This window comes from Citrobacter sp. A316 (genome assembly GCF_002042945.1).
In the GTDB taxonomy this organism is placed as follows: Bacteria; Pseudomonadota; Gammaproteobacteria; order Enterobacterales; family Enterobacteriaceae; genus Citrobacter; species Citrobacter portucalensis.
This window is the reverse complement of sequence record NZ_MVFZ01000002.1, coordinates 115,344-230,686: the sequence shown is the minus strand read 5'-3', so window position 1 is coordinate 230,686 and position 115,343 is coordinate 115,344. Positions and strand designations below refer to the sequence as shown.

Sequence of the window (115,343 nt, the reverse complement as noted above, 5' to 3'; positions counted from 1 at the left end):
CAGATTTCCGCTACCGACGCGCGCGGCGAGACTGGTGCACAAAGCCTGAAAGGAAGTTAAACCGCCCGGTTGCGGGCTGAGGCTGTTTTTAAGACTTTTGCCAAACTGGCGAATGTAGCGGAACTGCACGAACCCTGTACGCCAGGTGAACCAACATCCTGCGCCAAGCAGGAGGTAGATCATCACCGAACCCCAGAGTATTTCATTAATAAATGAGAAAAAATCAGGCATTAACATCCCTCTTGTTGATGCCGGTAAGCGCGAATAATCCCGTGTAAGCGCTACCAATTATCGACCAGTATATACCTTATAAGCAGATTGATTGCGGGAGTTTATCATAACAATCGTTATATCCTTAATTGCGCATCACGGGCTGTGAGATGCGTAATCAGGGCTGAGCGGCTGGTCGGACAATCCAGGCGGTTGCGCTGAGAGTGCGTCGTGCTATCATCAGGGAAGATCGGTTACATCCCCCTAACAAGCTGTTTAAAGAGAATCGCTATCATGACGGACAAATTGACCTCCCTTCGTCAGTTCACCACAGTAGTGGCCGACACCGGAGACATCGCGGCAATGAAGCTGTATCAGCCTCAGGATGCCACAACTAACCCTTCTCTCATTCTTAACGCAGCGCAGATCCCAGAATACCGCAAGCTGATTGATGACGCTGTAGCCTGGGCTAAGCAGCAGAGCAATGACCACGCGCAGCAGATCGTCGACGCGACCGACAAACTGGCAGTAAATATCGGTCTGGAGATCCTGAAACTGGTCCCGGGTCGTATCTCTACTGAAGTTGACGCTCGTCTGTCCTACGACACCGACGCGTCCATCGCGAAAGCAAAACGTCTGATCAAGATGTACAACGATGCTGGCATCAGCAACGATCGCATTCTGATCAAACTGGCTTCAACCTGGCAGGGCATCCGTGCCGCTGAGCAGCTGGAAAAAGAAGGCATCAACTGTAACCTGACTCTGCTGTTCTCCTTCGCGCAGGCGCGTGCATGTGCCGAAGCAGGCGTATACCTGATTTCTCCGTTTGTTGGTCGTATTCTGGACTGGTACAAAGCTAACACCGACAAGAAAGAGTATGCACCGGCAGAAGATCCGGGTGTGGTTTCCGTAACTGAAATCTACGAGTACTACAAACAGCACGGTTACGAAACCGTGGTGATGGGTGCGAGCTTCCGTAACGTCGGCGAAATCATTGAGCTGGCAGGCTGCGATCGTCTGACGATTGCACCGGCACTGCTGAAAGAGCTTGCGGAAAGCGAAGGTACTATCGAACGTAAATTGTCCTTCTCTGGCGAAGTGAAAGCGCGTCCTGCACGCATCACCGAAGCTGAGTTCCTGTGGCAGCACAACCAGGATCCGATGGCTGTAGACAAACTGGCGGATGGTATCCGTAAGTTTGCTGTAGACCAGGGTAAACTGGAAAAAATGATCGGCGATCTGCTGTAATCATTAACGCGTGGCCCTGACAGGGGTCACGCTACCTCTTCTGAAACCTGTCTGTCCTTCCCTTCGCAGTGTATCATTCTGTTTAACGAGACTGTTTAAACGGAATAATCATGAATACTTTACGCATTGGCCTGGTTTCCATTTCTGACCGTGCTTCCAGCGGCGTTTACCAGGATAAAGGCATCCCGGCCCTTGAAGAGTGGCTGGCATCTGCCCTTACCACCCCTTTTGAGCTGCTAACGCGACTGATCCCGGATGAACAGGCGATCATCGAACAGACCTTATGTGAGCTGGTTGATGAAATGAGCTGTCATCTGGTGCTGACTACCGGTGGAACGGGCCCGGCCCGTCGCGATGTAACGCCTGATGCCACGCTTGCCGTAGCCGACCGCCAGATGCCGGGCTTTGGTGAGCAGATGCGCCAGATAAGCCTGCACTTTGTGCCAACGGCTATTCTCTCCCGCCAGGTTGGTGTGATTCGTAAACAGGCGCTGATCCTGAACCTACCTGGCCAGCCGAAATCGATCAAAGAAACGCTGGAAGGCGTGAAAGATGCCGACGGTAAGGTTATCGTGCCGGGTATTTTTGCAAGTGTACCGTATTGTATACAGTTGCTGGATGGGCCGTATGTGGAAACCGCACCGGCTGTTGTAGCATCTTTTCGTCCTAAAAGCGCAATTCGCGATACAAACGCCTGAAAGTAGCCCGATCGTGACATAAGTGCCAATGACGGTGGAGTATTGAATTGTTTACGATATAGTAATTTTTGCTTTACATATATCGACAGACAGATTCAATAACTCCACTGACTCATGGTTTGCTATGTCACAACACACTCGACCGCTGAATCGCCAGGATTATAAAACTCTTACGCTTGCTGCTCTCGGCGGTGCGCTTGAGTTTTATGATTTCATTATCTTCGTCTTCTTTGCCGCTGTTGTTGGCGAACTCTTCTTCCCGGCAGACATTCCTGAATGGCTACGTCAGGTGCAAACCTTCGGCATTTTTGCCGCCGGATATCTGGCGCGTCCGCTGGGTGGCATCATCATGGCGCACTTTGGCGATCTGGTCGGGCGTAAAAAAATGTTCACCCTGAGTATTTTGCTGATGGCGATACCGACGCTGGCGATTGGTCTTTTGCCTACCTACGCCTCAATGGGGATCCTCGCACCGCTGCTGTTACTGCTGATGCGCATTTTGCAAGGCGCAGCCATCGGCGGAGAAGTGCCGGGCGCGTGGGTGTTCGTGGCGGAACACGTACCGGAGCGCCGCATCGGCATTGCCTGTGGCACGCTGACCGCCGGGCTGACGGTGGGGATTCTGCTGGGATCGGTGGTCGCAACTCTGGTGAATATCAGCCTGACGCAGCAGGCGGTGCATGACTATGGCTGGCGTATCCCGTTCCTGCTGGGTGGCGTGTTTGGGCTGGTAGCGATGTACCTGCGTCGTTGGTTGCAGGAAACGCCCATCTTCCTCGAAATGCAGCAGCGTAAAGCGCTGGCGCAAGAGCTACCGGTGAAGTCGGTGGTGAGCAAACATAAAAAAGCGGTGGTCATTTCCATGCTGCTGACCTGGCTGTTATCGGCCGGGATTGTGGTGGTGATCCTGATGTCGCCAGTCTGGTTGCAGAAGCAGTATGGCTTTGCACCCGCGCTAACGTTACAGGCCAACAGTGTCGCCACCATTATGCTGTGCGTCGGGTGTCTGCTGGCCGGGTTTATTGTCGACCGGGTCGGCGCCAGCAAAACCTTTATTGTCGGCAGCCTGCTGCTGGCCTGTTCAAGCTGGTTTTTTTATCACCTGACCGGCAGCCACCCTCAGCACTTGTTCTTGTTATACGGGCTGGTAGGGTTGTGCGTTGGTGTGGTGGGAGCAGTGCCTTATGTGATGGTGCGGGCGTTTCCGGCAGAGGTCCGCTTTACCGGAATCTCCTTTTCTTACAACGTGTCGTACGCCATTTTTGGTGGTCTGACACCAATCGCCGTGACGATGTTAATGAGCGTGTCGCCAATGGCTCCGGCCTGGTATGTGCTGGCGTTATCGCTGGTGGGGTTAGGTCTGGGGATTTGGCTGCGACAGGATATTTATCATCGCGATACGAGCGTACAGGGAGAGTTACAGCGCTTGTAAGGAATATCCCCCCGTTCGGGGGGATAGCGTCAGATTAGTGCGTTTCACCGATCGGCAGGATGGTACGGCCAAACTGTTCGTTCAGCACTTCACCCATCGCCAGGTAAATGGCGCTTGCGCCACACACTAAGCCAATCCAGCCAGCAACGTGAATGATCGCTTCGTTACCTGCAATGTTGCCAACCGCCAGCAGTGCGAACAGCACTGTCAGGCTCAGGAAGACAAACTGCAACGCGCGGTTAGCTTTCAGCGTGCCGAAGAACATGAACAGTGTGAACACGCCCCACAGACCCAGGTACACGCCCAGGAACTGACCATTGGTTGCATCCGCCAGGCCCATTTTCGGCATGATCAGGATTGCAACCAGCGTCAGCCAGAACGAACCGTAGGAGGTAAAGGCGGTTAAACCGAAGGTGTTGCCTTTTTTATATTCCAGCAGACCGGCAAAAATTTGCGCGATTCCGCCGTAGAAAATGCCCATCGCCAGAATAATAACGTCAAAGGCGAAGAAACCCGCGTTGTGCAGGTTAAGCAGAATGGTGGTCATGCCAAAGCCCATCAGGCCCAGCGGTGCCGGATTAGCCAACTTAGTGTTGCCCATAATTCCTCAAAATCATCATTGATTGAATGGTGAAATAGTTTCCCCAAATAACGATCACTGTCTTTGGGGCGCGGCATGATAATCAGGGGAGAGGGCACTGTCTATGATCTAACGAAGGGAAAATGAAATATTTTCCCTGTGATGGGCATCACGCTTGCGCGTGGTTGATCATTCTGCGCAGACAGGCGATTTGTAGTACCACCGGGATCGTCACGCGATAGGCGCTGCCGCTCACCGCTTTAACCCCGTTTACTGCGGCGCCGACCGGGCCGCCAAGTCCGGCTCCACGCAGCAATCCGTGCCCGATGACGCTTACGGCGGCGTGTGTGCGTAGGATCTTGCTAAGCTGGCTGGAGAGCAGGTGAGATACACCTGTTGCCAGATGACGATCCTGCATTAATAGCGGCAAAAGTTCTTCCAGCTCAGAGACTTTTGCATCAACCGCCTGCAAAAAGGCCTGTTTATGCTCCGCATCCATTTTTTGCCAGGCATTACGTAAAAAGTGTTCCAGCAGATATTGTTCGATTTCGAACGTGGACATCTCTTTGTCGGCTTTAAGCTTCAGGCGCTTCGAAACATCAAGCAAAATCGCCCGATACAGTTTTCCATGCCCACGGAGTTTATTGGCAATGCTGTCGCCACCATAATGCTGAAGCTCACCGGCAATCAACTGCCAGTTACGGCGGTGCTGCTCCGGGTGTCCTTCCATCGATTTAAATAATTCGTTGTGGCTCAGTACGCTCGACAGACGGGCTTTCCCTTTTTCATTATGCGTAAGCAGGCGGGTAATATTGGCGAGTTGCTCCTCACTACAATGCTGAAGAAAGTCGAGATCGTCGTCATTCAAATACGTGACATTCATGTTTTCTATGGCTTCTGAATAAAAATGAGTGAAATTAGTCGTCGCCAATAACTTTCAGCGTTGCCATATCAGAGGAGTTTTCCGACTGGCCTGAGAAGGTGATTTTGGACACGCAGCGTTTATTGTCGTTATCGCTATTAATATTGATCCAGTTGGTCGTTTGTCCCTCTTTAATGGATGACGGGACGTTCAGGCTTTGGCTGGAAGTGCGTACTGCTTTGAAGTAGACGGATGCGCCGTTAAGTTTAATATCGCCGCGATCGGCGGTGAGCTGAATGCGTTTTACAACCCGGCAAACGGGAATTCTCAGCGTGAGATCGTTGGTTGCGTTGCGGGGCATCGCAATCATACCCAGAACTTTATGATCGTTAGCGTGCGCGGCGCTGCTCAGCAGCAGGCCCATAAGCAGGCTGGTGGAAAGGGTTAACACGGATTTCATGGAATTTCTCTTTGACGGCTGCAAAAGTGCGTAACTTCAGACCATCTTACCGCCGTCGGAGAAACGATTCATGCTCGTAATCTTTTCTTTTTATTACAATTTTCTTATGAATGACCTTGCTTGTTTTGATTTGCCTTGTGAATTAATTTTGGTTTGGGACTATTCATTTTTTAATCTTTTAGCCTTTTTTCTGTGATTTTATTGCCACAAGGCTAAAAAAAATTTTCATGCCCCCCTTGATGACGTGGGTTACGACCCCATCTTGTAGACAACCGCAGTGGTGAGTCTGAAAAAAAACGATTCAGGGTAGTTGAAACCGCACGTTTCGCCCTTATTACAGATTCACAACCACATGATGACCGAATTTTTAGTGGAGACGTTTAGATGGGTAAAATTATTGGTATCGACCTGGGTACTACCAACTCTTGTGTAGCGATTATGGATGGCACTACTGCACGTGTGCTCGAGAACGCCGAGGGCGATCGCACCACGCCTTCTATCATTGCTTATACCCAGGATGGTGAAACTCTGGTTGGTCAGCCGGCTAAACGTCAGGCAGTGACAAACCCGCAAAACACCCTGTTTGCGATTAAACGCCTGATTGGCCGCCGCTTCCAGGACGAAGAAGTACAGCGTGATGAAGCCATCATGCCGTACAAAATCATCGGTGCTGACAACGGTGATGCATGGATTGACGTAAAAGGTCAGAAAATGGCACCGCCGCAGATTTCTGCTGAAGTGCTGAAAAAAATGAAGAAAACGGCTGAAGATTACCTGGGCGAACCGGTAACTGAAGCGGTTATCACCGTACCTGCATACTTCAACGATGCTCAGCGTCAGGCAACCAAAGATGCTGGCCGTATCGCAGGTCTGGAAGTAAAACGTATCATCAACGAACCGACCGCAGCGGCACTGGCTTACGGTCTGGATAAAGAAGTCGGCAACCGTACTATCGCGGTTTATGACCTCGGTGGTGGTACTTTCGATATCTCTATTATCGAAATCGACGAAGTTGACGGCGAAAAAACCTTCGAAGTTCTGGCAACCAACGGTGATACCCACCTGGGTGGTGAAGACTTCGACAGCCGTATGATCAACTACCTGGTTGACGAATTTAAGAAAGATCAGGGTATCGATCTGCGTAATGACCCGCTGGCGATGCAGCGTCTGAAAGAAGCCGCTGAGAAAGCGAAGATCGAACTGTCTTCCGCTCAGCAGACCGACGTGAACCTGCCGTACATTACTGCAGACGCGACTGGTCCTAAACACATGAACATCAAAGTGACCCGTGCGAAACTGGAAAGCCTGGTTGAAGACCTGGTTAACCGTTCTATCGAGCCGCTGAAAGTTGCTCTGCAGGATGCTGGTCTGTCTGTTTCCGACGTTCAGGACGTTATCCTGGTCGGTGGTCAGACTCGTATGCCGATGGTACAGAAGAAAGTTGCTGAGTTCTTCGGTAAAGAGCCGCGTAAAGACGTTAACCCGGACGAAGCAGTGGCAATCGGTGCTGCCGTTCAGGGTGGTGTATTGACCGGTGATGTGAAAGACGTGCTGCTGCTGGACGTTACCCCGCTGTCTCTGGGTATCGAAACCATGGGTGGCGTGATGACTCCACTGATCGCGAAAAACACCACTATCCCGACCAAGCACAGCCAGGTGTTCTCTACCGCTGAAGACAACCAGTCTGCGGTAACCATCCACGTGCTGCAGGGTGAACGTAAACGCGCCGCTGATAACAAAGATCTGGGTCAGTTTAACCTGGATGGTATCAGCCCGGCTCCGCGCGGTATGCCGCAGATCGAAGTTACTTTTGACATCGATGCCGACGGTATCCTGCACGTTTCCGCGAAAGACAAAAACAGCGGTAAAGAGCAGAAGATCACCATCAAGGCTTCTTCTGGTCTGAACGAAGAAGAAATTCAGAAAATGGTTCGCGAAGCAGAAGCAAACGCAGAATCTGACCGTAAGTTTGAAGAGCTGGTTCAGACCCGTAACCAGGGTGACCATCTGCTGCACAGCACTCGCAAGCAGGTTGAAGAAGCAGGCGACAAACTGCCAGCTGACGACAAAACTGCCATCGAGTCTGCACTGACCGCGCTGGAAACTTCTCTGAAAGGCGAAGACAAAGCGGATATCGAAGCGAAAATGCAGGCGCTGGCACAGGTTTCCCAGAAACTGATGGAAATCGCTCAGCAGCAGCACGCACAGCAGCAGGCTGGTGCAGCAGGCGCTGATGCTTCTGCAAACAACGCGAAAGATGACGACGTTGTCGACGCCGAGTTTGAAGAAGTGAAAGACAAAAAATAATCGCCCTTTGAACGGGTAATTACTGGCACGGGCGAAGAGGTTTCCTCTCCGCCCGTGCACGCATGTTAGGGGCAGATAAAAAGAGATGGCTAAGCAAGACTATTACGAGATTTTAGGCGTTTCCAAATCAGCGGAAGAGCGTGAAATCAAAAAGGCCTACAAGCGCCTGGCCATGAAATTTCACCCGGATCGCAACCAGGGTGATAAAGAGGCCGAAGCCAAGTTTAAAGAGATTAAAGAAGCGTACGAGATCCTGACCGATGCGCAAAAACGTGCGGCTTACGATCAGTACGGTCATGCAGCGTTTGAGCAAGGCGGCATGGGCGGCGGCGGCGGTTTTGGCGGCGGGGCTGACTTCAGCGATATCTTTGGTGACGTGTTTGGCGATATCTTTGGCGGCGGTCGTGGTCGTCAGCGCGCCTCACGTGGTGCTGATTTACGTTACAACATGGATCTCACTCTGGAAGAAGCCGTGCGTGGCGTCACCAAAGAGATCCGTATTCCTACGCTGGAAGAGTGTGACGTCTGCCACGGCAGCGGTGCGAAGGCAGGCACTCAGCCGCAGACCTGTCCAACCTGTCACGGTTCTGGTCAGGTACAGATGCGTCAGGGCTTTTTTGCCGTACAACAGACTTGTCCACACTGTCAGGGCCGCGGTACGCTGATCAAAGATCCGTGCAACAAATGCCACGGTCATGGTCGCGTTGAGAAAAGCAAAACGCTGTCCGTTAAGATCCCGGCAGGGGTTGATACCGGCGACCGTATTCGTTTAGCGGGCGAAGGTGAAGCCGGTGAACATGGTGCGCCAGCAGGTGATTTGTACGTTCAGGTGCAGGTAAAACAGCACCCAATTTTCGAACGTGAAGGCAATAACCTGTACTGCGAAGTACCGATTAACTTTGCGATGGCTGCGCTGGGCGGCGAGATTGAAGTCCCGACGCTGGACGGTCGTGTGAAGTTAAAAATTCCGGGCGAAACGCAAACTGGCAAACTTTTCCGCATGCGTGGAAAGGGCGTCAAGTCTGTACGCGGTGGCGCTCAGGGCGACCTGCTGTGCCGCGTGGTAGTTGAAACCCCAGTGGGCCTGAACGACAAGCAGAAGCAACTGCTCAAAGATCTGCAGGACAGCTTTGGCGGCCCGACCGGCGAACAAAACAGTCCGCGCTCCAAAAGTTTCTTCGACGGTGTGAAGAAGTTCTTTGACGATCTGACGCGCTAATTCGCAGTTTTATCTCGAATAAAAAGCCTGGGACTGAAAAGTTTCAGGCTTTTTTATTTCTGTTTTCGGTTCGGAAAATCTTTATCGACTTTAACTGAATGACTCGTAAAAACCGATCTATCCATCATGAATAATCTAATTTTAACGAGCTTTTTGAGGGTGTAAGATAGTATTTACGAAGTATTCACCCAATAGAGAGAATAAAAGTGAAACATCTGCATCGTTTTTTTAGTAGCGACGCCTCGGGGGGCATCATTCTGATCATCGCTGCCGTGGTTGCTATGCTGATGGCAAATATCGGGGTAACCAGTGGATGGTACCACGCCTTTTTGGAAACGCCTGTTCAACTGCGGGTTGGCGCGCTTGAGATCAACAAAAATATGCTGCTGTGGATCAACGACGCGTTGATGGCGGTGTTCTTCCTGTTGATTGGTCTGGAAGTAAAGCGCGAGTTAATGCAAGGTTCGCTGGCCAGTCTGCGTCAGGCGGCGTTCCCGATCATTGCTGCTATCGGAGGCATGATTGTCCCGGCATTGCTGTACCTGGCATTCAACTATGCCGATCCCATCACCCGTGAAGGGTGGGCGATCCCGGCGGCAACGGACATCGCTTTTGCATTAGGCGTGCTGGCGCTGTTGGGCAGCCGCGTTCCGCTGGCGTTGAAAATCTTCCTGATGGCGCTGGCGATTATTGATGACCTCGGCGCTATCGTCATCATCGCACTGTTCTATACCAGCGATCTCTCGCTGCTGTCGCTGGGCGTTGCTGCGTGCGCGATCCTCGTTCTGGCGGCATTGAATCTGTGCGGTGTAAGACGCACCGGTATTTATATTCTGGTCGGCGTGGTGCTGTGGACTGCCGTATTGAAGTCGGGCGTGCATGCGACGCTGGCGGGGGTGATCGTGGGCTTCTTCATTCCGTTGAAGGAAAAACACGGGCGTTCACCGGCGAAGCGACTGGAGCATGTTCTGCATCCGTGGGTGGCATACCTTATCCTGCCGCTGTTTGCCTTCGCCAACGCGGGCGTTTCACTGCAGGGCGTCACTATTGATGGACTGACCTCGATATTACCGCTGGGGATCATTGCGGGTTTGTTGATCGGTAAGCCGTTGGGTATCAGTCTGTTTTGCTGGCTGGCGTTACGCCTCAAGGTGGCGCAATTGCCAGAGGGAACGAATTTCCAGCAGATTATGGCGGTCGGCATTCTGTGCGGCATTGGCTTTACGATGTCGATTTTTATCGCCAGCCTGGCGTTTGGCAACGTCGATCCTGAGCTGATTAACTGGGCGAAACTGGGGATCCTGATTGGCTCCTTACTGTCGGCGGTTATTGGTTACAGCTGGTTACGCACCCGGTTGAACGCGTCAGCCTGACGGGTAGCCCTTTCGTGACAATTTTCAGGGAGAGAGTATGTCTCATATAAATTACAACCACCTGTACTACTTTTGGCATGTCTATAAAGAAGGTTCGGTGGTTGGTGCAGCAGAAGCGCTTTATCTGACACCGCAGACCATTACCGGGCAGATTAAAGCGCTTGAGGAACGCTTGCAGGGAAAGCTGTTCAAGCGCAAGGGGCGTGGGCTGGAGCCCAGTGAGTTAGGCGAATTGGTTTTTCGTTATGCGGATAAGATGTTCACCTTAAGCCAGGAAATGCTGGATATCGTGAACTACCGCAAAGAGTCTAATTTGCTGTTCGATGTTGGCGTGGCGGATGCATTATCGAAGCAACTGGTCAGTAGCGTACTGGATGCCGCTGTGGTTGAAGATGAACAAATCCATCTGCGTTGTTTTGAGTCAACGCACGAGATGCTGTTGGATCAACTCAGCCAGCATAAGCTGGATATGATTATCTCCGACTGTCCGATTGATTCAACGCAGCAGGAAGGGTTGTTCTCAGTGCGGATAGGCGAATGCAGCGTGAGTTTTTGGTGCACCAAACCGCTGCCTGAGAAACCATTCCCGGCCTGTCTTGAAGAGCGTCGATTGCTGATCCCAGGGCGCCGTTCGATGCTCGGACGTAAGCTGCTGAATTGGATTAACTCACAAGGATTGAATGTCGAAATCCTCGGCGAGTTTGATGACGCTGCGCTGATGAAAGCGTTTGGGGCAACGCATAACGCCATTTTCGTTGCGCCTACGCTGTATTCGCACAATTTCTATGCCGATGATTCTATTGTTGAAATTGGACGCGTAGAGAATGTGATGGAGGAGTATCACGCCATATTTGCGGAAAGGATGATCCAGCATCCGGCGGTGCAGCGTATCTGCAATGCGGACTACTCGGCGCTCTTTACGCCAACGAACAAATGACAGACATAAAAAAACCCGCTTGCGCGGGTTTTTTCACAAAGCGACAACAAGCAGGCGATTAAGCCAGTTTGTTGATCTGTGCAGTCAGGTTTGCTTTATGACGTGCAGCTTTGTTTTTGTGGATCAGACCTTTAGCAGCCTGACGGTCCACGATTGGTTGCATTTCGTTAAATGCTTTCAGTGCAGTAGCTTTGTCGCCAGCTTCGATAGCTGCGTATACTTTCTTGATGAAAGTACGCATCATAGAGCGACGGCTAGCGTTGTGCTTGCGGGCCTTTTCAGACTGAACGGCGCGCTTCTTAGCTGATTTGATATTAGCCAAGGTCCAACTCCCAAATGTGTTCTATATGGACAATTCAAAGGCCGAGGAATATGCCCTTTTAGCCTTCTTTTGTCAATGGATTTGTGCAAATAAGCGCCGTTTAAATTACAGCACTCGTTGCGTAGTGATGGCGCAGGATTCTACCAGCTTGCGTGCTGTGAATACAGCTTTTCGACGAGAAAAATTGCATTGGCGTGCCCGTGGAGGTCTGCAATTTGTTTCATAACAATGAAAACAATCCTCTTTCTGTTTCGTAGAAACAATCGCCGGTTAACGTTGACCGCGGTACAGGGTATACTTTCACGATTTTCACTGTTTTGAGCCAGACATGAAGCTGATACGAGGCATACATAATCTCAGTCAGGCCCCGCATGGGTGTGTGCTGACTATTGGTAATTTCGACGGCGTGCACCGTGGCCACCGTGCGTTGCTGCAAGGCTTACGGGAAGAAGGGCGCAAACGCAATTTACCGGTGGTGGTGATGATTTTCGAACCACAGCCGCTGGAACTGTTTGCGACGGAGAAGTCACCTGCGCGCCTTACCCGCCTGCGGGAAAAACTGCGTTATCTGGCGGAATGCGGCGTGGACTACGTGCTGTGCGTGCGTTTTGACAGGCGCTTTGCGGCATTAACGGCGCAGACCTTCATCAGCGATCTGCTGGTTAAGCGCCTTGGTGTACAATTTCTTGCCGTTGGCGATGATTTCCGCTTTGGCGCTAGCCGTGCGGGCGATTTCTTGTTATTACAGGAAGCGGGCGCTGAGTATGGTTTTGATATCACCAGCACCCAAACCTTCTGCGAAGGCGGTGTGCGCATTAGCAGCACCGCGGTACGTCAGGCGTTGGCAGAAGATAACCTGCAACTGGCCGAAAGCCTGCTTGGGCATCCTTTTACTATCTCAGGACGTGTCGTTCACGGTGATGAATTAGGGCGCACCATCGGTTTTCCGACGGCAAACTTACCGTTGCGTCGCCAGGTTTCTCCGGTGAAAGGGGTTTATGCGGTTGAAGTGATGGGGCTGGGTGACAAACCGTTGCCCGGCGTCGCCAACATCGGCACCCGCCCGACGGTAGCAGGCGTACGCCAGCAGTTGGAAGTGCATCTATTGGACGTTGTAATGGACCTGTATGGTCGCCATATAGATGTAGTACTGCGTAAAAAAATACGCAGCGAACAGCGATTTGCCTCGCTGGATGAGCTAAAAGCGCAGATTGCGCGTGATGAGTTGACTGCCCGTGAATTTTTTGGGCTAACAAAACCGGCTTAATGCCTATACGAGTTTTAAATACGGAACCGAGAATCTGATGAGTGACTATAAATCAACCCTGAATTTGCCGGAAACAGGGTTCCCGATGCGCGGCGATCTCGCCAAGCGCGAACCGGGAATGCTGGCGCGTTGGACTGATGATGACCTGTACGGCATCATTCGTGCGGCCAAAAAAGGCAAAAAAACCTTCATTCTGCATGATGGCCCTCCTTATGCGAATGGCAGCATTCATATTGGTCACTCGGTTAACAAGATTCTGAAAGACATTATCGTGAAGTCCAAAGGACTCACGGGCTATGACTCGCCTTACGTTCCGGGCTGGGACTGCCATGGTCTGCCGATCGAGCTGAAAGTGGAGCAGGAATACGGCAAGCCGGGCGAGAAGTTCACCGCCGCTGAGTTCCGTGCCAAGTGCCGCGAATACGCAGCGACCCAGGTTGACGGTCAGCGTAAAGACTTTATCCGTCTTGGCGTGCTGGGCGACTGGTCGCATCCGTACCTGACTATGGACTTCAAAACCGAAGCCAACATCATTCGTGCGCTGGGTAAAATCATCGGCAACGGTCACCTGCACAAAGGTGCGAAGCCGGTGCACTGGTGCGTTGACTGCCGTTCCGCGCTGGCGGAAGCGGAAGTTGAGTATTATGACAAAACCTCCCCATCCATCGACGTAGCGTTCCACGCTGCCGATCAGGATGCGGTGAAAGCGAAATTTGGCGTTTCTGACGTCAACGGTCCGATCTCTCTGGTTATCTGGACCACTACCCCGTGGACGTTACCGGCGAACCGCGCAATCTCTCTGGCACCTGATTTTGACTATGCGCTGGTGCAGATTGACGGCCAGGCTGTGATTCTGGCGAAAGATCTGGTTGAAAGCGTCATGCAGCGTATTGGCGCGGCTGAATACACCATTCTCGGCACCGTTAAAGGCGCAGAGCTGGAACTGCTGCGCTTTACTCACCCATTCATGGGCTTTGACGTGCCGGCTATCCTTGGCGATCACGTTACGCTGGACGCGGGTACCGGTGCGGTCCATACCGCTGGTGGCCACGGTCCGGATGACTACGTCATCAGCCAGAAGTACGGTCTGGAAATCGCTAATCCGGTTGGTCCGGACGGCGCATACCTGGCGGGTACCTATCCGGATCTGGACGGCGTGAACGTCTTTAAAGCCAACGACAAAATCGTTGCGCTGCTGAGCGAAAAAGGCGCGCTGCTGCATGTTGAGAAGATGCAGCACAGCTACCCATGCTGCTGGCGTCACAAGTCACCGATCATCTTCCGTGCGACCCCACAGTGGTTCGTCAGCATGGATCAGAAAGGCCTGCGCGCGCAGTCGCTGAAAGAGATCAAAGGCGTGCAGTGGATCCCGGACTGGGGCCAGGCGCGTATTGAATCGATGGTTGCCAACCGTCCTGACTGGTGTATCTCCCGTCAGCGTACATGGGGTGTGCCGATGTCTCTGTTTGTTCACAAAGACACCGAAGAGCTGCATCCGCGCGCTATCGAACTGATGGAAGAAGTCGCCAAGCGCGTTGAAGTTGACGGCATCCAGGCATGGTGGGATCTCGATCCGAAAGATATCCTCGGCGACGAAGCTGACCAGTATGTCAAAGTCCCGGATACGCTGGACGTGTGGTTCGACTCCGGTTCAACCCACTCATCCGTCGTGGACGTGCGTCCTGAGTTTGCGGGTCATGCGGCAGATATGTATCTGGAAGGTTCTGACCAGCACCGTGGCTGGTTCATGTCTTCCCTGATGATCTCCACCGCCATGAAAGGCAAAGCACCTTATCGCCAGGTACTGACCCACGGTTTCACCGTAGATGGTCAGGGCCGTAAGATGTCCAAATCTATCGGTAACACCGTTTCTCCGCAGGACGTGATGAACAAACTGGGCGCGGATATTCTGCGTCTGTGGGTTGCTTCTACCGACTATACTGGCGAAATGGCCGTTTCTGACGAAATCCTGAAACGTGCTGCCGACAGCTATCGTCGTATCCGTAACACCGCGCGCTTCCTGCTGGCGAACCTGAACGGGTTCGATCCAGTGAAAGACATGGTGAAACCGGAAGATATGGTGGTGCTGGATCGTTGGGCGGTAGGTTGTGCGCAAGCGGCACAGGAAGAGATCCTGAAAGCTTACGAAGCCTATGATTTCCACGAAGTGGTACAACGCCTGATGCGCTTCTGCTCCGTAGAAATGGGCTCGTTCTACCTCGACATCATCAAAGACCGTCAGTACACCGCGAAAGCGGACAGCGTGGCGCGTCGTAGCTGCCAGACTGCGCTGTTCCATATCGCTGAAGCGCTGGTTCGCTGGATGGCGCCAATCATGTCCTTCACCGCCGATGAAATCTGGGGCTACCTGCCGGGCGATCGTGAGAAGTACGTCTTTACCGGTGAATGGTACGAAGGTCTGTTTGGCTTAGGCGAAACCGAAGCGATGAACGATGCCTACTGGGACGAGCTGCTGAAAGTGCGCGGCGAAGTGAACAAGGTTATCGAGCAGGCGCGTGCGGATAAGAAAGTCGGCGGTTCTCTGGAAGCGGCAGTGACCCTGTACGCTGAACCTGAACTGGCGGCAAAACTGACCGCGCTGGGCGAAGAGTTGCGCTTTGTTCTGCTGACCTCCGGTGCGACGGTTGCGGATTATGCAGCGGCTCCTGCTGATGCTCAGCAGAGCGAACTGCTCAAAGGTCTGAAAATCGTACTGAGCAAGGCCGAAGGTGAGAAATGCCCGCGCTGCTGGCATTACACTACCGACGTCGGCAAGGTGGCGGAACATGCAGATATCTGCGGACGCTGTGTCAGCAACATCGCCGGTGATGGCGAACAACGTAAGTTTGCCTGATGAGTAAGCCTCTTTGTTCAACAGGACTACGCTGGCTGTGGCTGGTGGTAGTCGTGCTGATTATCGATTTAGGCAGCAAATACCTGATCCTCCAGAACTTTGCTCTGGGGGATACGGTGTCGCTGTTTCCGTCGCTTAATCTGCACTACGCGCGTAACTACGGTGCGGCGTTTAGCTTCTTAGCTGACAGCGGTGGCTGGCAACGTTGGTTCTTTGCCGGCATCGCCATCGGTATTTGCGTCATCCTGATGGTGATGATGTATCGCTCGAAGGCGACGCAGAAGCTGAACAACATCGCGTATGCATTAATCATTGGCGGCGCGCTGGGCAACCTGTTCGACCGCCTGTGGCACGGCTTCGTGGTTGATATGATTGACTTTTACGTCGGTGACTGGCATTTCGCGACCTTCAATCTGGCCGATACAGCTATCTGTATCGGGGCGGCATTGATTGTCCTCGAAGGCTTCTTACCGTCGAAAGAGAAAAAAGCCGCATAAAAAAATGCCGGATGGCGCTATGCTAATCCGGCCTACAATATACTGCGATCCTTGTAGGTCCGGTAAGCGTAGCGCCACCGGGCAAACAGGCGGCAGCAATTTTAAAGAGCAACCTGCATGTCTAAATCAGTACAGAGTAACAGTGCGGTGCTGGTGCACTTCACCCTTAAGCTCGACGATGGCTCCACCGCAGAGTCAACCCGCAATAACGGCAAGCCTGCGCTGTTTCGCCTGGGCGACGGTTCTCTGTCTGAAGGACTGGAACAACACCTGCTGGGGCTAAAAGAAGGTGATAAAACCACTTTTGCTCTGGAACCGGATGCCGCCTTTGGCGTGTCAAGCCCGGACTTAATTCAGTATTTCTCGCGTCGGGAATTTATGGACGCGGGCGAGCCAGAAATTGGCGCTATCATGCTCTTTACCGCAATGGACGGCAGTGAGATGCCTGGCGTGATCCGCGAAATCAACGGTGACTCGATCACGGTTGATTTCAACCATCCGCTGGCCGGGCATACCGTTCATTTTGATATTGAAGTGCTGGAAGTCGAACCGGCACTGGAGGCGTAAAATGCAGATCCTGTTGGCCAACCCGCGCGGTTTTTGCGCTGGCGTAGACCGCGCTATCAGCATTGTGGAAAACGCGCTGGCTATTTATGGCGCGCCGATTTATGTCCGTCACGAGGTGGTGCATAACCGCTATGTGGTGGATAGCCTGCGCGAGCGCGGCGCTATTTTTATCGAGCAAATCAGCGAAGTGCCGGATGGCGCGATCCTGATTTTCTCCGCTCATGGCGTGTCTCAGGCGGTGCGTAACGAAGCCAAAGGCCGTGATCTCACGGTTTTTGATGCGACCTGCCCGCTGGTCACGAAAGTGCATATGGAAGTTGCCCGCGCCAGCCGTCGTGGCGAAGAATCCATTTTGATTGGTCACGCCGGGCACCCGGAAGTCGAAGGCACGATGGGCCAGTACAGCAACCCGCAAGGGGGAATGTATCTGGTTGAATCACCAGATGATGTGCTGAAACTGAATGTGAAAAATGAAGGCAAATTATCCTTCATGACGCAGACAACGCTTTCCGTTGACGACACTTCTGACGTTATTGATGCTCTGCGTCAACGTTTCCCGAAAATTGTCGGGCCGCGCAAAGACGATATCTGTTATGCCACCACCAACCGTCAGGAAGCGGTTCGCGCGCTGGCGGAACAGGCTGATGTTGTGCTGGTGGTCGGCTCGAAGAACTCCTCTAACTCCAACCGTCTGGCTGAACTGGCCCAGCGAATGGGGAAAGCGGCGTATTTGATTGACGATGCGACCGACATCCAGGAAGCGTGGGTGAAAGAGGCGCAGTGCGTAGGCGTGACGGCCGGAGCCTCGGCGCCGGATATCCTGGTGCAAAACGTGATTGCTCGCCTGCAGGAGCTTGGCGGTGGGGAAGCTATTCCGCTGGAAGGCCGCGAAGAGAACATCGTTTTCGAAGTGCCGAAAGAGCTGCGTGTGGATGTTCGTGAAGTAGAGTAAGTCTTTCCGGTTACGATTATGAGAAGATGCCAGACTTAACGTCTGGCATTTTTTTATGGAGAAACCATGCGCTTACCGATCATTCTTGATACCGATCCCGGCATTGATGATGCCGCCGCCATTGCCGCCGCGCTGTTTGCCCCTGAGCTGGATCTGCAACTGATGACCACGGTAGCAGGCAATGTGTCGGTGGAAAAAACCACTCGCAATGCGTTGCAACTGCTGCACTTCTGGAATGCGGATGTTCCACTGGCGCAGGGAGCATCGATGCCGCTGGTGCGGCCGCTGCGTGATGCCGCTTCCGTGCACGGCGAGTCTGGTATGGAAGGGTATGAATTTGTCGAACACGACCGCCAGGCGATGGCAAAACCCGCCTTCCAGGCGATTCGCGATGCGCTGATGCATGCCCCGCAGCCCGTGACGTTGGTGGCGATTGGCCCGCTGACCAACATTGCGCTGCTGCTGACCCATTATCCTGAATGCGTATTTAACATTCACCGTCTGGTGATTATGGGCGGCTCTGCCGGGCGCGGGAACTTCACACCCAACGCCGAGTTTAATATTGCTATCGATCCCGAGGCCGCAGCGAAAGTCTTCCAGAGCGGGTTGGAGATTGTGATGTGTGGGCTGGATGTCACTAATCAGGCTATGCTCGCCCCGGACTATCTGGCGACGTTGCCTCAGCTTAACCAGACGGGAAAAATGCTGCACGCGCTGTTTAGCCATTACCGTAGCGGCAGTATGAATACGGGGCTGCGAATGCACGATCTGTGCGCCATTGCCTGGCTGGTGCGCCCGGAACTGTTTACCCTGCAGTCGTGTTTCGTGGCGGTTGAAACCCAGGGCCAATATACCTCGGGTACGACGGTGGTGGACATCGAAGGACGTTTGGGGCATCCGGCAAATGCGCAGGTTGCGCTGGGCCTGAACGTGGAAGGTTTCCAGCAGTGGGTGGCAGAGGTGCTGGCACTGGCCCCTTGAGGCTGTGATCCGGCCCGCAATATGCAGACAGAATTAGCAGGTTAATCGATTAATCTGCTAATCTGATCCTGTTGTTCTCCTCGGGCCGGAGACACATATGAACCTTTCTTTTATCCAGCCACCGCAGGTGGCGTGGGCAAGCGGCGCTTTGGCCGATGGCCCGTTATTGCGCAAATCTACCTGTATTCATGATCTTACTGACGTTTTTGCCGATGAAAACGCCCGTCAGCAATTGGCTGGCGAGCAGGTCGTGTATGACGTTGAGATGCTGGATACGTCTTCCGCTGAAGGTGAACTCTACACCGGCGTTACCCATCTTTATCCTGGCCGGGTCGGCTGCGAGTATTTTATGACCCGCGGGCATTTCCATGCGCGTCGCGAGCAGGGGGAAGTCTATTTTGGTCTGCGTGGCACCGGTTTGCTGCTGTTGCAAACCGAACAGGGCGACGCGAGGCTGGAAAAAGTATTCGCCGGATCCGTCCACATTATCCCGGGCTTTACCGCGCACCGGTTAATCAATACCGGGGAAGAGGTGCTGTCGGCGCTCGCCGTATGGCCGGGGATTGCGGGACATGATTATGCGGCGCTCACCAGGGGCTTCAGGATCAGAGTCTTTGAGGAAAATAAGAGGGTTCAGGCGAAGGAGGTACAGAATGGCTGACTTAGCGCATTCTTACGGCCTCGATATGACGGTTCATCATCACCCGCTTGGTTTTAGCTATGGGGATGAGGTTACCGGGCCGATGCCGGAAATTCGTCAACTCGATGACATCCGCGCCTCGCTGCGCGATCCGCACTGTGAAGGGCCGCAAGAGGTGTATGCCATTGCGATGGATGTGGCGCGAATGCAGGATCGCGAAGAGCTGAAAAAGCGGATGCTGTTATTTGGCGTGGTGACCTATGCGGCGGGACGGTTGGGGGAGGAGCCGGTACGTAGTCAGGGACATATTCATCGTATCAGCCAGCACAGCGGCTGGTCCCCGCCGGAGCTGTACGAAATCTGGCAGGGAAAAGCAATAATCTATATGCAGGAGTATGTTGAGGACGACCCGGGCCGCTGTTTTGCGGTAATCGCCGGACCCGGTGAGAAAGTGTTGGTACCGTCCGGCTGGGGGCATGCAACCATATCCGCAGATCCGGATGTCCCGTTAACCTTTGGCGCGTGGTGCGATCGTGAATATGGTTTTGAGTACGACGCCGTGCGCGCGCATAAAGGGTTGGCGTGGTACCCGTTACTGCAGGGAAACAACGTTATCTGGCAGCATAATCCGCGTTATATTCCCGGACGACTGCAGGCCATTACGCCCCGACAATATACGGAGTTCTCGATTACTTCCGCACCTGTTTACCAGCAGTTCATCGAGGACCCGGCGCGATTTCAATTTATCTCGCGCCCGGACAAGCATCCCGAGCTGTGGCAAAACTTTCACCCATAAAGAGCCGGGGCATAGCCCCGGTACTGATTTTGTCTGGCCTACAAACTGAAAAACGCGGCACAGTACAGTAGGCCGGATAAGCGTACGCGCCATCCGGCAAATGACAGGCACTACCCCGCAAACAGGCCCGTGGCGACGCCGAGGGCGGCCAGTATCAACAGTAGAATCATCGCTTTCACTGGCGACACACCACGCTTGGCCATCAGATACCAGGTGCCAAGTACCACAATCAGCGGCAGTAACTGCGGGAAGATACCGTCCAGCATTTGTTGAACATGGATATTTACCCCATCTTTGGTAATAAATTCCAACCCGGTGCCAAGCTTAACGTAACTTGCCGCCACGCCCCCCATGACAAACACGCCCAGCAGCGATAACGCTTCACGCAGACGGGCAGACTTGCTGCTCACCAGCATTTCCACCGAGCCGGAACCCATCTTGTAGCCTTTCAGGAACAGGAACCACGAGCCGGGAATGATGATAGCCAACCAGGCAACGGTATAAAACAGCGGCCCCAGAATATTACCGCCGGCCGCCAGGGCCATACCGATGCTGAGCAGGATAGGGATCAACATGCCAGGGATCATTGAATCGCCGATCCCGGCAATAGGGCCCATCAGACCAACTTTCAGGGTATTGATGGTCTCCCCATCGATCGGCTCACCGTTCGCTTTTTTCTCCTCAAGCCCCAGCACCATGCCATTTACGATCGCGCCTATCTGGGGTTCCGTATTATAAAACGAGGCGTGGCGGCGCAGCATTTCGGTACGTTGGGCTGCGTCGGGATAGAGCTTTTTCGCCACCGGAAGCATGCTCAGACAAAAGCCAAAAGATTCCAGACGTTCAAAGCTCATCGACGACAAGTTGTGCATCATCCATGCGCGCCAGCAGCGGCGAAGATCTTTACGTGTAAGTGTACGTTCTTCCATCAGAATTCATCCTCATCATCATCGGCTACCGACTTTGCATTCGCGGCCTGCGGCGGTTCCGGTTTGTAGTTGTAATGGATCAACGCCAGCAGTGAACCGACGATCACCAGCGCGACCATGTTGAGTTTTAAAAAGACGATGCAGACAAAACCGACGAGGAAGTAGATCAACATGGTGTAGTTTTTGATGATCTGCTTGAGCAAAATCGCGATCCCGACGGCGGGTAAAATGCCGCCCAGTACGTTCATCGTCGACAGAACAATTTTCGGCAAACTGTCCATAAAGCCGCTGATGTATTGCGCCCCGAAGTAGACCGCAATAAAGGTCGGAACAAAACGCAGGACAAAGTTTGTCACCTGTGGCCAGACGGCGCTGTTCAGGTAAATACCTCGTTCATCGCCCTGTTCCAGCGCCACATCTGCCCGGTGATTCCAGAAAGAGTTCAGTACCATCATCGCGTTAAACAAAATGGTTCCGGCGATACCGATTGTGGCCGCCAGCGCGACCGCGACTTCAGGGCCTTTTCCGGAAAGGATCCCTAAAGCAATTGCCGGGTAAGCGACAAAGTTGAGGTCGGCGGGCATTGAACCGCCGGGCGTGACCATCGCGATATACACCGCCTGAACCGCAACGCCAATCATGATCCCGGTTTTAATGTCGCCGAGAATAATCCCGACCAGCATTCCGGAAATCAGCGGGCGGGTGATCAGGTACCAGCCGCCGGTCAGTCCCAAAAGCCAAGGGCTGCTGAGGGCGCCGAGATAGCAAAGTATGCCAATCAACGTAGCTTCGATAATCATCGTGCGCTCCTTATTTCAGCTTCTGACGTGCGTCCTGCCAGCTGTAGCAACTGGCATCAGGCACCAGGCGAAACTCAACCAGGTGCCCATGCTGCGTTAGCCAGTCAAAAGCGGCAATTTCATCCCCGTTGACCGACTGATTCGGGCCGATGGTGGTGGTATCAGCACGAGCACTCATTGGACCCACATTAATCTTGCCGTTGGCATTTTTCAGGCTGATACCCGCTTCTTCAATGCGTTTGAGCGTCACGGGGGATTTACCAATGACAAAATAACGCTTCTCGCTGGCAATGACTTTTGGCAGTTTTTCAATCGCGGTGGTCGTATCAAACAACCAGACTTTGGTGTCCTGTACGGCGCCTTTCATCACCGAAGAGAGCAGAGGGTCGGCCGCGACGGCGTCGTCGATAGCGACAATTCCGTCACAGGGCAGCTCTTTGGCCCAACGTGTCACGAGCTGCCCATGGATTACGCGGTCATCGATACGTACAAAAGAAATACTCATAGTGGTTTCCTTTAAAAATCGTCGGACTGAACGGATAAAACCGGGGCGGCTTTAATCAGCGTGGGTACAGTCAACGCCAGCAGCTCGACGGCTGCGGCGTGAACGTCCGTTAAATGGCAGATCTCTTCGCTTTGTAACAACATTGGGAAATTGACTCCCGCCACAACGGCAACGGGAGGAACCGTTTGTGCAGAAAACGCATGATGGCAGGCGACATTCCACGGCGTACCGCTTTGCATGTCACACAGCACCAGAACGCCGTCAGCGTCTTTCCCGGCACTTGCGAGAACTTGAGAAAACGTCTGTTTAAAGCCTTCGATGCCTGCCTGTTCACTCAGCGTGACGGGATAAACATGCGGTAATTCTCCGTAAACCATACGACCGCTGGCGAGAAGCGCTTCCGCCAGGGGACCATGGGTGGCAACAATAACGTTAATCATGCGCTTATCCTCTGACCCAGGCTTTAATCGTGGCGAGCTGTTGACCGATGCCTTTGCCAAACGGCGAAATGCGATACTCCCCAACGGCAGCAGGGATGATAAAGGTCTCTGCATAGTTGACGACAAACGGGGCAAACGCGCCGCTCGGGCTTTCGACAACGGCCTGAGCTCCCTCGACCAGGTTCAGGACGTTTACACCGCCATGGGTATGGTGAGTGACCGGTGCCGTAAACCAGTGGCGACGCGTTTCGATAAACTCGCGTTCGTGCATCCCGGTTCTTTCTTCTCGCCAACCTTCTCCTTCAGCGATAGGTTCAATACGGTTGACCAGGTTGTCGTGCACCCATTGCGTGTCACGCTGCCAGTCAATAACTTGCTGACCGTGATCCAGATGCACCGGGCGCGGTAAGCCGTCTAACCCTAAGCGACCCCAGTCCCACAGTTTGAAGGTGAAAATATACGGCGTTGCACTGATCTCCAGCACCATGGTGCCCGCTCCTGAACAGTGGACGGTTCCGGCGGGGATCAGGAAGTGATCGTGTTTATGCGCAGGGATCTGATTCACGAATCGTTCATCATCAAACGTTTTTTCACCACGCCCCGCGGCCCGGAGATCGTCGAGCATATCCCGCGGCGCGATCCCGGTTTTGGTGCCAAGATACACCACGGCGTCCGGCTCGGCTTCGAGAATGTAATAGCTCTCATCCTGGGTATAGTGCATGCCAAACTGCTGCTGAATGTATTCGGTGAGCGGATGAACCTGAAAGCTCAAGTTCTGGCCGCCAATAGTGTCAAGAAAGTCAAAACGGATCGGGAATTCCGCGCCAAATCGCGCGTGAACTTTTTCGCCCAGCAGGGGGCGGGGAAGGGTCAGCACCAGATCCTGAGAGGGGATCTCGATCCGCACGTTGCCAAAACGCAGTAACAGGCTGTTTTCCTCGGGCACGCAATCAAAACACCACGCGTAATTGGGGGCTGAGGGATCGAGATCGAAGTGTTGTTTCATCCATTGCCCGCCCCAGACGCCTGGGTCAAAGAAAGGGGCAACGCGAAACGGTTGTTGGGTGGTTTGTTGCAGACCGGCGCGTAGCGCGTCGCCGCTGACCATCGCGGGACTATTTTCTACCGTGGTATCGAGCAAATAATCGGCGCGTTTGAGTAACGGCGTTTTGTGTTTGTCGAAGACCCGCCATTCAATGAAAAAAGCACGTTTGTAACGACGAAGAATATCTTCATCCTGGTTTTCTGCCCCCCAGTTACCCAGCCCGTCATGGCGCATGCGCTGCTGAATTTCCCAGCGCGGAAGGTCAGCATAAACAAGCACGTCACCCGGGTGTGCCAATGCAGCGCCAGAGCCGTATACCACGACCAGCCCTTCACTAACGGCATCAATCTGTTGGCGAAGCTGGCTGAGTTTGTCGCTATCAAAAAATTCATCCAGGTGATGGCAGGAAAGCACGCCGAATACGCGATCGTCGGTCAGGTTACGCGCCAGTAAATCATGCAGGGCCTGCTCATCGCGGCGGGCGGATTCAATATTCAACACCAGTGCGGCATCTAATGTTGTCACGAGCTGTTGCTCCAGCTCTTCAAGCCGCACGCCCGGATAGCAATCCACGATCAATACGGTTTTAGTTGCGCCAGAAACCCTGGTGTTAATCACTGAATGGATCGACGACCAACCCTGCCAGGCGTGGTTGTCATAGCCCTGAACGTTAACCTCAGGGAATTTATTATAGGTTGTACGCATTTTCTGTCTCCGTGTTGGCTTATTTAAGATTAATCGATTAACCTTATTTTCATCGTGTGGTTAACGCGATTAACCCGCCATAATCAGAATCCCGTGCGGTGAAAAGCACGTTAGCGTGATGTGAATCACACGTATAAAGACAAGATTTCGGTTATTCGATTAACCTTCGCAATAAATTCAGGAGAAGTCATGACAACAGTCACGTTGGCGCAGGTAGCGGAACGCGCGGGAGTCTCCACGGCAACCGTTTCAATGGTATTGCGTAACCGGGGGCGTATTTCTCAGGCCACGCGTGACCGCGTGCTCAAAGCGCTGGACGATGCTGGCTACGTTTATAATCAAACGGCCGCCAACCTGCGTAACCGGAGCAGTAATCAGGTCGGATTGTTGTTACACGATATCACTAACCCTTTTTATGGTGAGATGACGGCAGGGCTAAGCCATGAGATGGAGCGGCATGACCTGCTGCTGTTTCTGGCAAACAGCGAAGAGTCAGGAGAACGGCAGCAAAAATTTGTCGACTCGTTGATGCGCAATAATGCCTGCGGCATGGTGCTCTGTGCGGCGCGCGAAACGCCAACCTCCTTCTTTGAAGCGCTGAAAAGGCGCAATATTCCCGCCATCATGGTGGTCCGTCCCCTTAGCGATCCTGATTTTGATTTTGTGGGCACTGATAACTTTCTCGGTACGCAAATGGCCACTACCCATTTAGTCAAAATGGGGCACAAGAATATTGCGTTTATTGGGGGCAGCCCTAGTTCCGGGAGCCGGGCGCAGCGTATCGGTGGATTCACCAGCACGTTGCTGGAACACGGAATATCGCCGAATCCGGAATGGATAGTGGCGACGCAGGCCAGCCAAATTGACGGCGCAAAAGCGGCGGAGTCGCTTCTTCTGCGCTTCCCGCAAATTACCGCCGCCGTTTGTTACCAGGATATCGTGGCGCTTGGGGTCATGCAGGCATTACGTAAAATGGGGCGCGAACCTGGGCGTGATTTTGCGCTGGTCGGGTTCGACGACATCACTGAAGCGGCGCTGGTTCAACCTGCGCTCACCACCGTGTCGGTGGCGGCAAAAGAGATAGGTCGCAAGGCCGGGGAACTGCTTTATAGTCGCATTCAGGGAAATGACGAACCACCGAAACGTATTATTCTGCCGCCTGCGCTGGTGGTCAGAGAATCATGTGGTTTTAGCTGATCGTCATGCCTTTTACTGATATCTCTGCCTGTTTATCATTAAATTCTAATTATCGACGTTTTCGGCTGGCGGCGCAGCGTTGTGCTGGTTAATCTGAAAACGATTTACGTAAAATTAACAAAAGAGAATAGCTATGCATGATGCACAAATCCGCGTTGCCATCGCGGGAGCCGGAGGACGCATGGGGCGTCAGTTGATTCAGGCCACTCTCGGCATGGAAGGCGTACAGCTTGGTGCGGCGTTAGAGCGCGAAGGCTCGTCCTTGCTGGGAAGCGATGCCGGAGAGTTAGCGGGAGCTGGGAAAACGGGCGTTACCGTGCAAAGCAGCCTTGAAGCGGTAAAAGATGATTTCGATGTTTTCATCGATTTTACCCGCCCGGAAGGCACGCTGACGCATCTGGCGTTTTGCCGCCAGCACGGTAAAGGGATGGTGATTGGCACCACCGGCTTTGATGACGCCGGTAAACAGGCTATTCGCGATGCTGCGCAGGAGATTGCTATCGTTTTCGCCGCGAACTTTAGCGTTGGCGTTAACGTCATGCTTAAGCTGCTGGAGAAGGCGGCGAAAGTGATGGGCGATTACACCGATATCGAGATTATTGAAGCCCACCACCGCCATAAAGTTGATGCGCCGTCAGGCACTGCGCTGGCGATGGGCGAGGCAATTGCCGGGGCGCTGGATAAAGATTTAAAAGAGTGCGCTGTCTATTCGCGTGAAGGTTACACCGGTGAGCGCGTACCGGGCACGATCGGTTTTGCCACGGTGCGGGCGGGGGATATCGTCGGGGAGCATACCGCAATGTTTGCTGATATTGGCGAGCGTATTGAGATCACGCATAAAGCGTCCAGCCGCATGACTTTTGCCAATGGCGCAGTGCGATCGGCGATTTGGCTAAAATCAAAGTCAAATGGTCTTTTTGATATGAAAGATGTGCTTGATTTACGCAGTTTATAGCTTTCATTACCCTTCGTGATGTGGTTATTGTAATCATAATTATTTGATTACATAGGGCAATATTTTATTGCCCTTTTGTTTTTAGCTTTTTAGTATGTTTTTTCTTTCAGATTGGTATTTTTATATGTTTTGTTGGGTGTTTTTGTTATCTCAATGTAAATTTTGACCAAATGGTCCACTTTTTTCTCTCTTACATTCTGTTTTTACACTCTTTGCCTGCCGCAAGCGTTTTCCACCCTGAGTTAGCTGATCTTTTTGCCTGTTAAATCGTGTGATTTATCCCAATGGCGTAAAATAATAATAAAAATTACCCTTTTGGGTAGACTTTTACGTGGGCTATCTCTAGAATGCCGCCGTTTGCCAGAAATCCATAGGTAAGCAAATTTGCATTGATTCATGAGGTGTTAATGAATTAATATGCAAATAAAGTGAGTGAATATTCTCTGGAGGGTGTTTTGATTAAGTCAGCGCTATTGGTTCTGGAAGACGGAACCCAGTTTCACGGTCGGGCCATAGGGGCAACAGGTTCGGCGGTTGGGGAAGTCGTTTTCAATACTTCAATGACCGGTTATCAAGAAATCCTCACTGATCCTTCCTATTCCCGCCAAATCGTCACTCTTACTTATCCTCATATCGGTAATGTCGGCACCAATGAAGCCGATGCAGAATCTTCTCAGGTGCATGCGCAAGGCCTGGTCATCCGCGACCTGCCGCTGATTGCCAGCAACTTCCGCGATACCGAAGACCTCTCTTCTTACCTCAAGCGCCATAACATTGTGGCGATTGCTGATATCGATACCCGTAAGCTGACGCGTTTGCTGCGTGAAAAGGGGGCTCAGAACGGCTGCATCATCGCGGGCGATAACCCGGATGCGGCGCTGGCACTGGAAAAAGCAAAAGCTTTCCCAGGCCTGAACGGTATGGATCTGGCGAAAGAAGTGACCACCGCGGAGCCTTATAGCTGGACGCAGGGGAGCTGGACGCTGGCCGGTGACCTGCCGGAAGCAAAATCCGCAGATGAACTGCCGTTCCACGTTGTGGCTTACGATTTCGGTGCCAAACGTAACATTCTGCGCATGTTAGCGGACCGCGGCTGCCGCCTGACGGTTGTACCGGCGAAAACCTCTGCAGAAGAAGTCCTGAAGATGAATCCGGACGGTATCTTCCTGTCCAACGGCCCTGGCGACCCGGCGCCGTGCGACTACGCAATTACCGCGATTCAGAAATTCCTCGAAACCGATATTCCGGTATTTGGCATCTGCCTCGGCCATCAGCTGCTGGCGCTGGCGAGCGGTGCGAAGACCATTAAGATGAAGTTTGGCCACCACGGCGGCAACCATCCGGTAAAAGATATTGATAACAACACCGTGATGATCACCGCACAGAACCATGGTTTTGCCGTAGATGAAGCGTCGATGCCTGCCAACCTGCGCGTGACCCACAAGTCACTGTTTGATGGCACCCTGCAGGGGATTCACCGTACCGACAAACCGGCGTTTAGCTTCCAGGGGCACCCTGAAGCGAGTCCGGGTCCGCACGACGCTGCACCGCTGTTCGACCACTTTATCGAGTTAATTGAGCAATACCGTCAGTCCGCGAAATAATCAGGAGTAAAAGAGCCATGCCAAAACGTACAGACATAAAAAGTATCCTGATTCTGGGCGCGGGTCCGATTGTTATCGGTCAGGCGTGTGAGTTTGACTATTCCGGCGCGCAGGCGTGTAAAGCCCTGCGTGAAGAGGGTTACCGCGTTATTCTGGTGAACTCAAACCCGGCAACCATCATGACCGACCCGGAAATGGCCGATGCCACCTACATCGAGCCGATTCACTGGGAAGTAGTACGCAAAATTATTGAGAAAGAACGCCCGGACGCGGTGCTGCCAACCATGGGCGGTCAGACAGCGCTGAACTGTGCGCTGGAACTGGAACGCCAGGGCGTACTGGCTGAGTTCGGCGTGACCATGATTGGCGCAACGGCGGATGCCATTGATAAAGCGGAAGACCGTCGTCGCTTCGATATCGCGATGAAGAAGATTGGTCTCGACACCGCGCGTTCAGGCATCGCTCACACCATGGAAGAAGCGCTGGCGGTTGCCGCTGACGTTGGCTTCCCGTGCATTATCCGTCCTAGCTTCACCATGGGCGGCACCGGTGGCGGTATCGCCTACAACCGCGAAGAGTTCGAAGAAATCTGCGAACGCGGTCTGGATCTTTCCCCAACCAACGAGCTGCTGATTGATGAATCACTGATTGGCTGGAAAGAGTACGAGATGGAAGTGGTGCGTGATAAAAACGACAACTGCATCATCGTCTGCTCCATCGAAAACTTCGATGCGATGGGCATCCATACCGGTGACTCCATCACCGTAGCACCAGCCCAGACGCTGACCGACAAAGAATATCAAATCATGCGTAACGCCTCGATGGCGGTGCTGCGTGAAATCGGCGTAGAAACTGGCGGTTCTAACGTCCAGTTTGCGGTAAACCCGAAAAACGGTCGCCTGATTGTCATCGAAATGAACCCTCGCGTATCCCGCTCCTCGGCGCTGGCGTCCAAAGCTACCGGCTTCCCGATTGCGAAAGTCGCCGCCAAGCTGGCCGTAGGTTACACCCTCGACGAACTGATGAACGACATCACCGGTGGCCGTACTCCGGCCTCGTTTGAGCCGTCCATCGACTACGTTGTGACGAAAATTCCACGCTTCAACTTCGAGAAATTCGTTGGCGCTAATGACCGTCTGACCACGCAGATGAAATCTGTCGGTGAAGTGATGGCGATTGGCCGCACCCAGCAGGAATCGCTGCAGAAAGCGCTGCGCGGTCTGGAAGTGGGCGCGACCGGTTTCGACCCGAAAGTAAGCCTGGACGACCCGGAAGCACTGACCAAAATCCGTCGCGAGCTGAAAGACGCTGGCGCTGAGCGCATCTGGTACATCGCCGATGCCTTCCGTGCTGGCCTGTCCGTCGATGGCGTGTTCAACCTGACCAACATCGACCGCTGGTTCCTGGTGCAGATTGAAGAACTGGTGCGTCTGGAAGAAAAAGTCACCGACCTTGGCATCAACGGGCTTGACGCTGACTTCCTGCGTGTACTGAAGCGTAAAGGTTTCGCCGATGCGCGTCTGGCGAAACTGGCTGGCGTTCGCGAAGCGGAAATCCGCAAGCTGCGTGACCAGTATAACCTGCATCCGGTTTACAAACGCGTGGATACCTGTGCGGCAGAATTTGCCACCGACACCGCTTACATGTACTCCACCTATGAAGATGAGTGCGAAGCGAATCCGTCCGTCGACCGCGATAAAATCATGGTGCTGGGCGGTGGTCCAAACCGTATCGGTCAGGGCATTGAGTTCGACTACTGCTGCGTACACGCCTCGCTGGCGCTGCGTGAAGACGGTTACGAGACCATCATGGTCAACTGTAACCCGGAAACGGTTTCAACCGATTACGACACCTCCGACCGCCTGTACTTCGAGCCGGTCACGCTGGAAGACGTACTGGAAATCGTGCGTATCGAGAAGCCGAAAGGCGTCATCGTACAGTACGGCGGCCAGACCCCGCTGAAGCTGGCGCGTGCGCTGGAAGCGGCAGGTGTGCCGGTTATTGGTACCAGCCCGGATGCCATCGACCGTGCGGAAGACCGTGAGCGTTTCCAGCAGGCGGTTGACCGTCTGAAGCTGAAACAACCGGCGAACGCTACCGTAACCGCCATTGAGATGGCCGTTGAGAAGGCGAAAGAGATTGGCTACCCGCTGGTGGTGCGTCCATCTTATGTTCTCGGTGGTCGCGCGATGGAAATCGTCTACGACGAAGCCGACCTGCGTCGCTACTTCCAGACCGCGGTCAGCGTTTCTAACGATGCGCCGGTATTGCTGGACCGTTTCCTTGACGATGCGGTTGAAGTGGACGTGGACGCTATCTGCGACGGCGAAATGGTGCTGATTGGCGGCATCATGGAGCACATCGAACAGGCGGGTGTACACTCCGGTGACTCCGCATGTTCCCTGCCAGCGTACACCCTGAGCCAGGAAATTCAGGATGTGATGCGCCAACAGGTGCAGAAACTGGCCTTCGAACTGCAGGTTCGCGGTCTGATGAACGTTCAGTTTGCGGTGAAGAATAACGAAGTTTACCTGATTGAAGTGAACCCGCGTGCGGCGCGTACCGTTCCGTTCGTCTCCAAGGCAACTGGCGTACCGCTGGCGAAAGTCGCGGCGCGCGTGATGGCCGGGAAAACGCTGGCACAGCAGGGCGTAACCAAAGAAGTAATCCCGCCGTACTACTCGGTAAAAGAAGTGGTGCTGCCGTTCAACAAATTCCCGGGTGTTGACCCGCTGTTAGGGCCAGAAATGCGCTCTACCGGGGAAGTGATGGGCGTGGGCCGTACCTTCGCGGAAGCGTTCGCCAAGGCACAGTTGGGCAGTAGCTCCACCATGAAAAAACAGGGTCGTGCGCTGCTCTCCGTTCGCGAAGGCGATAAAGAGCGCGTGGTTGACCTTGCGGCGAAACTGCTGAAGTTTGGCTTCGAGCTGGATGCGACGCACGGGACCGCGATTGTTCTGGGTGAAGCGGGTATCAATCCACGCCTGGTGAACAAGGTGCATGAAGGTCGTCCGCACATTCAGGACCGTATTAAGAATGGCGAATATACCTACATCATCAATACCACCGAAGGTCGTCAGGCGATTGAAGACTCCAAGCTGATTCGCCGCAGCGCGCTGCAGTACAAAGTGCATTATGACACTACGCTGAACGGCGGTTTCGCCACAGCAATGGCGCTGAATGCTGATGCTACTGAGAAGGTGACGTCGGTTCAGGAAATGCACGCGCAGATCAAAAAGTCGTAAACAACGGGTCCGGTGGATATTGCTCTAACCGGACCTGTAATATAATTTTGAAAGGGTTTCTGTAAAGAAACCCTTTTTTATCTTGTGTAAGGTCATTCCTGGACAAGTCCGTTTACGTAACCACATTTTCAATGTAATAAGCACGATATTGCTCACACTATTCAATATTTAAGTCGCATACTATCCCTCATATCCACAATTTTAATATGGCTTAGTTTTTATTAATTTGGACAGGCCGTAGCCAGATTTTTAATTTGTGAAATGGTGTGCTTATGTGTGAAAAATATGTTGAAAGACCGCTTTATTTGTTAATTGCCGACTGGATGATGGCTGAGGATCGTTGGATTACCGCCAAGGAAATTTCCCGCCATTTTGATATTGAACACTGCAAAGCAATTAATACGCTCTCTTATATTCTGTCGGAAGTGGGAGAAATTGTTTGTGAAGTTAAGATGATCCCGAATCAGATTGCTGGTCGGGGTTGCCAGTGCCAGCGTCTGGTAAAAGTCATTAGTATTGATTCTCATCTCTACCGCCGATTGAATCACAATTTGCAGGAAAAAAAGGTAAGTGTGGCGAAAACGCCGCGCCTGTCCGCTGTTCCTCCAACAGAGCTTAATCGTGAGCAGAAATGGCAGATGATGCTCTCCAAGAGTATGCGTCGCTAAAAATCAGTTTGCCTGATGGCGGCATAAACGGTGATTGACGCGTAGGCCGGATAAGCGTGAGCGCATCCGGCATCAATTACTGTGCTGATTTGGGTTTTACGTTCGTCGTGCCTTTCAGGCGCGGCCGGTTTTCTTCGACCCGCGTTAAGGGCTGTGTTTCGTGTAGACCTGTTTGGCAGCGGATTGCAAGATCCTGATATTCTTTGGTGTTTAGCCGTTTCCAGTGCAGTTCCTGGTCCGTGACTTCACGCAATATGCGAGCGGGTGAGCCTACCAGCATCTGCCTTGCCTCTCCCTGAAAGCCGGCTTTGACAAAGCTCATGGCGGCGACAATGCTCTCTTCGCCAATCACTGCGCCGTCCATAATGACGCTGTTCATGCCGATCAGCGCATCTCTGCCCACCACGCAACCGTGCAGGATTGCGCCATGGCCGATGTGCCCGTTCTTATGCACGATGGTGTCGGTGTCGGAGTAGCCGTGCATAATGCAGCCATCCTGCAGATTAGAACCTGCCTCCAGGATCAAGCGACCATAATCACCACGCAATGACGCGTGCGGGCCAATATAAACTCCGGCACCCACAATGACATCGCCAATCAGTACGGCGCTGGGATGGACAAAGGCATCCGGATGTACCACCGGAATCAGGCCCTCAAAGGCGTAGTAGCTCATCGTTTTATCTCGGTTTTATTGCCGGATAAGCGAATCGCTATCCGGCATCGGCACATTAACGACCTTTCCACACCGGGTCGCGTTTTTCGGCAAACGCCTGCGGTCCTTCAAGCGCATCTTCTGAATGCAGTACAGATGGATAGTGCTTCAGCACGCCGCTGCGGATGTAGCTGTAGCCTTCTTCCACCGGCATTTCGCTGGTGGTGCGGTAAATCTCTTTCAGTGCGGCAATCGCGAGCGGGGCGCTATTCACCAACTGCTGCGCCAGTTCACGCGCGCTATCCATCAGTTCGCTCTGACTGACAACTCGGTTGACGATGCCCCAGCGCAGCGCTTCTTCGGCGCTCATTCGTCTGCCGGTCATCACCATTTCGTTGACGATTGCCGGTGGCAGCAATTTAGGCAGACGCAGTACGCCACCGCTGTCAGGCACGATGCCGAGCTTGGCTTCCGGTAGCGCGAAGCTGGCGTTTTCCGCGCAGACGATAAAATCCGCCGCCAGCGCCAATTCAAAACCACCGCCAAACGCATAGCCGTTAACCGCAGCGATGACCGGCTTATCGAGGTCGAAAATTTCGGTTAAACCGGCGAAGCCGCCTGGGCCAAAATCGGCGTCCGGCGCTTCACCTTCAGCCGCCGCTTTTAAGTCCCAGCCCGCAGAAAAGAATTTCTCACCGCCGCCGGTGATAATCGCTACGCGTAATTCCGGGTCGTCACGAAAATTAAGAAACGCTTCACCCATGGCAAAGCTGGTTTTGGCGTCAATGGCATTGGCTTTAGGCCGGTCGAGGGTAATTTCCAGGATCGGGCCGTTACGGGTCAGATGTAATGATTCACTCATAGTTCATCTCCAGATAAATAGATTTCCCGGCAGGAGGAATTCCTGTCGGAAGGGTTATTTCAGATTTTTTTTGATTATTTTTCCTGAACAATTGCGCGGCAGGTCGGTTCTTATCTCCATAAAAGAGGGAACCTTGAATTTCGCCATATTGTTTTCGCAGAAGCTGAAGAACTCGGCTTCACTTAATGTTTCACCTTCATTAAGGACGATAAACGCTTTAATGGCTTCATCACGGATTGAATCTTTAATACCGACAACCACAATGTCCTGAATTTTCGGATGCGCAGAAATAATATTTTCCAGCTCGACGCAGGAGACATTTTCCCCGCCGCGTTTAATCATGTTGCAGCGTCTGTCGACGAAATAAAAATAGCCATCCTCATCCTGATAGCCCGAATCACCGGTATGTAACCAGCCCCCAGGTTCCAGCGCTTTGGCGGTCGCCTCCGGCTGCGCGTAGTACTCTTTGAAGATGGTTTTGCCCGGCACGCCTTTAATGCAGATTTCGCCAATTTCTCCGGCGGGCAGGGGACGGTTGTGATCGTCACGGATTTCGGCTTCATAGCTAAATCCCACGCGGCCAATGGAGGGCCAGCGTCGTTTGTCACCGGGACGGTCGCCGATAATACCGACGATGGTTTCAGTCATACCGTAGGAGGTCAGCAGCCTGACGCCAAAGCGTTCGGTAAAATCGTCTTTTTCCTGCTCGGATAAATTGAGGTAGAACATCACTTCGCGCAGGTGATGCTGTCTGTCCGTAGGTGCGGCAGGTTGAACCATCAACGTTCTGATCATCATCGGAATGCATTCGGTAACCGTCGCCTTATATCTATGCACCTGATTCCAGAACGCCCTGGCACTGTACTTCTCTAGCAGCACAAAGGTGCTGCCTGCGGAGAATGCGGGCATTGCGGCGGTACACTGACAGTCGATATGAAAAGCGGGCATCACCGTCATGTAGACGTCATCATTACGCAGAGCAATTTGCCAGGCAGAGTAATAGCCCGCAAAACGCAGGTTGTAGTGGGTAATTACCACCCCTTTAGGTCGAGAGGTGGTGCCTGAGGTAAACAGAATTTCCGCCGTATCGTCAGTGGATAACGCAGGTGTATAACACAGCGTGGCGGACTGGCGGGATTGCAGTTGGGTAAAGTGACTCACGCCGTCCTCAGCCGGAAGCTGTTCGCCAATCAGACAGATATGATTAAGCGGGGTGCTATTTTCCAGCCGTATCTGGCGGTACATAGGATAAAACTGGGCGCTGGTGACCAGCAGGCTTACCTGGCTGTTTTGCAGGATCCAGGCACTTTCTTCACCCAGCAAGCGGGCATTAATCGGTACCATGATGGCGCCAATTTTTGCCAGCCCAAACCAGCAAAAAATGAATTCCGGACAGTTATCCAGATGCAATGCGACCTTATCGCCCTTGCGGATCCCTAAGGAATGGAACAAGTTTGCCGTGCGGTTAATCTCTTCATTGAGCGAGGCATAGCTAAACTGCCGAACGACTCCTTCGCAGGATTCGAAAATTAACGCCGTTTTATCTCCGTACACCCCGGCCAGGTCGTCCCACATCTGACGTAAGTTTTGTCCGCCAACGATATCCATATTGCTTTATCCACTGAAATCAGGCGTGAGCGCTAACCAATGAGCGGTCAGCGCGTCGCGTTTATTCCTCAACTCTGGCCAGGCCTTTGCCGACCAGCTCATTTATGTCTGCTTCGCTATAACCAATGTTTTTCAGAATGGCGGCCGTATCCATGCCATGTGACGGCATGCCGCGCCAGATTTTCCCCGGGTTGTTTTTAAATTTCGGCATGATGTTCGGTCCTTTGCAGGTGCGACCGTCCATCGTTTGCCACTGAGTAATAGATTCACGGGCAACGTACTGCGGGTTGCCTTCCAGTTCTGGAATGGTCAGCACCTTCGCGCAGGCGATGTTCAGCTCAGCAAAGCGCGCCTGGACTTCGGCGATGGTGTGCGTTGCCAGCCAGGCGTCCAGTTTCTCTTCCACGAGCGGGCCGTAAGGGCATTCCACACGATGAATAAGCTGGGTGCCTTCCGGGACTTCCGGTGTGCCAAGAATGTGGGCGAGGCCAATATCCTTGAAGCACTCGTTGATTTGCGTGATGCCGACCAGCTCCATGACGATATAGCCATCGGCGCATTTATACAGGCCGCAGCCAGCGTAATACGGGTCTTTGCCTTTGGTCATGCGTGGGCAAATTTCGCCGCCGTTGAAGTAATCCATCATGAAATACTGACCCATGCGCAGCATCACTTCGTACATAGCGATATCGATGCTTTCACCTTTACCCGTTTCGCGCACTTTGTGCAGGGCCGCCAGCGCCGCTGTCGTTGCGGTCATCCCAGAGAAGTAATCGGCGGTGTACGGGAAGGCTGGCATTGGCTGATCCACGTCGCCGTTTTGGATCAGATAGCCGCTAAATGCCTGTGCGATGGTGTTATACGCCGGAAGATTGGTGTACTCCTCGGTACCAAACTGGCCGAAGCCGGAAAGGTGGGCGATAACCAGTTTCGGGTTATGTTCCCACAGCACTTCATCGGTAATACCGCGGCGGGCAAAGGCCGGGCCTTTACTGGCTTCAATGAAAATATCGGTGGTTTCCATCAGCTTCAGAAACGCTTCCCGACCTTCATCTTTGAAAATATTCAGCGACAGGGCGTGCAGGTTACGGCGTGAGAGCTGTGGATAGTTAGGCTGCACACGGATGGTATCGGCCCATGCGACGTTTTCAATCCAGATAACCTCAGCACCCCATTCGGCGAACATCTGTCCGGCGAACGGACCGGCAATTTCGATCCCTGAAAAGACAACGCGTACCCCGGAAAGCGGGCCAAAGGCTGGCATTGGTAAATGATTCATCATTTTTCTCCTGGCATTTATGGGTGTCCATGTAGGCCGGATAAGGCGCTCGCGCCGCCATCCGGCCTACTAATCGTGCTGAATTAGCGGTATTGCTTAAGTACCGCACGACCCAACGTCAGGATCTGCATTTCGTCAGAACCACCAGAAACACGGTCAACGCGCAGGTCACGCCAGAAACGCGTGATGCGATGGTTACCCGCGATGCCTACTCCGCCCAGTACCTGCATAGCGGTGTCTACCACTTCGAACGCGGCATTGGCGCAGAAGTATTTACACATTGCCGCGTCACCCGAGGTAATGGTGCCGTTATCCGCTTTCCATGCGGCTTCCAGCAGCATGTTTTTCATGGAATTCAGTTTGATCGCCATGTGCGCGAACTTCTCCTGGATCAGCTGGAAACGGCCGATCGTTTCGCCAAACTGTACGCGTTGGTTGGCATAACGCGCGGCGTCCTCAAAAGCGCACATTGCCGTACCGTAGTTGGTCAGCGCGACGAGGAAGCGTTCATGGTCAAACTCTTCTTTCACACGGTTGAAGCCATTACCTTCCCGACCGAACATGTCTTTCTCGTCCAGTTCAACGTCATCAAAGGTGATTTCACAGCAGCTATCCATGCGCAGACCGAGTTTCTCCAGTTTGTTGACCTTGATACCCGCCTTGCTCATGTCAACAAACCACTCGGTATAAACAGGTTTATCCGGCGATGCACCATCTCTCGCCATCACTACGATGTACGGGGTATAGGCGCTACTGGTGATAAAGCACTTACTGCCATTAAGATAAACCTTACCATTTTTGCGTGTATAAGTGGTTTTCAGACTGCCAACATCCGATCCCGCTCCCGGTTCGGTGATAGCAGAGTTCCACATCTGCTTACCGGTCCCCTGGAACGCCATGATTTTATCAATTTGCTCCTGAGTCCCTTCACGCAGAAAAGTGTTAAAACCGCCTGGTAATTGGTACAACACGTAAGTTGGCGCGCCAAGACGTCCGAGTTCCATCCAGACGGCGGCAACGGTGACAAATCCCGCTTCCAGCCCACCGTGTTCTTCCGGGATCAACAGACTATCGATGCCCATATCCGCCAGCGCTTTTACAAAACGCTCAGGGTAGACGCTGTCGCGATCGCACTCGGCAAAATAAGCTTCCCAGTTCTCACTGGCCATCAGTTCACGAATACCGGCGACAAACAGTTCCTGCTCGTCATTTAAGTTGAAATCCATCTTTCAGCCTCTTGATCAATTGGGTTAATAAGAATTACTTGTCTTTCCAGTGCACTTTGGCGTCTTTAATAAAGGACAGCGTCACCATGATGTTGACGAAGAACAGCGGACATCCCCCGGCGATAATTGCGGTCTGAATGGGCTTCAACCCACCCAGCGCCAGCAGAACGATGCCGATGACGCCGACCAGAACGGACCAACCGATACGCACCAACAGCGGCGGTTCTTCACCATCACGAACTTCGCGACAGGTGGACATCGCCAGGGTGTAGGAGCAGGCGTTAATTAGCGTGACGGTGGCAATAAAGCAGAGGATAAAGAATCCCCACATGGTGGCGGTGCTGAGCGGTAAAGCAGCCCAGGTTTCGATAATGGCGCGCGCCACGCCGTGTTGTTCAATCAACTGCGGGATGTTGAGAATGTTTTTATCCATCAGCAGCAGCGTGTTGCTGCCAAGGACGGTCCACAGGATCCAGGTTGATGCGGTCAGGCCCAGCACCATCCCGAAACACAGTTCACGTACGGTACGACCACGAGAAATACGCGCCAGGAAGATACTCATCTGGATGGCGTAAATAACCCACCACGCCCAGTAGAAAACAGTCCAGCCCTGCGGGAAGCCGCCTTTGCCGATGGCATCGGTGTAGAACAGCATGCGTGGCAGATGCATCAGCAGCATGCCGACCGAGTCGGTGAAGTAGTTCATGATGAAGCTGGCGCCGCTGACGATAAACACCCAGCCGAGCATCAGGAAGCTCAGGTAACTACGTACGTCGCTGGCAATCTTGACCCCTTTTTGCAGGCCGCAGGCCACGCAAATAGCGTTCAATATGATCCAGCAGGTAATGATGATGGCGTCGAGTTGCAGCGTATGCGGAATACCGAACAGCCATTGCATACACTCGGTTACCAGCGGGGTAGCGAGACCGAGGCTGGTTCCCATCGCGAAGATCAGCGCCACCAGATAGAAGTTATCAACGATGGTGCCGAACAAGCCCTTGGCATGCTTCTCGCCCACTAATGGCACCAGCGTGGAACTGGGACGGATAACGTCCATTTTGCGTACAAAGAAGAAGTAGGCGAATGCGACTGAAAGGAAGCTGTAGGTTGCCCACGGCAGCGGTCCCCAGTGGAACAAGCTGTACGCCAGAGCTATCTCTTTTGCGCCAACGGAGTTGGGGGCGAGAGCAAACGGCGGGGTAGAGATATAGTAGTAGATCTCAATGGAACCCCAGAACAGCACCGCGGCGGATGTACAGGACGCGAACATCATAAAAATCCAGCTGGCGGTACTAAACTCGGGTTTTTCGTCACCTAATTTCTTTTTCGAATACGGGCCAAAGACTAACCAGAACCAGCCGAAGAGCATGATGACCATATACCATTCGAATGCCCAACCCCAGACGTTGGTGACATAACTGAATACCGCATTAATAACGACGTTAGCGGCATCAAGATCTCTTACTGTTAGCCAACAAAGTATCCCAACAATTATTAATGGCGGAAAAAAAACCTTCGGTTCAATTCCCGACTTTCTCTTTTCATTTTTCATAAGTGAATTCCAGTGTGAAAACGAAATTTATTTAGCGTGCCCGTATGTGATCGTTTGTTTATTTGTTATTAATGATTTGTTGATAACTTTTTAACCTCTGGGGCGCCTCAGTGAGTAATTCATAATGGGTATTCATTTCCGGCTATTCTGTTATCTGCGTCACACTTTTTTATGCTGGTTATTTTGTCTGAAAATCCAGGTATTTTCTTTATTAATCATTGTGTTGATGTTGATTTTTTAACTTTTTTAAGTGACTGACGTTCAATATTGTTGAACCAGCAAACAATATTGAAAATTTTCGTATTTGACATGTTTCTTTCAATATTGGTGAAGTACATAACACTATTGAAAGTTACGAATATCAATGTGTGACATTTTCAATATTGGTGATTAATGTTTTATTTCCGAATTAAAGAGCGTGATATCTGTATTTAACACCGCCGATATAAATACGTTTCCTTCATGATTTCTGGAGATGCAATGAAGATAATTACTTGCTACAAATGCGTACCTGATGAGCAGGATATTGCGATTAATAATGCTGATGGAACACTCGATTTCAGCAAAGCGGATGGCAAAATCAGCCAATATGATCTGAATGCGATCGAAGCGGCTTGCCAATTGAAACAGCAGGTGGGAGAGGCTCAGGTTGTGGCCATGAGCGTCGGCGGCAAAGCGCTGACCAATGCAAAAGGGCGCAAAGACGTGCTCTCCCGTGGCCCTGATGAACTGATTGTTGTCATTGACGAACAATTTGAACAGGCGCTGCCGCAACAAACCGCCACCGTGCTGGCTGCCGCCGCACAAAAGTCAGGTTTTGATCTGCTTATTTGCGGCGACGGTTCTTCCGATCTTTATGCTCAGCAGGTTGGTCTGCTGGTGGGCGAAATGCTGAACGTGCCGGCGATTAACGGCGTGAGTAAAATCCTCTCTCTTACCGACAACACGCTGACGGTAGAGCGTGAACTGGAAGATGAAGTTGAAACCCTGAGTATCCCGCTTCCGGCGGTGATCGCGGTCTCTACTGACATCAACACCCCTCAAATCCCTTCCATGAAAGCCATTCTTGGCGCGGCGAAAAAACCGGTTCAGGTCTGGTCGTCTGCGGACATTGGGCTGAACGGCGCGCAAGCGTATTCCGAACAACAGGTTGCCGCACCGAAGCAGCGCGAGCGTCAGCGCGTTGTGATTGAAGGTGACGGTGAAGAACAGATTGCCGCGTTTGTCGAGAATCTTCGCAAAATCATTTAATTATCAGGGGATGTTATGAACAAATTTTCCAGTGTCTGGGTATTCAGCGATACCCCTTCTCGTCTGCCGGAACTGATGAATGGTGCGCAGGCTTTAGGTGAAAACGTTAACACATTTGTACTCAGCGATGAGGACAGCGCGGCGGCATGCCATTTAGGCGCAGCTCATGTCTGGCTGCTCAGCGGCAAACCAGAAGACCGTATGGTTGAAGACTACGCCGATGCGATGGCCGAGACCATTCGTCAGCACAGCGAGGGCGGCGCGGTGCTGCTGCCGAATACGCGTCGGGGCAAGCTGTTAGCGGCAAAGCTGGGCTTTCGCTTGTCGGCTGCGGTTTCAAACGACGCCAGCGCAGTCGCGGTGGAGGATGGAAAAGCAGCGGTCAAACATATGGTCTACGGCGGCCTGGCGATGGGAGCAGAAACAATCGCTTCACCGTTTGCTGTTATCACACTCAGCAGCGGAACGTTTGACGCGCAGCAAGTGGATACCGCCCGCAGCGGCGAGGTGCACACCGTCCAGTGGCAGGCTCCGGCTATTGCCGTGACCCGTACGGCAACTCAGGCGCGTCAGAGCAACAGCGTCGATCTCGACAAAGCCCGTCTGGTGGTCAGCGTGGGACGCGGTATTGGTAGCAAAGAAAATATCTCGTTGGCTGAAGCACTGTGCCAGACCATTGGCGCTGAGCTGGCCTGTTCGCGTCCGGTGGCTGAAAACGAGAAGTGGATGGAGCACGAACGCTACGTCGGCATTTCCAACCTGATGCTCAAACCAGAACTGTACCTGGCCGTGGGGATCTCCGGGCAGATCCAACATATGGTCGGCGCCAACGGCGCGCAGACGATTTTCGCCATCAACAAAGATAAAAATGCGCCGATCTTCCAGTACGCAGATTTTGGCATCGTTGGCGATGCGCTGAAGATCCTGCCTGCGCTGACGGCTGCTCTGGCGCGTTAAACCATTCGGGCAGGGTGCGAAAGTATCCTGCCACTGACAGGAGTACGTATGTCCGAAGATATCTTTGATGCCATCATCGTGGGTGCAGGTCTGGCCGGTTCGGTTGCGGCGCTGGTGCTGGCTCGGGAAGGTGCACAGGTGCTGGTCATCGAGCGCGGCAATTCTGCTGGCGCGAAGAATGTCACCGGTGGGCGCATGTATGCGCATAGCCTGGAGCGCATCATTCCCGGTTTTGCTGAGCAGGCTCCCATTGAACGCATAATTACCCACGAAAAACTCGCCTTTATGACCGACAAAGGGGCGATGACCATCGACTATTGCAATGGTGAAGAGGCCGCATCGTCGCAGGTTTCTTATTCCGTCTTACGCAGCAAATTTGACGCCTGGCTGATGGAGCAGGCCGAGGAAGCGGGAGCCCAGCTTATCACCGGTATTCGCGTGGATAACGTTGTGCAGCGAGAAGGCAAAGTCGTGGGCGTGGAAGCCGACGGCGATATTCTGGAAGCCAAAGTGGTGATCCTCGCTGACGGGGTGAATTCTTTGTTGGCAGAAAAACTGGGCATGGCCAGGCGCGTTGAGGCATCTCATGTTGCCGTTGGCGTAAAAGAGCTGATCGAATTGCCGAAATCGGTGATTGAAGATCGTTTCCAGTTACAGGGGAACGAAGGCGCAGCCTGCCTGTTTGCCGGTTCACCGACCGATGGCCTGATGGGCGGGGGCTTCCTCTATACGAATGAAACGACCCTTTCTCTGGGGCTGGTCTGCGGGCTTCATCATCTGAAAGATGCTAAAAAATCGGTCCCGCAAATGCTGGAAGATTTAAAACAGCATCCGGCGGTTGCCCCACTTATCGCCGGTGGCAAGCTGGTGGAATATGCCGCGCACGTCGTACCGGAGGCCGGTATGAATATGCAGCCTGAACTGGTGGGTGACGGAGTACTGATTGCCGGTGATGCTGCCGGAATGTGTATGAACCTCGGCTTTACCATCCGCGGTATGGATCTCGCCATATCCGCAGGCGAAGCGGCGGCGAAAACGGTGCTTTCCGCGATGAAGCGCGACGACTTCAGCAAGCAGTCGCTGGGCGAATACCGTCAGAATCTCGATGATGGTCCAATGCGCGATATGCGCATGTATCAGAAGCTTCCCGCTTTCCTTGATAACCCACGCATGTTTACCGCCTATCCCGAAATGGCGGTCAGTATCGCGCGCGACCTGTTCACCGTGGATGGTTCCGCTCCGGTGCCAATGCGCAAAAAAATCCTGCGCCATGCGAAGAAAGTGGGCTTCATCAACCTGATGAAAGATGGCCTGAAAGGAGTGACCGTATTATGACATCTCCCGTCAATGTGGACGTCAAACTGGGCGTCAATAAGTTCAATGTGGATGAAGAAAGCCCGCATATCATTCTCAAAACCGATCCTGATAAACAAGCGCTGGAAGTGCTAATTAAGGCTTGTCCAGCCGGACTGTATAAAAAGCAGGACGATGGCAGCGTCCGTTTTGATTATGCCGGATGCCTGGAATGCGGAACGTGCCGCATTCTCGGACTTGATACAGCGCTGGAAAAGTGGGAATACCCGCGCGGGACATTTGGCGTGGAGTTTCGCTACGGCTAATAAGTACGAGGTTGTGCACCCGTAGGCTGGATAAGACGCGTTAGCGTCGCCATCCGGCAATCATGTGGCGCCAATGCCGGATGGCGGCGTAAACGCCTTATCCGGCTTACAGATGACGCTTTGCCCGTGTTGAAACAGGAAGTCGCTATGCAGCAGCCCAGGAACTTTGATGACATCAAATTTACCTCTATTCACCGCCGGATAATGCTGTGGGGAAGCGGTGGGCCATTTCTGGATGGTTATGTGCTGGTGATGATTGGCGTGGCGCTGGAACAGCTCACGCCAGCATTGAAACTGGACGCACAGTGGATTGGTCTGCTGGGTGCTGGCACTCTCGCCGGTCTGTTTGTGGGGACGTCGCTGTTTGGCTACATTTCCGATAAGGTCGGGCGGCGCAAAATGTTCATCATCGATATTATCGCCATTGGTGTGATATCGGCGGCAACCATGTTTGTTTCCTCGCCCGTTGAGCTGTTGGTGATGCGCGTGTTGATCGGCATTGTGATTGGTGCCGATTATCCGATTGCCACCTCGATGATTACCGAGTTCTCCAATACCCGCCAACGCGCTTTCTCCATCGGTTTTATCGCCGCGATGTGGTATGTCGGCGCTACCTGTGCCGATCTGGTCGGTTACTGGCTGTATGATGTTGAGGGCGGATGGCGCTGGATGCTGGGCAGCGCGGTGATCCCCTGTATTTTGATCCTGATTGGGCGCTTCGATCTTCCTGAATCGCCGCGCTGGCTGCTGCGTAAAGGTCGGGTGAAAGAGTGTGAAGCGATGATGATCAAACTGTTCGGCGAACCGGTGGTGTTCGACGAAGAGGCACCGCAGGAGACGCGCTTCCTACAGCTGTTTAACCGCCGCCATTTTCCGTTTGTACTGTTTGTCGCCGCTATCTGGACCTGCCAGGTGATCCCGATGTTCGCCATTTATACCTTTGGTCCGCAGATTGTTGGACTGTTGGGGCTTGGTGCCGGGAAAAGCGCGGCGTTGGGCAATGTGGTGATAAGCCTGTGCTTTATGCTGGGGTGCATTCCGCCCATGTTCTGGCTCAATAGCGCGGGCCGTCGGCCATTGTTAATTGGCAGCTTTATAATGATGACGCTGGCGCTGGCCGTGCTGGGGTTAATTCCTGATATGGGGGCGTGGCTGGTGGTGCTGGCGTTTGCCGTGTACGCGTTTTTCTCGGGGGGACCGGGAAATCTGCAGTGGCTGTACCCAAATGAACTGTTCCCTACCGATATTCGCGCGTCTGCCGTCGGGGTGATCATGTCCTTAAGCCGCATCGGCACCATTGTTTCAACCTGGGCGCTGCCGGTATTCATCACCAAATACGGGATCAGCAATGTCATGCTGATGGGCGCAGGAATTTCGCTGATTGGCCTGCTCGTGTCCATCGCCTTCGCCCCGGAAACACGAGGTCTGACGCTGGCGCAAACCAGTCAAATGACGATTCGCAGTAAGCCCGTGACCCGGGCGGGCTATTAGGAGTGTTCTGTATTTTCCCTGCAACTCAGTAAGTTAGACTACAGTTAACAGGTATATCACTGAAAACAACTGAAAAGCAGGGAGAACACCATGCAAAAACATATCCTGATCACCTCTATTTTTACCGCAGCAGCACTGTTTACCGTGGCCGGTTGTTCCTCAAACCAGGCGGTTAAAACCACCGATGGTAAAACGATTGTCACTGACGGCAAACCGCAAGTCGATGATGATACTGGCCTGGTATCGTACAAAAATGCCCAGACGGGTAAGACGGAACAGATTAACCGCGATCAGGTTAAGGATATGAGTGAGCTGGATAACTAGTTCAGTTTTCTCCATTCAGCCACTCAATAATATTGACTGTTAGCCTGCGGATTAAGTGACTAAACTCACTGTTATTACAATAATGCAGTGAAACAGGCTAATCATGATCCTCATCATTTATGCGCATCCCTATCCGCAGCACTCGCATGCGAATAAGCGGATGCTTGAACAGGCAAGGACGCTGGAGGGCGTGGAGATCCGCTCGCTCTACCAGCTCTACCCCGACTTCAATATCGATATTGCCGCTGAACAGGATGCACTGGCACGCGCTGATTTGATCATCTGGCAGCATCCGATGCAGTGGTACAGCACACCTCCATTACTCAAGCTGTGGATGGACAAGGTCCTTGCACACGGTTGGGCGTACGGCCACGGTGGAACTGCGCTGCACGGTAAACATCTGCTGTGGGCGGTGACGACCGGCGGCGGTGAAAACCACTTCGATATTGGCTCCCATCCCGGATTTGATGTGCTTTCCCAGCCTTTACAGGCAACAGCGCTCTATTGCGGCCTCAAATGGCTGCCGCCGTTTGCGATGCACTGTACGTTTATCTGTGATGATGAAACCCTGCAAGCGCAGGCGCGTCACTACAAACAGCGTCTGATGGAATGGCAGGAGGCACACCATGGATAGCCATACGCTGATACAGGCGCTGATTTACCTCGGATCGGCGGCACTGATTGTCCCCATCGCCGTACGGTTGGGACTCGGGTCGGTACTGGGGTATCTCATCGCCGGGTGCATTATCGGTCCATGGGGCCTGAGGCTGGTGACGGATGCGGAATCCATCCTGCATTTTGCGGAGATCGGTGTGGTGCTGATGCTGTTTGTCATCGGTCTGGAGCTGGATCCGCAACGTTTGTGGAAACTTCGAGCCTCGGTGTTCGGCGGCGGCGCGCTACAGATGGTGGTATGCGGGGGCCTGATTGGTGTGTTCTGTATGTTCCTCGGCCTGCGCTGGCAGGTAGCGGAACTGATCGGCATGACGCTGGCGCTTTCCTCTACGGCTATCGCTATGCAGGCGATGAATGAACGCAACCTGATGGTTTCACAAATGGGCCGCAGCGCGTTTGCCGTGCTGCTGTTCCAGGATATCGCCGCTATTCCACTGGTGGCGATGATTCCGTTACTGGCAGCGAGCGGTGCATCGACAACGCTTGGGGCGTTTGCATTGTCTGCCCTTAAGGTAGCGGGCGCACTGGTATTGGTGGTGGTGTTGGGGCGTTATGTCACACGTCCGGCCTTACGTTTTGTCGCCCGTTCGGGCCTGCGGGAAGTATTTAGTGCCGTTGCGCTGTTCCTCGTGTTTGGCTTCGGTCTGCTGTTGGAAGAGGTTGGATTGTCGATGGCGATGGGGGCATTCCTGGCCGGGGTGCTGCTGGCAAGCTCTGAGTATCGGCATGCGCTGGAAAGCGACATTGAGCCGTTTAAAGGTCTGCTGCTGGGACTATTCTTCATCGGTGTGGGGATGTCTATCGACTTTGGTACGCTGATTGATAATCCCTTGCGCATTATCATTTTGCTGGTCGGTTTCCTGGTTATTAAAACCGTCATGCTGTGGTTGATAGCGAAACCGTTGCAGGTGCCGAACAAGCAGCGCCGCTGGTTTGCCGTATTATTAGGGCAGGGCAGTGAGTTTGCTTTTGTGGTGTTTGGCGCGGCGCAAATGGCAAATGTGCTCGATCCTGACTGGGCGAAATCGCTGACGCTGGCGGTGGCGTTGTCGATGGCGGCTACGCCGATTTTGCTGGTGATTTTGACGCGTTTGGAAAAGTCGGCGACTGAGGAAGAGCGGGAAGCCGATGAAATCGATGAGGAGCAACCGCGGGTGATCATCGCTGGATTTGGGCGATTTGGCCAGATAACCGGTCGTCTGTTGTTGTCCAGCGGTGTCAAAATGGTGGTTCTTGATCATGACCCGGACCATATCGAAACGCTGCGTAAATTCGGCATGAAGGTTTTCTATGGCGATGCGACCCGGATGGATCTGTTGGAGTCTGCCGGGGCGGCGAAAGCTGAAGTCATTATTAATGCCATTGACGATCCGCAAACCAGCCTGCAGTTAACCGAAATGGTGAAAGAGCATTTCCCGCATCTGCAAATTATTGCTCGTGCGCGCGACGTGGATCATTACATTCGCCTGCGCCAGGCGGGCGTGGATATGCCGGAACGTGAAACCTTTGAAGGTGCACTGAAGACTGGACGTCTGGCGCTGGAGGGGCTCGGCCTTGGTCGCTATGAGGCGCGTGAGCGGGCCGACGTATTCCGCCGATTCAATACCATGATGGTAGAGGAGATGGTGAAAGGGGAAAATGACGCGACTTCCCGCGCGGCCGTTTATAAACGCACCAGCGCAATGCTGAGTGAAATTATTGCGGAAGATCGTCAGCACTTATCGTTAATTCAGCGCCATGGCTGGCAAGGCACGGATGAAGGTAAGCATACGGGCGACGTCGCCGATGAGCCGGAAGTGAAACCGTCAGCATAGGGTAAAAAATGTGATGTTCTGCAAACTTTACTGCTAATTGGCTGTTTTTGAACTACTGTAATGCTGGCGTACCACCATAAATAGGTCGGTTCGCCAGCAGAACGGAAAATTTTCCTGTTCATCCTCTTTCCGCCAGTCGACGAAAGATTGCGCTTTCCGTATAGTGGCGACAATTTTTTTGTATCCGGGAAATATTCAATGATCAGTCTGATTGCGGCGTTAGCGGTAGATCGCGTCATCGGTATGGAGAACGCCATGCCGTGGAACCTCCCTGCCGATCTCGCCTGGTTTAAACGTAATACCTTAAACAAGCCGGTTGTCATGGGACGCCACACCTGGGAATCCATCGGGCGACCGTTACCTGGGCGTAAAAATATCGTCATCAGCAGTAAGCCTGGCACCGACGATCGCGTGCAGTGGGTGAAGTCTGTGGATGAAGCAATTGCAGCCTGCGGCGATGAGCCTGAAATTATGGTAATTGGCGGTGGGCGTGTGTATGAGCAGTTCCTGCCAAAAGCGCAGAAACTGTATCTGACGCATATTGACGCTGAAGTGGAAGGGGATACGCATTTCCCGGACTACGAGCCGGATGACTGGGAATCGGTGTTCAGTGAATTCCACGATGCCGACGCGCAAAACTCTCACAGCTACTGCTTCGAGGTTCTGGAGCGTCGTTAATTTGGGTGCCTGATGGCATATTCGTTTGCCGGATAAGGTGCGAGCACCGCATCCGGCAAACGACTATCAGGCGTTGACTGCTTCGCCAGGATCCAGATTCAGATGGCGATTTGATGGCTGCACAAAGTACTGTTTGTCTTCCCAGCGCAGACAGGTGAGATCGCCTCCCCAACAACACCCCGTATCCAGCGCGTAAATACCTTCTGGTGTGCCTTTACCCTCCAGCGATGCCCAGTGCCCGAATGCAATGCTGTACGCTTCACTGACAGGTCCAGGAATGGCAAACCATGGCTTCAGCGGGGCAGGTGCCTCTTCTGGTGACTCTTTGCTGTACATATCCAACTGACCGTTGGGGAAGCAGTAACGCATGCGGGTAAAGGCGTTGGTAATAAAACGCAGGCGCGCCAGCCCCGTGAGTTCCGGGGTCCAGTTATTGGGCATGTCGCCGTACATCGCATCAAGGAAGAATGGATACGAGTCGCTCGACAGCACGGCTTCAACATCGCGAGCACAGTCTTTTGCCGTCTGCAGGTCCCACTGTGGGGTGATACCGGCATGCGCCATCACCAGCTTCTTCTCTTCATCTACCTGCAACAGCGGTTGACGGCGGAGCCAGTTAAGTAATTCATCGGCATCCGGTGCTTCGAGCAGCGATGTGACCCTGTCTTTAGGTTTATTACGACTGATACCGGCAAATACGGCCAGCAGGTGTAAATCGTGATTACCCAATACTAACCGCACGCTGTCGCCCAGTGATTTCACGTAGCGCAAAACGTCCAGCGAGCCCGGTCCACGAGCGACCAGATCGCCGGTGAGCCATAGGGTGTCTTTTTCGGAATTAAAGTCTACCTGATGCAGCAAGGCTACCAGTTCATCGTAACAACCGTGAACGTCGCCAATAAGGTATGTCGCCATAGTTATTGTTTTAATGAATGAGTGTTGGAACGGCGAGTCGGAATACGGGAATGTCGATAGTAAAGGCGATGCCTTGTTCATCGATCATTTCGTAATGACCCTGCATGGTGCCCAGCGGCGTTTCAATCACCGCACCGCTGGTGTACTGGTACTCTTCGCCGGGTTCGATGTGGGGCTGGACGCCAACCACGCCTTCACCCTGAACTTCGGTTTCGCGGCCATGACCATTAGTGATCAACCAATAACGCCCCAACAGCTGCACAGGCGCTCGCCCCAAATTGCGGATAGTTACGGTGTAAGCAAAAACGTAACGTTCATCATCAGGTGAGGATTGCGCTTCAATGTAGACGCTTTGTACCTGAATGCACACTCGGGGCGAATTGATCATGTTTAACTCTCCTTCGATGGCGCGTTTTCTGACAGATAGTTAGCCATCCGGCAGTATTGCGCGACAGAGATATTTTCCGCTCGCATCGCCGGATCAATGCCCAGCTCTGTCAGTACTTCAACGCTAAACAGGTTGCCGAGACTGTTACGTACCGTTTTACGGCGCTGATTAAACGCTTCGGTGGTAATACGGCTCAGCACACGAACATCTTTAACCGGGTACGGCATCGTCGTATGAGGGACCAGACGCACAACGGCTGAATCAACTTTAGGCGCAGGCGTAAATGCAGAAGGCGGTACTTCAAGTACCGGGATCACATTGCAGTAATACTGCGCCATGACGCTTAATCGACCATACGCTTTACTGTTTGGCCCTGCAACCAGACGATTGACCACCTCTTTTTGCAACATGAAATGCATGTCGGCAATGGCATCAGTATAGGAAAAAAGATGGAACATGAGCGGCGTGGAGATGTTATACGGCAGGTTACCGAATACACGCAGCGGCTGCCCCATCGTTTGTGCCAGTTCGCCGAAGTTCATGGTCATGGCATCTTGCTGATAAATCGTCAGCTTAGGCCCTAAAAACGGGTGTGTCTGTAGGCGTGCTGCCAGATCGCGGTCGAGCTCAATGACCGTGAGCTTGTCCAGACGTTCGCCTACTGGTTCGGTCAATGCCGCCAGGCCTGGGCCGATTTCGACCATAGCCTGACCTTTCTGCGGGTTGATAGCAGAGACAATACTTTCGATCACAAACTGATCGTTGAGGAAGTTCTGCCCGAAACGTTTACGGGCTAAATGGCCCTGATGGACTCGATTATTCATTGGTATTAACAATCATTTTGATGGCGAGATTAAGCGCCGTAATAAAACTGCCGACATCTGCTTGTCCACGACCCGCGAGTTCAAGTGCGGTACCGTGATCGACGGATGTGCGAATAAAGGGCAGGCCTAGCGTGATATTCACACCGCGGCCAAATCCCTGGTATTTTAGCACGGGGAGACCCTGATCGTGGTACATTGCCAGCACGGCATCCGCGTGGTCGAGATATTTGGGCTGAAACAGCGTATCTGCGGGCAGCGGACCGTTTAATTTCATCCCCTGCGCACGCAGTTCATCGAGCACCGGAATGAGGGTGTCTATCTCTTCCGTTCCCATATGACCGCCTTCACCAGCATGCGGATTAAGACCACACACCAGAATATGCGGATCGGCAATGCCGAACTTGGTGCGTAAATCATGATGCAAAATGCCGATGACTTCCTGAAGCAGGGCGGGCGTAATGGCGTCGGCAACGGCTCTGAGCGGCAAATGCGTGGTTGCCAGGGCAACGCGCAGCTCTTCGGTCGCCAGCATCATAACAACTTTCTTTGCCTGTGAACGCTCTTCAAAAAACTCAGTATGCCCGGTAAACGGAACGCCTGCGTCATTGATTACGCCCTTGTGAACCGGACCGGTGATCAGCGCCGCAAACTCACCTTGCAGACAACCATCGCAAGCGCGAGCCAGCGTATCCACCACATATTGTCCGTTTTCTACCGCCAACTGACCCGCGACAACAGGTGCCCGCAGTGCAATCGGTAATAGCGTCAATGTGCCTGCTGATTGCGGTCTGGCTGGGGTATCTGGAGAGTAGGGGAGGAGTGAAAGCGGTAAACCGAGCATTACTGCCCGGTCACTGAGGAGTGCTGGATCCGCACAGACAACGAGTTCTACAGGCCAATCGCGCTGGGCGAGCTGAACCAGCAGGTCTGGGCCAATCCCGGCGGGTTCGCCGGGAGTGATAACAACGCGTTGAGTACGAGCCATTAGTTGCTCAGAACTTTAACGTAAGCGCTGGCGCGCTGTTCCTGCATCCAGGTTGCTGCTTCTTCCGAGAATTTACGGTTCATCAGCATACGGTAAGCTCTGTCTTTCTGCGCTGCGTCAGTTTTATCAACGTTACGCGTGTCCAGCAGTTCGATCAGATGCCAACCGAAAGAGGAGTGCACCGGGGCGCTCATCTGGCCTTTATGAAGTTTGGTCAGCGCATCACGGAAAGCTGGGTCGAAAATATCCGCTGCAGCCCAACCCAGATCGCCGCCCTGGTTGGCAGAGCCTGGATCCTGAGAAAACTCTTTAGCGGCTGCCGCGAAGGTAGTTTTACCGCTCTTAATATCTGCCGCGATTTGTTCCAGCTTCAGACGCGCCTGCTGATCGGTCATGATCGGCGACGGCTTGAGCAGAATGTGGCGGGCGTGAACTTCAGTCACTGAGATGCTCTGGCTTTGGCCACGCATATCGTTAACTTTCAGGATGTGGAAGCCGACACCGGAACGAATTGGGCCGATGATATCGCCTTTTATCGCCGTGCTTAACGCCTGGGCGAAGATACCCGGCAGCTCCTGAATACGTCCCCATCCCATCTGGCCGCCTTTCAGCGCCTGCTGGTCAGCGGAATAAGTAATAGCCAGTTTGCCGAAATCACTACCGTTACGCGCTTCATCAACAACAGAGCGCGCCTGGCTTTCAGCCGCGTTAACCTGGTCGGAAGTTGGGTTTTCCGGTAATGGGATCAGAATGTGGCTCAGGTTCAGCTCGGTGCTGGCATCGTTTTGGTTGCCTACCTGCTGCGCCAGGGCATCCACTTCCTGAGGCAGGATAGTGACGCGACGGCGAACTTCGTTGTTACGCACTTCGGAGATGGTCATCTCTTTGCGGATCTGGCTACGATAGGTTGAATAGCTTAAGCCATCCTGTGCCAGACGGCTGCGCATCTGATCCAGCGTCATATTGTTTTGCTTGGCGATGTTGGCAATAGCCTGATCCAGCTGCTCGTCAGAGATTTTAACACCCATCTTCTGGCCCATCTGTAGAAGGATTTGATCCATGATCAAACGTTCCAGGATCTGATGACGCAGCGTGGCGTCGTCCGGCAACTGCTGACCAGCCTGACCCGCATTAAGTTTTACTGACTGCATTAAGCCATCGACGTCGCTTTCCAGAACGACGCCGTTATTGACGACGGCTGCGACTTTATCGACTACCTGTGGGGCAGCGAAACTGGTATTCGCGATCATGGCGATACCGAGAAGCAGCGTTTTCCAGTTCTTCATACTTTTTCCATTATTAATTAACCGCAATGCGGATTACGTTGTAAATCAATCAGATCATAAAGCGCTTTGATACGGCAAAATGTTCGAACGCAACATTTGAGTCGTGCCGAGACCGTAGTTAGAGCTCAGGCCGCGGAGCTCGATATTAAAGCCGATCGTGTTGTCATAAATCGCGTGCTGCATTTTGTCATCCCAACCGTTCAGCTTACGCTCGTAGCCGAAACGAATGGCGTAACAGCAGGAGTTGTACTGTAGGCCCAGCATTGAATCCGCTTCTTTGTTCACGTTGGTATCGAAGTAATAAGCACCAACAATCGACCAGCGATCGGCGATCGGGAAGCTTGCCACCGCGCCCACCTGCGAAATCCCGTTTTTATATTGATCTGCCGTAGAGTAGTAAGACGGCAAAGTAGCCTGAATATACTCCGAACTGGCGTAACGGTAATTCAACTGCAGCATACGGTTTTCATCGCGACGGTATTCAATACTGCTGCTGCTGGTTGCAACGCTGTCCAGACGCGTGTCGTACTGGATCCCGCTGCGTAAACCCCAGCGGTCGGAGATGCGCCAGTAGGTGTCGCCCGCCCATACCAGTGAGCCCGTTTTGTCGTCATTCTCCCATTTGATGTTGTCATCGCCGGTGCGAGACTCGGTGAAATAGTAGATTTGACCCACAGAAATATTAAAACGTTCAACGGCTGCGTCATCATAAACGCGAGATGTGACCCCAGTCGTCACCTGATTGGCGGAAGCGATACGGTCCAGGCCGCCATAGGTACGGTCGCGGAACAGGCCGCTGTAGTCAGATTGCAGCAGGGAAGAGTCATAGTTATAGATATGGCTTTGGTCACGATACGGGACGTACAGGTACTGGGCGCGCGGCTCCAACGTCTGGGTATAGCCCGGTGCCAACATTTGCATGTCGCGCTCGAATACCATTTTGCCGTCAACTTTAAACTGCGGCATGACGCGGTTGGCTGAATCGTCCAGCTTGGTGTTCTTCGGATTACTGTTATACCAATCCAGATTGGTCTGCTGGTAGTGCGTCGCCATCAGCTTCGCTTCGGTATTGATACTCCCCCAGTTATTCGACAACGGCAGATTGATCGTTGGTTCCAGGTGAACACGCGTGGCTTCCGGCATGTTGTCATTGGTGTTCACGAAATGGACCGCCTGACCATAAATCCGGGTATCAAACGGACCGACGTCATTCTGGTAATAGTTGACGTCCAACTGCGGCTGCGCAGAGTAACTGTTACTGTTTTGTGCGTCGAAGACCTGGAACTGCTTGGTCGATACCGTAGCGTCAAAGTTTTGTACCGCGTAGCCGACGCTGAATTTCTGCGTGGCGTAGCCGTCGGTACTGGAACCGTATTTGTTATCGAAATCGTTAAAGTAGCTGGTGTCGCTGACCTTGGTGTAGTCGACGTTGAAACGCCACACCTGGTCCATCACGCCAGAGTGCTGCCAGTAGAACAGCCAGCGACGTGAATTGTCATCCTTCGGATGTTCGTCCTCGTATACTTTATCGGAATTCAGATAGTCGAACTCCATCAAGCCCACACCCGCCTGGGTGAGGTAGCGGAATTCGTTTTCCCACATGATACCGCCACGACGGTGCATATAATGTGGCGTGATGGTGGCGTCCATATTGGGCGCAATGTTCCAGTAATACGGGAGATAGAACTCAAAATAGTTATTGGTGGAATATTTTGCGTTCGGGATCAGGAAACCGGAACGGCGCTTATCGCCGACGGGTAACTGTAAATAAGGACTGTAAAAGACCGGAACCGGACCCAGTTTAAAACGGGCGTTCCAGATCTCTGCGACCTGTTCTTCACGGTCATGAATGACTTCGCTACCGACAACGCTCCAGGTATCGGAACCTGGCAGACAGGAGGTAAAGCTACCGTTTTCCAGAATGGTATAACGGTTTTCCCCACGCTGTTTCATCAGGTCGGCTTTCCCACGCCCCTGACGGCCCACCATCTGGTAATCACCTTCCCAGATGTTGGTATCTTTGGTATTCAGATTAGACCAGCCCTTCGGTCCCTTCAGAATAACCTGATTGTCGTCATAGTGGACATTGCCCAGCGCATCGACGGTACGTACTGGCTCCGGCTGGCCTTCAGCCTGCTTCTGATGAAGCTGCACTTCGTCGGCCTGCAGGCGGCTGTTACCCTGTGCGATGTCCACGTTGCCGGTAAACACCGCGTCATCGGGATAATTCCCTTTTGCGTTATCGGCATTGATGGTGACGGGTAACTCATTAGTCTCGCCCTGTACCAGAGGACGGTCATAGCTCGGCACGCCCAGCATACACTGTGAGGCGAGATCGGCTGCCAGGCCCTGATGGCTATAGAGGGCGCTGGCAATCATGGTGGCCAGAAGAGTGGGAATACGTTTTTTCATACGTTGTATTTATTGTTCCATCATCAGTAGCGTCGCGCGTGACAAACGGTCACAGCCTAACTTATCTCATCTTCACTTCGCTAGTATTAATCCTGCCCATTTTATACCCGCCACCTTTCAAGCTGCATCTTCGTTGTCTTCCTCGTTCACCCCAGTCACTTACATGGGTAAGCTCCGGGGACTCACTACGTTGCCGCCTTGCTGCAACTCGAAATCCAACGTGTATAGCGTTTGTGGTGTTAGGCACGGCATTGAATGACAGGTATGATAATGCAAATTATAGGCGATGTCCCACAATTGACCGCAGCCGTAAATCGGTAAAAGCACCTTATATTGTGGGACATAGCCTGGCTGAGAGCATAAAGATTTGGGGAGTCTATGCAGTATTGGGGAAAGATAATTGGTGTAGCCGTGGCCTTAATGATGGGCGGCGGCTTCTGGGGTGTGGTTCTGGGGCTGTTAGTTGGCCACATGTTCGACAAAGCCCGCATGCGCAAAATGGCGTGGTTTGCCAACCAACGTGAACGCCAGGCGCTGTTTTTTGCCACCACTTTTGAGGTGATGGGACATCTGACCAAATCCAAAGGTCGCGTCACGGAAGCCGATATTCATATCGCCAGCCAGTTGATGGATCGGATGAATTTGCACGGTGACTCGCGAACTGCTGCACAACACGCCTTCCGGGTAGGAAAATCGGATAATTACCCATTACGTGAAAAGATGCGTCAGTTTCGCAGCGTCTGTTTTGGTCGATTCGATCTGATCCGCATGTTTCTGGAGATTCAGATCCAGGCGGCATTTGCCGATGGGTCGTTGCATCCTAACGAACGTGAAGTGCTGTATGTGATTGCTGAAGAGTTGGGGATCTCACGCACCCAATTTGATCAGTTCCTGCGCATGATGCAGGGCGGCGCGCAGTTTGGCGGCGGCTATCAGCAGCAGTCTGGCGGCGGTGGCTGGCAGCAGGCGCAACGCGGCCCGACGCTGGAAGACGCCTGCAATGTGCTGGGTGTGAAAACGACCGATGATGCGACCACCATAAAGCGCGCTTACCGTAAGCTGATGAGCGAGCACCATCCGGACAAACTGGTTGCGAAAGGTCTGCCGCCAGAGATGATGGAAATGGCGAAGCAAAAAGCGCAGGAAATTCAAAAGGCATATGAGCTAATCAAAGAACAGAAAGGCTTTAAGTAAGGTGAATTGCCGGATGCGGCTTGCGCCTTATCCGGCCTACGTTAATGAATGTAGGCCGGGCAAGCGAAGCGCCCCCGGCATCAATTGGCTCTGCGTTTAAAAATCCGCCGGGACTTTAAACGTCATACTGTTGCCGTATTCGGGATGCGTGATGGTTAACATCTCTGCATGCAGCAACAGGCGCGGCGCTAACGCCAGAGCTTCTGGCGGAGCATAGAAGCGGTCGCCCAGGATTGGATGCCCTAAAGCCAGCATATGCACACGCAACTGGTGGGAGCGTCCGGTAATGGGTTTGAGCACTACCCGGGCGGTGTTATCCGCCGCGAACTCCACGACTTCATACTCTGTCTGCGCCGATTTCCCGGTCTCATAACACACTTTTTGCTTTGGCCTGTTCGGCCAGTCGCAAATCAGCGGTAAATCAACCAGACCCTCGGCCGGAGCGGGATGTCCCCAGACGCGTGCAACATACTGTTTTTTCGGTTCGCGCTCGCGAAACTGGCGTTTTAGCTCGCGCTCTGCCGCTTTGGTGAGCGCGACTACAATCACGCCGCTGGTTGCCATATCCAGACGATGCACGGATTCAGCCTGCGGATAATCACGCTGAATACGCGTCATCACGCTGTCTTTGTGCTCATCCAGACGACCCGGCACAGACAACAAGCCGCTCGGCTTGTTGACCACCATAATGTGCTCATCCTGATACAGGATGACCAGCCAGGGTTCCTGCGGCGGATTATAGTTTTCCATCCCCATGTATGGCTCCGTTACTGATGCGTCACGACGATCAGGCGCAGGGCGTCCAGACGCCAGCCCGCCTGATCCAGGCTTTCCATCACCTGCTGACGGTTGCTTTCGATTGCGCTAAGTTCGTCATCACGGATGTTCGGGTTAACGGCGCGCAGCGCTTCGAGACGGGAAAGTTCTGCCGTCAGCTTCTCGTCCGCTTCTTTACGCGCCGCGTCGATCAGCGCGCGGGCTGATTTTTCCACCTGCGCTTCACCGAGTTGCAGAATGGCATGAACATCCTGCTGCACCGCGTTGACCAGTTTGCTGCCGGTGTGGCGGTTAACGGCGCTGAGCTGACGGTTAAAGGTTTCGAACTCAACCTGTGCGGCAAGGTTATTGCCGTTTTTATCCAGCAGCATGCGTACCGGCGTTGGCGGCAGGAAGCGGTTCAACTGCAGCTGTTTCGGCGCTTGCGCTTCAACGACATAGACCAGCTCAACCAGCAGCGTACCAACAGGTAATGCTTTGTTTTTCAACAACGAAATAGTGCTGCTTCCGGTGTCGCCGGAGAGGATCAGATCAAGACCATTGCGGATCAGCGGATGCTCCCAGGTAATAAACTGTGCGTCTTCACGTGACAGGGCGACATCGCGCTCGAACGTAATGGTGCAGCCATCTTCCGGCAGCCCAGGGAAATCCGGCACCAGCATATGATCGGACGGCGTCAGCACGATTAAATTGTCGCCACGGTCATCCTGATTAATACCAACGATATCAAACAGATTCATGGCGAAAGCGATCAGGCTAGTATCATCGTCCTGTTCTTCAATACTTTCAGCAAGCCGCTGAGCTTTTTCACCGCCGTTAGAGTGGATCTCCAGCAGACGATCTCGACCTTGTTCCAGTTGTGCTTTCAGTGCGTCATGCTGTTCGCGACAAGTTTTGATCAGATCGTCAAAGCCCTCGGTATTTTCTGGTTCAGCCAGGTAGCCGATCAGATTGTTATAGACCGTGTCATAGATGGTACGGCCGGTCGGGCAGGTGTGTTCGAACGCATCCAGACCTTCGTGGTACCAGCGCACCAGCACGGATTGCGCGGTTTTTTCCAGGTACGGAACATGAATCTGAATATCATGCGCCTGACCAATACGGTCCAGACGCCCAATACGCTGTTCCAGCAGATCCGGGTTGAACGGCAGGTCAAACATCACCAGATTGCTGGCGAACTGGAAGTTACGCCCTTCGGAGCCGATTTCAGAACACAGCATTACCTGGGCGCCGCTATCTTCTTCGCTAAACCAGGCCGCGGCGCGGTCACGTTCAATGATCGACATCCCTTCATGGAACACGGCGGCGCGGATACCTTCACGCTCGCGCAGAACCTGCTCCAGCTGAAGTGCGGTGGTGGCTTTCGCGCAGATAACTAATACTTTTTGCGAGCGGTGGCTGGTCAGGTAGCCCATCAGCCATTCCACGCGCGGGTCAAAGTTCCACCAGGTGCCGGTGTCGCCTTCGAATTCCTGATAAATCTGTTCCGGGTAGAGCATGTCGCGCGCACGGTCTTCCGCGCTTTTACGCGCGCCCATGATGCCGGAGACTTTAATCGCCGTCTGGTATTGGGTTGGCAGCGGCAACTTGATGGTATGCAGTTCGCGTTTCGGGAAGCCTTTCACGCCATTACGGGTGTTACGGAATAGCACGCGGCTGGTGCCGTGGCGGTCCATCAGCATTGAAACCAGCTCCTGACGCGCGCTCTGGGCGTCTTCACTGTCGCTGTTTGCCGCCTGTAATAGCGGCTCAATGTCCTGCTCGCCGATCATGTCGCCTAACATGTTCAGCTCATTGTTACTCAGCTTGTTGCCTGCCAGTAACATAGCGACGGCGTCGGCGACCGGACGATAATTTTTTTGCTCTTCAACAAACTGGGTGAAATCGTGGAAACGGCTAGGGTCCAGCAGGCGCAGACGTGCAAAGTGACTTTCCATGCCCAGCTGCTCAGGTGTCGCGGTTAGCAGCAGGATGCCCGGCACACGTTCTGCCAGTTGTTCAATGGCCATATATTCGCGGCTGGGCGCGTCTTCGCTCCATACCAGGTGATGAGCTTCATCGACAATCAGCAGATCCCACTCGGCGTCACACAGGTGCTCCAGACGCTGTTTATTGCGACGGGCAAAGTCCAGCGAGCAGATGACCAGTTGTTCGGTTTCAAACGGGTTGTAGGCGTCGTGCTGCGCTTCTGCATAACGCTCATCATCAAACAGCGCAAAACGCAGGTTGAAACGACGCAGCATTTCGACCAGCCACTGGTGCTGTAATGTCTCCGGGACGATGATCAGCACGCGCTCTGCGGCGCCGGACAGCAGCTGTTGATGCAGGATCATCCCGGCTTCAATGGTTTTACCTAAACCCACTTCGTCTGCCAGTAAAACGCGAGGGGCATGACGGCGGCCAACATCATGAGCAATGTTAAGCTGGTGAGGAATCAGGCTGGTACGTTGACCACGCAAGCCACTCCACGGCATACGATATAGGCAAGCAGGCCGTTTTCTTCTTTTACTTCATCGACATGCAGTTGCCAGCCTTCATGGCTTGTTATCGTATCGCCAGGATTGAACATCACGCGGGTCACGGGGGAATCACTGCGCGCATACAGACGGTTTTCGCCCGTCGATGAGAAAAGTAAAGTGACGGTTCGCGCATCCATGGCGACAACAGTACCAAGTCCCAATTCGCTTTCTGTATCGCTGATCCAGCGTTGACCAAGTGTAAAAGGCATATATGTTCGGCTCTATATCTTTAATTGCAGGCAATACTCGTCATTTTCCGGGCTAGTCCCCGTTATTGAGAGCATACGACCCCGCTACCAGGCTAATAAATCAGTGGTAGTGGTGTTAAATGGGTCCAGGAATGGAAAGGGCGCTATGGTACTGGATGGCGGCGGTTTCGTCACGCGTCAAAATAACCCCAGTTGTCCTGTGAGTAGTGTAGCAAAATTATCGTCAATAAAGGGAAGAATTCCCTCGGCAACGGGTTGGATCTGGCGGGTCAGATAATGCTCGTAATCGAGCACAGATAGCTGATAATCAACAGGTTCAGGGCCATTGACCGTCCAGACATATTTTATGGTTCCGCGATTCTGATACTGCGGTGGACGCCCCAGTTTTACATTCTGCTCATCGGCGAGTCGCGCGGCACGAACGTGTGGTGGAACATTTCGCTGGTATTCGCTTAACGGGCGGCGCAGGCGCTTGCGGTACACCAGTTGTTCATCCATTTCACCAGCCATCAGACGGTCAATAGTCTCGCGAATAAACTCCTGATAAGGTTCGTTACGAAAAATTCGCAGGTATAGCTCCTGCTGAAACTGTTGGGCCAGCGGCGTCCAGTCGGTTCGTACCGTTTCCAGCCCCTTAAACACCATTCGTTGCTCAGCACCGTCCTGAATCATCCCCGCATAGCGTTTTTTACTGCCGGTATCTGCACCGCGAATGGTCGGCATTAGAAAGCGACAAAAATGGGTTTCAAACTCCAATTCCAGCGCGCTGGTCAGATTTTGCTGCTTCAGCGATTGCGCCCACCAGGTGTTGACATAGCTCACCAGCTCCCGACCAATTCGGGCTGCATCGTCTTCTGAGTGCGCCTTTTTAAGCCAGACGAAGGTGGAATCGGTATCGCCATAAATGACATCGTAACCCTGAGCCTCAATTAACGCTTTGGTCTGGCGCATGATCGCATGGCCGCGCATGGTAATGGACGAGGCCAGTCTCGGGTCGAAAAAGCGACAGGCGGTGGTGCCCAGCACGCCGTAAAATGCGTTCATGATGATTTTCAACGCCTGCGAAAGTGGCTTATTGCCGCGGCGTTTTGCTTCTTCGCGCCCGTGCCAGATCTGAGTAACGATTTCCGGCAGGCAGTGCTTTTCGCGGGAAAACCAGGCGTCAAGGAACCCTTCGGTGCTGTATTCCGGATCCGGCTGCGCCATCCCTTCGATAAGCCCCACCGGATCGATTAAAAAAGTACGAATTATTGAGGGGTACAGGCTTTTGTAGTCCAGCACCAGTACGGAGTCGTATAAGCCTGGACGCGAGTCCATCACATAGCCGCCAGGGCTGGCGTGCGCGGGGACTTCACCCAGATTCGGCGCCACATAACCCGCCCGGTGCATTCGTGGCAGGTAGAGATGTCCGAAGGCGGCAACTGAACCACCGTGCCGATCGACCGGCAGACCGTTGACCGTCGATCGTTCCAGCAGAAATGGCATGATCTCGGTTTTATGAAAAATACGCGTGACCAACTCGCAGTCTTTGAGATTGTAGGTGGCAAGTGCGGGCTTATCCTGGGCAAATCGACGGTCAATTTCGTCCATTCTGTCCCACGGATTATCAATCGACTTCCCTTCGCCCAGCAGTTCCTGCGACACCGTTTCCAGTGAAAAGGACGAGAAATTCCAGAATGCGGATTTGAGTGCCTCGATGCCGTCGATAATCAGGCGACCCTTAGCCTGCGCGAAGAATACGCCGTTTTTGAAGCCATGCTCACGCCACTCCAGCTCGCTACTATCACGACCAAAACGCAGGGGAATGCGGTAACGTTCGGCGTGCTTTTGCAGGACGCGTAAATCGAATTGCACGACGTTCCAGCCGATTATCACATCAGGATCGTGACGGGCAATCCAGTCATTGAGCTTTTCCAGCAACTGCGGACGGCTTGCAACGTACTCAAGTTCAAAATCAAGCGTAGAGGCGTCGCCGTTTGCCGGGCCGAGCATATAGACAATACGCTGCCCACAACCTTCAAGACCGATGCAGTAAAGTTCGCCGTGGCGCGTGGTTTCGATATCCAGCGATACCCATTTTAGCGGTGGTCGATAGTCAGGGTTCGGCTTCAGGCGAGCATTAATTAGCATGCCATCACGCTTGTCGCCTTCAACCCAAACAGGGGAGGTGATAAAGCGCTCCATCAGATACCGCTCAGGTGGACGTACGTCGGCCTCATAGACGGTGACTGCGTTTTCGCGCAGCAGTTTTTCCAGCCGCATGAGCTGGCGATGTGAGCGGCAATACAGGCCGGAAACGGGCTGACGGTGGAAGTCTTGCAACTGCAGCGGTGTCAGGCGATAGCCGTTTTCAGTGCGTAATAATGACGTTACGCGAGGAACCTGACTGGTGGGAATAAACGCGACCGACTCCTGAGGCGCGAGCGTGACCTGCAGCGGCCCATTGTCTGTAGCCAGCCAGAATGAGACCTCAGTTCCCTGTGGGGTGTCCCGCCAGTGCCGGGTTAAAATAAAACCTGCTTGCGCCACGCTGCGTATCCATCAAAAAACCAGGCATTATTATAGCCTGGTTCTGATAAATTAGCTGTGATTTTATACAGTTGTCATGCTCAGAAGAGGTTACTGCCCGTAATACGCTTTAGCACCGTGTTTACGCAGGTAGTGTTTATCCAGCAGGGTTTGTTGCATATCCGGTAATTGCGGCGCGAGCTGGCGACAGAAGATCCCCATATAGGCGACTTCTTCCAGCACGATGGCGTTATGCACCGCGTCTTCGGCATTTTTTCCCCAGGCAAACGGACCGTGAGAGTGCACCAGCACGCCAGGCATCTGCGCGGCGTCAATACCCTGTTTCTCAAAGGTTTCAACGATTACATTGCCGGTTTCCCATTCATATTCGCCGTTAATTTCTTCGTCGGTCATTTTCCGTGTGCAGGGAATCGAACCGTAGAAATAGTCCGCATGGGTGGTCCCCGTGGCCGGAATCGACTGACCGGCCTGCGCCCAGATGGTCGCATGGCGCGAATGGGTGTGAACAATGCCGCCAATGGTCGGGAATGCCTGATACAGCAGACGGTGCGTTGGGGTATCGGAAGAGGGCTTCTTCTGGCCTTCTACTACTTCACCCGTGGCGATACTGACTACCACCATATCGTCGGCGGTCATTACGCTGTAATCGACCCCCGAAGGTTTAATCACAAACACGCCGCGCTCGCGATCGACGGCGCTGACGTTCCCCCAGGTCAGGGTGACCAGATTGTGCTTAGGCAACGCCAGATTGGCTTCCAGTACCTGACGTTTGAGATCTTCTAACATGATGCTCTCCGATGAATCTTGCCGGATGGCGCTACGCTTATCCGGCCTACAAATCGCACATTCTTGTAGGCCGAATAAGGTGTTTACGCCGTCATCCGGCAGTTGTTAACGTTTGAAGCCGTAATACACTTCGTTCCAGCGCAGCGCGTCCTTAAAGGCCGGCAGACGGGTATCGTTATCGATCACCGCGATCTCGATATCGTGCATTTCAGCAAACTGGCGCATATCGTTCAGATCCAGCGCATGGCTGAACACGGTGTGGTGCGCGCCACCGGCGAGGATCCAGGCTTCAGAAGCGGTTGGCAGATCTGGCTGGGCTTTCCACAATGCGTTAGCCACCGGCAGTTTCGGCAGGTCGTGCGGCGTTTGTACCGTGTCGATGCAGTTAACCAGCAGACGATAGCGATCGCCGAGATCGATCAGGCTGGCAACCACTGCCGGACCGGTTTTGGTGTTGAAGATCAGACGGGCAGGATCGTCTTTACCACCAATGCCGAGATGCTGTACGTCGAGGATCGGTTTCTCTTCCACCGCGATGGACGGGCACACTTCCAGCATGTGCGAGCCGAGCACCAGATCGTTGCCTTTCTCGAAGTGGTAGGTGTAATCCTCCATAAATGAGGTGCCGCCCTGCAGACCGGTTGACATCACCTTCATGATGCGAAGCAGAGCGGCGGTTTTCCAGTCGCCTTCGCCCGCAAAGCCGTAGCCTTGCTGCATCAGACGCTGTACGGCCAGACCCGGGAGCTGTTTCAGGCCGTGTAAATCTTCAAATGTGGTGGTGAAGGCGTGGAATCCGCCCTGTTCCAGGAAGCGCTTCATCCCCAGTTCAATACGGGCCGCTTCCAGAACGTTCTGACGTTTTTCACCGTGGACTTGCGTCGCCGCCGTCATGGTGTAGGTGCTTTCGTACTCATCGATTAGCGCGTTGATTTCGCCGTCGCTAATTGCGTTCACTACCTGCACCAGATCGCCCACGGCCCAGGTATTTACCGAGAAGCCGAACTTGATCTGCGCAGCGACTTTATCGCCATCGGTGACCGCAACTTCACGCATGTTGTCGCCAAAACGGCAGACTTTCAGGTGGCGGGTATCCTGTTTGGACACGGCCTGGCGCATCCAGGAGCCAATGCGTTCATGCGCTTGTTTATCCTGCCAGTGACCGGTGACCACGGCATGTTGCTGACGCATACGTGCGCCGATGAAACCGAACTCACGGCCGCCGTGCGCAGTCTGGTTCAGGTTCATAAAGTCCATATCAATGCTATCCCACGGCAGGGCGGCGTTGAACTGGGTGTGGAACTGCATCAGCGGTTTGTTGAGGATAGTCAGACCGTTAATCCACATTTTGGCCGGGGAGAAGGTATGCAGCCAGACCACCATCCCTGCACAGCGATCGTCGTAGTTAGCGTCACGACAAATAGCCGTAATCTCGTCAGGTGAAGTACCCAGCGGTTTTAACACCAGTTTGCAGGGCAGTTTAGCTTCATTATTCAGTGCGTTAACGACGTGCTCGGCATGTTGGGTTACCTGACGCAGGGTTTCAGGGCCATACAGATGCTGGCTACCAATCACAAACCACACTTCATAGTTATCAAAAATCGTCATTGTCGTGTCCTTAATGTGTCAGGGTTGCCAGATCTACCGGGGCTTGTTGCGCCGGAGCGGCAGTCGGAAGGTATTGTTGTTCAGCGCTTACTGCCCACTGTTGATAGTGGCGATAAAGATGTTCAAAACGTTGAGCCTGCTCTGGGCGAGGTTGCAGCGTGTTTTCCACGGCGCTTGCCATCTGCTGCTGAGCGGCAGGGATATCAGCGTGTACTTTCGCGGCAACGGCGGCGAAGATAGCCGCACCGAGTGCACAGCACTGGTCTGAAGCGACAATCTGTAGCGGACGGTTCAGCACGTCACAGCAGGCCTGCATGATGACCGGGTTCTTGCGCGCGATACCGCCAAGCGCCATCACGTTGTTAACCGCAATGCCTTGTTCGGTGAAGCATTCCATGATGGCGCGCGCGCCAAAGGCGGTGGCGGCAATCAGACCACCGAACAGCGCTGGTGCGTCGGTTGCCAGATTCAAATCGGTAATTACGCCTTTCAGACGCTGGTTGGCATTGGGCGTACGGCGACCGTTGAACCAGTCGAGCACCACCGGCAGATGCTCCAGTGATGGATTTTTCGCCCAGGCTTCGGTGAGTGCAGGCAGCAGCTGTTTTTGACTGGCTTTAATCTGGGTCTGCAGTTCCGGATGCTGTGCGGCAAGCTGTTCCAGCGGCCAGCTCAGCACGCGGCTAAACCAGGCATAGATATCGCCGAATGCAGACTGACCAGCTTCGAGGCCAATAAAATTAGGTACCACGCTGCCATCAACCTGGCCGCAAATGCCTTTCACCGCACGCTCGCCAACGCTGTGCTTGTCGGCAATCAGAATGTCGCAGGTCGACGTGCCGATGACTTTCACCAGCGTGTTAGGCTGTGCACCTGCGCCGACCGCGCCCATATGGCAGTCAAAAGCGCCGCCTGCAATCACCACACTTTCCGGTAGTCCCAGACGCTGTGCCCACTCGGCGCACAGGGTGCCAACCGGCAGATCCGCGGTGAAGGTATCGGTAAACATTGGGTATTGCAGATGGCGGTTGAGGATGGGGTCGAGTTCGTCAAAGAAACTGGCTGGCGGCAGACCACCCCAGCTTTCATGCCACAGGGATTTATGCCCGGCGCTGCAGCGACCGCGACGAATATCCTGTGGGCGTACGGTGTTGGAGAGCAGGGCCGGAACCCAGTCGCATAGCTCAATCCACGAGACCGCAGCTTCGGCTACCGCATGGTCCTGACGAGTTACATGCAGGATTTTGGCCCAGAACCATTCGCTGGAATAAATGCCGCCGATATAGCGGGAGTAATCTATCTTGCCTGGTGTGTGGCACAGGCGGGTGATTTCTTCAGCTTCTTCTACTGAGGTGTGATCTTTCCACAGGACAAACATTGCATTCGGGTTTTCCGCGAACTCCGGACGCAGCGCCAGTACATTACCGTCTGCATCGATGGGTGCCGGGGTTGAACCGGTACTGTCAACGCCAATACCGACTACTTCCGCGCGCTGCTCAGCGCTCAGTTCGGCCAGTACGGTTTTCAGCGCCGCTTCCATGGATTCAATGTAGTCGCGCGGATGATGGCGAAACTGGTTGTTTGGGCCATCGCAATACTGCCCTTCCTGCCAACGTGGGTACCACTCAACGCTGGTGGCGATCTCTTCGCCGGTGGCACATTCCACCGCCAAAGCGCGTACTGAATCACTACCAAAATCGAGGCCAATTGCAATCGCCATCGTCTTACTCCATCCAAAAATACGGGTATGGATAAACAGTAGTGAGTAGCGATAAAAACCGTCAGGCAGGATCCGCTAATCTTATGGACTAAAATGCTGTGGCATCACAAAGTGTGACGCTGTGCAAATAATCAATGTGGACATTTCTGCCGTAGTTATAGACACTTTTGTTAGCCGATTTTGACGTTGGCGTAGCACATGTTTTTTACAAAGAGCTTTTCACAAGCGGGATTGGTGGTCCATTGCCGCAAATACAGCGGTCCGCAGGGGCGACAGCGATGATGTCTGGCGTAATATGGACAAATTGTTTCTTGGCAGGATATAGGGAGTATTGAAATTATGGCTGAAACGCAAAACGATCCCCTGTTGCCAGGTTATTCGTTTAACGCGCATTTGGTGGCCGGATTAACCCCCATTGAGGCGAACGGATACCTGGATTTTTTTATCGACAGGCCGCTGGGTATGAAGGGTTATATCCTCAATCTCACCATCCGTGGCGAAGGGGTTATCAATAATCAGGGCAAGCAGTTTGTCTGCCGGCCTGGCGATATTCTGTTGTTTCCGCCTGGTGAAATTCACCACTACGGGCGCCATCCTGATGCCAGCGAGTGGTATCACCAGTGGGTTTACTTTCGCCCGCGCGCCTACTGGCAGGAGTGGCTGACCTGGCCGGCCATTTTTGGCCAGACCGGCTTTTTCCGCCCGGATGAAACGCATCAGCCGCATTTTAACGAGCTGTTTGGGCAGATAATTAACGCCGGGCAGGGAGAAGGTCGTTATTCCGAACTGCTGGCGATTAATTTACTGGAGCAGTTGTTGCTCCGGCGTATGGAAGCCATCAATGAATCGCTACACCCGCCCATGGACAACCGCGTCCGCGATGCCTGCCAGTACATCAGCGATCACCTGGCGGACAGCAATTTTGATATTGCCAGCGTTGCGCAGCACGTCTGCCTGTCGCCTTCCCGTTTGTCGCATCTGTTCCGTCAGCAGTTGGGCATCAGCGTATTAAGCTGGCGCGAAGATCAGCGCATCAGCCAGGCGAAGCTATTACTGAGTACCACACGTATGCCCATTGCCACCGTAGGTCGCAATGTTGGCTTTGACGATCAGCTCTATTTCTCTCGTGTTTTCAAAAAATGTACCGGCGCCAGTCCGAGCGAGTTTCGCGCTGGATGTGAATAAAAAGTGAATGATGTATCCTGAAAGTTGTCATAACTCGCAATCTATTCAGACAATTGATGGCTTGACGAAGTTGAGAGGGGTTATCAAAATCCCTGCTTCGTAAATTTGACGGACACATTATGCAAGCATTGCTGGAACACTTTATTCTCCAGTCCGCCCTCTACTCTCTGATCGCCGTACTTCTGGTGGCTTTTTTGGAGTCGCTGGCGCTGGTTGGCCTGATTCTGCCCGGTACCGTGATGATGGCGGGGCTGGGCGCGCTGATTGGCAGCGGCGAACTGAACTTCTGGCATGCCTGGCTTGCGGGCATCGTCGGCTGTCTGTTGGGGGACTGGATCTCCTTCTGGTTGGGCTGGCGCTTTAAAAAGCCATTGCACCGTTGGTCGTTCATGAAAAAGAACAAGGCGTTGCTGGATAAAACCGAGCACGCCCTGCATCAGCACAGCATGTTTACTATTCTGGTGGGGCGTTTTGTCGGACCGACGCGTCCGCTGGTGCCGATGGTTGCAGGCATGCTGGATCTGCCTGTCGCTAAATTTATCGTCCCGAATATTATCGGCTGCGTGCTGTGGCCACCGTTCTACTTCCTGCCGGGGATCCTGGCGGGGGCGGCAATTGATATTCCTTCTGATATGCAGAGCGGGGATTTCAAATGGTTGCTGCTGGCGACGGCGCTGCTGCTATGGGTGGGCGGCTGGTTGTGCTGGCGCCTGTGGCGCAGTGGCAAAGCGGCTGTCGATCGCTTAACGGCGTATTTCCCACGCAGCCGTTTGCTGTATCTGGCGCCGTTGACGCTCGGGATCGGCGTGGTCGCGCTGGTGGCGTTGCTGCGTCATCCGCTGATGCCGGTGTATATCGATATTCTGCGTAAAGTTGTGGGTTACTGACGATACCGTTGCCGGATAAGGCGTTCACGCCGTCATCCGGCAACGCATTATGCTTTAATGCCCAATAGCGCCGAGGCGCTGGCGTTGCCGCTTAACAGATCGTCCGTTTTGCCCTGCCAGGCGATGCGCCCGTCGGCGACTACAATTGAGCGGGACGCAATTCGCGCCGCATCTTCTACGCTGTGAGAAACCATCAGTAACGTCAACTGCTTCTCGCGACAGACCTCGGCGACCAGCGTTAGCATCTCCTGGCGCAGCGCAGGATCGAGCGCAGAGAACGGTTCATCAAGCAGTAAAATAGGTTGTTCCCGCACCAGGCAACGCGCCAGCGCCACGCGCTGTCGCTGTCCGCCGGAAAGCTCGCCGGGGAGTCGCTCCAGCAGTGAGTCGATCCCCATTTGTTGGGCGATGTGGTGCATTTTCTCCCGCTGCGATGCGTTCAGCTTCAATCCCGGATTAAGGCCCAGGCCAATGTTTTGCTGCACGCTCAGGTGGCTGAACAGGTTATTTTCCTGAAACAGCATGGAAACGGGTCGGCGTGAGGGCGGCGTGGCGGTGTGATCTTCACCTTCAATCATCATGGTACCGCTGGCGGGCGTGAGAAAGCCGGCAATCAGATTCAAAAGCGTACTTTTCCCGGCGCCGCTGGGGCCGAGCACTGCAATCTGCTCGCCGCGCGCGACCGACAGCGTAAAGCGCATGGGCAGATGGTGATAAAGCCATGTGATATCAATCAGTTTTAACATTTCGACCCGGCAATTTCTCAATAACGGTAAACAGCGTAAAGCACAGGATCAGCAGTAATAACGCCGTAACTGCGCCATCCTGACTGCGATAAGAGCCAATCTGCTGATATAAATAAAACGGCAGGGTGCGGAAATCCTCATTACCAAATAACGCCACTACGCCAAAATCGCCAATCGACAGAACGCAGGCAAACGCCATTGCCTGCGCCAACGGGCGCTTCAGGGCGCGCAGTTCAACCACTTTCAGGCGCGACCATCCCTCAATGCCCAACGACTGGCACAACATACTGTAGCGCGCAGTGACGTCACGCATTGGGTTTTCCAGCACCTTCAGTGCATAAGGGATCGCCATCAACGCATTGGTAAAAATAACAATGCCGTCGGCAGATTCGGGAAGCCCAATGGTGTTATTGAGCAGCAGAAAGAAGCCGGTAGCTAACACGATACCCGGCATGGCGAGGATCATCATGCCGCTCAACTCCAGCATCTGGCCTGCCAGCAACTGCTGTCGGGCACGGAGTTCACGACTGCTCCATAACAGCATCATGGTGAGTACGACGCATAACGCACCTGCTGCCAGGGCAATGCGTAGCGAGGTTCCCAGCGCCTGCCACAGCACTGGCTGCATCAGTACATCCAGAACATGGCGGTTTAAGCCATCGACAATCACCGCCAGCAGCGGCGGCAGTAACAGCAACAGGGCAAGAATAATCAGGATTGCATCAGCCAGTCGGCTGTGCAGGCGATCGTCGGGATCGCGCCAGCCTTGTACCAGGGTAGCACCGGGAGCAATCGCGCGGCTCAGACGTTGACTGAGGAGCACCAGCGCCAAACAACAAACCATCTGGATCAACGCTAGCATGGCTGCGCGGGCAGGATCGTAATCAAAATTCAGCGCCTGATAAATAGCCAGCTCGATGGTCGTGGCTTGTGGCCCGCCGCCCAGCGATAAAACGGTGGCGAAACTGGCGAAGCACAGCATAAAGATGAGTGCCGCGACGGGCAGGATCTGACGACGCAGCCACGGCCATTCAACAAAACGGAAGAAATGCCATCCACGCATACCCAACTGAGCGGCTAACTGCCGCTGTTCGCCGGGAATGTTTTCCAGCGACTGTAACAGCAGGCGGCTGGCCATCGGCAGATTGAAAAAGACATGCGCCAGCAGAATGCCCTGCAAACCGTATGGCGAAAACGTCCACTCCAGCCCGAATGTATGCCAGAGCGAGGCCAGCCAACCCTGGCGGCCGTAGACGCTAAGAATACCGAATACCGCGACCAGCACTGGCAGGATTAACGTCATCGCGCACAGACGCAACAGCGCCAGACGTCCTGGAAAACGGCGACGATAGAGCGCTCTGGCAAGGAAAATCGCCGGGACAACCGACAGCACAGCGGATAAAAAAGCCTGCCAGAAAGAAAAGCGCACTACGTGCCACAGGTAGTCGTCTTGCCACAGCGAGAGCCACTCTCCCTGCGGGGCGTTAAACCACAGAGCCAGAAATGCGGCCAGGGCAACGGCCACCATCAGCGTGGCTGCGGTAAGCCCTGGAACCAGCCAGCCGGGAATTAACGGCTGACGGCGCGTTGCCATTCGCTAATCCATGTCTGACGTTGAGCCGCAACCTGCTGTGGCGTAAATTCCAGCGCGGTAGCTGGCTTATTCAGTTGCTCGAATCCTGGCGGCAGGGCGACTTGCGTTACGGGATACATCCAGTTGCCGGTGGGAATCGCATTCTGGAATGCAGGAGACACCATAAACTTCAGGAATTTCTCGGCCAGTTCCGGCTGCTTGCTGGCCGCAGTCCGGGCGGCGACTTCCACCTGCAAATAATGGCCTTCGCTAAAGTCGGCTGCGGCGTAGTTGTCTTTTTTCTCGGCGATGATGTGATAGGCCGGAGAGGTGGTGTAGCTGAGCACCAGATCGCTTTCACCTTTCAGGAACAGGCCGTAGGCTTCGCTCCAGCCCTTGGTGACGGTGACGGTTTTTGCCGCCAGCTTCTGCCACGCCTCTGGCGCTTTATCGCCATAGACTTTCTGCATCCATAGCAGCAGACCCAGACCTGGCGTGCTGGTGCGCGGATCCTGATAAATGACGCGCCATTTTTGGTCGCTCTCTACCAGTTCTTTCAGGCTTTTGGGCGGATTCTTCAGCTTGTTCTTATCATAAACGAAAGCGAAATAGCCGTAGTCAAACGGAACGAAGGTATCGTTTTTCCAGCCGCCGGGTACGTTAACGGCGTCGTTTGCAACACCACTTTTGGCAAACAGTTTGGTTTGCGTGGCCGCTTCCAGCAGATTGTTATCCAGACCCAGCACGACGTCGGCTTTGCTGTTTTTTCCTTCCATGCGCAAGCGGTTAAGCAGCGAGACGCCATCTTCCAGCGCGACCAGTTTTAGCTCGCAGTTGCAGTCAGCTTCAAAGGCTTTTTTGATTGTTGGGCCCGGGCCCCAGTCAGCTGCGAACGAGTCGTAGGTATAGACGGTCAGTACAGGTTTGGCGAAGACAGGCGCTGCGCACAGCAGTAAAAGCGGAAGACATTTTTTAAACACTTTGCACCTCAAGAGTTGGGTGGCAAAGGACTTGAGATAAGCCTCAAATCCCTTCGCCGGCATTATCCGGATCAGGTTCGACGGGTATCTCTCAGCCCATACACAGATCGAATGATTTTGTGTATGTTTTTTATTTAGCACCCCGTTGAGAACGGCGTTAGTGTAATGATTTTGTTGCTATGCGGCAATCAAGAGCCGGATCTAAGGATCCGGCGGAGCAAACCACGCCGATTTAAAATCAAACCAGCCGAGGGTATTCATGCGCAGCCCGCGCATACTGCGCTGTCCCTGAATGATCAACCAGTGGTGGATTAATGGCACAATGGCCTTTGTGGCGAGCAACTGTTGGCACCATGCTGCCAGGCTCATTTCGCCCGTTCGCCAACGAGCCGCGTCGTTTTCCCAGTCCCGCGAGATACAGTTTTGCAGCAATGGGACTTCGCACAAATGGGCGAACAGCGAAAAGTCCAGCGGGAGGGTAAAGTTGGCGCTGTTGAGCCAGATATCGCTGACGATTTCACCTGCATGCCATTGATCGTAGTCGATCTCCTGAATATTCAGTTGTACCTGATGTTCCGCCAGCAACCTTTTCATAATCTGCGCGATAATCCGGTGTTCGATATGATCGCGATAGTAGGTGATTGTCAGCGTTTCCAGCCCGGCGGGTTTTTCACCATGGCCAGGTTTCGCGTGGTGCCAGCGGGGGAGTAAACCATACGCGGGAAACCACAGTCGCTGGTACTGTTCGTCGGCGTGGCAGATTAAATTCGTTGGCGAGAGAACGCGGCTTGCCCACTCGCGTACCTCCTGATTAGCGCCACGGTGGCTACGCGCATCAAACAGCAGGTAGTAGCAGCCTTCTTCGAGGCGGCTTTCGATCGCCTTTTCATCCTCTGTGGGACCTTTTAGCGTCAACCCGCCGCCAGGTTCTTCTCCGATGTCGGGTAATACCCAAACGTTCACTTCGTCGATCAAGGCCCGGTAGCCAAAATAATCATCAAATGCATGAATTTTCAGTTGGTTACTGGTGTTGCGTATTACTGCATACGGACCGGTACCAATCGGGTGACTGGAGAAGTTGTTTAGTGTTTCCCATTCTCGCGGCAGGATCATGGCGGGGACCTGACCCAATAGCCAGGGAAGCCAGCGGTCTGGCTGGGCCAGATGGATATCCAGCGTCCAGGGCGTGGGAGAGACGATCTGCGTGATGTGTGAATACAGCGGCAGGGTGTTAATGCGCCTCAGCGAGGCGATAACATCTTCCATTTCCAGCTCGCGACCATGATGAAAATGGATCCCCGGGCGCAGGAAGAACCGCCAATGCAAAGGTGAAATTTGCTGCCAGTGATGGGCAATGTCCGCTTCCAGTTCCCCATTTTCCTCATTTACCCGAATTAAGGCACTGAAGATTTGCCGGGCGATATGGGTTTCGGAGCGGCGTAATGCCGTGCCGGGGAGCAGGTTGTGCATGGGGCGATAATAGAGAACGCGCATGATATGCCGACCCTGGCGAAAGCTGCGGCCAAGGTGGGAGATAAGCATTTGCCGGACGGCCGTTTTGTCACCGACCAGTTGCACCAGTTGATCGATGCGATCCTGTTCCAGTAGGTCTTCCGCGCGCTGCTGCTGGAGTGCTAACCCGGTATAGAGGAATGTCAGTCGCGAGCGTTTACCTCGTCCAACTTCAGCTTCCCACGTTAACCAGCCGCGATCCTGCATGGTATTAAGCAGCGTACGCATATGGCGGCGCGAGCAGCTCAGCAGATCCGCCAGCTCGTTGAGCGTCGTGTCTTGCGTCTTGCCGTCACAGCATTGCCACAGACGGATGAACTGTTGTTGCAAACGACCAGAAGACATAAAAGGGGAACTCCTGCGGAAAACTCAGCAATTTTATAATCCCTATATTAAGCCAATAATAGATTCCGATGAAGCGATGAGACAACGAAGGGGTCATCTATGCGTCAGTTCTGGTTGAAGTACTTTACCGCGACAGAAAAATCGTCCTGGTTGGCTTGCCTGAGCGCACCGCAGCGCTTAAAGATGCTCGAAGAGCTGATGCAGTGGGAGATAACATCTGACTCCTGAATTGGGAATTGCAGACATCATGTGTGACTGAGTATTGGTGCAGGCTGTATCCTGCCATTATCTCTGAGCATCGCTGGTGGCAATTTTTTCACATGGCAAGGCGCGAACAGTGAAATTTGGTGGACCAAATAAGGTGTGAGCAACACAGCTATGTGAAAAAATGGCCCCAGCCCTCCGGGACGCGTGTAAAAAACGCATACTCTGCGTTGTCAGGCTTGGGAATAGATTTCTATACCCAGCGCCCTCCGCCTGGATTATGCGTTTTTTACCCAGCGTCGATGCCAGATATAATGGCAGGATACAGCCTCGTTCACCCGCCAGCAGGTATTATCTGCTGGCTTTTTTCGTTTCAGCTGCGCTTAAAAGGAAAGATATGCTCTGGATTATGACCATGGGACGGCGCCTCAACGGCGTTTACGCGGCATTTATGCTGGTCGCTTTTATGATGGGCGTGGCGGGGGCATTGCAGGCACCCACGCTGAGTCTGTTCCTGAGCCGTGAAGTCGGGGCGCAGCCATTTTGTGTCGGGCTATTTTACACCGTCAATGCGATTGTCGGGATCGTCGTCAGCCTTGGCCTCGCGAAACGATCCGACAGCCAGGGCGATCGGCGCAAGCTGATCATGTTCTGCTGCCTGATGGCAATTGGCAACGCGCTGCTGTTTGCCTTTAATCGCCACTATCTCACGCTGATCACCTGCGGTGTGCTGCTGGCCTCGCTTGCGAACACCGCCATGCCGCAGCTGTTTGCGCTGGCGCGGGAATATGCTGATAACTCCGCGCGTGAAGTGGTGATGTTTAGCTCGGTGATGCGTGCGCAGCTTTCGCTGGCCTGGGTGATTGGACCGCCGCTGGCATTCATGCTGGCGCTGAATTACGGCTTTACGGCGATGTTTTCCATTGCCGCAGGGATTTTTGCCATTAGCCTGGTGCTGATTGCGCTGATATTGCCGTCTGTTGCTCGGGTGGAGCAGCCTGTAGACGTGCCGCTGGAACAGACCGGCGGTTGGCAGAACAAAAATGTGCGCATGTTGTTTATTGCCTCCACGCTGATGTGGACCTGCAACACCATGTACATCATCGATATGCCGCTGTGGATAAGCCTTGAGCTGGGCTTGCCGGACAAGCTGGCCGGGATCCTGATGGGGACGGCGGCTGGGCTGGAAATTCCGGCGATGATTCTGGCGGGCTATTATGTGAAGCGCTTTGGCAAACGGCGAATGATGATCGCCGCCGTAGCTGCAGGCGTGCTGTTTTATCTTGGTTTGATCTTCTTTCACAGCCGTACGGCGTTGCTGGTGCTGCAACTGTTTAACGCGGTATTTATCGGTATTATCGCCGGGATAGGCATGCTGTGGTTTCAGGATCTGATGCCCGGACGTGCGGGGTCAGCGACCACATTATTTACCAACAGTATTTCAACGGGAGTCATTCTGGCGGGTGTGATTCAGGGAGCCGTTGCGCAAAGCTACGGTCATTATGCTGTCTATTGGGTGATTGCGGCAATTTCGGTGGTTACGCTGTGGATGACCGGGCGGGTGAAGGACGTTTAATACGTACCTGGAATTTCCCGGCGTTGCAGCGCTCGGCCTGGCGATATTTTGTATTCGTTTTTGTAGGCCGGATAAGGCGTTTACGCCGCCATCCGGCAACCTGTCCCTACGGCCTGATCGCGTTATGTTTATCAGGCCTATCCCTCTTTTTTTCATCTTGCACGTAAATGTAATGTTGATCACATAACGATCATTTTCCTCTTCCTGGATCTTCTTTTTTTAACTGTTACGCGTATACAGTTACGCGTAACAGTTATTAAAAAAGGAGTTTTTTATGAAAAACCTATTCGACCTTACCGGCAAACGCGCGCTGATTACCGGTTCCGCTCAGGGCATTGGTAACCTGCTGGCCAGCGGTCTGGCGGCGCACGGTGCTGAGATTGTGATTAACGACATTACCCAGTTGCGGGCGCAGGCGGCGGCGGACAAGTTGGTTGCCGAAGGCTATCGCGCCGTGGGCTATGGATTTGATGTTACCAACGGGGAAGAGGTGGCGCGCGCCATCGCGCAAATCGAAAAGGAAGTTGGGGCCATTGATATTTTAATTAACAACGCTGGAATCCAGCGTCGTTATCCCTTCACCGAATTTCCGGAGGCTGAATGGGACAAAGTGATTGATGTAAACCAGAAATCGGTCTTTCTGGTGTCGCAGCAGGTTTCCCGCTACATGGTGCAACGCTGCCGCGGGAAGATTATTAATATCTGCTCAATGCAAAGCGAATTAGGTCGTAAAACCATTACCCCATACGCGGCGTCAAAAGGTGCGGTCAAAATGTTAACCCGTGGCATGTGCGTGGAACTGGCTGAATACAATATTCAGGTCAACGGCATTGCTCCTGGCTATTTCGCCACCGACATGACCACCGCGCTGGTCAACGATGAAGCATTCTCCGCCTGGCTGTTCCAGCGCACGCCCGCCGCTCGCTGGGGTAACCCGGAAGAGCTGATCGGCGCGGCGGTTTATCTTGCCGCGCCAGCTTCTGATTTTGTGAATGGGCATCTTCTGTTTGTGGACGGCGGCATGCTTGCCGCGGTCTGATAAATAATGGGCCGCAGGTCGCGGCCTGACAGCGAAAACAATAATCCAAGGAGTGAGTATGAATATGCTCGCAAAACTGCCAGCGCGTCGCTGGTGGTATTTAATGCCGATTATTTTTATTACCTACAGCTTAGCTTATCTCGATCGCGCCAATTACGGTTTTGCCGCTGCCGCGGGTATTGAACATGACTTGGGGATTACTCAGGGAACCGCATCGTTAATTGGCGCGTTATTCTTTCTGGGCTACTTCTTTTTCCAGGTGCCGGGCGCGATGTACGCCGTTAAGCATAGCGTGCGCAAAATGATTTTTTACAGCCTGATCCTTTGGGGGCTTTGTGCCGCGGCGACCGGCTTTGTCAGTAATATCCCAACGCTGATGGCGATCCGCTTTATTCTCGGCATCGTCGAAGCGGCGGTGATGCCCGCGATGCTGATTTATATCAGCAACTGGTTTACCAAAACTGAACGCTCGCGCGCCAACACTTTTTTAATTCTCGGTAACCCGGTCACAGTGCTGTGGATGTCGATAGTCTCCGGCTACCTGATTGAAGCCTGGGGCTGGCGCGAAATGTTTATTATCGAAGGTATCCCGGCGGTGATCTGGGCGTTCTGCTGGGTGATTCTGGTACGCGACAAACCGGCGGATGCCGGTTGGTTGAGCGAGCATGAGAAACAGGCATTACAGCAGGCGATGGATCGCGAGCAGCGAGACATCAAACCGATGCGTAACTACGGTGAAGCGATGCGTTCACGCAGCGTCATTATGCTTTGCGCGGTGCATGCGCTGTGGAGCATCGGGGTGTATGGCTTCATGATGTGGATGCCGTCAATCCTCAAAAACGCAGCTCAGATGGACATCGTGGCGGTGGGCTGGCTGGCAGCGGTGCCGTATCTGGCGGCGATCTGCCTGATGCTGACTGTCTCCTGGCTGTCCGATAAGTTCCAGAACCGTAAGCTGTTTATCTGGCCGCTGCTGTTGATTGCCGCTATCGCGTTCTTTGCCTCATGGCTGTTGGGCAACCAGTCTTTCTGGCTCTCCTACGCGCTGCTGGTTGTGGCCGCTGCCTGTATGTATGCGCCTTACGGACCGTTCTTTGCGCTGATCCCCGAACTGCTGCCGCGCAACGTCTCCGGCGTCTCGATGGGGATGATCAACAGTTTTGGCGCGTTAGGGGCATTCCTCGGCGCGTGGCTGGTGGGTTACCTTAACGGCGTGACCGGCGGGCCGGGTGTCTCCTACACCTTTATGGCAATTGCTCTGCTGGCGTCGGTGGTGCTGATGTACTGCGTTCGTGCGCAAAATGAAACCACGTCGCCGTCGGCTGAGATGGCTACGCGTTAAGGTTGAGCGAGGAGTGCAGTCGCTAACCGGCTGTGATAAGGTTCTCTGCGAGCAGAATAGGCTGTTGGTCGTAGAGAACCTCATGAAAAACAATCGGATGACATTACAGGATATCGCTAATCTGGCCGGGCTGAATAAGATGACGGTCAGCCGTTATCTGCGTGACCCGAATCAGGTGTCGCAACGCAGTCGTGAGTTGATTTCGAAAATCATGGAAGAGAACAACTACATTCCTAACCGCGCCCCGGAAATTCTGCTCAACGCACGCAGCAAAACCATTGGTGTGCTGATCCCCTCGTTTCGTAATCAGATCTTTGCCGACGTGCTGGCGGGGATTGAATCCGTCACCTCGGCCTGCCAGTACCAGACGCTGATCGCCAACTACGAATATGATGCCGAGCGTGAAGAACGCGAGGTGCTGAATCTGCTCTCTTACAATATCGACGGCCTGATCCTCACGGGAAAGCTGCATACCGAGCGGATGATCCAATACGTACGCGCCAGCGGCGTACCGGTGGCGGAACTGATGGATATTAGCGGCCAGTATCTTGATATTCAGGTTGGGTTTGATAACGAAAAAGCCGCATTTGAAATGACGCAGGCTTTTATCGACAGCGGCAAACGCAGCATTGCTTTCTTTGGCTCGATGGACGACCCCCGCGACCTTAGCCGTTTTCGCGGCACCGAGAAAGCGCTGGCGGCGCAGGGGCTGGAAGCGTACCACCTGGCGCCAAAAACTATTTCGTCGGTGGCGCTGGGACGCAAGATGTTCCAGCAGGCGATGGCGGAAAAGCCGGATATTGACGCTATTTTCTGTACCAACGATGACCTGGCGGTTGGCGCGCTGCTGGAGTGTCAGGCACAGCAGTACGATGTGCCGGGAAAAATGGCGATTGCCGGTTTCCACGGGCTGGAAATTGGCCGTGCGCGGCTGCAAAAAATCGCCAGCGTGATTACGCCACGCTTTGAGATTGGCAAAACGGCGGCGGATATTCTGATTAAGCGTTTGAACGGGAAAGATGCGCCGGGCAGCGTCAATCTTGGCTACCAAATCTATTACGGCGATACGCTGTAGGCGAAGAGAAGGGGCTGGCCACCGTACGGTGACCAGCGGGAGAGATTACTGCATAAATGCTGGCTGCTTGTCTTCGTACTCGGTGATAGCCGCTTCATGCTGCAGCGTCAGCCCGATGCTGTCCAGACCGTTCAGCATACAGTGGCGGCGGAAGTCGTCGATTTTAAAGCTGTAGGACTTATCGCCTGCTTTTACTACCTGCGCTTCCAAATCCACTTCAAATTTAATGCCCGGATTGGCTTTCACCAGTGCGAACATTTCATCTACCTGCGCGTCGCTCAGGGTCACCGGCAACAGTTGGTTATTGAAACTGTTGCCGTAGAAGATGTCGGCGAAGCTTGGTGCGATCACCACTTTAAAGCCGTAATCGGTCAGCGCCCATGGCGCATGTTCGCGTGAAGAGCCGCAACCAAAGTTTTCCCGTGCGAGCAGAATGGATGCCCCTTTATATTCCGGGAAGTTCAAAACGAACTCAGGGTTCGGCTGTTGGCCCTTTTCGTCCATGAAACGCCAGTCGTTAAACAGATGGGCGCCAAAACCGGTGCGCGTAACCTTCTGCAAAAACTGTTTAGGGATAATTGCGTCGGTATCAACGTTGGCGGCATCCAGTGGGACAACCAGGCCGGTATGCTGGGTAAATTTCTCTGCCATGGTAGTTTCCTTATTTGATGCTGCGAATGTCGGCAAAATGACCGGTAACGGCGGCAGCGGCGGCCATGGCCGGGCTGACTAAATGCGTGCGACCACCGCGGCCCTGACGACCTTCAAAGTTACGGTTACTGGTGGATGCGCAGCGTTCGCCAGGATTCAGGCGGTCATTGTTCATGGCCAGGCACATGGAACAGCCCGGTAAACGCCATTCAAAACCGGCTTCGATAAAGATCTTGTCCAGACCTTCTGCTTCCGCCTGCGCTTTCACCGGACCAGAACCCGGCACCACCAGTGCCTGCACGCCCGGCGCAACTTTGCGCCCTTTGGCGATTTCTGCCGCGGCGCGTAAATCTTCAATACGCGAGTTGGTGCAGGAACCGATGAACACTTTATCGATAGCCACTTCCGTTAACGGAATACCCGGTTTCAGCCCCATATACGCCAGCGCTTTTTCAGCCGATGCGCGCTCAACGGGATCGGCAAATGACGCCGGGTCGGGAATATTATCGTTCACCGAGATGACCTGACCTGGATTCGTTCCCCAGGTGACCTGCGGCGCAATCTCTTCTGCCTGCAGGGTAACGACGGTATCAAACGTTGCGTTGTCGTCGGTTTTCAGCGTTTTCCAGTACGCAACCGCGTTGGCAAAATCCTCGCCCTTCGGTGCGTGTAAACGACCCTGCACATAGTTAAAGGTCGTTTCATCCGGTGCGACCAGACCCGCTTTGGCACCCATTTCAATGGCCATGTTGCACAGGGTCATCCGGCCTTCCATGCTCAATGCACGGATGGCTTCGCCACAAAACTCAACCACGTGTCCGGTACCGCCTGCGCTACCGGTTTTACCGATAATCGCCAGCACGATATCTTTGGCGGTAATGCCAGGGGCTGCTTTACCGTTGACTTCAATCTTCATGGTTTTGGCGCGCCCCTGTTTCAGGGTCTGCGTCGCCAGAACGTGTTCAACTTCAGAGGTGCCAATGCCAAACGCCAGCGCGCCGAACGCGCCGTGTGTAGCGGTGTGGGAATCGCCGCAGACGATGGTCATACCTGGCAACGTCACGCCTTGTTCTGGTCCCATCACGTGAACGATACCCTGATACGGGTGGTTCAGATCGTAGAGCTCGACGCCAAATTCGTTACAGTTCTTAATCAGCTCCTGCATCTGGATGCGCGCCATCTCACCTGACGCGTTGATATCTTTGGTCTGGGTAGATACGTTGTGATCCATGGTGGCAAAGGTTTTACCCGGCTGGCGCACCTGACGGCCATGCGCGCGCAGACCATCAAACGCCTGCGGAGAGGTCACTTCATGCACCAGATGTCTGTCGATGTACAACAGTGGGGTTTCGTTTTGCGCCTCAAAGACGACGTGCGCATCAAACAATTTTTCGTACAACGTTTTGGCCATAATTACACCCCTTCTGCGACGTAACGGGCAATGATGTCGCCCATTTCATCGGTACTGACTGCGGCAGCGCCACGGGCTAAGTCACCGGTGCGAATGCCTTCTTCTAATGCGCGGTTGATGGCGCTCTCAATTGCGGTTGCCGCATCATTGGCATCCAGGCTGTAGCGCAGCAGCAGTGCCAGCGACAGGATCTGGGCGATAGGGTTGGCAATGTTTTTCCCGGCGATGTCCGGAGCGGAGCCGCCAGCAGGTTCGTACAAACCGAAGCCCTGCTCATTCAGGCTGGCGGACGGTAACATGCCCATTGAACCGGTGATCATGGCGCACTCATCAGACAGAATGTCACCAAACAGGTTAGAGCACAGCAACACGTCGAACTGGGATGGATCTTTAATTAATTGCATTGTCGCGTTGTCGATGTACATATGCGCCAGTTCAACGTCTGGATATTCATTAGCAATTTCATTGACGATTTCGCGCCACAGAATAGACGTTTGCAGTACGTTAGCTTTATCAATAGACGTGACTTTACGGCGACGTTTGCGAGCGGATTCAAACGCGATACGCGCAATACGTTCAATCTCGAAACGGTGATAAACCTCGGTATCAAAGGCTTTTTCATGTTGTCCGCTGCCTTCGCGTCCTTTTGGTTGACCGAAGTAAATCCCGCCAGTCAGTTCGCGTACGCACAGGATGTCGAAACCGTTCGCGGCGATATCTGCCCGCAGAGGGCAAAATGCTTCCAGCCCCTGGTAGAGCTTAGCAGGGCGCAGATTGCTGAATAATTTGAAGTGCTTACGCAATGGCAGCAGCGCGCCACGCTCTGGCTGCTGGTTTGGCGGCAGGTTTTCCCATTTCGGACCGCCAACGGAGCCAAACAGAATGGCGTCAGCTTGTTCACAGCCTTCAACCGTTGCAGGTGGCAGCGGCTGAGCGTGGTTATCGATAGCGGCACCACCCACGTCGTAGTGGCTGGTGGTAATGCGCATGTTAAAACGGTTGCGGATTGCGTCCAGTACCTTCAGGGCTTGCGCCATCACTTCCGGGCCAATACCGTCACCCGGCAAAACAGCAATATGATAATTCTTCGACATCACACGGTTTCCTTGTTGTTCTCGTTGTTCTGAGCTTTGCGTTGCAATTCTTTTTCGACTTCTTCGGCGCGCCAGATGTTGTTCAGCACATGCACCATTGCTTTAGCAGAAGATTCGACGATATCTGTCGCCAGACCGACGCCGTGGAAACGACGACCGTTATAGTTGGCAACGATATCCACCTGACCCAGCGCATCTTTACCGTGCCCTTTGGCGGTCAGGCTGTATTTCACCAGTTCGATGTTGTACTCAGTTACACGGTTGATGGCCTGATAAATGGCATCGACCGGACCGTTACCGTTCGCCGCTTCGGCTTTGACTTCTTCACCGCAGGCCAGCTTGACGGAGGCGGTGGCGATGTCGTTTGAGCCGGACTGCACGCTGAAGTAATCCAGACGGAAATGCTCTGGCTCTTCCTGCTGTTTATTAATGAAGGCCAGCGCTTCCAGGTCGTAATCAAATACCTGACCTTTTTTGTCTGCCAGTTTCAGGAATGCGTCGTACAGATTGTCCAGACTGTATTCATTTTCTTTATATCCCATCTCGTCCATACGGTGTTTCACTGCGGCGCGACCGGAACGGGAGGTCAGGTTCAGCTGTACCTGGTTCAGGCCGATGGATTCTGGCGTCATGATTTCGTAGTTTTCACGATTTTTCAGTACGCCGTCCTGATGGATGCCGGAAGAGTGGGCAAAGGCGCCGCTACCGACAATGGCTTTGTTTGCCGGAATTGGCATGTTGCAGATTTGGCTGACTAACTGACTGGTGCGCCAGATCTCCTGGTGATTGATGCGGGTCTGTACATTCAGGATATCTTTACGCACCTTGATCGCCATGATTACTTCTTCCAGTGAGCAGTTACCGGCGCGTTCGCCGATACCGTTCATCGCGCCTTCCACCTGACGCGCTCCGGCGTGAACGGCCGCCAGTGCGTTGCCTACGCCCAAACCTAAATCATCATGGGTGTGTACGGAGATGATGGCTTTATCGATATTTGGTACGCGTTCATACAGGCCAGAAATGATTGCCCCAAATTCGAAAGGCATGGTGTAGCCGACGGTATCGGGGATGTTAATGGTTTTGGCACCCGCGTTAATGGCAGCTTCAACCACGCGAGCCAAATCGGCGATAGGGGTACGGCCTGCATCTTCGCAGGAGAACTCCACGTCATCGGTATAATTACGCGCACGCTTAACCATGTAGACCGCGCGCTCAATGACCTCATCCAACGTACTGCGTAATTTCGTCGCGATGTGCATCGGCGAGGTGGCGATAAACGTATGAATACGGAAAGCCTCAGCAACTTTCAGAGATTCTGCGGCAACGTCGATATCTTTCTCTACGCAGCGGGCTAAGGCACAAACGCGGCTGTTTTTAACCTGACGAGCGATGGTCTGAACTGACTCAAAGTCACCCGGTGAAGAAACGGGGAAACCCACTTCCATCACGTCAACGCCCATACGCTCAAGGGCCAGCGCAATCTGCAGTTTTTCTTTCACACTCAGGCTTGCCTGTAACGCCTGTTCACCATCGCGTAAGGTGGTATCGAAAATAATGACTTGCTGGCTCATGGTTTAGGTCCTTGGTTTCTTAGGGCGCCTTGCTTCGAGCATAAAAAAACCCGCGCAACGGCGCGGGTTTTTTGTCTTAACTGGAGCTGACTTAATGCTGAATGTCGTCCACCAGTCTACCGCGCAATGAAGATGCGTTTAGTAGTAGTAGACCGTTAAAACGAGCAATGTAAGTCATCAATTAAGCTCCAGGCGAATGCGATATGCTTTTAGTGGTACTGGATATGAAGACTGATGTCAACCCTCACCCCTGCAAATGCCTCGCCAGAGGGGGAAAGTTTCTGCAAAACTTAAGCGAATTGTGCTGAATTTTTCGGGGTACATAAAATTAATCAGTAGATGGTTGTACATATTTTTCATGGTTTGACATATTTGAGCATAATTATTTGCATTTATTGTAACGGCGAACTAAAGAAAAATTCACTCCTGAGATTTCATATCTTTATGATTTGTCTGTTTTTATAGTAATCATGAATGGCTATAGGTGGTGTGACACCACATAATTGATAAATTAATTTTAACTTTTTATGTTTTCCTAATTTTAATGTTTTTTCTTTTTCTCATCTTATATGTATGGTAAATCATATTAACGGAGATTATTTCTTCACTCCGTCTGGGAAAAGGGAGTTTAGAGTGACAGTGGAGTTAAATATGCCAGAAGTAAAAATAATAGATAAAACAAATATTATAGATATGGGAAAGCCACAGCTTCGCATGGTTGATCTTAATTTATTAACCGTCTTTGATGCGGTGATGCAAGAACAAAACATCACCCGTGCCGCACATACTCTGGGGATGTCGCAACCCGCTGTCAGTAATGCGGTCGCGCGCCTGAAAGTGATGTTTAATGATGAGCTTTTTGTTCGTTATGGACGTGGTATCCAGCCGACAGCAAGAGCCTTCCAGCTATTTGGTTCTGTTCGCCAGGCATTGCAATTAGTGCAAAATGAACTGCCTGGATCGGGTTTTGAACCAGCCAGCAGCGAGCGCGTATTCAATCTTTGCGTATGCAGCCCATTGGATAATATTCTGACGTCGTTGATTTATAATCGAGTTGAGCAAGTTGCACCAAACATTCATGTCGTATTTAAATCTTCACTCAATCAAAATACAGAGCATCAATTGCGTTACCAGGAAACTGAATTCGTTATTAGCTATGAAGAGTTCCGACGTCCTGAATTTACCAGTATTCCGTTATTTAATGACGAAATGGTGTTAGTGGCAAGTAAAAAGCATCCACGCATTAGTGGTCCTTTACTGGAAAACGATGTCTATAATGAACAGCATGCGGTGGTGTCACTTGATCGCTTCGCATCATTCAGCCAACCGTGGTATGACACACCGGATAAACAATCCTGCGTGGCTTATCAGGGCATGGCATTAATTAGCGTTCTTAATATTGTGTCGCAAACGCATTTGGTCTCTATTGCGCCACGTTGGTTAGTAGAAGAATTTGCCGATTCTTTAGAACTACAGATCCTGCCTTTACCGTTAAAATTGAACAGCCGCACATGCTATCTTTCATGGCATGAAGCCGCAGGCCGGGATAAAGGACATCAATGGATGGAAGAGCTGTTAGTCTCCGTTTGTAAGCAGTAGCATTTGGCAGAGTAAACCGGACGGTGCATCCTGTTTATTCTGCTTTTAACTTTATAACTGAAATTTTATGCTGAACTCTATTTTTTACGTCTGTCCAAAAGTGTCAAAAAATAGAGTAATTGCTGTAAGTTCCCATTTTTAAGCGATTATTTATCATACTGATTGCTTATGCTGGTTTAATTCTCCGTTTATTCGCGTCTTTCCTCCTTTTTATTCTTATTTACTCCAGTGTCACCCCTTCGGAGTCAATTGCCATGCGTCATCGTCAGCGGTTAATGTGTTGTTAAACCGTAATTCATTATAAGAGTGAGGCAAGCCATGGAGATGTTGTCTGGAGCCGAGATGGTCGTCCGATCGCTCATCGATCAGGGTGTGAAGCAGGTATTCGGTTATCCCGGGGGGGCCGTCCTCGATATTTATGATGCGCTGCATACGGTCGGCGGTATTGATCATGTGCTGGTCCGCCATGAACAAGCGGCGGTACATATGGCTGATGGCCTTGCGCGCGCCACGGGAGAAGTGGGTGTCGTATTGGTCACATCCGGACCGGGTGCGACCAATGCGATCACAGGCATAGCAACGGCTTATATGGATTCTATTCCGCTGGTGATCCTCTCCGGACAAGTCGCAACGTCGCTGATTGGCTACGATGCCTTCCAGGAGTGCGACATGGTAGGTATATCCCGCCCGGTGGTAAAACACAGCTTCCTGGTCAAACAAACGGAAGATATTCCGCAGGTGCTGAAAAAAGCCTTCTGGCTGGCAGCAAGCGGTCGTCCCGGGCCAGTGGTGGTGGATTTGCCGAAGGATATTCTGAATCCGGCGAAGAAACTGCCTTATAGCTGGCCGGACTCGGTGAGTATGCGCTCGTATAATCCGACGACGACGGGACATAAGGGACAGATCAAACGGGCGCTACAGACGCTGGTCGCGGCGAAGAAACCTGTTGTCTATGTGGGCGGTGGTGCGGTCAATGCAGCTTGTCATGAGCAGTTAGCTCAGATTGCTGAAGCGCTGAATCTGCCGGTTGTCTCCTCGCTAATGGGGTTGGGCGCGTTTCCAGCCACGCATCGTCAGGCGCTGGGCATGTTGGGAATGCACGGTACCTACGAAGCGAATATGACCATGCATCATTCCGATGTGATCTTTGCTGTCGGCGTTCGCTTTGACGATCGAACGACGAATAACCTGACAAAATATTGTCCGAATGCGACCGTGCTGCATATCGATATCGATCCGACCTCTATTTCTAAAACCGTTACTGCGGATATTCCGATTGTGGGTGATGCCCGCCTGGTACTGGATCAAATGCTCGAACTGCTGGAGCAAGAGAAATCACAGCAACCACTGGATGATAACCGTGACTGGTGGCAACAGATTGAGCACTGGCGCGCCCGTCAGTGTCTTAAATACGATACGCAAAGTGAAAGCATTAAGCCGCAGGCGGTGATTGAAACTATCTGGCGTTTGACGAAAGGGGAGGCGTATGTGACCTCTGACGTTGGCCAGCATCAAATGTTTGCCGCACTTTACTATCCGTTCGATAAACCGCGTCGCTGGATTAACTCAGGCGGCCTCGGGACTATGGGATTCGGTTTACCCGCGGCGTTAGGGGTGAAAATGGCGTTGCCGGATGAAACGGTAGTGTGTGTCACCGGGGATGGCAGCATTCAGATGAATATCCAGGAGTTGTCGACGGCGCTGCAATATGAACTGCCGGTGCTGGTGCTCAACCTTAACAACCGTTATCTCGGCATGGTCAAACAGTGGCAGGACATGATCTACTCCGGGCGTCACTCACAGTCTTACATGCAGTCGCTGCCCGATTTTGTGCGCCTTGCTGAGGCTTATGGGCATATCGGTATCCAGATTAATCATCCAGATGAACTTGAGAGCAAGCTGGGTGAAGCGCTGGAACATGTGCGTAACCATCGCCTGGTGTTTGTCGATGTCACCGTCGATGGCAGTGAGCATGTCTACCCGATGCAGATTCGTGGGGGTGGGATGGATGAAATGTGGTTAAGCAAAACGGAGAGAACCTGATTATGCGCCGGATATTATCAGTATTGCTGGAAAACGAGTCGGGTGCATTATCGCGGGTGATTGGCCTCTTCGCCCAGCGTGGATACAACATTGAAAGCCTGACCGTCGCGCCGACCGACGATCCGACCTTATCGCGGATGACGATTCAGACGGTAGGGGATGAGAAAGTCCTTGAGCAGATCGAAAAGCAGCTTCACAAGCTGGTGGATGTTCTGCGCGTCAGCGAACTGGGGCAGGGCGCTCACGTTGAACGAGAAATCATGCTGGTGAAAATCCAGGCCAGTGGTTATGGCCGGGAAGAGGTGAAACGCAACACGGAGATTTTCCGCGGGCAAATCATCGACGTGACGCCGTCTATCTACACCGTACAACTGGCGGGCACCAGCGATAAGCTGGATGCGTTTCTGGCAACCCTGCGTGAAGTCGCCAAAATTGTGGAGGTTGCCCGTTCCGGCGTAGTGGGACTCTCCCGTGGCGATAAAATTATGCGCTAATAGTCGACTGTAGGCCTGATAAGCACAGCGCCATCAGGCATCATCGCGGAGATCATGCCGGATGGCGGCGTAAACGCCTTATCCGGCCTACATGTAACGTACCCGTTTGCGCTGATGCTACCTGTTGCGCTTTTTTTTTGCGAAATCAGCAGTAACCAGAGACAAAAGCGGTTGCCGCAGTCATTATTCTGCGCTTAGATGTTAAGAAGTTTAACCCATGCCATCTAAAAGGTTATGGTTTGTACATTTTACGCAAGGGGCAATTGTGAAACTGGATGAAATCGCTCGGTTGGCCGGCGTTTCGCGAACGACTGCAAGCTACGTTATTAATGGCAAAGCAAAGCAATATCGCGTAAGCGACAAAACGGTTGAAAAAGTCATGGCGGTGGTGCGCGAGCATAATTACCACCCGAATGCCGTGGCGGCCGGGCTGCGTGCTGGACGCACACGTTCTATTGGGCTGGTGATCCCGGATCTTGAGAACACGAGCTATACCCGGATCGCAAACTATCTGGAGCGGCAGGCGCGTCAGCGTGGGTATCAGCTGTTAATTGCCTGCTCTGAAGATCAGCCGGATAACGAAATGCGCTGTATTGAGCATCTTCTACAGCGCCAGGTCGATGCTATAATTGTGTCGACTTCCTTGCCACCTGAGCATCCGTTCTACCAACGCTGGGCAAACAGTTCATTCCCGATTGTGGCGCTGGATCGTGCACTGGATCGCGAACATTTTACCAGCGTTGTGGGTGCGGATCAGGATGATGCGGAAATGCTGGCGGAAGAGTTACGCAAATTCCCTGCTGAAACCGTCCTCTATCTGGGCGCGCTTCCTGAATTATCCGTCAGTTTCCTGCGCGAACAGGGTTTTCGTACCGCGTGGAAGGACGATCCGCGTGAAGTCCATTTCCTGTACGCCAACAGCTATGAGCGGGAAGCGGCTGCGCAGCTGTTTGATAAATGGCTGGAAACGCACCCAATGCCTCAGGCGTTGTTTACCACGTCGTTTGCCCTGTTGCAGGGGGTGATGGATGTGACCCTGCGTCGTGACGGGCAGCTGCCGTCTGATTTAGCGATTGCGACTTTTGGCGATCACGAACTGCTCGACTTCCTGCAGTGCCCGGTACTGGCAGTGGCACAGCGCCATCGTGATGTCGCGGAACGCGTGCTGGAGATTGTACTGGCAAGTCTGGACGAACCGCGTAAACCAAAACCAGGTTTAACGCGTATACGGCGTAATCTGTACCGTCGCGGTATTCTCAGCCGTAACTAAGTTTCCTCAATTGATGACGTTGGCGGGATAAGCCTCTGACGTCTTCATTTTTCTATTCTCAGAAATAACCGCATTATATTTAAGAATATTCTTTAGAATTATCTGAAATTCATTCTTGAAATACCCCGAATTAAAAATGCAACTATCCATTTTTGGGTTATTGATACGTAACGACGCGTTACGCTTGTATTATTTTGTTACATGCATGTGTGGATTTGCCGAATTAACAAACACTTTGCTCTCGTATTGCGGCCATCTGGTACTTACCTCGGCCCTGCGCGGCGTACAGACCGATTAACTGGTACTGTTAACTCGCTGCATATTGTCCTAAAATGCCGCTCGCGTCGCAAACTGACACTTTATATGTTCTTTGGATGATATTCAGTTGTTTTAAACAATGATGAGTTGTTGGATTTTTTTCTTACAAATATTCATGACGTTAATTTGCTTCGTTTGCTGTACGGATTTTGTTCAACGCTGATATTAGCCGTAAACAATGGGTTTTTTGCTCCGCTAAGCGCCGCGACTTGCTTGACAAGGTTTTCCTCCGCTCCGTAAACTCCTTTAAGTGGGAATTTGTGGGATAAAGTGGTAATTGGGGGTGAGGCTGGCATGTTCCGGGGAGCAACGTTAGTTAATCTCGACAGTAAAGGGCGCTTATCCGTGCCTACCCGTTATCGGGATCAACTGCTTGAGAGCGCTACCGGTCAAATGGTTTGCACCATTGACATCCATCACCCGTGCCTGCTGCTGTACCCCCTGCCTGAATGGGAAATAATCGAGCAGAAGCTATCGCGTCTGTCGAGCATGAATCCAGTTGAGCGTCGCGTACAGCGCTTATTGTTGGGTCATGCCAGCGAATGTCAGATGGATAACGCTGGTCGATTACTGATAGCCCCCATTCTGCGGCAACACGCAGGGCTAACGAAAGAAGTGATGCTGGTTGGGCAGTTCAATAAGTTTGAGCTGTGGGATGAAACGACCTGGTATCAACAGGTCAAGGAAGATATCGACGCTGAGCAGTCTGTTACTGGCGCGTTGTCGGAACGATTGCAGGATTTGTCTCTATAAAATGACGGAAAATTATAAACATACAACGGTGTTGCTGGATGAAGCCGTAAACGGCCTGAATATTCGTCCAGACGGCATCTACATTGACGGGACATTTGGTCGCGGTGGTCACTCACGTTTGATCCTCTCCCAGCTTGGCGAAGAGGGACGTTTACTGGCAATCGATCGCGATCCGCAGGCTATTGCCGTTGCAAAAACGATTACCGATCCTCGCTTCTCCATCGTACATGGACCTTTTTCTGCGCTGGCTGACTATGTTGCCGAGCGTGGACTGACCGGTAAGATCGACGGGATTCTTCTCGATCTGGGCGTTTCTTCACCGCAGCTCGATGACGCAGAGCGCGGTTTCTCGTTTATGCGTGACGGTCCGTTAGATATGCGTATGGACCCAACACGCGGTCAGTCAGCGGCCGAATGGCTGCAAACCGCCGATGAAGCAGACATTGCCTGGGTGATTAAAACCTTTGGCGAAGAGCGCTTCGGCAAACGCATTGCGCGCGCCATCGTGGAGCGCAACCGCATCGAACCGATGACCCGCACCAAAGAACTGGCGGAAGTGATTGCAGCGGCAATGCCGGTGAAGGACAAATTCAAACATCCCGCGACCCGTACCTTCCAGGCGGTGCGCATTTGGGTGAACAGTGAACTGGAGGAGATAGAGCAGGCGCTAAAAAGCTCGCTCAGCGTGCTGGCTCCAGGTGGTCGCCTTTCGATCATCAGTTTCCATTCGCTTGAAGACCGCATTGTGAAACGCTTTATGCGTGAACAAAGCCGTGGTCCTCAGGTACCGGCTGGAATACCGATGACCGAAGCGCAGATCAAAAAGCTGGGCGGCCGTGAGTTAAGAGCACTAGGCAAGATGATGCCGGGTGAAGAAGAGGTAGCTGAGAATCCTCGTGCCCGTAGTTCAGTTCTGCGTATTGCAGAGAGGACGAACGCATGATCAGCAGAGTGACAGAAGCCCTCAGCAAAGTTAAAGGATCGATAGGAAGCAACGAGCGCCATGCCTTGCCTGGCGTGATCGGTGACGATCTTTTGCGGTTTGGGAAGCTGCCACTCTGCCTGTTCATTTGCATTATTTTGACGGCGGTTACCGTCGTGACAACAGCACACCATACGCGGTTACTGACCGCGCAGCGTGAGCAGCTGGTTCTGGAGCGAGATGCGCTGGATATCGAATGGCGCAACTTGATCCTTGAGGAGAACGCGCTCGGCGACCATAGCCGTGTTGAACGGATCGCAACGGAAAAGCTGCAAATGCAGCATGTTGATCCCTCACAAGAAAATATCGTAGTACAAAAATAAGGATAAACGCGACGCATGAAAGCAGCGGCAAAAACGCACAAACCAAAACGCCAGGAAGAACAAGCCAACTTTATCAGTTGGCGTTTTGCGTTACTGTGCGGTTGTATTTTGCTGGCACTCGGTTTTCTGCTGGGGCGCGTTGCCTGGCTGCAAATCATCGCGCCGGACATGCTGGTGCGTCAGGGCGACATGCGTTCTCTGCGCGTCCAGGAAGTGTCCACATCGCGCGGGATGATTACCGACCGTTCAGGTCGTCCGCTGGCGGTGAGTGTACCGGTGAAGGCGATTTGGGCCGACCCGAAAGAGGTGCATGACGCAGGCGGAGTGAGCGTTGGCGAACGCTGGAGAGCGTTGTCGACCGCGCTGAATATTCCGCTCGATCAACTGGCTTCCCGCATTAACGCCAACCCGAAAGGGCGCTTTATCTATTTGGCGCGTCAGGTAAACCCTGACATGGCTGATTACATCAAGAAACTGAAGCTGCCAGGTATCCACCTGCGCGAAGAATCCCGCCGTTACTATCCTTCCGGAGAAGTGACTGCTCACCTCATCGGCTTTACTAACGTCGATAGCCAGGGGATTGAAGGCGTTGAGAAGAGCTTCGACAAGTGGCTCACCGGACAACCGGGTGAACGTATTGTACGTAAAGACCGTTATGGCCGCGTTATTGAAGACATCTCTTCTACCGACAGCCAGGCGGCGCATAACCTCGCGTTGAGCATTGATGAGCGTTTACAGGCACTGGTCTACCGTGAACTGAATAACGCCGTGGCCTTCAACAAGGCGGAGTCAGGCAGTGCGGTACTGGTGGATGTGAACACCGGTGAAGTGCTGGCCATGGCCAACAGTCCGTCCTACAACCCGAACAATCTCACCGGTACGCCAAAAGACGCGATGCGTAACCGCACCATTACCGACGTGTTTGAACCGGGTTCTACCGTTAAACCGATGGTGGTGATGACCGCGCTGCAGCGTGGCGTGGTACGCGAAAACACCGTCCTCAACACTATCCCTTACCGAATTAATGGTCACGAAATCAAAGACGTGGCGCGTTATAGCGAATTAACCCTCACCGGGGTTTTGCAGAAGTCGAGTAACGTCGGTGTTTCCAAGCTGGCGTTAGCGATGCCGTCCTCAGCGTTAGTAGATACTTACTCACGTTTTGGGCTGGGAAAAGCGACCAATTTGGGGTTGGTCGGAGAACGCAGTGGCTTATATCCTCAAAAACAACGGTGGTCTGACATAGAGAGGGCCACCTTCTCTTTCGGCTATGGGCTAATGGTAACGCCGTTACAGTTAGCGCGAGTCTATGCAACGATCGGCAGCTATGGCGTTTATCGCCCACTGTCGATTACCAAAGTTGACCCTCCTGTTCCGGGCGAGCGTATCTTCCCGGAATCAACCGTGCGTACCGTCGTACACATGATGGAAAGCGTGGCGCTACCGGGCGGCGGCGGTGTGAAGGCGGCGATTAAAGGCTATCGCATCGCCATTAAAACCGGTACAGCGAAGAAAGTAGGGCCGGATGGCCGCTACATCAACAAATACATTGCTTATACCGCAGGCGTTGCGCCTGCGAGTCAGCCGCGCTTCGCGCTGGTTGTTGTTATCAACGATCCGCAGGCGGGTAAATACTACGGTGGCGCCGTTTCCGCGCCGGTCTTTGGTGCCATCATGGGCGGCGTACTGCGCACCATGAACATCGAGCCGGATGCGCTGACAACGGGCGATAAAAATGAATTTGTGAATAATCAAGGCGAGGCAACAGGTGGCAGATCGTAATTTGCGCGACCTTCTTGCTCCATGGGTGCCGGGTGCACCGGAGCGAACACTGCGGGAGATGACGCTTGACAGCCGTGTGGCTGCATCGGGCGATCTCTTTGTCGCAGTATTAGGTCATCAGGCGGACGGGCGTCGGTATATCCCGCAGGCGATAGCGCAAGGTGTGGCTGCCATTATTGCAGAAGCAAAAGATGAAGCTACTGATGGTGAAATTCGTGAAATGCACGGCGTTCCGGTCATCTATCTCAGTCAGCTTAACGAACGTTTATCTGCACTGGCGGGCCGTTTTTACCACGAGCCTTCTGAGAAAATGCGTCTGGTCGGCGTGACCGGGACCAACGGTAAAACCACCACCACCCAATTGCTGGCCCAGTGGAGCCAACTGCTTGGCGAAACCAGCGCGGTGATGGGAACAGTAGGCAATGGCCTGCTGGGCAAAGTGATCCCGACGGAAAATACTACCGGCTCAGCCGTTGATGTCCAGCATGTGCTGGCGGGTCTGGCTGCGCAGGGCGCAACGGTTGGCGCGATGGAAGTCTCTTCACACGGCCTGGTTCAGCATCGCGTGGCGGCGCTGAAGTTTGCCGCATCAGTATTTACTAACTTAAGCCGTGACCATCTCGACTACCACGGCGACATGGAACATTACGAAGCCGCGAAATGGCTGCTGTATTCCACGCACCATTGCGGTCAGGCCATCGTCAATGCGGATGATGAAGTCGGTCGTCGCTGGCTGGCGAAACTCCCTGATGCGGTTGCCGTTTCGATGGAAGACCACATCAACCCTAACTGTCATGGTCGTTGGTTAAAAGCGGTTGACGTGAAGTATCACGACAGCGGGGCAACGATTCGTTTTACCTCCTCATGGGGCGACGGCGAAATTGAAAGCCGCCTGATGGGAGCGTTTAACGTCAGCAATCTGTTGCTGGCGCTGGCAACACTGCTGGCGCTGGGCTATCCGTTAGCTGATTTACTGAAAACGGCCACACAATTGCAACCGGTTTGCGGGCGTATGGAAGTGTTCAGCGCGCCGGGTAAAACTACCGTGGTGGTTGATTACGCCCATACGCCAGATGCGCTGGAAAAAGCGCTGCAAGCGGCACGTCTGCACTGTACTGGCAAACTGTGGTGCGTCTTTGGCTGCGGCGGCGATCGCGATAAAGGCAAACGTCCGTTGATGGGCGCAATCGCCGAGCAGTTTGCAGATGTTGTCGTGGTGACCGATGACAACCCGCGTACCGAAGAGCCGCGCGCCATCATTAACGACATTCTGGCGGGTATGCTGGATGCCGGACAGGCGAAGGTGATGGAAGGTCGCGCAGAAGCCGTGACAAACGCCATTATGCAGGCGAAAGAAAACGACGTGGTGCTGGTGGCCGGGAAAGGTCACGAAGATTACCAGATCGTGGGCTCGCAGCGTCTCGACTATTCTGACCGCGTGACCGCAGCGCGTCTGCTGGGGGTTATCGCATGATTAGCGTAACGCTCAGCCAACTGGCGGAGATCCTCCAGGGCGAATTGAAAGGGGCCGATCTGACCCTTGATGCCGTAACAACCGATACGCGTAAAGTGACGCCGGGCTGCCTGTTTGTGGCGCTGAAAGGCGAACGCTTTGACGCCCACGATTTTGCCGACAAAGCGCAAGAGAGCGGGGCGGGTGCGCTGCTGGTCAGCCGTCCGTTGAACACCAACCTGCCGCAGCTGATTGTTAAAGATACGCGTCTGGCGTTTGGTGAACTGGCGGCGTGGGTTCGCGCTCAGGTTCCGGCGCGCGTTGTCGCGCTGACCGGTTCATCCGGTAAAACGTCCGTCAAAGAGATGACGGCTGCCATTCTGAGCCAGTGTGGTAACACGCTATATACCGCGGGCAACCTGAATAACGACATCGGTGTACCGATGACGCTGCTGCGCTTAAACAACGATTACGACTATGCCGTGATTGAGCTCGGCGCCAACCATCAGGGTGAAATCGCCTGGACCGTCGGCCTGACGCGTCCGGAAGCGGCGCTGGTGAACAACCTGGCCGCCGCGCACCTGGAAGGCTTTGGCTCTCTGGCGGGCGTTGCGAAGGCAAAAGGTGAGATTTTTACCGGCCTGTCAGCGAACGGTATCGCCATTATGAATGCCGACAACAACGACTGGTTGAACTGGCAGAGCATCATCGGCGATCGCAAAGTCTGGCGCTTCTCTCCGAATGCGGCCAACAGCGACTTTTCGGCGACCAACGTTCATGTGACCTCGCACGGTACAGAATTTTCTCTGCAAACGCCGACCGGTAGCATTGATGTCCTGCTGCCGTTACCGGGTCGCCACAATATCGCTAACGCCCTTGCGGCGGCGGCGCTTTCTATGGCGGTAGGCGCGACGCACGAGGCGATCAAAGCGGGTTTGAAGGATCTGCAAGCGGTACCGGGACGTCTGTTCCCGATTCAACTCGCAGAAAATCAGCTGCTGCTGGACGACTCCTATAACGCGAACGTCGGTTCGATGACCGCAGCGGTGCAGGTGCTGTCTGAGATGCCGGGTTATCGCGTACTGGTCGTAGGCGATATGGCAGAGCTTGGCGCAGAAAGTGAAGCATGTCATGTACAGGTGGGTGTTGCTGCGAAAGCAGCAGGCATCGACCGTGTACTGAGTACAGGAAAACTGAGTCAGGCAATTAGCGACGCCAGTGGCGTTGGCGAACATTTTGCGAATAAAAGCGCGCTGGCCGCGCATCTTAAAGCATTGATTGCAGAACATCAGGTCATGACGATTTTAGTGAAGGGTTCACGTAGTGCCGCCATGGAAGAGGTAGTACGCGCATTACAGGAGAATGGAACATGTTAGTTTGGCTGGCCGAACATTTGGTCAAATATTATTCCGGCTTTAACGTCTTTTCCTATCTGACGTTTCGCGCCATCGTCAGCCTGCTGACCGCGCTGTTCATCTCTTTGTGGATGGGCCCGCGCATGATTGCCCGCTTGCAAAAAATGTCCTTTGGACAGGTCGTACGTAACGACGGTCCGGAATCGCACTTCAGTAAACGCGGTACGCCAACCATGGGCGGGATCATGATCCTCACCGCGATTGTCATCTCCGTACTGCTGTGGGCATATCCGTCGAACCCGTACGTATGGTGCGTGCTGGTGGTATTGATTGGCTACGGCATTATCGGTTTTGTCGATGACTACCGCAAAGTGGTGCGCAAAGATACCAAGGGACTGATTGCCCGCTGGAAGTACTTCTGGATGTCGGTGATTGCGCTGGGCGTGGCCTTTGCGCTGTACCTCGCCGGTAAAGACACCCCGGCTACCGAGCTGGTAGTGCCGTTCTTTAAAGATGTGATGCCGCAGTTGGGGCTGTTCTACGTGCTGCTGGCGTACTTCGTGATTGTGGGTACTGGCAACGCGGTAAACCTTACCGATGGCCTGGATGGTCTGGCGATTATGCCGACCGTGTTCGTGGCCGCGGGTTTTGCGCTGGTAGCGTGGGCGACCGGTAACATGAACTTTGCCAACTACCTGCACATTCCCTATTTACGCCATGCTGGCGAACTGGTGATCGTCTGTACGGCGATTGTCGGTGCGGGGTTAGGCTTCCTGTGGTTTAACACCTATCCTGCGCAGGTCTTTATGGGCGACGTCGGTTCGCTGGCGCTGGGCGGCGCGCTTGGCATTATTGCCGTGCTGCTGCGTCAGGAATTCCTGCTGGTGATCATGGGCGGTGTATTTGTCGTAGAAACGCTGTCGGTCATTCTGCAGGTTGGCTCCTTTAAGCTGCGCGGACAGCGCATCTTCCGTATGGCGCCGATTCACCATCACTATGAACTGAAAGGCTGGCCGGAACCGCGCGTAATTGTGCGCTTCTGGATTATTTCGCTGATGCTGGTGCTGATTGGCCTGGCAACGCTGAAGGTACGTTAATCATGGCTGATTACCAGGGTAAAAAAGTCGTCATTATCGGTCTGGGATTGACCGGGCTGTCCTGCGTGGATTTCTTTCTGGCGCGTGGCGTGACGCCGCGAGTGATGGATACCCGCGCAACGCCACCTGGCCTGGATAAATTGCCGGAAGCGGTTGAGCGTCATGTTGGCAGCCTGAATGATGATTGGCTGCTGGCCGCCGATCTCATCGTCGCCAGCCCTGGTATTGCCCTGGCGCATCCTTCGCTGAGCGCCGCCGCTGATGCAGGGATCGAAATTGTCGGTGACATCGAGCTGTTCTGTCGCGAAGCACAGGCGCCGATCGTTGCGATCACCGGTTCCAACGGGAAAAGCACCGTCACCACGTTAGTGGGTGAAATGGCGAAAGCGGCTGGTGTGAACGTGGGTGTTGGTGGAAATATCGGCCTGCCCGCGCTGATGCTGCTGGATGACGAACGTGAGCTGTATGTTCTGGAGCTGTCGAGCTTCCAGCTGGAGACAACCTCCAGCTTACAGGCCGTAGCCGCCACCATTTTGAACGTCACCGAAGATCATATGGACAGGTATCCGTTTGGCTTGCAGCAGTACCGTGCGGCCAAACTGCGCGTCTATGAAAATGCGAAAGTGTGTGTGGTTAATGCCGATGATGCGCTGACCATGCCGATTCGCGGGGCGGATGAGCGCTGCGTGAGCTTTGGCATCAACATGGGTGACTATCATCTCAATCGTCAGCAGGGTGAAACCTGGCTGCGGGTGAAGGGCGAAAAAGTCCTGAATGTGAAAGAGATGACGCTCACTGGCCAGCATAACTATACCAACGCTCTGGCTGCGCTGGCGCTGGCGGATGCTGCGGGTCTGCCGCGGGCATCCAGCCTGAAAGCGCTGACTACCTTTACCGGTCTGGCGCATCGTTTCCAGTTGGTACTGAATCATAACGGCGTGCGTTGGATCAACGATTCAAAAGCCACCAACGTCGGTAGCACCGAAGCGGCGCTGAATGGTTTGCACGTTGATGGTACGTTGCACCTGCTGCTGGGCGGCGACGGGAAATCCGCCGACTTTATGCCGCTGCAACGTTACCTGACTGGCGACAACATTCGTCTGTACTGCTTTGGTCGCGATGGCGCACAGCTTGCCGCTCTGCGTCCTGAGGTTGCGGAACACACTGAAACCATGGAGCAGGCAATGCGTCTGCTCGCACCGCGTGTGAAGTCGGGTGATATGGTGCTGCTTTCACCAGCCTGCGCCAGCCTTGACCAGTTCAAGAACTTTGAGCAACGCGGTGACGTCTTTACCCGTTTAGCGAAGGAGTTGGGTTGATGCGTTTCTCACTCCCTCGTCTGAAAATGCCGCGCGTACCGGGACTGGGTGTCCTGGCGTGGATCTTCGCGGCACTTAAAGGCTGGGTGATGGCTTCGCGTGATAAAGACGCGGACAGTCTGATCATGTATGACCGCATGCTGCTGTGGCTGACTTTTGGTCTGGCAGCGATCGGTTTTGTGATGGTGACATCAGCATCGATGCCAGTAGGGCAACGCCTGGCAGGCGATCCCTTCCTGTTCGCTAAACGTGACGCGCTGTATATCTTCCTCGCGTTCTGTCTGGCGATGGTGACGCTGCGTCTGCCGATGGAGTTCTGGCAAAAGTACAGCACGACGATGCTGATCGCCTCAATCATCATGCTGCTGATCGTTCTGGTGGTGGGGAGTTCCGTTAACGGGGCATCGCGCTGGATCGCTCTGGGTCCACTGCGTATTCAGCCTGCGGAATTCACCAAGCTGTCGCTGTTCTGTTATCTCGCGAACTACCTGGTGCGTAAGGTCGATGAAGTGCGTAATAACCTGCGCGGCTTCTTAAAACCGATGGGTGTGATTCTGGTGCTGGCTGTCTTACTGCTGGCGCAGCCTGACCTCGGTACGGTAGTGGTACTGTTTGTCACGACGCTGGCGATGCTGTTTCTCGCTGGTGCGAAACTGTGGCAGTTCATTGCCATTATCGGCATGGGGATTTCGGCGGTAGTGCTGCTGATCCTTGCCGAACCGTATCGTATTCGCCGCGTAACCTCCTTCTGGAACCCATGGGAAGATCCGTTTGGCAGCGGCTACCAGTTAACGCAATCGCTGATGGCTTTTGGTCGCGGTGAGGTTTGGGGTCAGGGGCTAGGTAATTCAGTGCAAAAACTGGAGTATTTACCGGAGGCGCACACCGACTTCATCTTCGCCATCATTGGGGAAGAGCTGGGTTATATCGGTGTGGTATTGGCACTTTTAATGGTATTCTTCGTCGCTTTTCGCGCGATGTCGATTGGCCGCAAAGCGCTGGAAATTGACCACCGTTTTTCAGGCTTTTTAGCCTGCTCCATCGGGATTTGGTTTAGCTTCCAGGCCCTGGTAAACGTCGGTGCAGCAGCAGGTATGCTGCCAACCAAAGGTCTGACGTTACCGCTGATCAGTTATGGTGGTTCCAGTTTGTTGATTATGTCGACGGCCATCATGTTTTTGTTACGTATTGATTATGAAACGCGTCTGGAAAAAGCCCAGGCGTTTACACGAGGTGCACGATGAGTGGTCAACCGAAGCGGTTAATGGTGATGGCAGGCGGTACCGGCGGGCATGTGTTCCCGGGGCTGGCGGTCGCGCATCATTTAATGGCTCAGGGCTGGCAGGTTCGTTGGCTGGGCACCGCCGATCGTATGGAAGCGGACTTAGTGCCGAAGCATGGCATTGAAATTGACTTTATTCGCATCTCCGGTTTGCGTGGCAAAGGTGTCAACGCGCTGCTAGCCGCCCCCGTGCGTATTTTTAATGCCTGGCGTCAGGCGCGCGCCATCATGAAGCAATTCAAGCCTGATGTGGTGCTGGGTATGGGCGGCTACGTGTCCGGCCCTGGTGGTCTGGCGGCCTGGTCGTTAGGCATTCCGGTTGTGCTGCATGAGCAGAACGGCATTGCGGGATTAACCAACAAGTGGCTGGCGAAGATTGCAACGAAGGTGATGCAGGCTTTTCCTGGCGCTTTCCCGAATGCGGAAGTGGTGGGTAACCCGGTACGCACCGATGTTCTGGCGTTGCCGTTGCCCGAAGTGCGTCTGGCGGGGCGTGAAGGCCCGGTACGTGTGCTGGTCGTCGGGGGATCTCAGGGCGCTCGCGTATTGAACCAGACGATGCCGCAGGTTGCCGCAAAGCTTGGTGACGCGGTGACTATCTGGCATCAGAGCGGCAAAGGCGCGCAGCAAACCGTTGAACAGGCATATGCCGACGCGGGACAACCGCAGCACAAGGTCACTGAGTTTATTGATGATATGGCAGCCGCTTACGCGTGGGCGGATGTTGTCGTTTGTCGCTCCGGCGCGCTGACGGTAAGCGAAATTGCCGCCGCAGGTTTGCCTGCGCTGTTTGTGCCTTTCCAGCACAAAGACCGACAGCAGTACTGGAATGCGCTGCCGCTGGAGAAAGCGGGCGCAGCCAAAATTCTTGAGCAGCCGCAGTTTACTGTGGATGCCGTCGCTAACACCCTTTCCGGGTGGTCGCGAGAAACCTTATTAACCATGGCAGAACGTGCGCGCGCCGCTTCCATTCCGGATGCCACAGAGCGTGTTGCTAATGAAGTGAGCCGGGCTGCCCGGGCGTAATTGTGGTGATGCCTTTTGCATCGCATGAACTAAGAAGTTAATGGCTAAAGAATGAATACACAACAACTGGCAAAACTGCGTTCCATCGTGCCCGAAATGCGTCGCGTTCGGCACATTCACTTTGTCGGCATCGGTGGTGCTGGTATGGGCGGTATTGCCGAAGTTTTGGCCAACGAAGGTTATCAGATCAGCGGTTCTGACTTAGCGCCGAACCCGGTGACGCAGCAGTTGACGAATCTGGGCGCCACGATTTTCTTCAACCATCGCCCTGAAAACGTGCGTGATGCGAGTGTGGTGGTGGTATCCAGCGCCATTTCTGCGGATAACCCGGAAATTGTTGCGGCGCATGAAGCGCGTATTCCGGTGATCCGTCGTGCTGAAATGCTGGCGGAGTTAATGCGTTTTCGTCACGGTATCGCCATTGCCGGGACGCACGGTAAAACCACGACCACGGCGATGGTCTCCAGTATCTACGCGGAAGCGGGGCTGGATCCGACGTTTGTCAACGGCGGTCTGGTGAAGGCCGCAGGCGTCCATGCGCGTCTGGGTCATAGCCGTTATTTAATCGCGGAGGCGGATGAGAGCGACGCGTCGTTCCTGCATTTGCAGCCGATGGTGGCGATTGTTACCAATATCGAAGCCGATCATATGGATACCTACCATGGTGACTTCGAAAATTTAAAGCAGACGTTTATTAATTTCCTGCATAACTTGCCGTTTTATGGTCGTGCGGTGATGTGCGTTGACGATCCGGTGATCCGCGAGTTGTTGCCGCGAGTCGGTCGTCAAACCACAACCTATGGTTTTAGCGATGATGCTGATGTGCGCGTCGAAGATTATCAGCAGATTGGTCCACAAGGGCATTTCACGCTGCTGCGTCAGGGGATGGCCGATTTACGCGTGACGTTGAACGCACCGGGCCGCCACAATGCGCTGAACGCCGCGGCGGCAGTGGCAGTGGCAACAGAAGAAGGCATTGAAGACGACGCTATTCTGCGCGCGCTGGAAAGTTTCCAGGGCACCGGACGCCGTTTTGACTTCCTCGGCGAATTCCCGCTGGAGCCGGTAAACGGTAAAGCCGGGACGGCGATGCTGGTGGATGATTATGGTCATCACCCAACGGAAGTGGATGCCACGATTAAAGCTGCCCGCGCGGGCTGGCCGGACAAAAATCTGGTAATGCTGTTCCAGCCGCACCGCTTTACGCGTACACGCGATTTGTATGACGACTTTGCCAACGTGCTGACTCAGGTCGATGCACTGTTGATGCTGGATGTGTACGCCGCGGGTGAAGCCGCGATTCCGGGGGCCGACAGCCGTTCGCTGTGCCGTACGATCCGTGGTCGCGGTAAGATCGACCCGATTCTGGTATCCGATCCGGCTCAGGTGGCAGACATGCTGGCGCCGGTATTAACCGGCAACGATCTGATTTTGGTGCAGGGCGCTGGAAATATCGGCAAAATCGCGCGTTCCTTAGCTGAAATCAAACTGAAGCCGCAAAACCCGGAGGAAGAACAACATGGCTGATAAAATCGCGGTCCTGTTAGGGGGAACCTCCGCAGAGCGTGAAGTTTCGCTGAATTCCGGCGCGGCCGTACTGGCAGGGTTACGCGAAGGTGGTGTCGATGCTCATCCAATTGACCCAAAAGAGGTTGATGTCACGCTTTTGAAATCGATGGGTTTTCAAAAGGTGTTTATTGCGCTGCACGGTCGTGGCGGGGAAGATGGCACGTTGCAGGGCATGCTGGAGCTGATTGGTCTGCCGTACACCGGTAGTGGCGTCATGGCTTCCGCAATTTCTATGGACAAACTGCGCAGCAAGCTGCTGTGGCAGGGCGCAGGTTTACCCGTCGCGCCCTGGGTTGCATTGACCCGCGCTGAGTTCGAAAAAGGTCTTAGCGATGAAGTGGTTACAAAAATTTCTGCGTTAGGTTTGCCGCTGATTGTGAAGCCAAGCCGTGAAGGCTCCAGCGTAGGAATGTCAAAAGTTGAAGAAGAAAATGCTTTGCAGGGTGCATTAGCATTGGCTTTTCAGCATGATGAAGAAGTACTGATCGAAAAATGGCTCAGTGGCCCGGAATTTACAGTTGCGATACTTGGTGAAGAAATTTTACCGTCAATACGTATCCAACCCGCGGGAACCTTCTATGATTATGAGGCGAAGTATCTCTCTGATGAGACACAATATTTCTGCCCAGCCGGTCTGGAAGTCGAACAAGAGGCCCGTTTACAGGAATTAGTCCTGAAAGCGTGGACCACATTGGGCTGTAAAGGTTGGGGTCGCATTGACGTCATGCTGGACAGCGATGGCCAGTTTTATCTGCTGGAAGCGAATACCTCTCCGGGTATGACCAGCCACAGTCTGGTGCCGATGGCGGCGCGTCAGGCGGGCCTGAGCTTCTCGCAGTTGGTGGTAAGAATTCTGGAGTTGGCGGACTGATATGTCGCAGGCTGCGCTGAACACGCGAAACGGTGATGAAGAAGAAGTAAACTCCTCACGCCGCAATAATGGAACGCGTCTTGCAGGAATATTGTTCCTGCTGACAGTGCTGTGCACCGTGTTTGTCAGCGGCTGGGTAGTGTTGGGATGGATGGAAGATGCGCAACGTTTGCCTTTATCGAAACTGGTGTTAACCGGCGAACGGCATTACACGCGCAATGACGATATTCGTCAGTCCATTCTGGCGCTGGGCGCTCCGGGAACCTTTATGACTCAGGATGTGAACATCATTCAGAGTCAAATTGAACGACTCCCCTGGATTAAACAGGCGAGCGTCAGAAAGCAATGGCCCGATGAATTGAAGATTCATCTGGTTGAATATGTGCCCATTGCGCGTTGGAATGACCAACATATGGTGGATGCTGAAGGAAATACGTTCAGTGTTCCAACCGGTCGGGCCAATAAGCAGGTATTACCCATGTTATATGGACCGGAAGGCAGCGCAAGTGAAGTGTTGCAAGGGTTTCGCGATATGGGGCAGGTGCTGGCTAAGGATAGATTCACCCTGAAGGAAGCGGCGATGACCGCTCGTCGTTCCTGGCAGTTGACGCTGAATAACGATATTAAGCTGAATCTGGGCAGGGGCGATACGATAAAACGTTTGGCTCGCTTTGTGGAACTCTACCCGGTTTTACAGCAGCAGGCGCAAACCGATGGCAAACGGATTAGCTACGTTGATTTGCGTTATGACTCAGGAGCGGCAGTAGGCTGGGTTCCCTTGCCTCCTGAGGAATCTAATCAGCAACAGAATCAGGCACAGGCAGAACAACAATGATCAAGGCGACGGACAGAAAACTGGTAGTTGGACTGGAGATTGGCACCGCGAAGGTAGCCGCTTTAGTAGGGGAAGTTCTGCCCGACGGTATGGTCAATATCATTGGCGTGGGCAGTTGCCCATCGCGAGGTATGGATAAAGGCGGGGTGAATGACCTTGAGTCAGTGGTGAAGTGCGTACAGCGCGCCATTGACCAGGCTGAACTGATGGCAGATTGCCAGATCTCCTCGGTGTATCTGGCACTTTCCGGTAAACATATTAGCTGTCAAAATGAAATTGGTATGGTGCCCATTTCCGAAGAGGAAGTGACGCAGGAAGATGTGGAAAACGTAGTACATACGGCAAAATCCGTACGCGTTCGCGATGAACATCGTGTTCTGCACGTTATTCCGCAGGAATACGCCATTGACTACCAGGAAGGCATTAAAAATCCGGTAGGTCTTTCCGGCGTACGCATGCAGGCAAAAGTCCACCTTATTACCTGCCACAACGACATGGCGAAGAATATTGTCAAAGCCGTTGAACGTTGTGGTCTGAAAGTTGACCAACTGATTTTTGCCGGGTTGGCAGCCAGTTATTCCGTGTTGACGGAAGATGAACGTGAACTGGGTGTCTGCGTGGTGGATATTGGTGGTGGTACAATGGACATCGCCGTTTATACTGGCGGGGCGTTGCGCCACACTAAAGTGATCCCTTATGCAGGGAATGTAGTGACCAGCGATATCGCGTATGCCTTTGGTACGCCGCCGAGCGATGCTGAGGCCATCAAAGTGCGCCATGGTTGCGCACTGGGTTCCATCGTGGGTAAAGACGAGAGCGTTGAAGTGCCAAGCGTGGGGGGGCGTCCACCGCGTAGCCTGCAACGTCAGACTCTGGCAGAGGTCATTGAGCCGCGTTATACCGAGCTGCTCAACCTGGTCAACGAAGAAATTTTGCAATTACAAGAACAGCTTCGCCAGCAGGGTGTGAAACATCATCTGGCGGCGGGGATTGTGTTAACCGGTGGCGCTGCGCAAATTGAAGGTCTTGCGGCCTGCGCACAGCGCGTGTTCCATACGCAAGTACGTATTGGCGCGCCGCTGAATATCACTGGTCTGACGGATTATGCCCAGGAGCCGTATTATTCAACGGCAGTGGGGTTGCTTCACTACGGGAAAGAATCCCATTTGAGTGGTGAGGCTGAAGTTGAAAAACGCGTAACGGCATCAGTTGGCTCGTGGATCAAACGACTCAATAGCTGGCTGCGAAAAGAGTTTTAATTTTTAAAGAGACCAACGCACATTAACGGTCTCAGGCGACAGGCACAACGGAGAGAGAAACTATGTTTGAACCTATGGAACTTACCAATGACGCGGTGATTAAAGTCATCGGCGTCGGCGGCGGCGGCGGTAATGCCGTTGAACACATGGTGCGCGAGCGCATCGAAGGTGTTGAATTCTTCGCGGTGAATACCGACGCTCAGGCGTTGCGTAAAACGGCGGTTGGACAGACCATTCAGATTGGTAGCGGCATCACCAAAGGTCTGGGCGCGGGTGCGAACCCGGAAGTCGGCCGTAATGCGGCAGACGAAGATCGTGAAGCTCTGCGTGCAGCGCTTGACGGGGCAGACATGGTGTTTATCGCAGCTGGCATGGGCGGCGGTACCGGTACCGGTGCAGCGCCAGTGGTTGCTGAAGTCGCAAAAGATTTAGGTATTCTGACCGTTGCTGTCGTGACTAAGCCTTTCAACTTTGAAGGCAAGAAGCGTATGGCATTCGCGGAGCAGGGTATCACCGAGCTGTCCAAACATGTGGACTCTCTGATCACTATTCCGAACGACAAACTGCTGAAAGTACTGGGTCGCGGTATCTCCCTGCTGGATGCGTTTGGCGCAGCGAACGACGTGCTGAAAGGCGCAGTCCAGGGTATCGCTGAACTGATTACTCGTCCGGGCCTGATGAACGTCGACTTTGCAGACGTGCGCACCGTGATGTCCGAAATGGGCTACGCGATGATGGGTTCAGGCGTGGCAAGCGGTGAAGACCGTGCGGAAGAAGCTGCTGAAATGGCTATCTCTTCTCCGCTGCTGGAAGACATCGATCTGTCTGGTGCGCGCGGCGTGCTGGTCAACATTACTGCGGGCTTCGACCTGCGTCTGGATGAGTTCGAAACCGTCGGTAACACGATTCGTGCCTTTGCATCGGATAATGCGACCGTGGTTATCGGTACCTCTCTGGACCCGGATATGAACGACGAACTGCGCGTGACCGTTGTTGCGACTGGAATTGGTATGGACAAACGTCCTGAAATCACTCTGGTGACCAACAAGCAGGTACAGCAGCCGGTAATGGATCGTTACCAGCAGCACGGCATGGCGCCGTTGACGCAAGAGCAGAAACCGGTAGCGAAAGTGGTTAACGACAATACGCCGCAAACCACCAAAGAGCCGGATTATCTGGATATCCCAGCATTCCTGCGTAAGCAAGCTGATTAAGAATTAGCTGGAATTTGGGAATTGTGGCTCTTTGTGCTAAACTGGCCCACCGAATGTATAGTACACTTCGGTTGGATAGGTAATTTGGCGAGATTATACGATGATCAAACAAAGGACTCTTAAACGTATCGTTCAGGCGACTGGCGTCGGTTTGCATACCGGCAAAAAAGTCACCCTGACATTACGCCCTGCGCCGGCCAACACCGGGGTCATCTATCGTCGCACCGACTTGAATCCTCCGGTAGATTTCCCGGCCGATGCCAAATCTGTGCGTGATACCATGCTCTGTACGTGTCTGGTCAATGAGCATGATGTACGGATTTCAACCGTAGAGCACCTTAATGCTGCTCTGGCGGGCTTAGGTATCGATAACATCGTTATTGAAGTTAACGCACCGGAAATCCCGATCATGGATGGCAGTGCCGCTCCGTTCGTTTACCTGCTGCTTGATGCAGGTATTGAAGAACTGAGCAGCGCCAAAAAATTTGTTCGCATCAAAGAGACCGTTCGTGTCGAAGATGGCGATAAGTGGGCTGAATTTAAGCCGTATAATGGTTTTACGTTGGATTTCACCATCGACTTTAACCATCCGGCGATAGACTCCAGCACGCAGCGCTACGCGATGAACTTCTCTGCGGATGCGTTCATGCGCCAGATCAGCCGCGCGCGTACTTTCGGCTTCATGCGTGATATCGAATATCTGCAGTCCCGCGGCCTGTGCCTGGGCGGCAGCTTCGATTGTGCCATCGTTGTTGACGATTATCGCGTATTGAACGAAGACGGCCTGCGTTTTGAAGATGAATTCGTTCGTCACAAAATGCTCGACGCGATCGGTGACTTGTTCATGTGTGGTCACAACATTATTGGTGCATTTACCGCGTATAAATCCGGTCATGCATTGAATAACAAACTGTTGCAGGCGGTCCTGGCAAAACAGGAAGCCTGGGAATATGTGACCTTCCAGGACGATGCAGAACTGCCGTTGGCGTTCAAAGCACCTTCGACCGTACTGGCATAACGACATACGTTGTCGCATAAATTCGACTGGTAAATCTGGCACTCTCTCCGGCCAGGTGAACCAGTCGTTTTTTTATCTTCCGAATGCAAAACACCTTATCTGAAGCGACTTTTTCCCCACAGGTAGATTAAAATACCGTTCGATCGCTGCTTTCTTAAGCATATTTACCCGCGACTTGCTGTCATTACTGCTGTGGTGCGAACGCATTAATGGTAAGATTTGTGCGCAAAAAATGGTTTTGCATTTGTAACCCCAAACGCAGGGTATATCAGGTGGCAATAACGTGAGTGGAATACTGACGCGCTGGCGACAGTTAGGCAGACGGTACTTCTGGCCGCATCTCCTGTTGGGGATGGTCGCGGCTAGTTTTGGCCTGCCCGCGCTCGGTAATGCTGCTGAACCTAATACCCCCGCGAAGGCGACCGCCAGCAATCACGATCAAGGCGCTAAAGTTAACTTTAGCCAGCTTGCTTTGCTGGAAGCGACCAATCGCCGCCCAAATTTTACCGTCGATTACTGGCATCAACATGCCATTCGTACGGTTATCCGCCATCTTTCTTTTGCCATGGCGCCTCAGGCGTTGCCTGTTGCCGAAGAGCCATTGCCAATCCAGGCGCACCATCTTGCGTTACTGAATACGCTCAGTGCGATGCTGACGCAAGAAGGCACTCCGCCCGCGACGGTGAGTCGCGTAACATACGCCCACTTTACCTCTCAGGCCGCATTTAGCGTTCCGGTCTGGATCAGCCAGCTGCAGGGTATCCGCGCTGGTCCTCAACGCCTCAGCTAAAAAAGAACCTCCCAACTTATAATTTTTGACTCCGCATCGCGGGGCGTTTGAGATTTTATTATGCTAATCAAATTATTAACGAAAGTATTCGGTAGCCGTAACGAGCGTACGCTGCGTCGTATGCGTAAAGTGGTCAATGTCATCAACGCGATGGAACCGGAGATGGAAAAACTCTCCGATGATGAACTGAAAGCGAAGACCGCTGAATTCCGCGCCCGTCTGGAAAAAGGTGCCAGCGTTGAGAGCCTGATCCCGGAAGCGTTCGCTGTGGTCCGCGAAGCGAGTAAGCGCGTGTTCGGCATGCGTCATTTCGACGTTCAGCTGCTGGGCGGTATGGTGCTTAACGATCGCTGCATCGCGGAAATGCGTACTGGTGAAGGTAAAACCCTTACCGCGACGCTGCCAGCTTACCTGAACGCATTAAGCGGGAAGGGCGTACACGTAGTTACCGTGAACGACTACCTGGCTCAGCGTGACGCCGAAAATAACCGCCCGCTGTTTGAATTCCTCGGCATGACCGTTGGTATCAACATGTCTGGCCTGCCAGCACCAGCTAAGCGTGAAGCCTACAACGCCGATATTACTTACGGTACCAACAACGAATACGGCTTTGACTACCTGCGTGACAACATGGCGTTTAGTCCGGAAGAGCGTGTTCAACGTAAACTGCACTATGCGCTGGTCGATGAAGTCGACTCCATTCTGATCGATGAAGCGCGTACGCCGCTGATCATTTCCGGCCCGGCTGAAGACAGCTCGGAAATGTACAAAAAAGTGAACAAAATCATCCCGCACCTGATCCGTCAGGAGAAGGAAGACTCCGACACGTTCCAGGGCGAGGGCCACTTCTCCGTTGATGAGAAAGCGCGCCAGGTTAACCTGACCGAGCGTGGTCTGGTACTGATTGAAGAGCTGCTGGTTAAAGAAGGCATTATGGATGAGGGCGAGTCGCTGTACTCTCCGGGCAACATTATGCTGATGCACCACGTGACTGCCGCACTGCGTGCGCACGTGCTGTTTACCCGCGACGTCGACTACATCGTGAAAGACGGTGAAGTTATCATCGTCGATGAACACACCGGTCGTACCATGCAGGGGCGTCGCTGGTCCGATGGTCTGCACCAGGCTGTTGAAGCTAAAGAAGGCGTAGAGATCCAGAACGAGAACCAGACGCTGGCATCTATTACCTTCCAGAACTACTTCCGTTTGTACGAAAAACTGGCCGGTATGACCGGTACAGCCGACACTGAAGCGTTTGAATTTAGCTCCATCTACAAACTGGATACCGTAGTTGTTCCGACCAACCGTCCGATGATCCGTAAGGATTTACCGGATCTGGTGTACATGACTGAAGCGGAAAAAATTCAGGCGATCATTGAAGATATTAAAGAGCGTACCGCAAATGGCCAGCCGGTACTGGTAGGTACTATCTCCATTGAAAAATCGGAAGTGGTATCTAACGAGCTGAGCAAAGCGGGTATCAAACACAACGTTCTGAACGCCAAGTTCCACGCCAACGAAGCTGCAATCGTCGCCCAAGCGGGTTATCCGTCAGCTGTGACTATCGCAACTAACATGGCTGGTCGTGGTACCGATATCGTGTTGGGCGGTAGCTGGCAGGCGGAAGTCGCCGAGCTGGAAAACCCAACTCCGGAACAAATCGCGCAGATCAAAGCCGAGTGGCAGGTTCGCCATGACGCGGTATTAGCTGCCGGTGGTTTGCATATTATCGGTACCGAGCGTCACGAATCTCGTCGTATCGATAACCAGCTGCGTGGTCGTTCGGGTCGTCAGGGGGATGCGGGTTCTTCTCGTTTCTATCTGTCGATGGAAGATGCGCTGATGCGTATTTTTGCCTCTGACCGTGTGTCAGGCATGATGCGTAAACTGGGTATGAAGCCTGGTGAAGCCATTGAACACCCGTGGGTGACCAAAGCGATTGCTAACGCGCAGCGTAAAGTGGAAAGCCGCAACTTCGATATTCGTAAGCAGCTGCTGGAATATGATGACGTTGCCAACGACCAGCGTCGTGCTATCTACACCCAACGTAACGAACTGCTGGACGTAACTGACGTTAGCGAAACCATCAACAGCATCCGTGAAGATGTCTTCAAAGCAACCATTGATGCCTATATCCCACCGCAATCTCTGGAAGAAATGTGGGATATCCCGGGTCTGCAGGAACGTCTGAAAAACGACTTCGATCTTGAGATGCCGATTTCAGAGTGGCTGGATAAAGAGCCTGAGCTGCACGAAGAAACGCTGCGTGAACGTATCCTGGCAAACGGCATCGAAGTTTATAAGCGTAAAGAAGAAGTTGTGGGCGCGGAGATGATGCGTCACTTCGAAAAAGGCGTGATGCTGCAAACTCTCGACTCCCTGTGGAAAGAGCACCTTGCTGCAATGGACTATCTGCGTCAGGGTATCCACCTGCGTGGTTATGCGCAAAAAGATCCGAAGCAGGAATACAAGCGTGAATCCTTCTCTATGTTTGCATCAATGCTGGAATCACTGAAGTACGAAGTGATCAGCACCCTGAGCAAAGTTCAGGTGCGTATGCCTGAAGAAGTCGAAGCCATGGAGCAGCAGCGTCGTGAAGAAGCCGAGCGCTTAGCGCAGATGCAGCAGTTGAGCCATAAAGGCGACGATTCTGCCGCGGCAGAAGAGCTGGCAGCACAAACCGGCGATCGTAAAGTAGGTCGTAACGATCCGTGTCCTTGCGGCTCTGGCAAAAAATACAAACAGTGCCATGGCCGTCTGAGCTAAGAAAATAACTTACTGAAAAGGCGCAGAATTCTGCGCCTTTTTTATGGACGATCAAGATGAAAATACTGCAAATCGCCGTCGGGATTATTCGTAATCAGCGACATGAAATTTTTATCACCCAGCGTGCGGCTGATGCCCACATGGCCAATAAGCTGGAGTTCCCCGGCGGGAAAATTGAAGCGGGCGAAACGCCGGAGCAGGCGCTGATTCGCGAGCTACAGGAAGAAGTAGGGATCACGCCTACTCAAAGCGCATTGTTCGAAAAGCTGGAGTATCAGTTTCCGGACAGGCATATCACTCTGTGGTTCTGGCTGGTTGAAAGCTGGGAAGGCGAGCCGTGGGGTAAAGAGGGGCAACCGGCGCAGTGGATTGCGCAAGATGCTCTGAATGCGCAGGATTTCCCGCCCGCGAATGCACCGGTCATTGAAAAGCTGATTGCTGGCTAATGGTGTTGTAGGCCGGATAAGGCAACGCCGCATCCGGCAAATTATTGCGGGGGCGCAACGCTTATCCAACCTCCCGTTTTAGCAGAATTACTTCTGCTCTTCACTCCAGTCGTCGCTTTCCGACAGATCACCAGAGCTTGGGATGCGTTTCTCTTCTGCGGCCCACTCTCCCAGATCGATTAACTGGCAGCGCTTGCTGCAGAATGGACGAAATGGACTGACTTCAGCCCATACAACAGGCTTGCCACAGGTTGGGCAGTTGACGATGGTTTGTTCAGACATGTTGACTCCTTAACAGCACGCCAGTTCAAAATCGAGGCGCTCAGGCACCTGACCATTCTCGCTATCCAGCGGCATAAAGCGGATGGCAAAACGGCTCTTATGACCAGAAATTTGCGGATAAAGCTGCGAATCAAGCGGCAGGTGCAAGCGCAGCAGATCTGCATCTTCGCCGTTGTCCTGATAAAAACCATTCAGGCTGGTCTGCTTACGAAACGGCGCTGAGTTGCGAATTAAATCCAGTATCAGGGACAGCGCCTGATTGAGCGGATTCAGGCTGGCAAGCCAGGTTTCAACCTGCGCGTCACGATGCGACTGTGCCAGGTGTAACCAGATATGCAGAGTCGGCAGATCGAAACTGCAGCACCCGCCAGGAATACTTAAACGCTGACGTACGAGACCAATCAGACGATCTTCGCGCAGCGTCTGTCCAATACGCGGGGCAGAAATCAGAATGCTACCTGCACTTTTTAACTGCTGACGTAATGCCTCGATCCGGCTTTGATCGACGCCGGGAACTTCGACCCAGGCCTGGAGTTTACGTTGCTGTCGCTCCAGTTCTTTGAGGAGTTCGGTACGGACTTCACCGCGTTCAAATACATCCAGTAAATCTCCGATATTGCGGAAAAAATGCAGAGCGCCGGCATGGTCAGCAATGGGCAAATTAACGGAGAGCTGTTGGATTAAAAACTCAATGCGCAGCCATGTACGCATCTTCTCATTGAGAGGGTGTTCAAAAAGGACCTGGGTGTGCATTACGGTTTTTCCTGTGAGACAAACTGCGACGCGCATTGCAAATAGAGCGCGTGCAGGCGGGCGACATCCGAGGCGATGGCCTCCGGTGCGCCATTATTATCAATAACATCGTCTGCCACGGCCAGACGCGCTTCACGCGTTGCCTGGGCAGCAAGAATTTGTTCAACATGCTCACGCGTGACGTCATCACGCTGCATGGTGCGTCTGAGCTGGGTTTCGGGGGTGACATCCACCACGAGTACGCGGTCGGCTTTTTTATACAGCGAATTTTCCACCAGCAAAGGGACAACCCACAGCAGGTAAGGGGAGGTTGCTTGCTGAAACTGGCGCTGCGTTTCCTGCTGAATAAGCGGATGAAGCAGGGTATTTAGCCAGTTTTTCTCCTCAGGATTGGAAAAAATGCGTTCGCGTAAAATGCGCCGCTGCAACGATCCGTCGGCGTCGATAACCTCGGAACCAAAATGATCTTCGATCGCCTTAAGAGCAGGTGTGCCGGGTTCAACCACCTGGCGCGCAATAATATCTGCATCAATGACGTTTATTCCGAGGTCAGCGAACGCATTTGCAACGGTGCTTTTACCACTGCCGATGCCGCCGGTTAAGGCTACCGTATACCTCATAGATGCCGATCCTGGAGTTTAAGTTTGATTATCAAACAGTTAAAAGTTATGCGTGCGAAGGCGAGGCTGCTGTAGGATTAACCTACTATTCGCCAGGTAAATTTATGGGATTGTAGCGTAAAAAAAGAGAATTTCGCAGTCTTGCGCGGCATTGATTAGTGCGTATGATAGCGTCACTGGAGTTGTGAGTTTCGATTTTTCGCCATTAACCCCAGGAATCCGCACATGCGTATCGAAGAAGATCTGAAGTTAGGTTTCAAAGACGTTCTTATCCGCCCTAAGCGTTCTACTCTCAAAAGCCGTTCCGATGTTGAGCTGGAACGTCAATTTACCTTCAAGCATTCAGGTCAGACCTGGTCCGGCGTACCTATTATTGCCGCGAACATGGACACTGTCGGGACGTTTGCCATGGCAACGGCACTGGCATCCTTCGACATCCTGACCGCTGTGCACAAACACTATTCTGTTGAAGACTGGGCCGCCTTCATCGCAGAGAGTTCTGCCGATGTGCTCAAACACGTAATGGTTTCAACCGGTACGTCTGATGCAGATTTCGAAAAAACTAAACAGATTCTGGCGCTCAACCCCGCGCTGAACTTTATCTGCATCGACGTGGCCAATGGCTACTCAGAGCATTTTGTTCAGTTTGTGTCGAAAGCGCGTGAAGCATGGCCGACTAAAACAATTTGTGCGGGCAATGTGGTCACTGGTGAAATGTGTGAAGAGCTGGTGCTCTCCGGTGCTGATATTGTCAAAGTAGGTATTGGCCCAGGTTCTGTATGTACCACGCGTGTAAAAACCGGCGTTGGCTATCCACAGCTTTCTGCGGTTATTGAATGTGCCGATGCAGCCCACGGTCTGGGCGGCATGATTGTCAGCGACGGCGGCTGCACGATGCCGGGTGACGTGGCAAAAGCGTTCGGTGGCGGCGCAGACTTCGTGATGCTCGGCGGCATGCTGGCTGGTCATGAAGAAAGTGGCGGCAAAATTGTTGAGGAGAACGGTGAGAAATTCATGCTGTTCTACGGTATGAGCTCTGAATCTGCCATGACGCGTCACGTAGGTGGTGTTGCACAATACCGCGCCGCAGAAGGTAAAACCGTCAAGTTGCCACTGCGCGGCCCGGTTGATAATACCGCTCGCGATATCCTCGGTGGCCTGCGTTCTGCTTGCACCTATGTAGGCGCATCCCGTCTGAAAGAGCTGACCAAACGTACAACGTTTATTCGTGTACAGGAACAAGAAAACCGCGTTTTCAATAGTCTGTAAGAACAGGTCGTTCTGTGAAATGCCTGATGGCGTTACGCCGCCATCCGGCATTTGAATTTATCCCACCCCGCTCATCGCATCTCCCAAATGGAAAATCGGTAAATACATCGCGACGACCAGCGTACCGATGATAAGCCCCGTAATGACCAGCAACGCAGGCTCAAGTAATGCAGCCAAATTCTCCGCTTGAGCCAGGGTTTTCTCGCCGTGGTGATGCGCAAGATTGCGCAGCATTGCATCCAGCGAGCCGGAAGCTTCACCCGTTCTGACCAGCTGTATGCACAATGGGCTGAATTCATCGCTATTTTTAAGCGCTAACCAGATCGGTTTTCCTGAGCTGATGTCCTGCTGAACCAGTGCTAAACGTTGCGACCAGAAAGGGTTAGCCAGCGTTTCGGTAACGCTCTCAAGACCCTGCAAAAAGGGAATGCCCGCATTTTGCGTTAACGCCAGAACGGTGAATATCTGCGTGAGCTTTTGCCCTCTCACCATCGGCCCTATGACCGGGAGGCTGAGCAGTAATTTCTGGCGCAGAACGAGCCAGTACGGTTTCCGCTTTATCAGTTGATGTGCTGCAATCGCTACCAGGCCGAGTGCTATCGCCAGCCACCCCCATTGACCGCTAAAGTGCGCGATGGCAATAATCCACTGAGTGAGCGCCGGTAGCGGGGTGTTGAATGTCTGGTAGATGGCGGCAAACTCAGGGAGTACAAACTGCAGCATCGCAAATACGATCATCACCGCCATGGTGATAATGATAATCGGATAGCGCAGGGCTTTTTTAACTTTATCAGCAAGTTGCTGTTGTTTCTTTTGCTGATAGGCGAGTTCAAAACAGCAGTCGTCCAGCTTACCCGTAAGCTCTCCGGTGCGGATCATTGCCAGGTAAAGGGGCGGAAAAACGTGTTGCCATTGTGATAACGAGGTGG

102 protein-coding genes, 1 pseudogene and 1 riboswitch (2 of these 104 cut by a window edge) are annotated in these 115,343 nt (G+C 53.3%); of the genes and pseudogenes, 62 read left to right on the top strand and 41 right to left on the bottom strand.

Translation table 11 applies throughout. The features are described from left to right. A protein-coding gene (locus BZK41_RS03105; protein ID WP_079937141.1) for a sodium:alanine symporter family protein crosses the window boundary here: on the bottom strand, nucleotides 1-231 show its 5' portion. 1,200 nt of this gene lie to the left of the window's left edge; only the first 231 of its 1,431 coding nucleotides appear in the window; the start codon lies at nucleotides 229-231; its stop codon lies off the left edge, out of view. 273 nt (nucleotides 232-504) lie between these two features. On the opposite strand from BZK41_RS03105, the gene tal reads away from it, so the two are divergent. From tal to BZK41_RS03090, 3 genes are all read left to right on the top strand, one after another. Next, nucleotides 505-1,458 (top strand): transaldolase, encoded by a 954-nt coding sequence (gene tal, locus BZK41_RS03100; protein ID WP_020996235.1) that lies wholly within the window; start codon nucleotides 505-507, stop codon nucleotides 1,456-1,458. A 110-nt stretch (nucleotides 1,459-1,568) separates the two neighbouring features. After that, complete coding sequence (mog, locus tag BZK41_RS03095) at nucleotides 1,569-2,156, top strand: molybdopterin adenylyltransferase (RefSeq protein WP_079937140.1); 588 nt, start codon at nucleotides 1,569-1,571, stop codon at nucleotides 2,154-2,156. A 124-nt stretch (nucleotides 2,157-2,280) separates the two neighbouring features. Next, nucleotides 2,281-3,588 carry an MFS transporter gene (locus tag BZK41_RS03090; protein WP_079937139.1) on the top strand — a complete coding sequence of 436 codons (1,308 nt, stop codon included), beginning with the start codon at nucleotides 2,281-2,283 and terminating at the stop codon, nucleotides 3,586-3,588. A gap of 34 nt (nucleotides 3,589-3,622) precedes the next feature. On the opposite strand, the gene satP is transcribed toward BZK41_RS03090, so the two are convergent. From satP to BZK41_RS03075, 3 genes are all read right to left on the bottom strand, one after another. Then, nucleotides 3,623-4,189, bottom strand: a complete 567-nt coding sequence (gene satP, locus BZK41_RS03085; RefSeq protein ID WP_079937138.1) for an acetate uptake transporter — start codon at nucleotides 4,187-4,189, stop codon at nucleotides 3,623-3,625. Between the two features lie 148 nt (nucleotides 4,190-4,337). Continuing rightward, nucleotides 4,338-5,051, bottom strand: a complete 714-nt coding sequence (gene msyB / locus BZK41_RS03080; protein WP_079937137.1) for an acidic protein MsyB — start codon at nucleotides 5,049-5,051, stop codon at nucleotides 4,338-4,340. Nucleotides 5,052-5,085: 34 nt separating this feature from the next. Beyond that, nucleotides 5,086-5,490, bottom strand: coding sequence for a DUF2541 family protein (locus BZK41_RS03075; protein WP_079937136.1), 405 nt, complete (start codon nucleotides 5,488-5,490; stop codon nucleotides 5,086-5,088). 384 nt (nucleotides 5,491-5,874) lie between these two features. On the opposite strand from BZK41_RS03075, the gene dnaK reads away from it, so the two are divergent. The 4 genes from dnaK to nhaR all read left to right on the top strand — a co-directional run bounded on the left by dnaK (nucleotide 5,875) and on the right by nhaR (nucleotide 11,326). Further along, nucleotides 5,875-7,797: a molecular chaperone DnaK gene (gene dnaK / locus BZK41_RS03070; RefSeq protein WP_003829739.1), complete on the top strand. Its 1,923-nt coding sequence runs from the start codon at nucleotides 5,875-5,877 to the stop codon at nucleotides 7,795-7,797. An 85-nt stretch (nucleotides 7,798-7,882) separates the two neighbouring features. Further along, entirely contained in the window at nucleotides 7,883-9,016 is a 1,134-nt protein-coding gene (gene dnaJ / locus BZK41_RS03065) for a molecular chaperone DnaJ (protein ID WP_003829737.1), read from the top strand. Between the two features lie 206 nt (nucleotides 9,017-9,222). Next, complete coding sequence (gene nhaA, locus BZK41_RS03060) at nucleotides 9,223-10,389, top strand: Na+/H+ antiporter NhaA (protein WP_079937135.1); 1,167 nt, start codon at nucleotides 9,223-9,225, stop codon at nucleotides 10,387-10,389. A gap of 37 nt (nucleotides 10,390-10,426) precedes the next feature. Continuing rightward, nucleotides 10,427-11,326 carry a transcriptional activator NhaR gene (gene nhaR, locus BZK41_RS03055; RefSeq protein WP_003829732.1) on the top strand — a complete coding sequence of 300 codons (900 nt, stop codon included), beginning with the start codon at nucleotides 10,427-10,429 and terminating at the stop codon, nucleotides 11,324-11,326. Nucleotides 11,327-11,384: 58 nt separating this feature from the next. On the opposite strand, the gene rpsT is transcribed toward nhaR, so the two are convergent. Beyond that, nucleotides 11,385-11,648: a 30S ribosomal protein S20 gene (rpsT, locus tag BZK41_RS03050; RefSeq protein ID WP_003018940.1), complete on the bottom strand. Its 264-nt coding sequence runs from the start codon at nucleotides 11,646-11,648 to the stop codon at nucleotides 11,385-11,387. A 117-nt stretch (nucleotides 11,649-11,765) separates the two neighbouring features. Between rpsT and BZK41_RS27460 the strand changes: the two genes are divergently transcribed. The 9 genes from BZK41_RS27460 (at nucleotide 11,766) to BZK41_RS03005 (ending at nucleotide 20,202) form a co-directional block, all read left to right on the top strand. Beyond that, nucleotides 11,766-11,969 carry a DUF2575 family protein gene (locus BZK41_RS27460; protein WP_079937267.1) on the top strand — a complete coding sequence of 68 codons (204 nt, stop codon included), beginning with the start codon at nucleotides 11,766-11,768 and terminating at the stop codon, nucleotides 11,967-11,969. 7 nt (nucleotides 11,970-11,976) lie between these two features. After that, complete coding sequence (ribF, locus tag BZK41_RS03040; protein ID WP_079937134.1) at nucleotides 11,977-12,915, top strand: bifunctional riboflavin kinase/FAD synthetase; 939 nt, start codon at nucleotides 11,977-11,979, stop codon at nucleotides 12,913-12,915. Between the two features lie 37 nt (nucleotides 12,916-12,952). Then, nucleotides 12,953-15,769 carry an isoleucine--tRNA ligase gene (ileS, locus tag BZK41_RS03035; protein ID WP_079937133.1) on the top strand — a complete coding sequence of 939 codons (2,817 nt, stop codon included), beginning with the start codon at nucleotides 12,953-12,955 and terminating at the stop codon, nucleotides 15,767-15,769. After that, a complete protein-coding gene (lspA, locus tag BZK41_RS03030; RefSeq protein ID WP_003018932.1) occupies nucleotides 15,769-16,266 on the top strand; it encodes a signal peptidase II in 498 nt (165 codons plus the stop codon). The genes ileS and lspA overlap by 1 nt, the downstream gene beginning before the upstream one ends. A 117-nt stretch (nucleotides 16,267-16,383) precedes the next feature. Next, a complete protein-coding gene (gene fkpB / locus BZK41_RS03025) occupies nucleotides 16,384-16,833 on the top strand; it encodes an FKBP-type peptidyl-prolyl cis-trans isomerase (protein WP_003018929.1) in 450 nt (149 codons plus the stop codon). Nucleotide 16,834: 1 nt separating this feature from the next. Then, entirely contained in the window at nucleotides 16,835-17,785 is a 951-nt protein-coding gene (ispH, locus tag BZK41_RS03020; protein ID WP_079937132.1) for a 4-hydroxy-3-methylbut-2-enyl diphosphate reductase, read from the top strand. A 66-nt stretch (nucleotides 17,786-17,851) separates the two neighbouring features. Then, nucleotides 17,852-18,766 (top strand): ribonucleoside hydrolase RihC, encoded by a 915-nt coding sequence (gene rihC / locus BZK41_RS03015; RefSeq protein WP_079937131.1) that lies wholly within the window; start codon nucleotides 17,852-17,854, stop codon nucleotides 18,764-18,766. Nucleotides 18,767-18,863: 97 nt separating this feature from the next. Beyond that, nucleotides 18,864-19,427, top strand: coding sequence for a glucose-6-phosphate isomerase family protein (locus BZK41_RS03010; protein WP_079937130.1), 564 nt, complete (start codon nucleotides 18,864-18,866; stop codon nucleotides 19,425-19,427). Continuing rightward, on the top strand, nucleotides 19,420-20,202 hold the full coding sequence (locus BZK41_RS03005) for a glucose-6-phosphate isomerase family protein (RefSeq protein ID WP_079937129.1): 783 nt from the start codon (nucleotides 19,420-19,422) through the stop codon (nucleotides 20,200-20,202). Before BZK41_RS03010 ends, BZK41_RS03005 begins: the two co-directional genes overlap by 8 nt. A 110-nt stretch (nucleotides 20,203-20,312) precedes the next feature. Here BZK41_RS03005 and BZK41_RS03000 read toward each other — a convergent pair whose 3' ends face one another. The 5 genes from BZK41_RS03000 to BZK41_RS02980 are packed head-to-tail and all read right to left on the bottom strand — an operon-like array spanning nucleotide 20,313 to nucleotide 24,626. Next, nucleotides 20,313-21,131 (bottom strand): PTS system mannose/fructose/sorbose family transporter subunit IID, encoded by an 819-nt coding sequence (locus BZK41_RS03000; protein WP_016151643.1) that lies wholly within the window; start codon nucleotides 21,129-21,131, stop codon nucleotides 20,313-20,315. Continuing rightward, nucleotides 21,131-21,931, bottom strand: a complete 801-nt coding sequence (locus BZK41_RS02995; protein ID WP_079937128.1) for a PTS sugar transporter subunit IIC — start codon at nucleotides 21,929-21,931, stop codon at nucleotides 21,131-21,133. Before BZK41_RS02995 ends, BZK41_RS03000 begins: the two co-directional genes overlap by 1 nt. Nucleotides 21,932-21,941: 10 nt before the next feature. Next, on the bottom strand, nucleotides 21,942-22,436 hold the full coding sequence (locus BZK41_RS02990) for a PTS sugar transporter subunit IIB (protein WP_079937127.1): 495 nt from the start codon (nucleotides 22,434-22,436) through the stop codon (nucleotides 21,942-21,944). A gap of 11 nt (nucleotides 22,437-22,447) precedes the next feature. Next, nucleotides 22,448-22,876: a PTS sugar transporter subunit IIA gene (locus tag BZK41_RS02985; protein WP_048214970.1), complete on the bottom strand. Its 429-nt coding sequence runs from the start codon at nucleotides 22,874-22,876 to the stop codon at nucleotides 22,448-22,450. Nucleotides 22,877-22,880: 4 nt separating this feature from the next. Further along, nucleotides 22,881-24,626, bottom strand: coding sequence for a class I mannose-6-phosphate isomerase (locus BZK41_RS02980; RefSeq protein ID WP_079937126.1), 1,746 nt, complete (start codon nucleotides 24,624-24,626; stop codon nucleotides 22,881-22,883). A 189-nt stretch (nucleotides 24,627-24,815) separates the two neighbouring features. On the opposite strand from BZK41_RS02980, the gene BZK41_RS02975 reads away from it, so the two are divergent. From BZK41_RS02975 to caiF, 5 genes are all read left to right on the top strand, one after another. Further along, nucleotides 24,816-25,823, top strand: a complete 1,008-nt coding sequence (locus BZK41_RS02975) for a LacI family DNA-binding transcriptional regulator (RefSeq protein WP_079937125.1) — start codon at nucleotides 24,816-24,818, stop codon at nucleotides 25,821-25,823. Nucleotides 25,824-25,956: 133 nt separating this feature from the next. Continuing rightward, nucleotides 25,957-26,778, top strand: a complete 822-nt coding sequence (gene dapB, locus BZK41_RS02970) for a 4-hydroxy-tetrahydrodipicolinate reductase (RefSeq protein ID WP_079937124.1) — start codon at nucleotides 25,957-25,959, stop codon at nucleotides 26,776-26,778. 455 nt (nucleotides 26,779-27,233) lie between these two features. After that, a complete protein-coding gene (gene carA, locus BZK41_RS02965) occupies nucleotides 27,234-28,382 on the top strand; it encodes a glutamine-hydrolyzing carbamoyl-phosphate synthase small subunit (RefSeq protein WP_079937123.1) in 1,149 nt (382 codons plus the stop codon). 17 nt (nucleotides 28,383-28,399) lie between these two features. Then, the gene (gene carB / locus BZK41_RS02960) at nucleotides 28,400-31,627 is read left to right on the top strand and encodes a carbamoyl-phosphate synthase large subunit (protein ID WP_079937122.1); all 3,228 of its coding nucleotides are present in this window, start codon (nucleotides 28,400-28,402) and stop codon (nucleotides 31,625-31,627) included. A gap of 272 nt (nucleotides 31,628-31,899) precedes the next feature. Next, nucleotides 31,900-32,295, top strand: a complete 396-nt coding sequence (caiF, locus tag BZK41_RS02955; RefSeq protein WP_079937121.1) for a carnitine metabolism transcriptional regulator CaiF — start codon at nucleotides 31,900-31,902, stop codon at nucleotides 32,293-32,295. 76 nt (nucleotides 32,296-32,371) lie between these two features. Here the strand turns inward: caiF and caiE are convergent, their stop codons facing one another. The 6 genes from caiE to caiT all read right to left on the bottom strand — a co-directional run bounded on the left by caiE (nucleotide 32,372) and on the right by caiT (nucleotide 39,474). Beyond that, on the bottom strand, nucleotides 32,372-32,968 hold the full coding sequence (gene caiE / locus BZK41_RS02950; protein ID WP_079937120.1) for a carnitine operon protein CaiE: 597 nt from the start codon (nucleotides 32,966-32,968) through the stop codon (nucleotides 32,372-32,374). Between the two features lie 55 nt (nucleotides 32,969-33,023). Continuing rightward, on the bottom strand, nucleotides 33,024-33,809 hold the full coding sequence (gene caiD / locus BZK41_RS02945; protein ID WP_079937119.1) for a crotonobetainyl-CoA hydratase: 786 nt from the start codon (nucleotides 33,807-33,809) through the stop codon (nucleotides 33,024-33,026). Between the two features lie 54 nt (nucleotides 33,810-33,863). After that, a complete protein-coding gene (gene caiC / locus BZK41_RS02940; protein ID WP_079937118.1) occupies nucleotides 33,864-35,417 on the bottom strand; it encodes a crotonobetaine/carnitine-CoA ligase in 1,554 nt (517 codons plus the stop codon). 61 nt (nucleotides 35,418-35,478) lie between these two features. Continuing rightward, a complete protein-coding gene (caiB, locus tag BZK41_RS02935; RefSeq protein WP_003018901.1) occupies nucleotides 35,479-36,696 on the bottom strand; it encodes an L-carnitine CoA-transferase in 1,218 nt (405 codons plus the stop codon). A gap of 83 nt (nucleotides 36,697-36,779) precedes the next feature. Further along, on the bottom strand, nucleotides 36,780-37,922 hold the full coding sequence (gene caiA, locus BZK41_RS02930) for a crotonobetainyl-CoA dehydrogenase (protein ID WP_003018898.1): 1,143 nt from the start codon (nucleotides 37,920-37,922) through the stop codon (nucleotides 36,780-36,782). Between the two features lie 34 nt (nucleotides 37,923-37,956). Next, entirely contained in the window at nucleotides 37,957-39,474 is a 1,518-nt protein-coding gene (gene caiT, locus BZK41_RS02925) for an L-carnitine/gamma-butyrobetaine antiporter (protein ID WP_079937117.1), read from the bottom strand. Between the two features lie 480 nt (nucleotides 39,475-39,954). Between caiT and BZK41_RS02920 the strand changes: the two genes are divergently transcribed. The 9 genes from BZK41_RS02920 (at nucleotide 39,955) to folA (ending at nucleotide 48,283) form a co-directional block, all read left to right on the top strand. Continuing rightward, the gene (locus tag BZK41_RS02920) at nucleotides 39,955-40,725 is read left to right on the top strand and encodes an electron transfer flavoprotein FixA (RefSeq protein ID WP_079937116.1); all 771 of its coding nucleotides are present in this window, start codon (nucleotides 39,955-39,957) and stop codon (nucleotides 40,723-40,725) included. Nucleotides 40,726-40,740: 15 nt separating this feature from the next. Continuing rightward, on the top strand, nucleotides 40,741-41,682 hold the full coding sequence (locus BZK41_RS02915; protein ID WP_079937115.1) for an electron transfer flavoprotein subunit alpha/FixB family protein: 942 nt from the start codon (nucleotides 40,741-40,743) through the stop codon (nucleotides 41,680-41,682). A 48-nt stretch (nucleotides 41,683-41,730) separates the two neighbouring features. Next, entirely contained in the window at nucleotides 41,731-43,017 is a 1,287-nt protein-coding gene (locus BZK41_RS02910; protein WP_079937114.1) for an FAD-dependent oxidoreductase, read from the top strand. Beyond that, entirely contained in the window at nucleotides 43,014-43,301 is a 288-nt protein-coding gene (gene fixX / locus BZK41_RS02905) for a ferredoxin-like protein FixX (RefSeq protein ID WP_079937113.1), read from the top strand. The genes BZK41_RS02910 and fixX overlap by 4 nt, the downstream gene beginning before the upstream one ends. A 147-nt stretch (nucleotides 43,302-43,448) precedes the next feature. Then, a complete protein-coding gene (locus BZK41_RS02900) occupies nucleotides 43,449-44,792 on the top strand; it encodes an MFS transporter (RefSeq protein ID WP_003845694.1) in 1,344 nt (447 codons plus the stop codon). Nucleotides 44,793-44,882: 90 nt separating this feature from the next. Next, the gene (locus BZK41_RS02895; RefSeq protein ID WP_003018880.1) at nucleotides 44,883-45,116 is read left to right on the top strand and encodes a YgdI/YgdR family lipoprotein; all 234 of its coding nucleotides are present in this window, start codon (nucleotides 44,883-44,885) and stop codon (nucleotides 45,114-45,116) included. 103 nt (nucleotides 45,117-45,219) lie between these two features. Further along, nucleotides 45,220-45,750, top strand: coding sequence for a glutathione-regulated potassium-efflux system oxidoreductase KefF (kefF, locus tag BZK41_RS02890; protein ID WP_079937112.1), 531 nt, complete (start codon nucleotides 45,220-45,222; stop codon nucleotides 45,748-45,750). Then, the gene (kefC, locus tag BZK41_RS02885) at nucleotides 45,743-47,605 is read left to right on the top strand and encodes a glutathione-regulated potassium-efflux system protein KefC (protein WP_008786170.1); all 1,863 of its coding nucleotides are present in this window, start codon (nucleotides 45,743-45,745) and stop codon (nucleotides 47,603-47,605) included. The genes kefF and kefC overlap by 8 nt, the downstream gene beginning before the upstream one ends. A gap of 198 nt (nucleotides 47,606-47,803) precedes the next feature. Further along, a complete protein-coding gene (folA, locus tag BZK41_RS02875; protein WP_137383754.1) occupies nucleotides 47,804-48,283 on the top strand; it encodes a type 3 dihydrofolate reductase in 480 nt (159 codons plus the stop codon). Nucleotides 48,284-48,349: 66 nt separating this feature from the next. On the opposite strand, the gene apaH is transcribed toward folA, so the two are convergent. The 6 genes from apaH to lptD are packed head-to-tail and all read right to left on the bottom strand — an operon-like array spanning nucleotide 48,350 to nucleotide 55,093. Continuing rightward, a complete protein-coding gene (gene apaH, locus BZK41_RS02870; RefSeq protein ID WP_079937109.1) occupies nucleotides 48,350-49,198 on the bottom strand; it encodes a bis(5'-nucleosyl)-tetraphosphatase (symmetrical) ApaH in 849 nt (282 codons plus the stop codon). 10 nt (nucleotides 49,199-49,208) lie between these two features. Further along, nucleotides 49,209-49,586, bottom strand: a complete 378-nt coding sequence (apaG, locus tag BZK41_RS02865; protein ID WP_003018867.1) for a Co2+/Mg2+ efflux protein ApaG — start codon at nucleotides 49,584-49,586, stop codon at nucleotides 49,209-49,211. A gap of 2 nt (nucleotides 49,587-49,588) precedes the next feature. Further along, nucleotides 49,589-50,410: a 16S rRNA (adenine(1518)-N(6)/adenine(1519)-N(6))-dimethyltransferase RsmA gene (rsmA, locus tag BZK41_RS02860; RefSeq protein ID WP_003829609.1), complete on the bottom strand. Its 822-nt coding sequence runs from the start codon at nucleotides 50,408-50,410 to the stop codon at nucleotides 49,589-49,591. Next, nucleotides 50,403-51,395 (bottom strand): 4-hydroxythreonine-4-phosphate dehydrogenase PdxA, encoded by a 993-nt coding sequence (gene pdxA / locus BZK41_RS02855; RefSeq protein ID WP_079937108.1) that lies wholly within the window; start codon nucleotides 51,393-51,395, stop codon nucleotides 50,403-50,405. The genes rsmA and pdxA overlap by 8 nt, the downstream gene beginning before the upstream one ends. Then, nucleotides 51,395-52,681 carry a peptidylprolyl isomerase SurA gene (surA, locus tag BZK41_RS02850; protein WP_079937107.1) on the bottom strand — a complete coding sequence of 429 codons (1,287 nt, stop codon included), beginning with the start codon at nucleotides 52,679-52,681 and terminating at the stop codon, nucleotides 51,395-51,397. The genes pdxA and surA overlap by 1 nt, the downstream gene beginning before the upstream one ends. Before the next feature lie 54 nt (nucleotides 52,682-52,735). Next, the gene (gene lptD, locus BZK41_RS02845; protein ID WP_079937106.1) at nucleotides 52,736-55,093 is read right to left on the bottom strand and encodes an LPS assembly protein LptD; all 2,358 of its coding nucleotides are present in this window, start codon (nucleotides 55,091-55,093) and stop codon (nucleotides 52,736-52,738) included. Nucleotides 55,094-55,471: 378 nt separating this feature from the next. Here lptD and djlA point away from each other — a divergent pair, with 378 nt between their 5' ends. Then, on the top strand, nucleotides 55,472-56,287 hold the full coding sequence (gene djlA / locus BZK41_RS02840; RefSeq protein ID WP_003845702.1) for a co-chaperone DjlA: 816 nt from the start codon (nucleotides 55,472-55,474) through the stop codon (nucleotides 56,285-56,287). A gap of 96 nt (nucleotides 56,288-56,383) precedes the next feature. On the opposite strand, the gene rluA is transcribed toward djlA, so the two are convergent. From rluA to araB, 6 genes and pseudogenes are all read right to left on the bottom strand, one after another. Further along, the gene (gene rluA / locus BZK41_RS02835) at nucleotides 56,384-57,043 is read right to left on the bottom strand and encodes a bifunctional tRNA pseudouridine(32) synthase/23S rRNA pseudouridine(746) synthase RluA (RefSeq protein WP_003018849.1); all 660 of its coding nucleotides are present in this window, start codon (nucleotides 57,041-57,043) and stop codon (nucleotides 56,384-56,386) included. A gap of 11 nt (nucleotides 57,044-57,054) precedes the next feature. Next, nucleotides 57,055-59,792: pseudogene (gene rapA / locus BZK41_RS02830) on the bottom strand (RNA polymerase-associated protein RapA). A gap of 177 nt (nucleotides 59,793-59,969) precedes the next feature. After that, nucleotides 59,970-62,321, bottom strand: a complete 2,352-nt coding sequence (polB, locus tag BZK41_RS02825) for a DNA polymerase II (protein ID WP_079937105.1) — start codon at nucleotides 62,319-62,321, stop codon at nucleotides 59,970-59,972. A 90-nt stretch (nucleotides 62,322-62,411) separates the two neighbouring features. Then, a complete protein-coding gene (araD, locus tag BZK41_RS02820; RefSeq protein ID WP_003018841.1) occupies nucleotides 62,412-63,107 on the bottom strand; it encodes an L-ribulose-5-phosphate 4-epimerase in 696 nt (231 codons plus the stop codon). Between the two features lie 105 nt (nucleotides 63,108-63,212). Further along, the gene (araA, locus tag BZK41_RS02815) at nucleotides 63,213-64,715 is read right to left on the bottom strand and encodes an L-arabinose isomerase (RefSeq protein ID WP_079937104.1); all 1,503 of its coding nucleotides are present in this window, start codon (nucleotides 64,713-64,715) and stop codon (nucleotides 63,213-63,215) included. Between the two features lie 10 nt (nucleotides 64,716-64,725). Next, on the bottom strand, nucleotides 64,726-66,435 hold the full coding sequence (gene araB, locus BZK41_RS02810; RefSeq protein WP_079937103.1) for a ribulokinase: 1,710 nt from the start codon (nucleotides 66,433-66,435) through the stop codon (nucleotides 64,726-64,728). Nucleotides 66,436-66,774: 339 nt separating this feature from the next. Here araB and araC point away from each other — a divergent pair, with 339 nt between their 5' ends. Then, nucleotides 66,775-67,620, top strand: coding sequence for an arabinose operon transcriptional regulator AraC (gene araC / locus BZK41_RS02805; protein ID WP_079937102.1), 846 nt, complete (start codon nucleotides 66,775-66,777; stop codon nucleotides 67,618-67,620). A 119-nt stretch (nucleotides 67,621-67,739) separates the two neighbouring features. Next, nucleotides 67,740-68,507 carry a DedA family protein gene (locus tag BZK41_RS02800; RefSeq protein WP_038637157.1) on the top strand — a complete coding sequence of 256 codons (768 nt, stop codon included), beginning with the start codon at nucleotides 67,740-67,742 and terminating at the stop codon, nucleotides 68,505-68,507. Between the two features lie 47 nt (nucleotides 68,508-68,554). Here the strand turns inward: BZK41_RS02800 and thiQ are convergent, their stop codons facing one another. The 4 genes from thiQ to sgrR all read right to left on the bottom strand — a co-directional run bounded on the left by thiQ (nucleotide 68,555) and on the right by sgrR (nucleotide 73,663). After that, nucleotides 68,555-69,253, bottom strand: a complete 699-nt coding sequence (gene thiQ, locus BZK41_RS02795) for a thiamine ABC transporter ATP-binding protein ThiQ (RefSeq protein ID WP_079937101.1) — start codon at nucleotides 69,251-69,253, stop codon at nucleotides 68,555-68,557. Beyond that, nucleotides 69,237-70,847 (bottom strand): thiamine/thiamine pyrophosphate ABC transporter permease ThiP, encoded by a 1,611-nt coding sequence (gene thiP / locus BZK41_RS02790; RefSeq protein WP_079937100.1) that lies wholly within the window; start codon nucleotides 70,845-70,847, stop codon nucleotides 69,237-69,239. Before thiP ends, thiQ begins: the two co-directional genes overlap by 17 nt. Beyond that, nucleotides 70,823-71,806: a thiamine ABC transporter substrate binding subunit gene (thiB, locus tag BZK41_RS02785; RefSeq protein ID WP_079937099.1), complete on the bottom strand. Its 984-nt coding sequence runs from the start codon at nucleotides 71,804-71,806 to the stop codon at nucleotides 70,823-70,825. Before thiB ends, thiP begins: the two co-directional genes overlap by 25 nt. A 30-nt stretch (nucleotides 71,807-71,836) precedes the next feature. Further along, a riboswitch (TPP riboswitch) is annotated at nucleotides 71,837-71,961 on the bottom strand. Nucleotides 71,962-72,007: 46 nt separating this feature from the next. Continuing rightward, on the bottom strand, nucleotides 72,008-73,663 hold the full coding sequence (sgrR, locus tag BZK41_RS02780; protein WP_079937098.1) for an HTH-type transcriptional regulator SgrR: 1,656 nt from the start codon (nucleotides 73,661-73,663) through the stop codon (nucleotides 72,008-72,010). 99 nt (nucleotides 73,664-73,762) lie between these two features. Between sgrR and sgrT the strand changes: the two genes are divergently transcribed. From sgrT to BZK41_RS02755, 5 genes are all read left to right on the top strand, one after another. Continuing rightward, the gene (sgrT, locus tag BZK41_RS02775) at nucleotides 73,763-73,891 is read left to right on the top strand and encodes a glucose uptake inhibitor SgrT (RefSeq protein WP_079937097.1); all 129 of its coding nucleotides are present in this window, start codon (nucleotides 73,763-73,765) and stop codon (nucleotides 73,889-73,891) included. 373 nt (nucleotides 73,892-74,264) lie between these two features. Continuing rightward, the gene (locus BZK41_RS02770) at nucleotides 74,265-75,443 is read left to right on the top strand and encodes a sugar efflux transporter (RefSeq protein WP_079937096.1); all 1,179 of its coding nucleotides are present in this window, start codon (nucleotides 74,265-74,267) and stop codon (nucleotides 75,441-75,443) included. Nucleotides 75,444-75,717: 274 nt separating this feature from the next. Further along, nucleotides 75,718-76,482: a gluconate 5-dehydrogenase gene (gene idnO / locus BZK41_RS02765; protein ID WP_079937095.1), complete on the top strand. Its 765-nt coding sequence runs from the start codon at nucleotides 75,718-75,720 to the stop codon at nucleotides 76,480-76,482. A gap of 58 nt (nucleotides 76,483-76,540) precedes the next feature. Next, nucleotides 76,541-77,824 (top strand): MFS transporter, encoded by a 1,284-nt coding sequence (locus tag BZK41_RS02760; protein ID WP_079937094.1) that lies wholly within the window; start codon nucleotides 76,541-76,543, stop codon nucleotides 77,822-77,824. An 82-nt stretch (nucleotides 77,825-77,906) separates the two neighbouring features. Further along, nucleotides 77,907-78,899, top strand: a complete 993-nt coding sequence (locus tag BZK41_RS02755; RefSeq protein WP_079937093.1) for a LacI family DNA-binding transcriptional regulator — start codon at nucleotides 77,907-77,909, stop codon at nucleotides 78,897-78,899. 45 nt (nucleotides 78,900-78,944) lie between these two features. Here BZK41_RS02755 and leuD read toward each other — a convergent pair whose 3' ends face one another. The 5 genes from leuD to leuL form a co-directional block, all read right to left on the bottom strand. Further along, on the bottom strand, nucleotides 78,945-79,550 hold the full coding sequence (gene leuD, locus BZK41_RS02750; protein ID WP_079937092.1) for a 3-isopropylmalate dehydratase small subunit: 606 nt from the start codon (nucleotides 79,548-79,550) through the stop codon (nucleotides 78,945-78,947). 10 nt (nucleotides 79,551-79,560) lie between these two features. Continuing rightward, nucleotides 79,561-80,961, bottom strand: coding sequence for a 3-isopropylmalate dehydratase large subunit (gene leuC / locus BZK41_RS02745; RefSeq protein ID WP_079937091.1), 1,401 nt, complete (start codon nucleotides 80,959-80,961; stop codon nucleotides 79,561-79,563). Between the two features lie 2 nt (nucleotides 80,962-80,963). After that, complete coding sequence (gene leuB / locus BZK41_RS02740) at nucleotides 80,964-82,055, bottom strand: 3-isopropylmalate dehydrogenase (protein ID WP_079937090.1); 1,092 nt, start codon at nucleotides 82,053-82,055, stop codon at nucleotides 80,964-80,966. Further along, nucleotides 82,055-83,626 (bottom strand): 2-isopropylmalate synthase, encoded by a 1,572-nt coding sequence (gene leuA / locus BZK41_RS02735; protein ID WP_003829569.1) that lies wholly within the window; start codon nucleotides 83,624-83,626, stop codon nucleotides 82,055-82,057. The genes leuB and leuA overlap by 1 nt, the downstream gene beginning before the upstream one ends. A 91-nt stretch (nucleotides 83,627-83,717) precedes the next feature. Continuing rightward, nucleotides 83,718-83,804, bottom strand: a complete 87-nt coding sequence (gene leuL, locus BZK41_RS26825) for a leu operon leader peptide (RefSeq protein ID WP_048998978.1) — start codon at nucleotides 83,802-83,804, stop codon at nucleotides 83,718-83,720. 473 nt (nucleotides 83,805-84,277) lie between these two features. Between leuL and leuO the strand changes: the two genes are divergently transcribed. From leuO to mutT, 23 genes are all read left to right on the top strand, one after another. Then, nucleotides 84,278-85,225 carry a transcriptional regulator LeuO gene (gene leuO / locus BZK41_RS02730; RefSeq protein WP_079937089.1) on the top strand — a complete coding sequence of 316 codons (948 nt, stop codon included), beginning with the start codon at nucleotides 84,278-84,280 and terminating at the stop codon, nucleotides 85,223-85,225. A 318-nt stretch (nucleotides 85,226-85,543) separates the two neighbouring features. Further along, the gene (gene ilvI, locus BZK41_RS02725; RefSeq protein ID WP_079937088.1) at nucleotides 85,544-87,268 is read left to right on the top strand and encodes an acetolactate synthase 3 large subunit; all 1,725 of its coding nucleotides are present in this window, start codon (nucleotides 85,544-85,546) and stop codon (nucleotides 87,266-87,268) included. A 2-nt stretch (nucleotides 87,269-87,270) separates the two neighbouring features. After that, nucleotides 87,271-87,762, top strand: coding sequence for an acetolactate synthase small subunit (gene ilvN / locus BZK41_RS02720; RefSeq protein ID WP_003829566.1), 492 nt, complete (start codon nucleotides 87,271-87,273; stop codon nucleotides 87,760-87,762). Between the two features lie 265 nt (nucleotides 87,763-88,027). Beyond that, nucleotides 88,028-89,032, top strand: coding sequence for a catabolite repressor/activator (gene cra / locus BZK41_RS02715; RefSeq protein ID WP_003018794.1), 1,005 nt, complete (start codon nucleotides 88,028-88,030; stop codon nucleotides 89,030-89,032). A 612-nt stretch (nucleotides 89,033-89,644) separates the two neighbouring features. Beyond that, nucleotides 89,645-90,103, top strand: a complete 459-nt coding sequence (gene mraZ, locus BZK41_RS02705; protein WP_003018792.1) for a division/cell wall cluster transcriptional repressor MraZ — start codon at nucleotides 89,645-89,647, stop codon at nucleotides 90,101-90,103. A gap of 1 nt (nucleotide 90,104) precedes the next feature. Continuing rightward, on the top strand, nucleotides 90,105-91,046 hold the full coding sequence (gene rsmH / locus BZK41_RS02700; RefSeq protein WP_003018789.1) for a 16S rRNA (cytosine(1402)-N(4))-methyltransferase RsmH: 942 nt from the start codon (nucleotides 90,105-90,107) through the stop codon (nucleotides 91,044-91,046). Next, nucleotides 91,043-91,408, top strand: coding sequence for a cell division protein FtsL (ftsL, locus tag BZK41_RS02695; protein ID WP_000625651.1), 366 nt, complete (start codon nucleotides 91,043-91,045; stop codon nucleotides 91,406-91,408). Before rsmH ends, ftsL begins: the two co-directional genes overlap by 4 nt. Before the next feature lie 15 nt (nucleotides 91,409-91,423). Next, a complete protein-coding gene (gene ftsI, locus BZK41_RS02690; protein WP_079937087.1) occupies nucleotides 91,424-93,190 on the top strand; it encodes a peptidoglycan glycosyltransferase FtsI in 1,767 nt (588 codons plus the stop codon). Next, entirely contained in the window at nucleotides 93,177-94,664 is a 1,488-nt protein-coding gene (murE, locus tag BZK41_RS02685; RefSeq protein WP_079937086.1) for a UDP-N-acetylmuramoyl-L-alanyl-D-glutamate--2,6-diaminopimelate ligase, read from the top strand. Before ftsI ends, murE begins: the two co-directional genes overlap by 14 nt. Beyond that, nucleotides 94,661-96,019, top strand: coding sequence for a UDP-N-acetylmuramoyl-tripeptide--D-alanyl-D-alanine ligase (gene murF, locus BZK41_RS02680; protein ID WP_079937085.1), 1,359 nt, complete (start codon nucleotides 94,661-94,663; stop codon nucleotides 96,017-96,019). The genes murE and murF overlap by 4 nt, the downstream gene beginning before the upstream one ends. Further along, nucleotides 96,013-97,095, top strand: coding sequence for a phospho-N-acetylmuramoyl-pentapeptide-transferase (gene mraY, locus BZK41_RS02675; protein WP_003018774.1), 1,083 nt, complete (start codon nucleotides 96,013-96,015; stop codon nucleotides 97,093-97,095). Before murF ends, mraY begins: the two co-directional genes overlap by 7 nt. Before the next feature lie 2 nt (nucleotides 97,096-97,097). Beyond that, nucleotides 97,098-98,414, top strand: coding sequence for a UDP-N-acetylmuramoyl-L-alanine--D-glutamate ligase (gene murD, locus BZK41_RS02670; protein ID WP_032942364.1), 1,317 nt, complete (start codon nucleotides 97,098-97,100; stop codon nucleotides 98,412-98,414). Continuing rightward, nucleotides 98,414-99,658: a cell division protein FtsW gene (gene ftsW / locus BZK41_RS02665; protein WP_003829529.1), complete on the top strand. Its 1,245-nt coding sequence runs from the start codon at nucleotides 98,414-98,416 to the stop codon at nucleotides 99,656-99,658. The genes murD and ftsW overlap by 1 nt, the downstream gene beginning before the upstream one ends. Continuing rightward, complete coding sequence (gene murG, locus BZK41_RS02660; protein ID WP_079937084.1) at nucleotides 99,655-100,722, top strand: undecaprenyldiphospho-muramoylpentapeptide beta-N-acetylglucosaminyltransferase; 1,068 nt, start codon at nucleotides 99,655-99,657, stop codon at nucleotides 100,720-100,722. The genes ftsW and murG overlap by 4 nt, the downstream gene beginning before the upstream one ends. 51 nt (nucleotides 100,723-100,773) lie before the next feature. Next, on the top strand, nucleotides 100,774-102,249 hold the full coding sequence (gene murC / locus BZK41_RS02655) for a UDP-N-acetylmuramate--L-alanine ligase (protein WP_003018763.1): 1,476 nt from the start codon (nucleotides 100,774-100,776) through the stop codon (nucleotides 102,247-102,249). After that, on the top strand, nucleotides 102,242-103,162 hold the full coding sequence (locus BZK41_RS02650) for a D-alanine--D-alanine ligase (RefSeq protein ID WP_079937083.1): 921 nt from the start codon (nucleotides 102,242-102,244) through the stop codon (nucleotides 103,160-103,162). The genes murC and BZK41_RS02650 overlap by 8 nt, the downstream gene beginning before the upstream one ends. 1 nt (nucleotide 103,163) lies before the next feature. Next, complete coding sequence (gene ftsQ, locus BZK41_RS02645; protein ID WP_003018758.1) at nucleotides 103,164-103,997, top strand: cell division protein FtsQ; 834 nt, start codon at nucleotides 103,164-103,166, stop codon at nucleotides 103,995-103,997. Further along, nucleotides 103,994-105,256 carry a cell division protein FtsA gene (gene ftsA, locus BZK41_RS02640; protein ID WP_003018755.1) on the top strand — a complete coding sequence of 421 codons (1,263 nt, stop codon included), beginning with the start codon at nucleotides 103,994-103,996 and terminating at the stop codon, nucleotides 105,254-105,256. The genes ftsQ and ftsA overlap by 4 nt, the downstream gene beginning before the upstream one ends. Nucleotides 105,257-105,318: 62 nt before the next feature. Then, nucleotides 105,319-106,470, top strand: coding sequence for a cell division protein FtsZ (gene ftsZ, locus BZK41_RS02635; protein ID WP_003018753.1), 1,152 nt, complete (start codon nucleotides 105,319-105,321; stop codon nucleotides 106,468-106,470). Nucleotides 106,471-106,570: 100 nt separating this feature from the next. Then, the gene (gene lpxC, locus BZK41_RS02630) at nucleotides 106,571-107,488 is read left to right on the top strand and encodes a UDP-3-O-acyl-N-acetylglucosamine deacetylase (RefSeq protein ID WP_006686706.1); all 918 of its coding nucleotides are present in this window, start codon (nucleotides 106,571-106,573) and stop codon (nucleotides 107,486-107,488) included. Nucleotides 107,489-107,771: 283 nt separating this feature from the next. Next, complete coding sequence (gene secM / locus BZK41_RS02625) at nucleotides 107,772-108,278, top strand: secA translation cis-regulator SecM (protein WP_003829520.1); 507 nt, start codon at nucleotides 107,772-107,774, stop codon at nucleotides 108,276-108,278. A gap of 60 nt (nucleotides 108,279-108,338) precedes the next feature. Continuing rightward, entirely contained in the window at nucleotides 108,339-111,044 is a 2,706-nt protein-coding gene (gene secA / locus BZK41_RS02620; RefSeq protein ID WP_079937082.1) for a preprotein translocase subunit SecA, read from the top strand. 56 nt (nucleotides 111,045-111,100) lie between these two features. Continuing rightward, complete coding sequence (gene mutT, locus BZK41_RS02615; RefSeq protein WP_079937081.1) at nucleotides 111,101-111,490, top strand: 8-oxo-dGTP diphosphatase MutT; 390 nt, start codon at nucleotides 111,101-111,103, stop codon at nucleotides 111,488-111,490. Nucleotides 111,491-111,577: 87 nt separating this feature from the next. Here the strand turns inward: mutT and yacG are convergent, their stop codons facing one another. From yacG to coaE, 3 genes are read right to left on the bottom strand one after another with little or no spacing between them, the layout of a single operon-like run. After that, a complete protein-coding gene (gene yacG / locus BZK41_RS02610) occupies nucleotides 111,578-111,772 on the bottom strand; it encodes a DNA gyrase inhibitor YacG (RefSeq protein ID WP_003018740.1) in 195 nt (64 codons plus the stop codon). Between the two features lie 9 nt (nucleotides 111,773-111,781). Continuing rightward, nucleotides 111,782-112,525 (bottom strand): cell division protein ZapD, encoded by a 744-nt coding sequence (gene zapD / locus BZK41_RS02605; protein WP_079937080.1) that lies wholly within the window; start codon nucleotides 112,523-112,525, stop codon nucleotides 111,782-111,784. Continuing rightward, the gene (coaE, locus tag BZK41_RS02600; protein ID WP_079937079.1) at nucleotides 112,525-113,145 is read right to left on the bottom strand and encodes a dephospho-CoA kinase; all 621 of its coding nucleotides are present in this window, start codon (nucleotides 113,143-113,145) and stop codon (nucleotides 112,525-112,527) included. Before coaE ends, zapD begins: the two co-directional genes overlap by 1 nt. Before the next feature lie 225 nt (nucleotides 113,146-113,370). Here coaE and BZK41_RS02595 point away from each other — a divergent pair, with 225 nt between their 5' ends. Continuing rightward, the gene (locus tag BZK41_RS02595; protein ID WP_003829510.1) at nucleotides 113,371-114,414 is read left to right on the top strand and encodes a GMP reductase; all 1,044 of its coding nucleotides are present in this window, start codon (nucleotides 113,371-113,373) and stop codon (nucleotides 114,412-114,414) included. Between the two features lie 57 nt (nucleotides 114,415-114,471). Here BZK41_RS02595 and hofC read toward each other — a convergent pair whose 3' ends face one another. Beyond that, nucleotides 114,472-115,343, bottom strand: the 3' portion of a protein-coding gene (gene hofC / locus BZK41_RS02590) for a protein transport protein HofC (protein WP_079937078.1). It continues 331 nt past the right edge of the window; the window shows 872 of its 1,203 coding nt (coding positions 332-1,203); its start codon lies beyond the right edge, outside the window; it ends in the stop codon at nucleotides 114,472-114,474.

Excerpts from the sequence above, each read along its gene's own strand:
- tal (WP_020996235.1), top strand. The coding sequence starts at position 505 with ATGACGGACAAATTGACCTCCCTTCGTCAGTTCACCACAGTAGTGGCC.
- mog (WP_079937140.1), top strand. The coding sequence starts at position 1,569 with ATGAATACTTTACGCATTGGCCTGGTTTCCATTTCTGACCGTGCTTCC.
- BZK41_RS03090 (WP_079937139.1), top strand. The coding sequence starts at position 2,281 with ATGTCACAACACACTCGACCGCTGAATCGCCAGGATTATAAAACTCTT.
- satP (WP_079937138.1), bottom strand. The coding sequence starts at position 4,189 with ATGGGCAACACTAAGTTGGCTAATCCGGCACCGCTGGGCCTGATGGGC.
- msyB (WP_079937137.1), bottom strand. The coding sequence starts at position 5,051 with ATGAATGTCACGTATTTGAATGACGACGATCTCGACTTTCTTCAGCAT.
- BZK41_RS03075 (WP_079937136.1), bottom strand. The coding sequence starts at position 5,490 with ATGAAATCCGTGTTAACCCTTTCCACCAGCCTGCTTATGGGCCTGCTG.
- dnaK (WP_003829739.1), top strand. The coding sequence starts at position 5,875 with ATGGGTAAAATTATTGGTATCGACCTGGGTACTACCAACTCTTGTGTA.
- dnaJ (WP_003829737.1), top strand. The coding sequence starts at position 7,883 with ATGGCTAAGCAAGACTATTACGAGATTTTAGGCGTTTCCAAATCAGCG.
- nhaR (WP_003829732.1), top strand. The coding sequence starts at position 10,427 with ATGTCTCATATAAATTACAACCACCTGTACTACTTTTGGCATGTCTAT.
- ribF (WP_079937134.1), top strand. The coding sequence starts at position 11,977 with ATGAAGCTGATACGAGGCATACATAATCTCAGTCAGGCCCCGCATGGG.
- ileS (WP_079937133.1), top strand. The coding sequence starts at position 12,953 with ATGAGTGACTATAAATCAACCCTGAATTTGCCGGAAACAGGGTTCCCG.
- lspA (WP_003018932.1), top strand. The coding sequence starts at position 15,769 with ATGAGTAAGCCTCTTTGTTCAACAGGACTACGCTGGCTGTGGCTGGTG.
- fkpB (WP_003018929.1), top strand. The coding sequence starts at position 16,384 with ATGTCTAAATCAGTACAGAGTAACAGTGCGGTGCTGGTGCACTTCACC.
- ispH (WP_079937132.1), top strand. The coding sequence starts at position 16,835 with ATGCAGATCCTGTTGGCCAACCCGCGCGGTTTTTGCGCTGGCGTAGAC.
- rihC (WP_079937131.1), top strand. The coding sequence starts at position 17,852 with ATGCGCTTACCGATCATTCTTGATACCGATCCCGGCATTGATGATGCC.
- BZK41_RS03010 (WP_079937130.1), top strand. The coding sequence starts at position 18,864 with ATGAACCTTTCTTTTATCCAGCCACCGCAGGTGGCGTGGGCAAGCGGC.
- BZK41_RS03005 (WP_079937129.1), top strand. The coding sequence starts at position 19,420 with ATGGCTGACTTAGCGCATTCTTACGGCCTCGATATGACGGTTCATCAT.
- BZK41_RS03000 (WP_016151643.1), bottom strand. The coding sequence starts at position 21,131 with ATGGAAGAACGTACACTTACACGTAAAGATCTTCGCCGCTGCTGGCGC.
- BZK41_RS02995 (WP_079937128.1), bottom strand. The coding sequence starts at position 21,931 with ATGATTATCGAAGCTACGTTGATTGGCATACTTTGCTATCTCGGCGCC.
- BZK41_RS02990 (WP_079937127.1), bottom strand. The coding sequence starts at position 22,436 with ATGAGTATTTCTTTTGTACGTATCGATGACCGCGTAATCCATGGGCAG.
- BZK41_RS02985 (WP_048214970.1), bottom strand. The coding sequence starts at position 22,876 with ATGATTAACGTTATTGTTGCCACCCATGGTCCCCTGGCGGAAGCGCTT.
- BZK41_RS02980 (WP_079937126.1), bottom strand. The coding sequence starts at position 24,626 with ATGCGTACAACCTATAATAAATTCCCTGAGGTTAACGTTCAGGGCTAT.
- BZK41_RS02975 (WP_079937125.1), top strand. The coding sequence starts at position 24,816 with ATGACAACAGTCACGTTGGCGCAGGTAGCGGAACGCGCGGGAGTCTCC.
- dapB (WP_079937124.1), top strand. The coding sequence starts at position 25,957 with ATGCATGATGCACAAATCCGCGTTGCCATCGCGGGAGCCGGAGGACGC.
- carB (WP_079937122.1), top strand. The coding sequence starts at position 28,400 with ATGCCAAAACGTACAGACATAAAAAGTATCCTGATTCTGGGCGCGGGT.
- caiF (WP_079937121.1), top strand. The coding sequence starts at position 31,900 with ATGTGTGAAAAATATGTTGAAAGACCGCTTTATTTGTTAATTGCCGAC.
- caiE (WP_079937120.1), bottom strand. The coding sequence starts at position 32,968 with ATGAGCTACTACGCCTTTGAGGGCCTGATTCCGGTGGTACATCCGGAT.
- caiD (WP_079937119.1), bottom strand. The coding sequence starts at position 33,809 with ATGAGTGAATCATTACATCTGACCCGTAACGGCCCGATCCTGGAAATT.
- caiC (WP_079937118.1), bottom strand. The coding sequence starts at position 35,417 with ATGGATATCGTTGGCGGACAAAACTTACGTCAGATGTGGGACGACCTG.
- caiB (WP_003018901.1), bottom strand. The coding sequence starts at position 36,696 with ATGAATCATTTACCAATGCCAGCCTTTGGCCCGCTTTCCGGGGTACGC.
- caiA (WP_003018898.1), bottom strand. The coding sequence starts at position 37,922 with ATGGATTTCAACTTAAATGACGAGCAGGAACTGTTTGTCGCCGGTATT.
- caiT (WP_079937117.1), bottom strand. The coding sequence starts at position 39,474 with ATGAAAAATGAAAAGAGAAAGTCGGGAATTGAACCGAAGGTTTTTTTT.
- BZK41_RS02920 (WP_079937116.1), top strand. The coding sequence starts at position 39,955 with ATGAAGATAATTACTTGCTACAAATGCGTACCTGATGAGCAGGATATT.
- BZK41_RS02915 (WP_079937115.1), top strand. The coding sequence starts at position 40,741 with ATGAACAAATTTTCCAGTGTCTGGGTATTCAGCGATACCCCTTCTCGT.
- BZK41_RS02910 (WP_079937114.1), top strand. The coding sequence starts at position 41,731 with ATGTCCGAAGATATCTTTGATGCCATCATCGTGGGTGCAGGTCTGGCC.
- fixX (WP_079937113.1), top strand. The coding sequence starts at position 43,014 with ATGACATCTCCCGTCAATGTGGACGTCAAACTGGGCGTCAATAAGTTC.
- BZK41_RS02900 (WP_003845694.1), top strand. The coding sequence starts at position 43,449 with ATGCAGCAGCCCAGGAACTTTGATGACATCAAATTTACCTCTATTCAC.
- BZK41_RS02895 (WP_003018880.1), top strand. The coding sequence starts at position 44,883 with ATGCAAAAACATATCCTGATCACCTCTATTTTTACCGCAGCAGCACTG.
- kefF (WP_079937112.1), top strand. The coding sequence starts at position 45,220 with ATGATCCTCATCATTTATGCGCATCCCTATCCGCAGCACTCGCATGCG.
- kefC (WP_008786170.1), top strand. The coding sequence starts at position 45,743 with ATGGATAGCCATACGCTGATACAGGCGCTGATTTACCTCGGATCGGCG.
- folA (WP_137383754.1), top strand. The coding sequence starts at position 47,804 with ATGATCAGTCTGATTGCGGCGTTAGCGGTAGATCGCGTCATCGGTATG.
- apaH (WP_079937109.1), bottom strand. The coding sequence starts at position 49,198 with ATGGCGACATACCTTATTGGCGACGTTCACGGTTGTTACGATGAACTG.
- apaG (WP_003018867.1), bottom strand. The coding sequence starts at position 49,586 with ATGATCAATTCGCCCCGAGTGTGCATTCAGGTACAAAGCGTCTACATT.
- rsmA (WP_003829609.1), bottom strand. The coding sequence starts at position 50,410 with ATGAATAATCGAGTCCATCAGGGCCATTTAGCCCGTAAACGTTTCGGG.
- pdxA (WP_079937108.1), bottom strand. The coding sequence starts at position 51,395 with ATGGCTCGTACTCAACGCGTTGTTATCACTCCCGGCGAACCCGCCGGG.
- surA (WP_079937107.1), bottom strand. The coding sequence starts at position 52,681 with ATGAAGAACTGGAAAACGCTGCTTCTCGGTATCGCCATGATCGCGAAT.
- lptD (WP_079937106.1), bottom strand. The coding sequence starts at position 55,093 with ATGAAAAAACGTATTCCCACTCTTCTGGCCACCATGATTGCCAGCGCC.
- djlA (WP_003845702.1), top strand. The coding sequence starts at position 55,472 with ATGCAGTATTGGGGAAAGATAATTGGTGTAGCCGTGGCCTTAATGATG.
- rluA (WP_003018849.1), bottom strand. The coding sequence starts at position 57,043 with ATGGGGATGGAAAACTATAATCCGCCGCAGGAACCCTGGCTGGTCATC.
- araD (WP_003018841.1), bottom strand. The coding sequence starts at position 63,107 with ATGTTAGAAGATCTCAAACGTCAGGTACTGGAAGCCAATCTGGCGTTG.
- araA (WP_079937104.1), bottom strand. The coding sequence starts at position 64,715 with ATGACGATTTTTGATAACTATGAAGTGTGGTTTGTGATTGGTAGCCAG.
- araB (WP_079937103.1), bottom strand. The coding sequence starts at position 66,435 with ATGGCGATTGCAATTGGCCTCGATTTTGGTAGTGATTCAGTACGCGCT.
- araC (WP_079937102.1), top strand. The coding sequence starts at position 66,775 with ATGGCTGAAACGCAAAACGATCCCCTGTTGCCAGGTTATTCGTTTAAC.
- BZK41_RS02800 (WP_038637157.1), top strand. The coding sequence starts at position 67,740 with ATGCAAGCATTGCTGGAACACTTTATTCTCCAGTCCGCCCTCTACTCT.
- thiQ (WP_079937101.1), bottom strand. The coding sequence starts at position 69,253 with ATGTTAAAACTGATTGATATCACATGGCTTTATCACCATCTGCCCATG.
- thiP (WP_079937100.1), bottom strand. The coding sequence starts at position 70,847 with ATGGCAACGCGCCGTCAGCCGTTAATTCCCGGCTGGCTGGTTCCAGGG.
- sgrR (WP_079937098.1), bottom strand. The coding sequence starts at position 73,663 with ATGTCTTCTGGTCGTTTGCAACAACAGTTCATCCGTCTGTGGCAATGC.
- sgrT (WP_079937097.1), top strand. The coding sequence starts at position 73,763 with ATGCGTCAGTTCTGGTTGAAGTACTTTACCGCGACAGAAAAATCGTCC.
- BZK41_RS02770 (WP_079937096.1), top strand. The coding sequence starts at position 74,265 with ATGCTCTGGATTATGACCATGGGACGGCGCCTCAACGGCGTTTACGCG.
- idnO (WP_079937095.1), top strand. The coding sequence starts at position 75,718 with ATGAAAAACCTATTCGACCTTACCGGCAAACGCGCGCTGATTACCGGT.
- BZK41_RS02760 (WP_079937094.1), top strand. The coding sequence starts at position 76,541 with ATGAATATGCTCGCAAAACTGCCAGCGCGTCGCTGGTGGTATTTAATG.
- BZK41_RS02755 (WP_079937093.1), top strand. The coding sequence starts at position 77,907 with ATGAAAAACAATCGGATGACATTACAGGATATCGCTAATCTGGCCGGG.
- leuD (WP_079937092.1), bottom strand. The coding sequence starts at position 79,550 with ATGGCAGAGAAATTTACCCAGCATACCGGCCTGGTTGTCCCACTGGAT.
- leuC (WP_079937091.1), bottom strand. The coding sequence starts at position 80,961 with ATGGCCAAAACGTTGTACGAAAAATTGTTTGATGCGCACGTCGTCTTT.
- leuB (WP_079937090.1), bottom strand. The coding sequence starts at position 82,055 with ATGTCGAAGAATTATCATATTGCTGTTTTGCCGGGTGACGGTATTGGC.
- leuA (WP_003829569.1), bottom strand. The coding sequence starts at position 83,626 with ATGAGCCAGCAAGTCATTATTTTCGATACCACCTTACGCGATGGTGAA.
- leuL (WP_048998978.1), bottom strand. The coding sequence starts at position 83,804 with ATGACTTACATTGCTCGTTTTAACGGTCTACTACTACTAAACGCATCT.
- leuO (WP_079937089.1), top strand. The coding sequence starts at position 84,278 with ATGCCAGAAGTAAAAATAATAGATAAAACAAATATTATAGATATGGGA.
- ilvI (WP_079937088.1), top strand. The coding sequence starts at position 85,544 with ATGGAGATGTTGTCTGGAGCCGAGATGGTCGTCCGATCGCTCATCGAT.
- ilvN (WP_003829566.1), top strand. The coding sequence starts at position 87,271 with ATGCGCCGGATATTATCAGTATTGCTGGAAAACGAGTCGGGTGCATTA.
- mraZ (WP_003018792.1), top strand. The coding sequence starts at position 89,645 with ATGTTCCGGGGAGCAACGTTAGTTAATCTCGACAGTAAAGGGCGCTTA.
- rsmH (WP_003018789.1), top strand. The coding sequence starts at position 90,105 with ATGACGGAAAATTATAAACATACAACGGTGTTGCTGGATGAAGCCGTA.
- ftsL (WP_000625651.1), top strand. The coding sequence starts at position 91,043 with ATGATCAGCAGAGTGACAGAAGCCCTCAGCAAAGTTAAAGGATCGATA.
- ftsI (WP_079937087.1), top strand. The coding sequence starts at position 91,424 with ATGAAAGCAGCGGCAAAAACGCACAAACCAAAACGCCAGGAAGAACAA.
- murF (WP_079937085.1), top strand. The coding sequence starts at position 94,661 with ATGATTAGCGTAACGCTCAGCCAACTGGCGGAGATCCTCCAGGGCGAA.
- mraY (WP_003018774.1), top strand. The coding sequence starts at position 96,013 with ATGTTAGTTTGGCTGGCCGAACATTTGGTCAAATATTATTCCGGCTTT.
- murD (WP_032942364.1), top strand. The coding sequence starts at position 97,098 with ATGGCTGATTACCAGGGTAAAAAAGTCGTCATTATCGGTCTGGGATTG.
- ftsW (WP_003829529.1), top strand. The coding sequence starts at position 98,414 with ATGCGTTTCTCACTCCCTCGTCTGAAAATGCCGCGCGTACCGGGACTG.
- murG (WP_079937084.1), top strand. The coding sequence starts at position 99,655 with ATGAGTGGTCAACCGAAGCGGTTAATGGTGATGGCAGGCGGTACCGGC.
- murC (WP_003018763.1), top strand. The coding sequence starts at position 100,774 with ATGAATACACAACAACTGGCAAAACTGCGTTCCATCGTGCCCGAAATG.
- BZK41_RS02650 (WP_079937083.1), top strand. The coding sequence starts at position 102,242 with ATGGCTGATAAAATCGCGGTCCTGTTAGGGGGAACCTCCGCAGAGCGT.
- ftsQ (WP_003018758.1), top strand. The coding sequence starts at position 103,164 with ATGTCGCAGGCTGCGCTGAACACGCGAAACGGTGATGAAGAAGAAGTA.
- ftsA (WP_003018755.1), top strand. The coding sequence starts at position 103,994 with ATGATCAAGGCGACGGACAGAAAACTGGTAGTTGGACTGGAGATTGGC.
- ftsZ (WP_003018753.1), top strand. The coding sequence starts at position 105,319 with ATGTTTGAACCTATGGAACTTACCAATGACGCGGTGATTAAAGTCATC.
- lpxC (WP_006686706.1), top strand. The coding sequence starts at position 106,571 with ATGATCAAACAAAGGACTCTTAAACGTATCGTTCAGGCGACTGGCGTC.
- secA (WP_079937082.1), top strand. The coding sequence starts at position 108,339 with ATGCTAATCAAATTATTAACGAAAGTATTCGGTAGCCGTAACGAGCGT.
- mutT (WP_079937081.1), top strand. The coding sequence starts at position 111,101 with ATGAAAATACTGCAAATCGCCGTCGGGATTATTCGTAATCAGCGACAT.
- yacG (WP_003018740.1), bottom strand. The coding sequence starts at position 111,772 with ATGTCTGAACAAACCATCGTCAACTGCCCAACCTGTGGCAAGCCTGTT.
- zapD (WP_079937080.1), bottom strand. The coding sequence starts at position 112,525 with ATGCACACCCAGGTCCTTTTTGAACACCCTCTCAATGAGAAGATGCGT.
- coaE (WP_079937079.1), bottom strand. The coding sequence starts at position 113,145 with ATGAGGTATACGGTAGCCTTAACCGGCGGCATCGGCAGTGGTAAAAGC.
- BZK41_RS02595 (WP_003829510.1), top strand. The coding sequence starts at position 113,371 with ATGCGTATCGAAGAAGATCTGAAGTTAGGTTTCAAAGACGTTCTTATC.